Genomic DNA, 100,667 nt, shown 5'->3' on the forward strand with positions numbered 1-100,667 from the left:
ATAGTATTATAGTAAGAATAGTAAATGTCTATTCCTTTAAATTGTAAAATTTATGCAAAAAAAATCAGGATCAAGAGTAGGAAGTTTATTTAAATCGATTTTTAATGTTCGAGCTTGGACTGATTTTGATCGTCTTAATGCCTTTACGCTATACTTAACTAATGTCTTAAGGTTTTTGTTTGTTCCGCAGAAAAACAAGACTTCTTCAAACGAAGCTTCGGCTAATTTTGAAGCCGCTATGGCTGCGATGAATTTAACTGAAGCTAATTTAGAAGCCCGTAAACGAGGTTTGTATCGCTTAAGTATACTTATGTGTGTAATAGCATTTGGTTTTTTATGCTATGCAATTTACCATATGTTTTTAGGTGGCATTATTGCAGCACTAATTAGCTTAGTGCTTATGTTAGTTACTCTTGCTCTAGCATTTCGTTATCACTTTTGGTATTACCAAATTAAGGAAAGGAAATTAGGGTGTACATTTAAGGAATGGTATAGAAGAGGTTTTTTAGGTGAGAAGTCATGAAAAGGCTTATTTTAAGTTTTTTATTTATACTATTTCCGACTTTGGTGCTGGCTTCATCCTTCCATAACCCATCTAATATAACATTTGCTCCGACACCGGGTGATTTTTCTGTTGTGTTCTTAGGTGATCTATTTGGCGTGGTAGATGGTGTACTCCATGGTACTGGTAGTCAAATTTTGGGCAGTATATTTTCCGTATTTAATTCAGCTGTTCTGGCATTAGGTGGCGTTGTTACAATGTACACCATGTGTGTGTCTACTATTAATACGGCTAACGAAGGTAAAATGCTAGGTCAAAAATGGTCTTCTGTTTGGGTGCCGGTTCGGACAACTTTAGGTCTAGCTTTATTAATACCAAAAGCGTCAGGTTACTGCTTAATGCAGATTTTTGTCATGTGGGTGGTGGTTCAAGGCATTGGTGCAGCAGATAAAGTTTGGACAGCAGCTTTAAGCTATATTGCTCAGGGCGGTGTAATTGTTCAACCACAAAGTAATCCTATTCCTCCTCCTTCTATTCTTCCAAACGCCGCTATGATGGACGTACCTTCAGGTGCATCGAAGATTTTAACCGGACAAGTATGCATGTATGGCCTACAAGTCACGTTAGAGAATTTGCGGATGGCCTATCTTAATGAAAAACGAAATGATTCTGGCCCATGTTTTTTACTGCAAAACTCCAATGATTCACCTATGAATCAATTTTGTAATACGCCAGTTCCTGATTTTCTCAGTACTATAAATCCCGTAGCAGTGCAAAATAGCCTTCCTAACAAGGGAGCATGGAACTTGCCGATGCCCTATTTCCCCATGGGCTCAATTTACAGTAGTTTAAATGGTGTTTGTGGCTCTATCATGTGGAATGCTTTTGATACAGCCTCTCTTTATACAGTAAATCCCAAGACTGGCAAGACAATGGCACAACAGCTTAATGCTAGTGAGATCCAAACTATAACGATGTCCCGTGCTGTCGCGCTTCAACAACTATATAATGATTTAGCACTGATCGCCCAAGTAATGGTTAATAATGATCCATTAATCAATAAACCACCGACAACTAGCACTAGCACCTCGCCAAACTATACACCACCTTGGGCTATGCAACAATTTGGTATACCGCTTTCAGCTTCTTCAAACTCTTTATGTTCAGACTCTACTGCAGCTAGCAACTGTACAAGCTGGGGCCCTATACCAGGTAATTCAACAACTCCTCTTTTTAGTGGAGCTGAATTCCAAAATGCTATTGGTGATTATATGGGTATTATGGCGCCAAGCCTTAATATCATGAATCAAGCTATTCAAACAAATCTTGAAGGAAAATTAGGGCAATTTATCAATCAAGCAAATTCCCAAGGTTGGATGCAGGCGGGTAGTTATTTTATTAATTTAGCTCAATTAAATTCAGCTAATCTTAATAGTTCGGTTAATACGATTTATGATACGGGCGCTGGTTTAAATGACTCTACGAATGTTGATGTAGGTAGTTTTCAAAAAATTGCTCCTTGGGCTTTTACTGGTACTAATAATTACGATTGTCAGAAGAGCACTTATCCAAATTTATGTATTTGGTTGAATGCTAATGGAGGGCCGCTAGCAAATATTGTTAGTTTAATTAATGGCCAATATGGAAGTGATAACAGTGGTATAGCTTTACCAACTTTAGCCCAACCTATAAGTCCTATTACTGGCAATAATGCTAGTACAGTTTATGGTTATATCAATAATTCAGCCATGTTAAATTTAGGTCAGCCAGGTATGACCCCACCTCAATTTACAATGAATATTATGCCTAAATTTAATCCAACCAATATTAGCTTACCTCACATCGATTTTCCTTGTGGGCATATAAAGGTGGTAGGTTGTGTAGGAGCAGCGCTAGGCGATGTTTTTTATAATGGATTAATAAGAAACCTATTTAATTTCTTTTTCTCGCTGCTGGTTAATCTTTTTAATGAAGTTATTATGGCATTTTTGTATTTGCCTCTCAAAGGCATGACGGTTATTTTCCAAAATAGTATTGTTTGGTTACAGCAACCTAGCATGAATCCGGTGATTGCTTTATCTAATATGGGTATTAGTTTTATCAACTTTGCCAATGAATTGTGGATTTATCTACTTATATTTGCTATTTCTCCATTTGGCATCTTTATTATGCCATTTATTGCCTTAGTAATGCCCTTATTAGTTGCTTGGTTAGGAACCATGTTAGTTATTGGTTTTATAACAGCTTATTATATTCCATTTTTACCGTATATGATTTTTACGTTTGGTTCTATAGGTTGGTTAATGGCGGTTGTTGAAGCGATGGTGGCAGCGCCTATTGTTGCCTTAGGCGTCACACATCCCGAAGGGGAAGGACCTTTTGGTAAAGGTGAGCAAGCTATTATGATTTTGATGAATGTCTTTTTAAGGCCATCAATGATGATTATTGGTTATATTGCTGCTATTGCTCTTTCATATGTAAGCGTTTGGGTCATTAATGCAGGTTTTAATAATGTGTTGTCATACTTACAAAATAATCAAACAACATTTAGTTTTTCTAATGATATTGACCCAAATAATATTATTAAACCTGATTCCAATTTAGGCTACTCCGGTTGGGCGGGCGTTTATGCCTACTTTTTCTCAATAATAATTTATACAACAATGTACCTTACTGTGGTGCAAAAAGCTTTTACCTTAATTGTGGTATTGCCTGATAAAGTTTTACGATGGATTGGTGGACAAGCGGAATCTGCCGGCCAAGAAACAGTACAATGGACTGAGGATACTAAAGGTAAAGTTGGTGAGGCAACTAAGGCAACAACAGGTGCTGCACAACAAATAGATAAACAACTTTCTGGTTATGCTATGAAAGGTATTAGTAAGTTGCAAAAACCGAGTGGCGGCGGAGGCAGCGGAGGTGCTTCGCCTGGTATTGGCCCCGATAGTACACCAAATACTCCAGATTCATAGTATATAGCTAGAATAGCTTTCCAGATAAATCTTTGCTAAAGCATTTGAATGGGAAATAGTTTAATCTAGCTTTGTAAATTTGCGCTTAGAAATGGTAAATTTTTTAAGTATGCAGTATTTTTCTGTAAGCTATAGCAAAAATTTTTAGAGGCGCTGTCTAAACGTCTTATCCTAACGTTGATACTCTTTCGTACCGGCAATAATTATTTTATAAACACGTTCAGAGATTATTCCTTCCTCAAATTTTTGTCTAGCATCTTCAGTCATTAATTGCCCTCGTTGCCGAACAAGTTTTCTTGTTGAAGAGGTAACATCATTAGGATCACCAGTTAACAAAATATCGCGTACTTCCTCATCAAAAATTAGATATTCTCGCAGCGCAACTCGTTTACCATCAACCGTTGGAACTAATTTTTGCCAAATACAAAGTCTTATGGTTTCTAAAATATCGATTGTTCGACCTACACGTTCTTCACCTGCAAAAGAAGTCACTAGGCGGCGCATCGTTTCTGCTACCCCTGAGGTATGCAGGGTTGTATAGACAGGATGCCCTGTTAAGGCAGCTTCTAAGGCGGCGCTAATTGTTTCTGCATCTCGACACTCGCCAACCATGATTAATCTTGGTTTACGTCTTAATGCATTACGCACACCTTCAGCAAAGCTAGGTAAATGACGTGGTATTTCTGATTGGCTGACAATGGCAGAAATTGTCTCAATCTCATCATAGACAAATTCTATTGGTGCCTCATAAGTAAGGACTTTTCGGTTAGAATTTTCACTCTCAATTAAATTTCGGATAATGGAAGCTAGTAGAGTTGATTTTCCTGATCCAGTAGCACCTGTTATAAAAACAATACCTTCTTGGGGAGCAATCGCTTCCACTATATTATCTGGTAGACCCATTGTCTCTAATCTAGGTGGCGTTGTTGGAATGGTTCTTAATGTAATTTGGATAGCATCATGGCCTTCAACTAGACAAGAAGTTCCGTTAACGCGATAGCGATAGCGTACGCCACGATTAGGACGGAATTCATAATGAGTATCAATGTCTTTCCCTGATAAAAGCTGCGTTGTAGCATTTGGGCCATAAATTGCATTTATTAAATCACCTAGTTCAGTATTCGATAAACTCCGATTGGTTATCCTTAATAATCTACCATATACTTCAGCATAAATAGGGGAACCTGTTTGAATAGTAATGTCTGATGCGCTTAAAGTTTCAGCGTGCTGTAGCATTTTATCCATAAATATAGGCGTGAAACGCGAGGGCTCATCAGGCATTAAATTAGTATTATTCATAATAGTTCCAAAGCACTAAGCCGATTTAATTTATTTATCTTACTAAGTATGTTTAATTTTATTGCAAAGTCTATTAATAAAATTGTATGTCATTATTTTAATTTTATTAATTTTTAATTGGAAAAATCCAAAGATAATATTATCTGGTTATTACAGAAGCTAGATTAAAATAAACTAATTCAACATAAAGATTAACATTTTTTACTGGGTCGGATTTAATTTAATTAACTAAATCATAAAGCAAAACTTCACAATATACTCATACAGTATAGGAAACTTTAAGCATAAATGTTGTTAGAATAATTCCTTCACTAATATTTTTTTTCATTGATTGGCGCAATAACTGGCTGCCAAGCTTTGCTTGTAATGTTAATTTGGGCATTTTGAGCTAGTTTTTCCATATTCTTAAATTGTTCTAGTGCGTTTTCATCTTTAGCAACTGCTGCACGCCACTCATTACTATTTATATTTAATCCGGGAAGCGCTGTAATACGTAATACCCTATCATCGATATGGATTTCAGAAGCATCACCTGTAACGCCTAACTCAGTACTGGCAACAAAAGGGGCTGAAACCATATTTAGTGCTAATAGTTTTCGATATAAAATCATGCCGGTATAGTCTTCTTTTATTCGAGCAATACTTTCTTCCAATATAGTATTAGCTTGCTCTATACCATTTTTCCAACCACGCGCGACACACGTTCGCCAGGCTTTTCTCTCCGCCTTTGTCTTCGGTAACATAAATAGATTTGGTGGTTCGGGTTGTTTATAATCCATCCATAAATATTCCCGCCAATTAGGTGGCGTTGTAATAAAGCGTGCCTGTTTTGCTATTTTATAAGTTCTATCTGATACACGAATGGTTTGTGCATCAGCTAAATTTAATGTATTGCGTCCTTCAAGTAGTACAGGCGGTAAAATGTTGTGATCAAGTACTAAAGAGTTAAAATCAAAAACCGAATCTAATATTCTGGCCTGTTTTGTTAAATGCTTATTAATAGTATTGGCTCGACAAGCGAGGCCCGCTTGGGCACCTAAGCTAAGCGCAATTTCACTGAGAGCGGCAGCTCGCATTGCGCCGCCGCGGCGGGCATTTTTATTACTCTTACTTTTGACATTAGCAAGTGCTTGCAAACCTGATAACGACCCCATATCGGCTACATGAACGGATGATCTAGTACAACCTACTAGCAGCGCTAAACCAATGATTAATAAACTACGAATAAATTTTAGCATAACGCAATTCAACTACCTGACTATTAGGATAAACATGTAAATAGGCTTTTTTTCCAGCTTGATAATCAATATTTCTTAGGATTTCAGCAAGGCTCTGATCTTTAGCGTTTACGCTTACTAAAATAGGTACTGAAGGTTCTCTACCTATAACTCTTAAACGATAATGAGCAGCCAAAGCAACCCGGGCAATTAATTCTTCAATAGGCCCTGACCAGTCTACAGAGGCTTTTGCTTGTAAATTGTAGGTGCTAGGAATTGTTAAAGAATTATCTTTAGTTGTTGGCAAAATGACTTTTTCAACCTTTGCCATCTCAAGCATAGAATCACTAATTGATGATGCAGCTTCAGCTAATTTAATTGTTGCATCATCACTTGGTTCATTAATAGGCGGTTTCATAAGTGCAACCCCAGTTCGACATCCACTGAGTAGAAGGCTTGCTAGCAGGAGCACTGTAAGCGTCTTATTCATCTTATGCTTTAAAATCAATAGAGAGTAGATGATTGAAACAGGAGCAGAGCCCTCTTGTCAAGCTTACATGAATAAGTTATGTACGTTTTTCATAAAGAGCATAATATACCTGTCCAGCCTTGCTGGATTTTCGCTCAAACCACAGTAAGGGGTCAAGTATAATTTCTTTAGCAGATTCAATATAAACTAAACCCTTGGACGACAAGCAATGACCCTGTGCAATGATTTGTAAACATTCTGCAAGGTAACTACTGGCAAAGGGTGGATCTAAGAAAATGATATCTACCGGTTCTTGTATATTTTGGAGAAAAGCTCGTGCATCGACATGAATAACTTTTAAATTAGGTGCATTAAAATTTAAGGCTGTTTGATGTAAGTTTTTAAAGGCAGCTGGTTGTGCTTCAACTAAGGTCACGTGAGCGGCGCCACGTGAAAAAGCTTCAAAACCTAAAGCACCACTTCCTGCAAAAGCATCAATACAACGCGCATTGTGTATATCGTACATCAGCCAATTAAATAGCGTTTCTCTGACTCGATCCGGTGTCGGTCTTAAACCATCAAGCGAGGGAAAATATAGCTTTTTACTGCGATATTTTCCACCGATGATCCTGATGCTTTGTTTCATATTTTTCCTACAGAAACCAGTAACATCTTATTCGGCTGTAGCGTTTCATCGAAAGCTTTTTTGATATCTTCTGTGCTTACTGAGTTAATGCGAGTGACGTAAGTATCTAAATAGTCATCTGGTAATTTATAAAATGCCATACGTAATAGCATGCCTGCAATATTACTATTGCTTGCTAATGATAGAGGGAAACTACCTGTCATATATTGTTTTGCTGCAGCTAATTCTTCTTCAGTAGGCCCTTTCGTTAAAAAATTAGTTAGCGTCTCTTTAGTAATCTTTAATGCAGTATCGGCTTGCTGGTTAACAGTTGATAGGTTAATTAAGAAAGGACCTATACCGGGCATAGGTATAAATTGACTAACCACGCCATATGTTAAGCCACGCTTCTCTCGGACTTCATTTGATAAGCGGGAAACTAAAACGCCACCACCTAAAATATAGTTACCAACCATTAAAGGAAAATAATTGGGATTAGCATGATTAATGCCAGTCTGGCCTAATCTCAGGATTGTTTGCGAAGAAGGATAGTTAATGGTGACTTTTTCTTCAGTAGACAAAGGCGTTGCTTTAGGAATTAAAGGAGCAGAGGAGCCTTGCTTAAGCCCAGAGGTTAAGTGTTCAGCTAACTTGTGCGCTTGGGTGGTGTCAATAGCACCAACTAAAATAATAGTGGCATTTTGGCTAGTAAAATAACGTTTATAAAAGTCACGCACTTGATTTAAATTAATTGCTTTAACAGTTTGCTCTGTACCTAAAATTGGATGAGCATACGGATGATTACCGTAAAGCTTATTAAAGAAAGCAATATTAGCTACTTCATCAGGGGATTCCTGACGTTGAGCAATGGCCATTAATTGTTGATTTTTTTCGCGATTAAAAGCATCTTGCTTAAAAAGAGGCTTATTAATGATAGCTGTTAAAGCATCAATAGCTGGCGTTAGTGCATCCTCTTTCGTTAAGGTTTTAAATTGTAAAACAACCATATCTCTCGTTGTTTCTGCATTATATTGGGCACCTGTATCAGCAATTTTTTCGGCAAGCTGTGTGGCATCATAACTACCTGCGCCTTGGTCTAAGAGTTCAGTCGTTAGAGCACTAAGACCAAAATTGGCGCCGTCATAAGCCGAGCCCGCAGCAAAAGCAATACTTATATTGAGTATAGGTACTTCCATTGCCTGATAAAAAACAACTTGGGCGCCATTTGCTGTTTTCCAGCGGTCAATTTTAAATGATTGAGCGTTTAATAAATTAATTTGAAAAAAAATTAATAGAAAACTTAGAATAAATTTTGCTTTCATTTTTATCCTTTAGACTGCGGTATAGGAAATAATTGAGCTTCTGTTAAGGAGTTGTCATTAAAATATCGTTTGGCAACTTCTTGTATTTGCTCAGGTGTAATAGCATTGATATTATCTGTATAAGCTTCTGCTGCTTGCCAACCTAAACCAACTGTTTCTAACAAGCCAAGCTCCATTGCTTGTCCAAAAATAGAATCTTTTTCAAACGTTTTCTGAGCAATAATTTGTGTTTTAATTCTTTGTAACTCTGGCGTACTAACTAGGTCAGTTTGTAATTTCTTTATTTCTTTTAGGAGGGCTGCTTTAAGCTCAGGCAGTGTATGTGATTGTGAAGGCATGCCAAAAAAAATAAATTGCGTTGGATAGCGGGCGTAAAGATTATAATAAACGTTAGCACTGCTTGCTATATGGCTACCACGAACCAAGCTCTTGGCAAAGCGAGAGCTTTCACCAGCATCTAGAATACCTGTAATTAATTCAAGAGCATAGGCTTCCCATGGAGCAGCAGCGGTCTTTAAGCTAGGTACATTATAACCAAACATTAACATAGGTAATTGTGCTGGTGTATGTATTTCAACTAATTTTGGTCCGAAGGGAGGGGGCTCGGTTTGTGCCTTACGCGTGAAAGTAGGTTTTTTAGGTATTTGGCCAAAATAGACTTTTGCTAAATCGTAGACTTTTTTAGCGTCTACATCACCTACAACGACTAAAGTAGCATTATTAGGTGCATAAAAACTTTGATACCAAGCTTTTACATCGCCAACTTTAAGATTTTTTAAGTCATCCATCCAGCCAATAATTGGGTGGTGATACGGATCGGATAAATGGGCGCTCGCTAAGAAACGTTCGAAAACTAGAGCTTGAGGATTATCATCAGTACGTTGTCTTCTTTCTTCTTGAATAACTAACATCTCTTTAGAAAATTCTTCTTTGTTTAATAAAAGATGTTGCATACGATCTGCTTCAAGTTCAAAACTAATAGGTAATTGTGAAGCAGCTAATTTTTCATAATAGGCTGTGTAATCATAGTTGGTAAAGGCATTTTCCTGTCCTCCAACTGCAGCGATTGTTTTAGAAAACACACCTAGGGGATATTTAGTAGTACCTTTAAACATAATATGTTCAAGGGCATGTGATACCCCTGTAATACCACCTGGTTCATCCGCTGAACCAACGTTATACCATATCATGGAAACTGCTACCGGTGCTCGATGATCTTCTTTTACTATAATTTTTAATCCATTGTCTAAGGTGAATTTTTGAACATCAGCTGTCGCTGCCCAAGAAAATAATAAAAAAGTGATCGCTAATACTACACGCATAGATTAACTCTTCGGTAAAAAAGGTGATAGAATTCCATATTTCCTTTAATTTGTATACCTATGATTAAATGGTTTAAAAGAAATCAAGATGCATCTACTAAGAAAACAGAGACTTATAAGGAGCCTGTTGAATCAAAAATTGAGCCAAATTTACCTGAGCAAGAGGTAATAGAAGCTGAGCTAGAAGAAACTCTGTCACCAATAGAGGAGGAAAATCCTGCTAAGCTTGGCTTTTATGCTCGTTTTAAGCAAGGCCTAACTAAAACGCGACAGCAGTTGGGTGAGGGTATTGGACGTCTCTTACTTGGTAAAAAGGTAATAGATGAAACTATTTTTGAAGACTTAGAGGCATTATTATTACATGCTGATATAGGTATTAATACTACCCAAGATATCTTAGATAAGTTAAGTGCTGGCATGGCCAGAAAACAATTGGTTGATGGTGATGCTATTTTTAAATCACTTAGAGAACAATTACAAACCATACTTACTAACAATACAGCGCCTTTATCTTTAAAGACTGCAGACGGCTCCCCTTTTGTTATTTTAATGGTAGGTGTTAATGGTGCGGGTAAAACGACTACCATTGGTAAATTAGCTAAACAATATCAGCAACAGGGCAAAAAAGTAATGTTAGCAGCGGGAGACACGTTTCGTGCAGCAGCTGTACAACAGCTACAAGTTTGGGGTGAGAGAAATCAAATACCCGTTATTGCTCAGCATTCTGGTGCTGATAGTGCTTCAGTTATTTATGATGCGGTTCAAGCTGCTAAGGCACGTGGCATAGATATTTTAATTGCAGATACTGCGGGCCGGTTACATACTCAGAATAATTTAATGGAAGAATTGAAGAAAGTGAAAAGGGTAATGCAGAAAATTAATCCAAATGCTCCTCATGAAACAATGTTAATTCTAGATGCAAGTATAGGGCAAAATGCGCTTAATCAAGCACGTGAATTTCATCAAGCAATTGGTTTAACAGGAATTACTATGACTAAACTGGATGGTACTGCAAAAGGTGGAATTTTGTTTGCAATTGCGAATGAATTAGCTATTCCCTTTCGTTATATTGGTATAGGAGAAGGAATAGACGACTTACGTCCTTTTGAGGCAACTCAATTTGTTAAGGCAATTTTTAATGATGATTAAATTTGATCAGGTTACTAAGCGTTATCCAGGCGGCTTTGAAGCCTTAAGTCAAATTAATTTTTCTTTAGAAAGAGGGGAGATGGTCTTCATTACTGGCCACTCCGGTGCTGGCAAAAGTACGTTATTAAAATTAATTGCTAAACTTGAATCCCCTTCATCAGGCCAGCTAATTGTAAATGGTATTAATGTAAATCAGCTTAAAAAGCGTGATATAGCCAATTACCGCAGCAGCTTAGGTATTACTTTCCAGTCTCCTCATCTACTTCATGATCGTTCTGTATTTGATAATGTAGCTTTACCTCTCCAAATTCAAGGTATGCCTCCTGCGATGCTCACTAAGCGAGTGCATGCTGCTTTAGACATGGTTGGATTATTAAATAAAGAAAAAAGGTTAACCATTCATCTATCGGTAGGTGAGCAGCAGCGTGTAGGTATTGCACGGGCAGTTGTCCATAAGCCGGCTTTATTAATTGCCGATGAACCTACTGGCAACCTTGACCCTAGTTTATCTAGTGAGATTATGAAAATTTTTGCCCAATTTAATGAGGTTGGGGTTAGTATTTTAGTGGCAACTCACGATTTAGCCTTAATTGCAGGCTTAAAACATAGAATTATCATGTTAAAACAAGGGCAAATATGTTAAAAAAGCTACAGTCATGGATTTCTTATCATATGCAGGCAGCTACCTTAAGCTTTAATTCTTTATGCCGTACGCCACTAGCAACCATGTTAACTGCCATTGTTATTGCTATTACTTTAACACTCCCTGCCTTATTTTGGGTGATAAATGATAATTTAAAGCAGTTAACAGCCCAGTGGCAAGGAAGTGGTCATATTTCGCTTTATCTTAAATCTAATTTATCAAATGAAGATGAAAATAATTTCTTATTACAAGTCCGTGCTGTAGAAGGTGTTGGTTATGCTACTTTAAGGACCAAAGCACAAGGTTTTGCGGAGTTAGAGCAGCAGGAAGGCATGCGAGAAATTTTACATTCACTACCTGAAAACCCACTTCCAGCGGTGATTGAAATTGTTCCTAATAAAACAGTCAATGAGCCCTTAAAAATTAATCAACTTTTTGAACGTTTGAAAGCTTTCTCACAAGTAGAACAAGCCAAATTGGATATGCGATGGTTAATCAAGTTGCATGCAATTTTAGGATTTGTTAGTAGGATAGCGCATGCTATAATTATATTATTGGCGCTAGCGGTAATACTAATTATTGGTAATACTCTTCGGTTGGCGTTACACAAACGTCAGGAAGAAATTCAAATTTTAAAACTGATTGGTGCGACAGACACATTCATACTTAGACCCTTTCTCTATGCGGGTATTTGGTATGGTATGCTAGGTGCAGTTTTTGCTATATTCTTTGTTAATATTTTCATGTTAAGTGTAGCAGTAGCGGTACAAGAGCTATCTTCTGCTTACCATATGCAATATCCTTTATTAGGTTTATCTGTAAAACAAGCCTACTTTATTGTGTTTGTAGCAGTTATTTTAGGATGGTTAGGAGCAAGAATAGCCGTTAAAAAACAGCTATCTTCCATTGAGCCCTATCCTTAGTTTATAATTAGACCGCTTTATAAATACAAGTCATGGCTTAGGATGTTATACTTTAATTAGAAGTTAGTGTAGCATGAGCAAGCTTACAAAAAATTTAGAAGCCGAAGTTAAAGGCGTTGTATCTATCATTAATGTGGCCTGTTATGAAGTAGATAACTGGAGGAAGTTATGAATAAGCAGCTGCAGTTGGCATCATTAACTTTACCTATAGGCAGTTTAGATGCTTATATTCATCGAGTTAATCAAATTCCAATGCTTTCTGCTGAAGAAGAATATCGCTATGCAGAGCACTTTCAAAATGAGGGTGATCTGGAAAGCGCTCGTAATTTAGTATTAGCTCATCTACGTTATGTCGTACGAGTAGCTCGTGGTTATTTAGGTTATGGTTTACCACTTAGCGATTTAATTCAAGAAGGCAATGTAGGCCTGATGAAGGCAGTTAAGCGCTTTGACCCAAAATTAGGTGTCCGGTTAGTTTCTTTTGCAGTTCATTGGATTAAGGCTGAAATTCATGAATATGTATTACGTAACTGGCGAATTGTTAAAGTAGCAACCACAAAAGCACAGCGAAAATTATTTTTTAACCTAAGGCAGATGAAAACCCGTCTAGGCTGGTTTAATAGTGAAGAAGTTGATGCAGTAGCTAATGATTTAGGTGTAAGCCGAGATGAAGTCATGCTAATGGAGCAGCGACTAAATGCTATGGATACTTCCTATGACACGCCTGCTTCTGACGATGATGATGAAGCTTATAAAGTGCCGTCTCACTTCTTACATGATAGTGCTAGTGATCCGGCTTATTTAATAGAGCTTGAACGAAGTGGCGAACAAGGAAAAGATAGTTTATTTGCTGCGCTAGAACAACTTGATGAGCGCAGTCAGGATATTTTACAACAGCGTTGGTTAGCCGAAGATAAATCTACTTTACATGATTTAGCTGCTAAATATGGCGTATCAGCAGAAAGAGTAAGGCAGCTTGAAAAAAACGCTATGAAAAAGCTTAAACGATTCTTAGAAGAACCAGCTTAACTGTATCTATTGACAATTTATTTCTTAAAAAGTTTAAAATTTCTACCTTCCGCGGCTTAACCGCGGAATCTTTAATTTTCTGAATAGCGCGGATAAGCCGGTTTATTTCTTTCATAAAGTATTTGTAGCTTCAAGCAGCTGTTTTTTCTTTTCATCAGGTACAAAAGCAGCTTCGATTGCCATATGGGTGAAGTTAAGCATTTTTTCTTGTGAGAATTGATGTAACTGTTGTACCTTCTCATATTCTGTAGCTAGATCCGTGCCAAAGAATGGCGGGTCATCTGAATTTAAGCTCACCTTAATTCCTGCTTCCATTAAGGGAACTAATGGATGACTTTCTAAACTTGGGAAAAGTCCTAAGGCAATATTGCTAGTTGGGCAAATTTCTAAGGCGATGTTTTTATCTTTGAGCCTTGCAATAGTTTCTGGTGAATGGATAGACATAACACCATGTCCAATACGTTGAATGGGTAGATAATCCATTGCCTCAATCATGCCACTTGCTGGCGCAAATTCACCGGCATGGACTGTACAAGCTAACCCACCGTCTGCTGCGATATTATAAGCTTTTTGAAATAATTTAGGCGGAAAATTAAATTCATCACCACCTAAACCAAAGCCAACGATACAAGGAACAGTTTCTTTTAAAGCTTGCCTTGCTACTTTTTCTGCTGATTCAGCACCAAAATGCCGAACAGCGGTAATGATAATGCGACCTGTAATATTAAACTTGTTATAAGCATCATCAATGGCTTGCTGAATAGCTTGCAAATGTTCATGTGAAGGGATACCGCTGGCTTGCTCAGCATGATCAGGTGAATACATCATTTCAACGTAAATTCCGCCTGATTCGGCCGTTGATTTTAAATAGTCAAAAGTAATGTCGTAATAGTCTTGTGGGCATTTGATCAGAGCGGCAATATCATCATAAGCACTTAAAAAATCTAGAAAATCTTTGTATATATAACGCTTACCATCTTCGGCAATACGTGCCTTAGGTAACGTCATGTTATTACGTGTTGCAAGCTTCTTGGCTAAATAAGGAGGAATAGTTCCTTCTAAATGGACATGGAGCTCTGCTTTTTTAATAGTCATGAAAACCTCATAAGAATTTTAACGGTAAAATGGTAAGTTACTGCAAAAGACGATAAAATTATAGATATACTTTTTATTTAGGATCCTGTATGAGTTCAAGTGATATTGATAAAGCCTATATTAGTCCTTATGATGAATTCTTTTATGAATTTGATGAAGAACATAAAAAATCACACTCCCAGATGGTAGAAATCAAAAAGAATGAGCGCGTCGCAAGATTACGCGATAATGCAGAACCTGATCCATCTCAAAATGAAATTTGGGAAGAATTCTAGTCTTTCAGTTCTTTTGTCTTTGACGTAAATTCGCTATTGTCTTACCTATGTTCTATTGTTTGGTTGCTACGCTTGCTCTATGCTTACGTTCCGCGACTTGTACGCCGAATCTAGGAATTAGCCATCACTGGATCCTGCGGACAAGCCGCAGGACGTAGGCTGGGTAAAGGGGCTGCATACATAGAAGTGCCGTAGGTTGGGCTAAGCAAAGCGCAGCCTAACGTGAGTTATAAACGGGTAATCTATTCATCATTTGTTGGGCTGCACTTCGCGTAGCCCAACTTACTCCTGTTTTTCTTTTACAAGAATTAACTTCGAGCAATAATTCATAATATTCGTGTAGCGTCCGAATAGAGCCTCGGTTTCTTCTATATCAAACTCACGTTTAAATTAGCCAATTAAAGCATGTAATAACTTATAAGAAAGAATAGTTAATAGTGATGCCATAGGTAGGGTTAATATCCAAGACATAAAAATATTACGGATTACAATTAAGTTAAGTGCACCAATACCTCGTGCTAACCCTACACCTAAAACAGCACCTACTAACGTTTGAGTAGCCGAGACAGGAATTCCTAAACTAGTTGCAACTACAACTGTAGTAGCTGCTGCTAAAGTAGCAGCAAAAGCGCGACTTGGGGTTAAAGCCGTAATAGAACTTCCTACCGTTTCAATCACTTTACGGCCATACATTAAGAGTCCAGAAACAACACCTAAACAACCTAAAAAAATAATCCAAGCAGGGTAGTTATCTAAGCCTATGGATTGATGAGGAGTAGTTACCAACGAATAAATGATTGTTAAAGGGCCTACAGCTAAGGCTACATCATTAGAACCATGCGCAAAAACCATTGCACAAGCAGTTAAAGCCATCAATACTGCAAAATATCTTTCAACCTGAATAAAGCGATCACGCCGTCTAATTTTTCCTATTTCTGGAATACGCTTGATGATAATCATGCCTACAATGGTAAGCGTTATACTAGTTGCTAAAGTAACTGCTAAATCTTGTTTAAAATTAAGGTGAATATCAAAGTGATTTAAACCTTTAAACACGGTGATAAAAGATAAAATGGAACCTACTAAAAAAAGATAAATAGGCACATACATTTTTGCTTTTTCTAGTGGATCACTTTTAATAAAAATAACTTGTTGAATGCTGGTAAATAAAGCATAAGCTGTAACCCCTGCTATAAAGGGGGAGGTTACCCAACTAATAGCAATACGATAAACCTGATCCCAATGAATAGCTTGACTACCTAAAACGGTAGCACCAAAGCCTACCATAGAACCAACTAAGGCATTAGTAATGGATACAGGTACGCCTAAATAACTGGCTAGATTCATCCAGATAGTACAAGCTAATAAAACACCAAGCATGCCTTCAATAAGTACTAAAGGTTGATCAAGGAGTTGACTACTATTAATAATGCCATCCCGCATTGTTTCGGTAACACCGCTTCCACCAAGAAAGGCACCGGCGAATTCAAACAGGATGGCAATAACCATTGCTTGACGAACGGTGATGGCTTTCGAGCCCATTGTGGTACTCATGACATTAGCTAAATCATTAGCACCGACTCCCCAGGTCATAAGAAAACAAAGTGCAAGGGCAACTAAAAGTAAAATAAAAGAATGATCCATGGATTTAACTACCGGGCAATAAGAATTTGAAGACGCGCTCCTACTGTTTGCGCATGATCTGCTAGATCACCAATCCATTGGACTAATTTATAAAGGAAAATAACTTCAATAACTGGCATTTCATTTTCCAGCTCAAAAATTGAATGTCTAATATCCCAAAGTTTTTTATCACTATCATGTTCTATTTCATCGAGCATCATAATCATTTCTTCAACAATATTGACTTCACTACCACGAAAACCGCTTTCTAGTAGCTCATCAAGTTCATTGATTGCCTTGCAAGCTTGTTTAGAAGCATCTAAGCAGCGACTAAGAAATGTCATGAATGCCTCTGAAATTTCATGAGGAATTTTCATCTGGCGACTTATAATTAAACCTGCAATATCTTCTGCCTTATTTGCGATGCGATCTTGGGCGCTTAACAATTCTAAAAGATCAGTGCGAGATACAGGAAGAAAAAGGCCAGTAGGTAGATGTAGTCTTAGGTCTCGTTTAATACCGTCAGCCTCTTTTTCCAGCTCAATGATTTTTTGTTTGATGGTATCTGCAATTTGCCAATCTTGATTAAGAACAGCAGTAAAAAAAGGATGAAGCTGTTTGGCACATTGATGCACTTTACGCATATGTTGTTCAATAGGCCTAATCGGTGAAGGCCCAAACATATTAAAGATGCTTCCCATATTGGTTTTTAACCTAAGTCGCGTTTGGGTGATTATAGCTAGTCGAAGTTTATAATTCTACTATTTTAACAATAAGGTTATGCTGGTGAGGTTTAAGCTTAAAGTCTCATCTTTATAAATTAGGGATAGCGCTTGACAATCTTACCTAGGCACCAAACAATATCGCCTGTTATAAATAATTAAATCTCTCTCTAAGCGTTAGATATAAATAACTATTAAGTTTCATAATGTAAGGTCAGAATATGCTAATTGTAAACGTTAAAGCACGTGAAATTTTGGATTCACGTGGTAATCCTACTGTGGAAGCAGATGTATCATTGGCAAATGGATTTACAGGGAGAGCAAGTGTACCTTCAGGTGCATCAACAGGAACACGAGAAGCATGTGAGCTTCGTGATGGCTTGCCGGAACGTTATAATGGTAAAGGCGTAACTAAAGCTGTTAATTACATTAATACTGAAATTAATAGTGCTTTAAAAGGTTATTCTGTTGATCAACAAGAAGAAATAGATAAGAAACTACAAGAATTGGATGGTACAGAAAATAAATCTCATTTTGGTGCTAACGCCATTTTAGCTGTATCTTTAGCTGCTGCTCGCGCTTATGCTAATGCAAGTCAGCAGCCACTTTATCAAGCATTGCATCGCGGTGAAGATATGCGTATGCCTGTGCCAATGATGAATGTGTTAAATGGTGGCGCTCATGCCGATAATAATGTAGATATTCAAGAATTTATGATAATTCCGGTTAGTGCTCATAATTTTTCTATTGCATTACAGATGGGGGCTGAAATATTTCATTGTTTGAAATCTGTCTTAAAGCAATATGGTTTAAATACGGCTGTAGGCGATGAGGGTGGTTTTGCGCCTAACTTAAAGTCAAATCGACATGCATTAGATATGTTAGCACATGCGGTAGATCAAGCTGGCTTTAAATTGGGTGAGGATATTGTTTTTGCTCTTGATGTTGCGGCGTCTGAGTTATATCGTGATAATTACTATTATTTTTCTTCTGAGAATAAAAGATTAGATAGTGCCGCACTGATTGCTTATTATCATGATTTAATTTCTGCTTATCCAATAGTAAGTATTGAAGATGGATTAGATGAAAGTGATTGGGACGGTTGGCAAGCGTTAACAGCGGAAATAGGCAATCGTGTACAATTAGTCGGTGATGACTTGTTTGTAACCAATGCAAAGATTCTAGAGGAAGGTATTAACCAGCAGGTTGCCAATGCTATTTTAATTAAGCCCAACCAGATTGGAACATTAACTGAAACAAGGCAAACTATTCAATTAGCTCAAGAAAATAATTACCGCTGTGTGATGTCACATCGTTCAGGTGAGACAGAAGATACATTCATCGCTGATTTAGCAGTAGCAACCGGTTGTGGTCAGATTAAAACAGGCTCATTATGTAGAACTGATCGCGTTGCTAAGTATAACCAGCTTTTAAGAATTCAGGAATTAGTTCCTACACTTCAATATCCAGCTAGAGAAATATTTTCTTGATTTATAACAATCAATTAACCCTATTTTAAGGTAATCAGACTATGCGCCCAGTCATAATTATTCTAATTTTAGCTCTTATAGGCTTACAGTATAAATTATGGCTAGGTGATGGAAGTATTCTGCATTGGCGCCAACTAGAGGGTAAAATAAACCAACAAAAGCAAGAAAATGAAAATCTAATGACCCGAAATCGAGCCCTAGAAGCAGATATCGTAGAGTTAAAGCAGGGTGATCAAGCTCTCGAAGAACAAGCTCGCTATGAATTAGGCATGGTAAAAAACGATGAAATTTATTATCAATTTATTGAATAAGCTCTAAAAAAAAGCGAATTTAGTTAAAAACAAAGTAATTCTTTTATTCTGCTAAACATCACTTCTAGCCATCATTAATAAACTAAAATCTAATATTATTTGAATAAAAAATAATCAAATTGAACTTAATTTATCATTTATTGGTCTATACTGAGATTATATTTTATCTAAGAAATATTGCTACATGATTAAAACTAAACTCATTAAAAATAATTCATTGCTGACCATTTTTAGAGATAAATATGCCACCTTAGCCCATAATCAGGTTGATTTAGAATATTTTAAAAATTCTAAGGTACGGATCTTTTTCTCGGATTCTGAAGAAAATATAGTTGCTGGATACTGTATTTGTTCTGGCCCTAATTATCGAACGTTACTTCCCTTATCTCTTGCTAAATTAGAAGAAATTAGTCAAAAAAACGGCTTTAAAGACCAGCCGCCTCATGAAATTACTTGCTTATGGATTGAAGAAAAACAACGCAAAAGCGCTTGGGTAATTTATTTTTTTTTAATTTTATCCTTAGATATCCTCCGTTTACCAAAGGGAGCGCTTATTTTTGGAACCCATGGAAAAAATATTAATAATTATTTCTGTCTTGCTTTTCCTAAATTAATTTTTTATGACCGTTTATTTGTCGCTACTAAGGGAGAGGTATGTGACTTTTGGCTTAGAAAAGGTTCTAAGTTTCATTTTTTTAAAGCATTTATTGTGCTTTCAGCAGTTAGATCGTTTTTTGGTAATAAATCACTAGCTCGTTTTCGATTATGGCTTGATAAAAGAGACAAAGCTAAGTGGGGTAAACAAGAAGTGTAGCTTGAAGTGGAGTTAAGTTGTATGAAAGCAAATAATTTTTTTCTAGAGGAATTGGCGCTTTATGGTGGTGAGCCTGTGAATAAGAAACCTTGGCCAACCTATGATAAAGGCAATGTGATTATTGATGAACATGATCTTAGTGCTGTAGAAGAAGTTATTAGAAGTAGAAGATTATTCCGTTACGATAATCGCCAATTACATGAAACCATGGTTGGACGATTTGAGAATGAATTGAAAGATTTTTTTCAGTCGAAATATGCGCTTGCTGTAAGCTCAGGTACTGCAGCACTATCCTTACCCCTTATGGCTTTAGGATTATCACCTAATTCTATTGTTGGATGTCCAGCCTATTCATTTACTGCTACACCAAGCGCGATTATTCAGGCTGGTTTAAAACCACTCCTTATTGAGGTCGATAAAAATCTTAATTTAGATATTGCCGATCTAGAGAAAAAAATTTCAATGCTTGATGCGTTAGTCATTGTTCATATGAGAGGATTTCCAGCGCCTTTACCGAAGATTATGGACATTGCTAAGCAGCATAATATACCTATTATTGAAGATGCAGTACCGTGCCTGGGCTATAAATTAGAAGATAAATTTCTAGGGACTTACGGTTTAGCAGGCGCTTTTAGCACCCAGTCAGATAAGTCTCTAAACACAGGAGAAGGCGGTTTTATTTTAACAAATGACAAAAATATTTATCTTAAATGTGTCATTTTATCGGGCGCTTATGAGCGATTATTTGAAAAGCATTTTCCTGAAGAAGAATGCGGGATTAATTTCTTATCTATGCCAGTATTTAATTTTCGCCTTGACGAAGTTCGGGGCGCTATTGGCTTATCACAGTTAAAAAAATTAAATAATCGACTCGCTTTACTGGCAAAAAATTATTCTTATATTATCCAGGGTATTGGTAATTTATCTTATCTGCGGCCTAGAAGCACATGGAGCCGTAATATATCACCTATGGGAGATAACTTACTCCTAGAATTAGACGGTTCAGTAGAAGATTGTTGTTGGTTTGCAGAAGCGTTAGCTGCTGAAGGGATTGATACTAAAGCACTTGGCGATCCTAATAAAATTAATGTGCGGCGATTTTGGGATTGGGAGTATTTGTTTGAAAATAAAACTAAGCATGAAATAATTAACTTGTATCAACAAAGTCACAAACATATAAGTGCTTATCTTGATATTCCTCTATCACCAACATTAGAACGAGACGATTTGGAAAACTGTTTGGTGGCGATTAAAAAGGTACATAATTATTATGAACTTAAACAACTCCTTAAATAATAGTATCGCTTTAATTACAGGCGGCAATGGTGGCCTTGGGCTGGCGATGGCTTTAGCAATACAACAAGCGGGCGCTACTGTAATTGTATGTGGGCGCAATAAAGAAAAATTAAATCAATCCGAGCCATATGGTTTGTTACCTTTACTGATGGATGTAAACTCTGAAGATAGTATTAGGGAAGGGTTTGAATACGTAGCCGAGCGCTTCGGTAGATTGGATATATTAATTAATAACGCAGGTATTTATGAAGATCAGCATCTTATTGATCTTACTCGTGAGCAGTGGGATAAACATCTTAGTAACAATCTTACCTCTGTATTTCTTTGCTCACAAAACGCATTACCTCTGATGAGGATTCAAAATCGCGGTAAAATTATTAATGTAGGATCAATGTATTCCTTATTTGGACATCCAAATTCTATAGGCTATGCCACAACTAAAACAGCTATTTTAGGTTTAACTCGTTCTTTAGCAGCCCAACTTGGAGTTTGGAATATTCAAGTTAATGCAATTTTGCCAGGTTGGTTTGAAACCGCAATTAATGGCGATATTCCGCACACAAGTCGGGGTGAGGATATAAGAAGAAAAACACCTCTTGGTAAATGGGGGCGGCCAGAGGATATAGGACCGCTAGCTGTATTCTTAGCATCAAGCGGATCTGATTTTATTACTGGCTCTACTATTACGATTGATGGTGGTTATTCTATTTCAGATCGCTTTTGTCATTAAGTATATAATTAAAGCATCAAAGGTAAAAAAATATAAATATTATCAATTTAAAATTGAATCATTTCTGTTATATATGGACTCTGTTTAATATTATCAATTAAAAACATTTCTTAACAAAGAGATTGGATTTTTAGTAAGTCCAGTAGAAATTTAATTTTGTCAGTTTATTAGTCTAATTAAATAGTAAGTAGGCAATTAGATCTAGCTATTATTTCATAACAAGCACTAACACTATCATTTGCTCAATTTAGAATATAAAATTCATTTCATTATAAGTAAGGTAGATTAATTTTAATTACTTCTTTTAAAGTTATTAGCTATAAATAATTCCATATTTGAGAGTGTAGGTTATGTGGAATGATTAGTTTTTAAACCAAGGATTTCTATGAATTCACTGCTTTCTCGGAAAAGTTCTTTATCCAATTTAGATTTTAATTTAAAAACGTATTATAGTGAGCATCTTAGCAAGGCTAAGCAGGAAGAATTAGTATATATCATTAATCAAGCATATGATCTCTCCATTCTATCAACAGAGTTGCTTCATAAGTCCTTAAACCCTCTCTTATCCTGTTATTTTGATAACGTACAAGCTAATATTGTACGTCCCTTTCAGCATTTATTTGCTAATGCTTCGATATTAGAAATAGGCGCTCGCTTTGGTATCGTAACTCGATATTTAGGAGAAAGTGGCGCAGATAAAGTAGTAGCTTTAGAAGAATCGCCTAAAAACGCAGAAATCATTAAGTTACGTACTCGCGATTTAACTAATATTGAAGTGAAAACAGAGCGATTTGAGCAGTTCAATTCAGATATTAAATTTGATGTAATTATTTTAATTGGAACCTTGGAACAAGCTGATAAGTTTATCTCTGATGATGATCCTGCCTCTGCTTTAATAGAGAAAGCAAAAAGCATGCTAAAACCTCAAGGTAAGTTGATCATTGCTACTGAAAATAAACTTGCTTTTGACCCTTTTACGAAAAGTAGTATAAAAAAGCAAAGGAAATTACAAACTCACACTCTATCACAATTAAATAAAATTTTACGGGAGAAGGGTTTTCTAAATAGGGAATTTTATATTCCTTTTCCTAATTATAGAGAGCCAGTATTCATTTTTAATGAAAATGCTTTTTATAATATTAAGTTTGATCCCGTAGTGTTGATTTCTTCTAAAACATTTCAAAATCGATATCTTTCTGCTAATTGGAATAATTTATATGAAGGAATTTGGGCTTCCTTAGTAGAAAATGGTTTGGCAGTAAGTTTAGCTAATTCATTTTTGATTTTAGCTCATATTGAAGATAATCCATCTCAGCCAAGTACACTTGGTTATTATTATAATACACAACGTGCGAAACCCTTTTGTAGAGAAACAGTATTTTTAAACAGTCATGATATTGAAATTAAATCTCAATTAATTAATTCAGACTTGCATCCAACTTTATCAGGGAAGAAATTGTTACATTTTAATTTTATCAAAGCAGAAAAATATATAAAAGGAAAGCTACTCTCTTTAGAATTTACTAATTTGATAAGCAAAGATAATTGGACTTTTAAGGATGTTGGCTCTTTTTTAAAGTCTTACTTAAATTTTGTATGTTCACTATCTAGTTGTAATAAACAACAGGTAGTTACTAATATAAATAGTTTGTTAAATGGTGAATGTTTTAATTTAATTCCGCAAAATATTGTCATCGATGACGAAGGGAAAGCGCATGCAATTAACAAAGAGTGGATTTGGAAAGATAAAATCCCAGTTGGTTATGTACTTTTTCGTTGTTTACTCTCTTTAATAAATAGTATTTCTAAATTTGGGCAAGTTAAACATTTTAACAATGGTACTAAGCTTGAGTTTTTTATAAAAGCTTACCAAGCAGCTGGTTTTAATGTAAAAGAAAGGGATCTTAACCAATATAGTGAGTGGGAGGTTAAGGCTTTAAATGAAATAGAAGAGGCTAATTATACAACACATGATATTTGGATGCCTGATACTGTTCTAGATTTTACCCCAGAAGAAAATAAGATTAATGACTTAGATAACGTAATACTTACCTATGAGAATGAAATTCAAAAATTAAAATCTACTCTTATTAATTATATGGGTCAGATTGACAGTGTTTTTAACTCATTAAGTTGGCGTATAACACAGCCTTTGCGTTCCTTAAAACAACGAGTATGTAAGATTAAAGTAAGAAAGAAGCAGGGCCCGGAAAGCCTAGAAACTGCTAAAGTAGAATATAGTGATTTAAATGAGCATGCCTTGTTGCCAGTAGTAACAGAAGAAAATGTACAAAGAGTAGAGCAAGAAGATTTTAATCAGATTCAGGACCAACAATTAAATATTGAAAAATTTCATAAGCAATTTTACTTAAAAGCTAATGTTGATGTAGCCAATGCGGGAATTAACCCTTATCTACATTATCAATTATCCGGAAAGAGAGAGGGTCGGCTTGGCACGCCCTTTCTTTTTGTTAATGGAAAACATACTTTAGAAGCAAACAAAGAGACAGTTCTTATTGTTAGCCATGATGCTTCCCGAACAGGAGCTCCTATATTAGCTCTAAATTTATGTCAGGAGCTTAATAAAGAATTTAATATTATTACTTTGTTTTTTAATAGTGGAAGCATTGCTAAAGATTTTGTCAATCATAGTAATAAAGTTATAGAAGTAAAACATTTAGATAAGTCAGCTGCCTTTTTAGGTGAATTAATTAAATATCTTAAAAAGGATTATGATATTAAATTTTGTATTGCGAATTCAATTGAGTCTCATTGGATTATAAAACCTTTAGCTGAGCAGTTTATTCCTTCAATTCTATTAGTACATGAATTTTATACTTATACTTTACCACGCACGAAATTTATTAATGCACTTTTTTGGGCCAATATTACAATATTTCCTACTAAGATTGTTCAGGAGAATGTTAAACATCCGAATCTTATAAATATAATAAAAAAAACTCATATATTGCCTCAAGGTAAATGTCAAATTCCAGCAGAAGATAATCTTAGCGATCAAACATCGGAAGCAATAAAAATTGCACAGTTAAAAGAGTTAAAAAAATCTAGTGCGTTTGTAGTATTAGGCGCCGGGAGTGTGCATTATCGTAAGGGTGTTGATTTATTTATTGCTACAGCTGCAGAGATAAAGAGATTATACCCTACTTATAATATTAATATGATATGGGCTGGTGGTGGTTATAATGCTGAAGCTGACATGTCGTATTCCTGTTATCTTGCAGAGCAAATTAAGCGTTCTGATTTAGGCAATACTTTTCAAATTGTAGGAGAAGTGCAAGACTTAGAAGAACTCTATTCAGTCGCTGATGTCTTCTTTCTCTCATCTCGACTGGATCCACTACCAAATGTAGCAATTGATACCATGGTAAAAGGTATTCCCCTAATTTGTTTTGATAAAGGCAGTGGTATTGTGGAGTTTCTTGCAGAAGATGAAGAGACTCGGGAACTTATTATTCCATATGTTAGTGTTAATGAGGCAGCAAATAAGATTGTTCAACTTTTTAAGTCACCAGAATACTATCAATTAATATCAGAAAAGATAAAATTGTTAGCACAAACCAAATTTAATTTTAAACAGTATACTTCTCAAATAATTAATCTAGTTGAGACCCAAATTAAAGTTACTGAGCAAGAAATCCTTGACTGCGCAACGTTAGAAAATTCAGAAGACTTTGTTCATGATTTTTATACCGATGATGATAAAAAACGTACAGAAGCAATACGTAGCTATGTAAGATCCTGGCATCAAGGTGTACATCAGCGTAAGCCTGCTCCTGGCTTTAACCCAATAAAATATGCAAGAGATAACAACCTTTATAATACTCTTTTTGAGCCTTTCGCTCATTATATTAATGCAGGAAAACCAGAAGGCCCATGGCAAGAGACCCTCATTACGCCTATGAGTATACAAACTAAGCAAAATTCTTTGCGATGCGCGATTCATATTCATGCCTTCTATCCAGAATTATTACTAAATATACTAGAGCGTTTGCAAAAAAATAGGATAAGGTCTGACTTATTTATTAGTATACCTGAAACAAAAATTGCAGATATAAGTGCAGTTTTATCAGCTTATGAGGGCGCTTATCAAATTGAGATCGTACCAAATCGAGGTAGAAACTTTGGACCACTACTAACGGAGTTCGCAACGGAATTGCAAACTTATGATATTATTGGCCATTTTCACACCAAGAAAAGCCTAGATCTGCAAGATCCCCATTTTACAGAGAGATGGAATAACTTTATATTCGAAAATTTAATTGGTGGTAGCCATTGTATGGGGGAAATTATTCTAGAGCAATTTGCACAGAATCCAGAGCTAGGGCTTGTATTTGCTGATGATCCTCATTTATTAGGATGGGATAAAAATAAAAAATTTGCGGATCATTTAGCCCAACAATTAAAAATATCTACCTTACCTAGTGGAACATTTAATTTTCCCGTTGGTTCTATGTTCTGGGCAAGGCCTAAAGCTTTAAAACCTTTATTTGATTTAAAACTTACTTGGAATGATTATCCTGATGAGCCTCTGCCTTATGATGGCTCTATCTTACATGCTATTGAACGTTTAATACCTAGCGTTGCCTTAAGCCAAGGTTTTTGTCAGGCAGTTACGTTTGTTCCTGGATTAACTCGGTAAAAAGGAAGATGATGTGAATAAAAAGGTTAAACTAGATGTTTTAACTTCTTTAAGATTTTTTGCAGCAGCAATGATAGTTATTGACCATGCTGCTGCAGAATTTAATACTTTTTACACTTATAAGTTAGCCTTTGTTCAAGGTGTTTCGTTTTTCTTTGTATTATCAGGATTTATTCTAGCCTATAACTATAGTAGTTTTAACAATTTTAAAGATATAAAGCTTTTTTGGAAAGCTCGCCTTGCTCGTATTTGGCCAGTCCATATCACAGCTATTCTTTTAATGATTAGTGTAACGGGCACTGAAAGTTTTGCATGGTTAAATAGTGAAGAAAAAATTTTTATAGGTATTGCTAATATTTTTTTAGTTCAAGCTTGGTTGCCTTATATGAAGTATTGCCTAGCATATAATGCCGTCGCTTGGAGCATTTCTACTGAATTCTTCTTTTACTTTTTGTTTCCTTTTCTTAGAAATAACTGTAGTCGAGCCTGGAAAAAAATATTATTAGTGTTAATTTCGATAGTGTTTTTTAATTTCCTATTAGGGATTTATTTTAATATACCTTTAGATGGGTCTGCTCACTCAATAACATTATCATGGCTTTTATATATTAACCCTTCTATACGCGTATTAGAATTTTTTATAGGTATTATGGCTTATATGGTTTATGAGTCTATTAAACCCGTGAAAGGTACAAAGGTATTCTCATTACTTGAAATCGGAGTTTTTGCTCTGTGTATATGTAGCTTGTGGGCGACACCTAAGGCTGCATATTTAGGTTTTACGGGCCCATGGGCAAATTTAATTTATATGTATTTAGCAAGAAATGGTAGTGCACTAGTATTTGGGGGATTAATTATTATTTTTGCTCTACAGAGAGGGGTAATCTCAGGACTTCTGAAAAAAAATATTTTTGTTTTCTTAGGAGAAATTAGTTTTGCTCTTTATCTAACGCACCGAATTGTATTACGGTTGTTTAGTGATAATGAGCTACTCTTTGCTAATTTTTCCACTGGCCAAACATATTTATTGTATTGGATAAGCAGTATACTTGTAGCATATTTTATATACATCCTTATTGAGAAGCCTTCCCGCACTTTAATTTTGAACTACTCATCACTATCTTTTAACAACAAGCTAAGTTTGTTTTTTAATAAAAAATTAATCAGTCAAGTGTTTATAGGCTTAATAGCACTTAGTATACTACCTTTTTTAAAAGCAGATGGTAGATGTTTAAAAGAAGAATGTACTCATTTAAAGGAAACTGCAATTTATCAAGATATAGCAACTTATCAAGATTTCGCTGTTTTACAAGCGATTGCGGTTGATTCATTGCAAGATAATTTAATATTGAAAATGCTATGGATGGCTATAAATGTTGATGCAAAAATGAAAATTATCTTACACGGTATTGACAAAGATAATAATATTTTCTGGCAGAAAGCCTATAGTTTATCTAAAGCAAAGGGTTTAAAAAAAGGTGAAGAGTGGATAAATCAAGTTCAAATACCACGCGGATTATTTACAAATAATCAAACAGTAGCGCTAGGGATCCTTATGGTTAAAGACAACACTTATTTAATACCTGTCGCCAGTGCTAAGAAATTAGATTTTGATGGTAGAAGAGCACTATTAACATTAACGGAATTTAAGAAGTAAGAGTAAGTTCAATGGATTATTTTTGTGACCTAGAAAAATATAAGCTCATTAAGTGTCTCATTATAGGCGGTGGCGGATTTATAGGCTCCCATTTAGTAGAAGCACTAATTAACCAAAAGTATAAAGTTCGAATTTTTAATCGATCTTGCAATGTAAGCTTTACTGATGAAGTGTTAAACAAAATTGAGTTTATTCAAGGCAATTTTACTAATGAAGCAGCTCTCATTAGCGCCTTAAATGATTGTGATATCTGCTTTCATTTAGTTTCAACAGTTTTACCAAAATCATCTAATATTGATCCTATTTATGATATACAAACAAATTTAATAGGGACAGTTAAACTATTAGATTATGCTGTACAAGCAAGAGTGAAGAAAATTGTCTTTTTGTCTTCTGGTGGAACAGTTTATGGTTCTCCTAAACAATTGCCAATCGATGAAGATCATCCAACTAACCCATTATGTTCTTATGGTATTACCAAACTAGCAATTGAGAAGTATTTAGAGCTTTATTATCAGCTTTATGGATTAAATTACATTATACTGAGATTGGCTAACCCCTATGGTGAAAAGCAGCGAACTAATGCTAGCCAAGGCATTATCCCCATTTTCTTAAAAAAGATATTACGTAACGAAAAAGTCGAAATTTGGGGGAATGGCTCTATTATTCGCGACTATATTTATATCTCTGATGTGGTTAATGCTTTAATTAAAACGATACCTTATCAAGGAGCTGAGCGTATTTTTAATATTGGCTCCGGCGAAGGTAGAAGTATTAACGATATTTTAGAAACAATTGAGTCGTCTTTAGGTCAGCCTATTAAAAAACATTTTACTACAGGAAGAGCATTTGATGTGCCTGCTAGTGTGTTATCAATAGATCGTGCCAAGCAGTTTTTAAATTGGCATCCTAAAATTTCTTTCAGTGAAGGACTTAAGCATACAATGAATTGGTTAAAACGTGAGATAGAAAAAGATAAAGTTTATTAAAGCGTTTATAGCTCTAAATGAGTAAATCATTAAATTAAGTTTAATTATAAAAAGATTTCCTTTTAATTATTGAAAGTTAACTACATAAAAATATATTATTCAAATTAGTAAACTGGCTATCTTTGCTACTTAGTCTATAAAATTTTAAAATGATATTTTCTGATGTATTGTGATAAAACTTTGTTTAATGATATTGCGATCAAAATCAGCAACATATCTAAGACTTATAAGTTATCTAATTCTTCTAGAATTCAAATGAAGAAGGCATTGGATCCTTTCAATAAATATACCATAAAGATTTTTATGCGCTAAATGATGCAAGTTTTATAGTTAACTTATGTCAGGATAAAGAGGAACAAACTTATGAGTAAGTATGATACCGATTTAGAATTTCATCATAATAGTTCGCATGCAAAAATTTTAGACAAAATTTTACCTGATAGTTATGTATTAGAGTTCGGCCCAGCACATGGCGTTATGACAAAATACATGCAAGAAAAATTACAATGCAAAATTTATGCTGTGGAGTTAGACCCAATAGCAGCAAACGACGCTAAGCAATATTGTGAAAAAATGTTAGTTGGTAATATTGAAGAATATACGTGGAAGAATGAGTATGCAGAAATAAAGTTTGACTACATTATTTTTGCTGATGTATTAGAACATTTGTATGATCCTTGGCGGGTGCTCACTGAAGCTAAGCCTCTTCTTAACGATAAGGGAAAAATATTACTTTCTCTTCCTAATATTGCCAATAATGCAGTTATTATGGATTTAATAAGTGACAAATTTGAATATCGTTCAACGGGCTTATTAGATTGTACTCACCTTAGGTTTTTTACAAAACCTAGTATTGAAAAGATGGTTAAGGAATGTGGATATAAGCCCATAAGTATTGATGCAACATTCTTTAAACCACAATTTACAGAATTTAAACGATCCTATTTAGAATTTAATCTTGGCGTTATTAAGTGTTTAAGTGAAAAGCCAAACGGACATGTTTACCAATATATCTATGAACTTGTTGATATTAATAATTTAAGCGTACGTGAATGCCAAATAGAATATCTTAAAGAACCCCTAAATATAGAAATTTTCTACGATACAGGTAAGGATTTTAATCAGGAAGAAAGTATAACTATTTTAGGTCAGGGTAAACACAGCATAGACTTACCTAACTTTGAAATTAAAAGATTACGCCTCGATCCTAATAATAGCCCTGGGATTTTAAAGAAAGCAGTTATACGGGTAGCGGATTGTGAGGGAAATATTTATGATTGTAAAACCCAATTAGTAGGTTTCGATTACTTTTTTGAACAGTATGCGATATGTTACGGCAGTGATCCACAAATAATTATTGATGCTCCAATAGCAAACCCAATAAAAATAATTTTTGAGCTGGATTATCAAGAGATTTATTTTGTGAAAGATGCGATTAATGATCTAGCGTTTATAGAGAAAATGACTGAATTAGAGCCGTCAAAATGAGCCATCAACCTATATTTAGGCAAGTCTTAATCAGACGGCAATTAATTCAAAAGATGTATGAGGCTCCTTATCCCATAAACTAAGAACATAGCCACCACCACCAGAGCCAGTGGGCTTAACTGCTAGGGCACCCTGAGCTAGCAAAAGGTGTATATGATGAAATAAATTTTCACTTATTAATCCCCATGCCTCAAAGCATTCACTACTCTCATTTATTGCTTCAGTAAGTAATAATAGAGATTCACTTAAAGAGTTTTCTAAAGCCTGTTTAGCTTTATTGACAGCGTTGTGCATGGCTTTATCGATATTTTTCGCCAAATTTTTTTGTGTTTCCCATAAATTATTGACTTGGTTAATACAATGAGACGTAATACCAATTTGACCACAAGATGATAGATACCACTGAGGTTGCCAAGCTTGCTTGATAGGCGTAGCTTGCCCTTGTTGAAAATACATTCCTGAAGTAGCTGCAACACCAATAATATCTAATCCACTGCTTTGGCCATGAAATAAGTCTTCTAAACTTTGGGCAAAATCTGCAATATAATCAGCTGTAAGGAGTTTCTGAGCAGCAAACCATCTTGCCATAGCAACACAAAGTGCAGCTGAAGCGCCCATACCAACACCAATTGGAATATTTGAGTCAATATGAAAATGCCCAGTAAGGCGATTAAGGGAATTACCCAATAAATGCTGGCCGCGTTCTAAAACACTCCAAAATAATAAGTGCATATCATTGCCGTTAGCTCCAGAAAAATCAGCACTTAATTCGCTGTTTGAAGGAGTATAACTTAATGTTAATTGTCTGCTTTTAATTGGAAATACTAAAGCGCCATGACCTCGTAAAACAGCATGTTCACCAGCAAGGATCCATTTGCCATGGGTTGTGGTTACAAAATTACAAAACATCATAATTCCCAACTAAATAGTCACGTTTAAACTGCAACGCCATTTCTGTTTGCTCAGGCCTATATAATAAATGAATATTAGGGCCGGCATCCATAGTTACTATCGGACCGTCCCCATACTGCTCCCAGAAGTTTTTTAAGTTGTTTAACACTAATTGCGTGTTATCTGTTATGTACGAGAATGGTTTATCACAGGTTATAAATAATTGATGCATATCTTGAAATTCTTGCCAACAAACCTCAAAAGCTTTTGCCCAGGCTTTAGCTTTCAATGCTTCTAGCAAAACATTTAAATTTTCTTTAGCTCGCTCTGGGCGCTCTGCATAAAGAGGACTCGTTTTAATTAATTCATGTGCCTGGCTTGAAGGGACATTTTTCTCCTCATGACTAATAATAATTACTTGGTGATAGAGTTTAGTATAAGGGAGTTCAATATTATCTACCTTTTCCTCTTCCCAAATTGCCCATGGGGAGAAAAATGAACGACAAGAAGATCCTGAGCCTAAGCGGCTTAGTTGTGCTTGTTCAAGAACAGAAGGTAAAGGTATTTTTAAACAATCGCAAAGGGCCCGAACTGTGCAAATAGTTAAAGCAGCAAAACTAGAAGCAGAGCTAGCTAGCCCACTTCCATGCGGAAAATTATTAGAAGAGCGTACAGTAAAAGAACCGCTATAACCAAAGTGCTGTTTTAAAAAGCCTAAATGTTTTAAAAAACGTATTTGTGCAGACTCTGACAGAGTAAAAGGTAAAGCGCCTGGGATATATAAGGGTTCCCAGAAATCCTTTTTTCCAGGTTGCGTTTCTAAAGTCACGCTCGTTAATAAGTTATTTAATGTATAGGATAAAGATGGGTTCGCAGGTATGTTAAGGGCATCATCTTTTTTACCCATATATTTAATTAGTGCGATATTCGCAGGCGCTTGAGCAAACCACTGCATACATTTCCTCATTATCATTATTATAAGCTTAGATTTAAAAAACGTAACCGTTCAGCTTTATTTCACCAAAATTCAGGTTTTTCCCTGAGTACTTATTTATAAAGTATAGAAAGACATAAAAATTAATGTCCAGGCGCATCGTTCCAAAGAATTTTATGTAACTGGATCTGAAAACGAACGGGTAGGCGGTCTCTAATGATCCAATTAGCGAGCATAGTAGCATCTAGTTCTCGCCAACTGGGAGAAAAAAGAATTTGGGCTTTTTCAGGAAGCTGATATTCTTTTAAAAGGTTACAAGCCCATTCATAATCTTTTTGACTGCATAAAACAAATTTAATTTGGTCAGTTTTTTTTAAAAAATTTAGATTAGCCAATAAATTTTTATCGCACTCACCTGAATCAGGCGTTTTCAAATCCATAACAATATTAACTCGGTAATCAACATTGGTTATAGGTCGTGCGCCGCTTGTTTCTAGAGAAACAGATAAACCAGCATCACATAACATTTTAAAGAGGCTAAAGCAATTAGGCTGGGCTAGAGGCTCGCCACCTGTGACACAGACATACGGACACTCAAAACTAAGAACTCTTGCTAAAACAGCATCGATTTCCATCAACTCGCCACCATTAAATGCATAGGCAGTATCACAATACTGACAGCGTAATGGACAGCCGGTTAGTCGAACAAACACTGTCGGTAATCCAACAGTGTTTGATTCTCCCTGCAATGAGTGGAATATTTCCGTAATACGTAATTTATTACTTGTGAACGTCATAATGTGCTGATGGATTTTAATTTTGCAGCGGCCAGCTCTGCTGTGGGTGTATCTGGATAATTTTTTACTACTTCTTGTAAGCGCTGGCGTGCTTCTATTTCTTGTCCTGATGAAGCTAATGCATAGCCAATTTTCAATAAACAAGCCGCAGTTTTACTTGAGGTCGGAAACCGAGTTAAAACTGTCTCAAAATTTTCAATAGCACTTGCATAATTTCTTTTCACCATATAAAGTTCACCAAGCCAATAATGAGCATTAGCGGTATAACCGCCTTGGGGATATCTGGTTACAAAGTTTTGCATTGCAGCGAGTGCATCATCAAATTGTTTATTTTTTACTAAATCATAGGCAGCAAGATAACTTATTTGCTCATCAGCAGGATTTTTATTTGCTGCAGTTAATGAGCCCTTAAATTCCAGTTTCGCTTTAGATTGCTTTTCATTATAAGGTTTAACTACTGGTGTTTCTGCTTTCTTAGTGCCGACTTCATCAATAGATAACTCTGTTCCAGGCTTCATGCTATTGATTATTTTAGTAGCTGCTGAGGTAGCAGCAGGGTTGCCTGACTTTAATCTTGTATTAATATCTTTATAAAAAGTTGATTGTTGTTCCTGTAGGGCTTTTAAATTATGTGCTTGCACTTCTAGCTGGCCTCGTAACTCTTGCAGCTCTTGTTGCAAACCTTTTAATTTATCCAGCAACTCTACGTTAGTGCTATCATTATTAAGTTCATTATCTTGGGCAAGTGCAATCTCTGCCTCATTATCTTCTAGTTGAGCTTTGGCAACAGGCTGCTCAATAGCAGCCTGTCTATCATCAAAAATCGCAAAATTTTCACTATCGTCTACAACAGGTGCTTCTGCTAAAGCACAAAGCGGAAGAAGACAAGTAAAACAGATAATTAAAAAGCCCTTGGGCGATCTTATCATCTTGTTGCCTCATAAATAAATTCTACACGTCGATTTTGTGCATGAGATGCATCATCATGTCCAAAATTTGCAGGTCGTTCTTTACCGTAGCTTACTATACGAAGTTGCTGTCGATTAACCCCTGCCATACGCATAAGTTCTGCCACTGTATGCGCTCGACGCTCACCTAATGCTACGTTGTACTCTCGACTACCACGTTCATCTGTGTGCCCAGCTAATAATACACGAGCACCAGGATGTGATTTTAAATAAGCCGATTGAGCATTTAAAGAAGCCATGTATTTAGGATTAAAGTTACTATCATCGTAAGAGAAAAGATAGAGTTGGTTATGTGGCGCCTGAGTTGTATAGGATTCACCAGGTGCTTGTCCTGGAAAACGAGTGAATTGGCCTAAACCATGCGCGGCCATATCGCCATCATCATACGCCATCCCAGCACCATTGGGGTTTTTTGAGCAGGATGCCAGCAGGACGATGCTTGCGGCCACGAGCCCCAATTTTGAAAACGATTTAGCTTTCATCCTTTTTCTCCTTTAGCAAATTTATTTTAAATAATGTTAAATAGAAACTTGGAATATTAATCCTATGAGATAGCCATACGTAAGTATGTTACTAAGGCTGTTATGCCTAACTAAGATTGTTATTCCGAAACTATACTTGTATGCCAAAATGGCGGCTCATTGTACAATTGTTTTAACAATTTCGCTATGTTTAACTTCTATCTATTTTTTGTCATTTCTTGTATGGATTACGACAAAATCAGTCAGTCGGGCTGTAAAAAGCTTTGTCGCCTGGTTTGCTGCAACAACACCTCCGTAAGGTGTATCTGATGGGCAGGTTACATGCTCACTAATTATTTCTGATGCAACAACCCGATTATCGGGTACATGAGTTAATACTACTTTAACTGTTAAGTCAATACGGCTAGGCTTGGTTAAAAAATTCTGCTCTAATTCGATTAACTGTGTATCAAGACGGTAATCAGTATTCTCAGTAATCGGCGTTGATGTAACCACAGCGAAATAACCAGAACGTTGTAGACTTTGTAAAATTAGAGGTAATAGCATATCTGCTGGCGTATCTACCCAAGCATTATGAGCATAGGTGCTTAACTCAAAAGGTTTACTAACATAGCGCATATCTTGGCTATCATAGCCGGCTAACGCTTCGGGCTGCGCAACTAAGATAGAAATATTCGAATGATTGGTAAATTTTTTTTCGCTAAATATATCTAATTTATATTCATTCGTAATCGTAGGCTTAACAGAACATGATGTTAATAGATAACCTACACTTAAAATTAGAAGCGTAATTTTTTTCACATTTATTCTCCAGGACCCGGTTTGGGACCAGTTGTGCCTCGAATAATAACGGATGGGTTTTGGCGAAGTTGATTACTAACTTTTTCGAGATTGTTAGCAATCGCATTTAGACGACGCACGAGTGTCAGTATTGGTGGTAGAGTTTGTTGGGAAATTTTATCAATTGTCGTTTTACCAGATTCCATTGTAGTGGTAATACTTTGGCTTGCCTGACTAACTTCAGTTGTTAATTTATTCATACCCTGTTTTAAATCTCTAATCGCAGTTGGGAATTGTTTACTTGTATCAGCCATATTCTTTAGAAAGACATTAGCGTGTTTTATACTGTCAGTAATTTGCTGATTTTGTTTCGACAAAGTATTTGTAAATGATTCAATATTAGCTAATGATTTTTTTAAGTTTGTTGCATTTTCCTTATCTAAAATTTCTTGTAAGCGAACACTGACACTATTAATATTTTCAGAAACATCTTTAAGTACACTATCTAATTGTTTAAATAAAGATGGTTTAGTAGGGATAATAGGATAGGGTTCATGGGGTAATTTTTGTAAAGGTGTTAGGTCAGAGGAACCTGCTGATAAGCCAACATAAGTGTTCCCTGTAATTCCTTGGGTAATTAAGGTCGCAGTGGTGCTAGTAGTAATAGGCGTCCCTTCTGCAATGTTTAAAAGTAGTTTAACTTCTTGAGGATTTAGTTTACTTAACTCAATTTTAGCGACATTTCCTACCTGAACACCGTTGTATTTAACCGGTGAATCTGGACTTAAACCAGATACAGCTTCATGAATATACACAGCATAAATATTGTATTTTTTCTTATCGAGGCCAACTGAAAGCCAAATAGCTGCAATAGCGAGTGCACTCGCTAAGATAATCACCGCTACGCCTACCATCGTGTAGTTGGTTTTTGCTTCCAAAAGTTACTCCAATACTAAGATATTACCTATTTAATGTAATTTATATCTGACACTATACATTGCGATCTAAATAGCTTAAAGCTTCTCAAAATAATCAGCAATCAATGGATGTTGATTTTCCATCAATTCGTTAAGAGGCGCAACTGATAGTACTTGGCCATCGCCAACAAAGGCAACCCTATCTGTTATACGCTTTAATGATTCCATATCATGACTCACCATGACAACGGTTAAATTTAAGGTATCGCGTAAAAATAAAATTAAATCATCAAATAAACGAGCGCTATGCGGATCTAAACCGGTGGTTGGCTCATCAAGAAATAATAACTCTGGATCCATCGCAATAGCTCTTGCAGCTGCAGCACGCCTTTGCATTCCACCACTTAATTCAGCCGGAAATTTTCCGGCTGCCTCTTTAGGTAAGCCTACTAGAGCAATTTTCAGCATTGCTAATTCCTGCATAAATTGCGTATCTAGGGAAGTAAATTCTTTCATAGGAAACATGACATTTTCTAAAACCGTAATCGCTGAAAAAAGCGCACTATGCTGAAATAACATACCCCAGCGTTGCCGAATTTTAAAAGCTTCATGGGACGATAGGGTTGTTAGATCGTGGCCAAATATTTTTAAAGACCCAGCCGTAGGCTTAAGCAACATAAGTAGACTTCTTAAAATTGTTGTCTTGCCACTACCACTACCGCCAATAATTGCTAAAATCTCACCTTGCTTGACTGTCAAATTAACGTCTGAATGCACCCATTGCCCGCCTAAATAATTTTTAAGGCCTTTAATTTCAATAATAGGTTCGGCCATTACAAATCCATCCAGCTATAAATAACAGAAAATATGGCATCAGCAATAATAATTAAAAACAAAGCTTGTACAACACTTTTGGTCGTTTGTGTACCAATACTATCTGCATTGGCTTGTACTAAAAAACCTTGATAACACCCTACCAAAGAAGTAATAAGTGCAAACGCCGGTGCCTTATATAATCCAAGTAATAGTTGCCTTAGACCAACAGAATCTTTAAGGCGTATTAAAAAATCGTAGTAACTAATATCAAGCATCCACTTAGACATAAACATGGAACCTAAGATACTGAAGAAATCAGACCAAAAAATTAATAAAGGGAACATAATAAGTAAAGCTACTACCTTAGGTACCACAAGAAGTTCGGTAGGTGATAATCCCATAGTCAATACAGCATCTAATTCTTCATTAATTTTCATACTACCAATTTGTGCGGTAAATGCCGAGCTTGTTCGTCCTGCAACAATAATGGCTGTAATTAGTGGAGAGAATTCACGAAAAATAGCCATACCTGATAAATAAGCAATAAAGCTATTAGCACCATAAGTTTGTAACTGTAAGCCCATCTGATAAGCTAGAACCACACCAATCAAAAAAGATAATAAGGCCACAATAGGTAAAGCCTGTATACCAGAGGAATCAATATTAGAAGCGATACTTGGCAATCTAAAGTGCCGCCACTGTCCAAACGCTGCAAAAATTTTCGCTGTTAAATCACCAACAAGTGCGATAAATCCTGTAGCTTGATTTAATTTCTGTACACTCTCATAGCCAATGCGATAAAGAAAATTCTTATGGTGATGAGGGGGCGACTTATAGGAAAGTACTTCTTTTTTATCTTCTACTAAATTAAGTAATGCTTCCTGCTGCTTAGAAAAGTCAACCAAAGTGACTGTTTTATTTTGTTCTTTTAAAGAATTGATGAAATCATGTAATGCTAATGCGCCAGCACTATCAAAGGTATCAAGTTTAGCGCCACTAATAACAATAGTATTGGTATTAGCTTCGTGACTTAAAGTTAGTGTATTTTTTAGTTCATCTAAGTAATTTATTGACCATGCCCCTTGACATTGATAGCACTTGTTTTCATTATCAAAGGTAAGCCTAGCAGCTGGTTTTGCCTTATTCATAATTACCATTATTATGGAAAATAGCCTAGGATAATACGAAATCCCTTTTTGCAGCAAAAATATTTAGGATTTACGAAAAATATCAAGGTCAAGGCAAAAAATATTTTTAATGAGGAAGTTTAGATAGACTAAATGACCCAATTCAAAATATTTTTTAGCGAAGAGACTGGAGTTTTCGTAAGTCCTAATATTAATAGATTGTCTGTAAGGAACTAAGGGTGCTTTACAAGAGGTAGTTTTACCATGCAGGAATTTTCTCGCTTTAAACAGATACCAATTTTATTATGGAATATTGATCCTGGCTATTTTTATCTCAAGCATGCAGTAAAAACAATCTTTGCAATTCTAGTTACTTTAGTTCTGCTTAATCAAGAAGTCTTTCTTACCAAAGTAATAGGTGGTTTAGTTTGTGGTTTCTCAATGCAAGGAATTGTTGCTAAATCTTATACAGGACGTTTAGTCCAGGTAACCCTCTTTAATATTATTTATTTTGGTTTGTTTCTTTTGGGACTATATGTGCGTGACTTTTCTAATTTGAAAAGTATGGTATTAATTATTTTAGGCTTTGGCGTAAATTATATCCGCAGGTTTGATTTGCAAACTAGCCTTGCGCCCATGATGATGTGGATACTTTGTTTTTTAGCAACAATTCTTCCTGTAAATACCAGTCATGCTATCGCTCTACATTTATATGGTGTTGTTATAGGTCTCTTAGTTTCTGCTCTAACATTATTATTAGTGTTTCCCGAAAATTATACTCGGTTATTTGTTTATAATTCTAACCGCTTATTTCATTTACTTGCATTAGGGATGTTAGATATTGAGCGGTATCTTTTATCTAGAAGTTCTATTCGTCCTTTGGAAGAAAAAAAATTTAATCAACTTAAACATCATTTAAGTCAGCTTCTAGATACAAATCATGCGCTTGAACAAACGGTATCAGGTAATAAACAACAAAATAAAATTAATAATATTTTAACGCATCAGCATGCTCTGATTCATGCTTATGTCTTAATGATTGAGGCCTATCGAATCTTAAAAATACACGGTTATTATCTGTCTAATACAGTCCGCTCAGATTTAGGATCAATAAATAAACAATTTAGTGAATTACTTGTTTCTTTGAAAATGCATAAAAATTACTCTATTTCTGGTGCTACAAAGCGTATTTTGCTTGATGATTTAACTGAAGAATTAAGCCAACAACAGCTTTCCGAGCCAACTATTATCATGGCTTTATTAAATCTTAAATTAAGTTTTAATTTATTTAATCAACATATTGTTCAACTAGTGCGGCTTGAAAATGGAACTTAAAAATACGACTAAACGTGGTTGCCAGGCAGCTATCGCAATTACAATCGCTGAGTTATTAACCTATGTCTTTCAATTAGAAAGAGGCTATTGGGTAACAATAACTGCGATGGCTTTAACGATGCAAACTTGGGGAGATAGTTTAAGGCGTTCTCTTGAGCGCGTTAGCATGACTATTCTAGGTGGCTGTGTTGGTACAGTCTTATATTGGATTCTCCCATCAAATCATACTTTTATTTTACTAATCATGTTGGTTTTCGTTTTCTTCACAGTCTATTTATTCTCTATTTACCATTTAATAGGTATTTTTGCTTTAACAGGGGTTGTTGTCTTTTTATTTGCGATGCTAGGTGAGTGGGATTTAATTTTACTTCGCGATAGAATTTTAGATACAGCTTTAGGCGCTGGTATTGCTATTTTAGTGAGTCGATTATTTTTGCCGGTCAAAACCAGCATAACTGATGTCTTCGTGAATCATATCGAGCAAATTCAAATGGCGCTAAATTTAGCATTTCAAGATGAGGGCGAAAATGATCCCATTATAGTTACTCAACGTTTATACACTGATTTTCAAACACTGCGTAATAATGCCTTAACTATTAGTTATGAATTTTTATTTCATCGAATTACCAGGCGGGATTTTAGTGTATTGATGACAGAGTCCTCCTTTTGTATTCAGTATGTCATAGGATTGATAGAAGCATATCGCTGGATTGCACCGTATTTAACTCCAGAAGAACGAGAGCGTATTATTTTTCCTATTGAAGCAACACAGGCTAATTTAACAACCTTGAAGAAGCGATTAAAAAGAGAAGATTATGGTTCAATGTTACCACCAACCAATTTAATGGATTTATTTAATAAAGCAATTAACGATGATCCGAAACATTTTTCTTCATTAGATAACAAGGCATTGGGCTTTTTTAATTTAATGTACTTCTTTACTAGGTTAAATACTCGACTAAATGATATTTACTACTTATTAAGTAAGATAAGATAAAATTTTTAATCTATAAGAATTAATAGGCAACTAATTTTAGTTTGTAAACGAAATTCATATCAAATTTTATATATCTTATTGTTTTTAATGACTTCTTTTCTTTTCTACTCTAAAATTCATATTTTTTTATTGTCATAATTTTAACTTCATGTCTAAATCAGAAACACCAGCCGCAGCCCAAAATTTTCCTACTAAACACGTTATAAACTTTGCTTTGGTAACCTCTTATACGACTATAGCTCATGGATTTACCTATCCTTTTGGGACTGCTTTTAATCGCTATCAGATTTCAAAAACGAAAATTTTGTCTAAGGAAGATTTTTTAAACGTTGTTTTTTTGCAGCAGAAACCTAGTTCTTTTTGGGCAAGAATTAATTCTTTATATCCTGGCTTTTTTAGTGCAGGTTCCTATAAATTATTATCAAGGGTATTTAAGTATTGTGGCCAACCTTTGATGTTTGAATTTCTCAATAATCAAATTGGAGAAAAGGTTCAAGCAAATTTTGGCGATAATAGTAAGCCTATTTTGCAAGCTGCCGCAGGTGCCTCTATCGGTATATTAGAATTACCTATCTTACACCCCATAGATACGTTTAAATTACAAAAGCAAATGGGTGATACTAACTCTTTTTTAGATTCAATAAAGACTAAACGATGGACATTATATAATGGATGGGCTTTAGCAGGATTTAAAAATGTTTTAAGTTTATCAACCTTTTTTGGCGTAACTTCAGTTACTAGACTGTTCATAGATGGCCAAGGTTTAAACAAATCACCTTTGCAAACGTTGTTATGCGCTTCTTTTGTAGGCGCAGCAGCTGATACGTTGGTCACGAACCCAGTTAGTTTTATTAAAAAAAGAAGACAAGTGCAAAAAAGTAATGTGTCGTCTTTCTCTATTTTTAAGGACGCAGTAAAGGAAGAAGGCGTGAGTGTTTTATATCGAGGCTCTTTTTTCAAAATAGCGCAGACAGTGGCTAGAAGGGCAATACCTCTTGCTCTTACTCAATATTTAGTTGAAGAATATGCAAAGAAGCCAACTCAATGTAGCCCTAAATAAAAATTAACTTTACTGTCTACTAATAGAATGAGAAAACCATGAAAAAATTATTATGTGTACTAATTATTTTATTCTCAAGTTTAACTTCTCTAGCTTTTGCAGCTTTTTGTCCTACTCGGATTGACTGCTTAGTTAACACTCAATGCACTTGTTCCTTAGGTGCCTCATCAGCTTACTCAAGATATTTTTATTTTGAAGTGAAATTACAAAAAGGTTTTCACTATAAATGTGCTTTAAAAAATCCTATATTTAATTCAAATATTCTAGATAGTATTACTGCGCCAAAGGGTGCTCAGTATCAACAGCCTAGCTCTCCTCGTTTCCCACTCCAATTTAATGTTGATACTACCAATATGGAAAATGATGATGAAAAAATTAGTATTAGGTTTTTAGTACCACCTTCTGATATGGCAGATGATTTCCAAGGTATTTGTAAGACAATCATTGGTAATGATTAGCCGAGAACTACTATATTTAAATGACTTTTAGGCTTTAGGTTAGCTTAAAGCCTATGCTAAACAAAATTAATTAAGGCTATTTTTATACTGCTTTTCTTTATTCAAAATCTCTTTAACTACGGAAATACATTTTAACTGGCTAGCTGGGATAGTCGCTTTAAAAAATTGATTGGTTTGGCAAGTTTCAAATTCCTTCACCCACAAATTTATCTGCTTTAATAGTTCCTCTTTATTGGGTTCTTGTATTTTCTCTACTTTATTAATAAGTCTATTAAATGCTTTAATATCTTCTCCTAAAGCGATAGACGTTCTTAAAGTATCTTTGAGAATAAAAATAACTCGTTCACTCGGAAGTAAAGAATTATAAACCTGCTTGACATCGGTATCAGACGGTAAAAGATGCTTAAGTAATAGCTTTGTCATTTCTTCTGGAAGCAAAAAGGGCGAGCTTACTAATTGAGTAAAGGGAATAAAACTCATTTTTGCGTTTTTAATATCTCGATTACGGTTTAAAAAGAATTCAAATAATTCCTTTTTCTCGACAGGGATTAATTCTAAATTATCTATTTTTGTAATTGAATAATTTTTTTTTAATACACTTAAAAGTATTGTAATAGTATCGTCTAGCATTGCTTCTTCATTATTTTTAATAAAGGTAAATTGATTAGGATGTTGAGAAAAAGACATGGCTATTTCTAATTGCTGAGTAGAGGCGGAGTAAGCAGCATAATGCGTGATATCTTTTCCATCTTTATCATTTTTTAATAACAGTTTAGAATAATTATTTTTAAACCAGTATAACGCTTCAGCACAACCAGACCAAGCAGCATAATGGCAGGGTATTGCTCCAACATCATCTCCTTTTAATAATTGCTCAGGATAGTTATCGTTAAACCAATTTAATGCTTCAGCATTACCAGACCAAGCAGCATAGTCGATTGGACGCTTATTATTTAAATCTGCTGCAAAAAGCTGTTCAGGATAATGCTTTTTATACCAATTTAATGCTTCAACACAACCAGACCAAGCCGCATAATGGCCTGGGTTGCTACCATCTTCATCTATTTCTATTAATTGCTCAGGATAATGCTCTTTAAACCAAGTTAATGCTTCAGCATTACCAAACCAAGCAGCATAGTGGATTGGACGCCTATTATTTAAATCTGTTACAAAAAGCTGTTCAGGATAATACTCTTTATACCAATTTAATGCTTCAACACAACCAGACCAAGCCGCATAATGGCCTGGGTGGCTACCATCTTCATCTATTTCTACTAATTGCGTAGGATAATTATCATTAAACCAAGTTAATGCTTTAATATCGCCAGACCAAGCTGTATAGTGACCTAAACCTCTTATTCCCTCCTTTTTTTCTAATAATTGCTGAGGATAATGCTTCTTAAACCAATTTAAAGCATTTATATTGCCAGACCAGCTAGCATAGTGTATTAGCGGGTTCCCTAAATTGTCTTTTGCATTTTTATATATTTCAAATAAAGGTTCTAATAGTTTTAGGCTATCAGGAGAACAAAAAAGCATTAATTGCCAAGTATCTTTAATGATTAATTTATTAGATAACAAATATCTAGCTGGCCGTAATGTTTTATAGGCTTTGGCGTAATCAATATTATTAGGAATAATATTTAAGGGTATCCCTAGGTTGAGTAAGCGCGCTTTATTGTTTTCGTCTTTATTTTGTTTATCTATCATCTTCTCTTCAATTACCCTAATTAAATTAGGGGGCAAACATAGCATGAAATATTCATAAAAAAACATAGATAAATTTATAGCGTTTATTCTAATTATCATGAAAAGGAATAAACTTAGTAAAAATTAATTATTTATTGGAATCATATAAGGAATGCATTTAGTTAACTGTCAACTTTGCTCTAAGTTTATTAAAAGAAAAATATAAGGCAGCTGCTATCGCGCCTGCAATAATACCAATTAAGAAATCCACGCTAATGGATAAAAGAAAAGGTAAGTTTTCTGTGTGATGATGAAGGGCAGGTATACCATGCTTAATAATGCTACCTCCTACTAAAAACATAGCAATTGTTCCAGCGATTGCTAAAATTTTCATTAAGATAGGGGCTGCATTAATTAAAGCTATTCCAATTGGTTTAAGAGGATATCGTTTTTCGCGTAAAATAAAACCTAAGTCATCTAATTTCACAATAAGGGCTACTAAACCATAAACCCCAATAGTCATAATGAGTGAAATTAAAATTAAGACAATAATCTGATTAGTTAATGATGTAGCAGCCATTGTGCCTAAAGTAATTACAATAATTTCAGCGGATAATATAAAATCTGTGCGTATTGCTCCCCTAATTTTGTCTTTCTCGAATTGATGCATATCTATAACTTGTAATTCTATCTTTTCTATTGAGTTTTCTTTCTTATGCGATTTTTTAATAATTTTTTCAAACCCTTCAAAACATAAATATAATCCGCCCAACATTAGTAAAAGTTTAACAAATAGGGGGATAAAAAAACCTATTAAAAGTGCTAAAGGGATTAATATTATTTTATTAACTATAGAGCCTTTGGCTACTGCCCATACAACAGGTAGTTCCCTGTTTGCATGGATCCCTATGACTTGTTGGGCATTAAGTGCCAAATCATCGCCCAATACACCAGCTGTTTTTTTGGTTGCAACTTTAGTCAGAAGCGCAATATCGTCAAGTGCAGCTGCAATATCGTCTATTAGTGCAAATAAACTTGTTCCGGGCATATTACCTAACCTTGATTCCTTAATTTTATACTATAACGAAAATAAATTTGTATCAGAATAAATTTTTAGTATTTTCTTACCCAAGATAAACAAATTCGACAAAAGGCAAGGCGTAAGTTGGGCTAAACGAATTGCAGCGCAACAAAATTATAGACAGGCTACATGTCTTATTCTTTATCTGATCCTTATGGAGCAAACAGAAAAATACGCTTATCAATTCCCCATTGATTTGCCGCCATACCTACGGAGTCGCTCCAAGCTGCGGTTCTTCTTTTTAACTGAGCGGGTAAAATTGAATATTTCATAACATTAATGATTGTTTTATCATACTTAGTTAAAGGAAACGTTACAGGCTTAATAATTCTATGTAAGATAGTGGAGTGGCTGGATGCAAAATTTAAAATCTCGGGCGACTTCATTTGGCAGGAATTTAAAAATATGAAAGGTAAGTAACTTAAAATTTTAATTTTCTTTCTTATAGTCAATATCATTCTAGATAATATAAAGGTCAGCCTCTAGTTAATTATCACATTAATCAAATTAAAAAGGGATTTCTCTTACTCATTACCCAGTCTCTTAAAATCAATTTTTAAGCTAAAATAAATGACAATGATATTTATAAAAGGATTTTTTATGTTAAATAATTCTTGGAAGAAATTTTTTATTTTCTTAGTTGGTATGTTTTTTAGTATTCAGTTTCCTTCTGTTGTCTACGCTGAAGACTCTTATCGCTCTCAATTTATTAATCAAAGCAATGAAGGGGCTGTCAAGTATGTATTAGTTAAAACTCGGGTATGGCCTGAATCAGGTTGTGTTGTGGATAGTGGGCAAGAAATTCTCCTGCCTGGTGATAAAACACAACTGATTATCTTAAAAAAGCAAGGATGTGAAGAAGCAGGAATAGGGTATTCTTTCTATAAAAGCGAAGATACAAAAAGAGAGAGTCTTTTAGGCTATGTTTCTCACCGGTTTCGAGATGGGAAATTTAGCTTACAAATATCCATGTTTTGTGAGAGTGGTCAATGCGTCTTTAGAGATTTAAATCCTGATCAAACCATAAAAAAATAAATTATCGAGACAGAACTGTCATACGGTAATATGGCTAATAATATTTCTACCTAAATTAATACGGATTTTACAGAATGACTAATCAACGAATAGTGTATGGCTCTATAGTATCACCTTTTGTACGTAAAGTTTGGATATCACTTCGTTTAAAACATTTAGATTTTGAAATTAAGGAAATGGCTCCTTTCTTTGAAGCTCATAAAGAAGCACTGTTAAAGTTAAATCCGCTTGGCAAAATTCCTGTTTACCAAGAAGATAATTTTACCCTTGCCGATTCATCGGTCATTTGTGCTTATCTTGAAAAGCAATATCCTACGCCTGCACTTTATCCTTCTGAACCTAAAGATTATGCTCAATGCCTATGGTTTGAGGAATACGCTGATACAGTATTAATACCTACGGTGAATACTATTTTCTTTAATAAAATACTTGCAAGAAAGTTTAATCGTATTCCTGATGAAGCCGCTATAAAAATTGCTTCAGAAGAGAAAATTCCTGAAATTTTTAACTATCTTGAACAACAAATTAATAATAAACAATATTTAATAGGTAGTACTCTTTCGTTGGCTGATATTAGTACAGTGGTCGCTTTTCTAAATTTGGAATTGGCTGGATTACCCATTGATAATACCCGCTGGGACGCTTTAAGTACCTATGTTAATCAAATAGTACAAGAACCGGTTATTCAAGAGTCATTTACTAAAGCGCAAGAAAGGCTTACAAAAAAATAGCGTAATAATTTCTAGCAAATAACCTAACTTTTTTAAAAGAACAATAAGTATGTTAAAATCTAGGTCATTTTTAGATCTGTTGGCAAGCTATGCAAGATAATTTTAATCAGTTTGAAAAACGTAAACAAGATCACCTTAAACTAGCTTTATTACCTGCTAATCAAGCTTCAGAGTTAAATATTTTCGATCAAGTTATCTTACAACATGAGGCGCTACCGGATCTCAACTTTAATGACCTATCAATAACGAGTGCTAGATTTGGCAAGTCCGTTAATACACCTTTTATGGTAAGTTCCATGACGGCAGGGCATGAGAAAGCCAAAGCAATTAATTATACATTGCTCGCCGCTTGCGCAAAAAGCGGTTGGGCTATGGGTGTTGGCTCGCAGCGACGTGAATTATTCGATAACGAAGCTGCACAAGAATGGCACTCGCTTCGCCATGAATTTCCTAATGTAAGTCTATTTAGTAATTTAGGGATAGCTCAACTATTAGAAGTTTCATTAGCACAGATAGAACAATTAACAGATGTATTGAATGCTGATGGATTAATTATTCACTGCAACCCTTTGCAAGAGGTTATTCAACCTGAGGGAACGCCGTTTTTTAAGGGATGTTGGCAAAAATTGGAGACATTAATAAAGCGTTTTCAATTGCCGGTTATTATAAAAGAAACAGGTTGTGGTTTCTCAGCAAGTACTTTACAACGCTTAAATGATATTGGTGTGGCTGCGGTTGATGTAAGTGGACTTGGTGGCACTCATTGGGGGCGTATTGAAGGTTGCCGCTCTCAAGGTAAAATACAAGAAAGAGTAGCGGAAACATTTAAAAATTGGGGTATTACAACAATTAAAAGCATATTGAATGCAGTCTCAATTAAGCCTCAATTTGAAATTTGGGGTTCTGGTGGCGTTCGGCACGGATTAGACGCGGCTAAATTATTTGCTCTTGGCGCTACAACAGCTGGTTTTGCCAAGCCTATGTTAGAGGCTGCATTAATTGATGTAGAAGAAGTTTATAAACTGATGACTACAATAGAATATGAACTGCGGGTTGCCATGTTTTGTACTGGTAGTCGCGTGCTTGCAGATTTAAAGGGGAAAGCATGCCTATAAGCAAAGACGCAGGAAAATTATTTCAAGGATTTTCTCGGTTAACGCGAGAAGAAAGGTTTGAACGCTTAGTGCAGTTGGGTGCACTAACTGTTGAAGATCTGAATTACTTAAATCGTGGTGGGGTGCAAGATACGGTACTTGCAGATAAACTGATTGAAAATGTGATTGGTTATTTTCAATTGCCACTAGGGGTTGCTACCAATTTTTGTATTGATAATGAAGATTACGTCATTCCTTTAGCTGTTGAAGAAACTTCAATTATTGCGGCTTTATCTAAAACGGCAAAGTGGATAAGGCAACGGGGTGAAATCACTACTTGGGTTGAGGGTGAGAACATCTTAGGCCAGATCCAACTCGCTAACGTCAAAGATTTTGCTCGTTTTTCTGATATTTTTAATAAAAATAAACTATTTTTAATCGAGAAAGCGAATGAAGACGTTGCATATACTATGGTTAGACGTGGGGGTGGCGTAAGTGATCTTAAGCTTCGCCATTTATTGCGTGGTGATGGTGGAAATATGGCAATTATCCATTTAATGATGAATAGCTGCGATGCCATGGGCGCTAATATTATTAATCAAGTTTTAGAATATTTAAAAGAACCGATTGAAAAACTTACCGGTGAGCAAATCACCATGTGTATTTTATCGAACTTAAATGATCAAAAACTCACAACTGCGCAAGTTATTATTAATGATGTTGAGCCTGAATTAGGTAAGCGTTTAGAAGAAGCGTCTTATTTTGCTGAGCAAGATCCTTATCGAGCTGCGACGCATAATAAAGGGGTAATGAATGGCATTGATCCAGTTTTAATTGCCACAGGAAATGATTGGCGCGCTGTAGAAGCAGGTGTACATGCTTATGCCGCACGTGAAGGTCGTTATCAAGCCATAACGCGCTGGCGTTATAATCAAGGGCAACTGGTTGGCCAGTTAACAGCACCTATTATTGTTGGTACGGTGGGAGGTGTAACGGCATTGCATCCAACAGCAAAATTATGTTTAAGAATGATGGATATTAAATCAGCTAATCATTTATCACGCATTATTGCAGCAGTCGGTTTGGTGCAAAATTTAGGCGCATTAAGGGCGTTATGCACAGAAGGGATTATTAAAGGGCATATGAAGTTGCATATTGATAATTTACTACTTGTGGCAGGTGCGACTGACCAAGAAATACCTGTTTTGAAAGAGCGCTTACAGCATTTACTATTAATTAATAAACGAATTAGTCTAGCTAATGCAAATGAACTGCTATCTTCTTTACGTCAAGCAAACGTTGCACCATGAAATGGCAAATTCCGGCAAAGACATTTTTGGTGGGTGAATACGCAGCGCTTATAGATGCGCCTGCAATTATTCTTACTACTGAACCCAATTTTGAATTAACGATTAAGGAAAATGTTTCTTCTTTAATTCATTCAAATTCACCTGCTGGTCGATTTTGGTGTGAGCAGGGTCAATCTTTAAATCAATTAGAGTGGGTGGATCCTTATCATGGTAAGGGTGGTCTAGGTGCCTCAAGTGCACAATTTATTGGTGCTTATTTAGCTGATTGTCATTTAAAGGGCGACTTACCTAGGGATGAGAAACTACTTAATAATTATTATCAGTATGCTTGGCATGGTCAAGGCGTTAAGCCAAGCGGATACGATGTCATAGCACAAAGTCAACATGGGTGTGTTTATATTAATAATTCTAATAAAACAATCTGCTGTTTTGATTGGGTATTTAAAGACATTTCTTTTATTTTATTACATACAGGTAATAAATTAGCTACTCATTCTCACTTAGAATCGGCGCAGCTTTTACCAGGCTTTGTAAATCTTAAATCTATTGTAAAACAAGCTGAAAATGCTTTTAAAGTAAGTGATAGTGAAAAATTAATTGACGCCATTGATGCTTATCAACGAGCGCTTACAGAGTTATATTTAGTTGCGCCAACTACCTTAGAATTTCTTAAGCAATTTAAAACCAATAAAGATATTCTTGCTGCAAAAGGTTGTGGTGCTTTAGGTATGGATATTTTATTATTGATTGTATCTAGCCATAAGTTAAACACCTTAGTTGATAATTTAAGAAAAGAGCAGTGGTTAGTGCTGGCAACAAGTCAAGACCTTTTCCAAGGTAAAAAGCTATTAGAAATGTACCAAATTAAAACAAGCAATCATTATAACGCCGCTGACACAGCCTAATTTAATTTTAATGAAATAAAAATTTCCCATAAGAAATAGGAAATAATTCAGCAAACTACTTGAATTTTTAGCTTAATCCGGTATCATCACATCCTTCTTTGGGCCGTTAGCTCAGGTGGTAGAGCAGAAGGCTTTTAACCTTTGTGTCATAGGTTCGAATCCTATACGGCCCACCATTTTTGGTTATGGAGTGTTGTCCACTAAGCGCTAGATCAGGCGTAAGTGCTTAAGGTGAAGCAAGGTATAACACATACCTAATACCTTTGCAGCTTACAAGGCGTATAAACTTAGCAGATAGCAATTAAACTCAAAGAAATTAAGAATTACCCAGTTTGGGCCGTTAGCTCAGGTGGTAGAGCAGAAGGCTTTTAACCTTTGTGTCATAGGTTCGAATCCTATACGGCCCACCATTTTTGATACACCAATTATACACCGCCTCATTGCGCTCGTAGCTCAGCTGGATAGAGTACTTGGCTTCGAACCAAGGTGTCGGGGGTTCGAGTCCCTCCGAGCGCGCCATTTTTCGTTTATTATCAGTAAGTTATTTGACAGCTTTTTTTATCTCTAAACCCAATGTAGCAATTTGTAACACTTTTTGTTGATTATTACCGTTTTTATTAGATGTAGTAGAAAAACCAAGTCGTCGTCTAGTGAGATATTTAACGCCTATTAATAGGGAATGAGTATAAAATTTTATTGAGTATTTTATACATGTAGCTTTGATGGAGCATAGCTTAATCAAGGAATTTTTTAATTCTAAACTGAACATAAATAGAAAAGGTAAGAATCGAAAAACAAATATTAACTAATCAGCTTCCCTGACTTTTCTTAATTCAAGTTGGTACATTAATTAAATGTGCCATAAAAATGCTGCTCCAATACAGAGTAAACCGATAATGAAGCCATAAGCTATGTCTATTTTTTTTCTTAAGCTTGTTTTTTTACCACTTCCTATATACTTAAAGCCAATAGTATTATTATCAGTATTAGTGAGTTCAACAGAATCTACAGACGTGTATTTACTATAAATAGATATTAATTCTGTCATCCCCTGATGGGTATAAGTGATATTTTTACAGAGAACATTTTTTTCTAAATTTTCTCCAAATTTTACAGCGCCTCTAAGGAGAGGAAGAATTGTACATCTTTCCATCCACCATAAGAATATTAGTAGAGAGATAATTAATAAGGTTAGCCAAAATGGCAAATGACTATGAGTTATGGTGTTGTTAACATTCTCCCTTGTCAAATATAGAACTGTAGCTACTAAGGCAGCAATAATTGAAAAACACAGTTGGCGAATTTTTACTATCAAATCATTAAAATGCATTTGAGTCTCAACAGCAGTCTTCCATATTTTAAACTGAAGTTTTATTTTTTCAACTTCTAGGCAATTTTGTTCCATTTTAATCTCAGCAATTAAAACATAAGCTTTTATCGGTATAAAATAGAAATTATTGAGCTTAAGGGTGAAACCTAGCCGTATATTTAAATTTAAATAATAAGATATGCTATTATATAAATAATTTTGCTGAGATTATGGTTAATATTGATACATTATTGGGAAAAAGAAATTTATGGCGAACGTTTTCGATGTAGCTAAGTATATATTAGAGAAACAAGGCGAAATGACTGCTATGAAGTTACAGAAGCTTGTATATTATTCTCAAGCTTGGCATGCTGTTTGGGAAGAAAAGCCATTGTTTGAGGAGAAAATCCAAGCTTGGGTTAATGGTCCAGTTATACCTGAGCTTTATGACTTACATCGAGGTAAATTTCTTATTACTAGTAGCGATATTTTTACTACTTCGAATTCTTTGAATAAATCTGAAAAAGATAGTATTGACTCTGTACTTTCTTTCTATGGTTCTAAATCTTCTCAGTGGCTAAGTGATTTAACTCATTCGGAAGAACCTTGGATTGCTGCTCGTAAAGGATTAGCAGCAAATGAGCGTGGAAATAAAGAGATAACTCTGCAATCTATGGCAGAGTATTACGAATCGTTATGAGAACATGGCAAAGAAGAAATCTAAAAAACCAAAATTTAGTAAAGAACCTAAGCCTAGGAGAGAGCCGCGCGTAGGAAAACAATTTTCTTCTGATGATGCCGGTCAAGTTGTTTGGAGCTTCTCCCTGATTGATTGCGAAGGGCCCTGGGGATTTAAGTTGATTTGTAGAGACGCGTTGCTTAGCTTAATTACAGAAGGGTTCAAAGGAAAAGAAGGACTTAATTGGGCTATTCTTAAAACAAACGGATGTCATAATGTTTTTAAAAGTCAGCTCGTCAAGAATGCTCAGAAGAGATTAGAAGAAATAAAGTTGGATGATCTAGATGAGTTATTTTCAATGAGATTTACAGGAAGGGCGCGAGTCTGGGGTATTAGAGACGGAAATATATTTAAAATTCTCTGGTGGGATCCTGAGCATCAAGTTTGTCCCTCTAGTAAAAAGCATACATGAATAATTTACTACAAGGAAATTAGCAGAGTTAAATGTAGCAGATTTGTAATAAAGTGCAGTAGCACCATCATTGTTCATACTTAGAGGGAGAGCCTATCATAATAAATATAAATTGGCTGCTCTAAAATAAATTAACTTATTAGCTCACAACATGTACTTACTGGTTATGCTCAGATAAGTACTTTCAATTTTTCTAATAAATCTAAACTTTGACTATCTAGCTTAGAAAAGGCAAACCACTTTTTGCCCAGATCCTTAATAGAAGCACCTATATGATATATAGCTTTATCAATTATTAAAAATCGATCATGCGCTGATTCCAGAGATTTTAAAGTAATATTTCTATACTGTTGATTATACTTATCAACGTCAAGTTTTAATCTATTACTTATGTTCTTTGTAAGGATAGTAATTTTTACGTCTAAGTTAGCTTTTGATAAATGTGTTAATACTGATTCATCAATATAATTATCAATTAAAATAATTTCTTTTTTAGCTTTCTTAATTAATTGAGAGATAAAAACATAAGCATCAAATATTTGACCATCATAAAAAATTCCTTGCTTATGCTCAGGCTGATTATCTTCTAGAGCGCTAAATATTTTTTCAAAGCGCTCATCTGTTTTCACTTCATAGCTAATTTGTTTTTTTTCTAAATTATTAATCTTTTGGTATAAAATATCATTAGATAACACTAATTTTCTCATCTCAACAAAGGCATTAATAATTTGGATACTTATTTGTATAGCTGTAGGACTCCTTAAAACTGCTGAAAGCATGGCAACCCCTTGCTCAGTGAAAGCATAGGGCAAATAACGTCTTCCACCTCTTGTGTTTGAGGTCACAATTTGTGACCTCAAACTATTGAGCTCTTCCAAAGTTAATTGAAATCTAAAGGCTTCAGGAAAGCGCTCTTCATTTCTTTTAACAGCTTGGTTAAATACTTTAGTTTCAACATCGTAGAGCTGAGCAAGATCGCTATCAAGCATAACTGCAACGCCTCGAATATGGTAAATTTTATGCTGAATACTTTCTGCTCTTATTATGTTGTGCATATTTATCTTTAATTAAGTAAATGGTCTGGCTATAAACGGAAAGCTGTGATTGTAATATCAATTCCATATTAACTGGTATAGTTATTAACTCGTTAAACAGCATAAAGGAATTGCATTTAAAATGATGTAGCAGATTTGTAACAAACTGTAGTATATCTATAGTTGTTTCATGCAATTCTAGGCAGTAATTGGCAGAATTGTTACACCGCAAGCTACTGATTTTATTAATATTTATTATTGTTAACATTGGCTTCGAACCAAGGTGTCGGGGGTTCGAGTCCCTCCGAGCGCGCCATTTTTTCATTTAAAATCAGCGGGTCATGGGTCTTCCCCATTTTAGGGGGCACATTAATCAACCGCATAACACTTTAACTCTTATACGATAATTTTCAAAATTTTTAAAGCCATAGGCACGTCGTTGAATAAGTTTCATTTTACGATGGAAGCCCTCGATGATACCGTTAGACTTCCTAAAACGCCACATCCGTCCAATCTCTTCTCGCCACTGATACAATGTTTTACCTAGGGTCGCTAGCGCTTTGAAAGGACTGCTTTTCAACGCCTGAACCATTTCTAAAAAGTGGGATACTGCTCGACGGCACCACTTCTTAGTCATTGCTCGATGCATGAGTAATTGGTGGAGCTGCTGTTGGAATTGATAAATAACGTCTAGCGCAGAATTTTGGGCAAGAAACTGCTCTCTTTTAGCTTGTTGTTTTGCGGTAAGTCGTTCAGGCTTTGTTCTTAAGACAGCCAGTATTCCTCGATTACTTTTTACCTGCTCTGAAAGTTCACGATAAGTCATCATGCATTGATGTTGTAATAAACGAATAACATGAAAGCGATCAGCAACAATCAGCGCATTAGGAAAATACTTCTTTATCAATGAACGGTAAGTACTACTTAAATCCATACAAACAACTTGAACTCGTTCTTTGCCTTTTAACGTGTTTAAATAATCACGTAAATCTGACTCGCTACGGCCTTTGACAATATCGAATACTTTATGCTTGCCTAAATCACAAAGTGTTGTTGCATAGCCTTGTTTACAACTAAAGAAATACTCATCAATCCCTAACATGCGCGGACATAGTTGATTTTGTAATTCTAGATTTTCGGTTTCATAGATAGCCTTATACCAGCGCTCAATAGTCGCTTTCCCATGCTTAACACGCCTTGCTAAATCCTTTTGCGATATTCCTTCGGTATGATGATAAAACACTTCTCGCTTTAAGCGTTCAGTCACACGCTGATGTTTGTTTATTCCAGGAAAGCGTTGATTACCATAGCGTTTACAATCATCACAATAAAGCTTATAGGCTTTAAATCTTAATAACGTCCTTCTATGGCCTATTGACTCATGATGAACTTCTCGCATATAACTCGATTTTTTGCGCACATGCTTGCTGTTACAATGAGCACAACGTAACGTCCATATGTACTTCAGCTCGAATAATACCCGATCAACGCCACTCACTTTTACTATAGAAAATCCAGGTAAATTTAGGATAACATTACTCTTAGGCACTTTAATTTCGATTTTGATCGCGAAATCAATGAGTTAGTTGAGTCTAACTTGATTAAAGTGCCCCCTTATATGAGAAAGAGCCTAAATTTATTAGGTTAAATTTAAAACAGAATTCCTATGTTTTTTAGATAGAGTACTTGATTATACCTAATATAAACTCGTAGGTTGGGCCACCCGGCCCTACAAATCCTTACCAATTCAACACAAATTCTATAAATTTAAGTCCCAAAGGAATGGAAAGAGTCCAACAATGCGATACAGACGAGCCTACGTAGGTGGTGCCACTTATTTTTTACAGTGAATTTAGAGATAGACAAGGATTAAAGGTTGCTTTGTCAGTTAGTAAGTCACGGTCTAAAGTCCAGCATTGTAAAATAATCAAAAAAAATATAATATGCATACAAATTAATCACTTGTAAAAATTTTATTATGTTTAAATGGCTAGCTACTAATTTAATTGATTCAGGCTGGATAAAAACCGGACTATTTTTTCGCAGAATTATTGGAACAGATAATTTAATGTATGCTTTATCTAATGAGAAAAATTTGACCACAATTAAAAGGCGTTATCAGCTTATGGAACAAAGTGGCTTTTTTAGTGGTCAAAAGGGAGTGAGCCATCAACAAGCTTTTATTAAATCTTTATTTGCCTATGATGCCTATAAAACAGATGCTTATTCTAAAGCCTTAGAACATTTTTATTCATGGAATGGAGGTGATTTAAATCCCTTGAAAGACCTGTTAAGTTTTATTAGAACTACCTTTTTTCAAGGTTCTCATGCGTCTAAACTAAAGCAGACCTTTATAAAAGCAATCTTTGCCCAAAATCATGGTGAGTCGAATACCCTAGCGCATACAGCTTGGGTTGAAGCAAAATCAACCAAAGTTGAAGAAAATCCCTTAGCTCTTCTATTAGCTACTTTAGATGAAGCAGGATGTTTTAGAGGACCTAAGGCTGAAAAGAATCAGAACCGCTTTTTAAGCGCTATAGCAAAACCGAATAAAAATGGCGAAAACGCTTTATGTCAGTCTGCACAATATATCAATTTCGACCGTAAATTTATATCCCTTGCCGAGAAAGTACCCAATTTTTACTTATTGTTAGAAAAAATACAGTCTACTTTTTGTTTGGAACAAGGAGTTTATGCACAAAAGAATAAAGAACTCTTGAGTAAAGGCTTACTATATCGAGGAGAGCTCCGCTCTGTTTTAAGTAAAGTAATGCAAGTGCCTGAAGCGGTGGACTATATTTTCAAAACTATAGAGTCTACTGGCTATTTTTCAACGCCGAAAAATAGACAAGATTTCTTTGATGCACTAGTAAGCGTTGACAGATTAAATAGTAATATTTTACAGGATGCATCATATAATGCTGAATCGTTACAAATGGTATGTAAACAACTCAAAGCTTTAGGATGCTTTGAGGGCCATAAGGCGGTATCAAACAAGGAAAAATTGATAAAAGCTCTTATTAGACCAGATTCTGAAGGTGAAAATGCTTTATTTAAAGCTAGAGATACAAAGGTTAGAGATCTGCAGTTACAACTTTTAAAAGAAGCAGGTTGTTTTAAAAATGGCAGATATCAGCAAGAATTTATTGATGCAATCTTTGCTAAAAATAAATATGGCATTAATTGTTTATATAATGAACCTAAATTAATTGAAACACTTAAAACACTTCAATTCTTAAAAGGGCCTAATGCAGAGAAGAATAAAGCTTATTTTATAACTGCGATAATAACCAAAAATACCCTAAATGGTGAGTCCGTACTCTATCATAATCGTAATGACCTTAGTTTCCTGATAGAACACCTAACTATAGCAGGTTGCTTTTCAGGTCCGAATAGTGATCTTTACAAGCAACTATTCATTGATGCAGTTTTGTCTGAAGATAATTACGGCCATAATATGCTCTCAAGCATTTATTCACCAAAAGATATTATATTGTTGTTGCAAAAACTCACTGAAGCTGGATGCTTAAACTCTGACATTAATAAAAGAGCCTTTATTAATGCAGTAAAAAATAATGGGAATGCTCTGGTCTTTCGTTGCATTGAAAACCCCAAAACTTATATTGCTTTGCGTAAAGTTCTTAGCGCTGCCGGTCTCAATGCACAAGATCTAAAAGAGATACTAAATCTAGAAGTGAACGATAAATATAGAATAAGAGGAGAAGTATCGCCTTTTATGGCAGCGATTAGACATAGAGATGCCGTTGTCATTGAATTATTAAAAAAAGATGGTGGTGAACTCACTCAGGAGCAAGCTCAGATAATTGAGCAGTATCAAAAAAAATTAGCTGCAGATTTAAGACAAAAGCCCAAAATTGATAAGGAAGCAACAACCAAGTCCTTGCAATCTTTTCAAAAACAACTAGAACAACCTAAAAAATTATGTAATAAAGATAGAAACTTTAAACCAAGGCTAGAGAGACGTATGTCTTTTTCTGAACTTACTTCGGGTAGAACACTTTTTGATAAAACCAGTAAAGAAGCTAGGCGAATAAAAGACGACTGTGTCTTAATTGAAAAATCATCTCAGTCTTTTAACTAAATTAACTTGTCTTCGGCTAATATAAATAGGCTAGGGCTATACGACTTTCCTTATCTCTACTGTTGTCAGTCAAAAAAGGGAGGTACAAGCGGGCTGGTAGCCTTATAGCTAATTGTTTTGCTGCAGGCAAAATAAAGGGAATACGACAAAGCGTCATTTATTTGAGACTGTGTTTTTTGAGCTTTGCAGAGGACTAGGATGTCCAGGCATCTTACTCAAAAAATGAAATTAGATAGATTATTTATAGATAAGGCCTCTGGAAGAGATATTAATCGCTCCCAACTTGAAGCACTTATTGCTTATGCTTATGATGGCGATACTATTTTCGTCCTTAGCGAGGAAAAACTTATTAGAAATGCAGTTGACTTGAAAAGTGTGGTGAATTAACTAATTCATTTTCAATTTCTAAGGCTTTAACTTCTAGCATAACAGTTTATAACATATTTAATATTTAAAATTACTGTGTCATATATTGTGGCATAACTGTGACAGTGTTGCGCTGTTTTAGGCAGTTCTAGGCTGTTTTCAAGAATTTGATGCATTGCAGGTTATTGATAAATAAAGCATTTTAAATACAAGCATCAGGCTTCGAACCAAGGTGTCGGGGGTTCGAGTCTCTCCGAGCGCGCCAATTTTATATTTTAAATCAAAAAGTTACGCATAATTTAAAATATCTATTGCAATTCGATGTAGCAGAATTGTAGTGGTCTTCCCCAAATTAGGGTGCACAATAATCAACCGCATAACACTTTCACCCTTATACGATAATTTTCAAAATTTTTAAAGCCATAGGCACGTCGTTGGATGAGTTTCATCTTACGATGAAAGCCTTCAGTGATGCCGTTATTTTTAGTAAATCGCCACATACGCACGACTTCTTCTCGCCAGAGATACAGGGTTTTAGCCAGGGTGGTTTGTAAAGGAGCAAGAGGGCTCTCTTTAAGCTGCTGTAAGCGCTTAAGGAAGAGTGGAATGAGTCGAACACACTGTTTAGCGGTACGATGCTTTTTCATGAGTAAGCGAATGACATGAAAGCGGTCAGCCACGATTTTAGCGTTAGGAAAATGGCGTTTAATGAGGGCTCGATAGCTTGAGCTTAAAGTCAATACAAACGACTCGCACTTTATCTTTACCTTCTAAGGTGTTTAGAAACGTATTTAAATCTCTTTCACTGCGCCCTTTGACGATATCAAAGACTTTGTGTTTGGCTAAATCACAAAAGGTGGTGGCATAACCTTCTTTTTTATTAAAGAAATGCTCATCAATCCCTAATACGCGTGGGCAGGAGCGATGCGCTAGCTTTTTATGACGCAATGTATAACCTTCATGATACCAGCGTTCAATCGTTGACTTACCACAATGTAAGTCGCGAGCTAAATCCTTCTGACTTACCCCTTGACTATGTTGATGAAACACTTGTCTATGTAGGGGCTCACTGGCACGTTGATACGGTCTTATCTCAGGAAATCGTTGGTTAAAATAGCGCTGGCACAACGAGCAATGATACTTGTAACCCTTGATTAATAAATAGCTACGGCGTAATCCTATACTTTCATGACGTACTCGTCTTATAAAACTTGCTTTCTTACGCAGTTTTTTATTGTTGCAATGAATACACCTCACTATTCCCCTATAACTTGCCTCAATATAAACGGGATTTTCTCCTGTCACTTTCTTAATGGTCAAGCAAGGTAAATTTAGGATATAATTTTTCTTGGGCATTTTAATCTCCTTTTTATTCGCAAATTCAAAGGCTTAGCTTTCGCTATATCGATTAAAGTGCCCCTCTATTTAGGGTAGAGCCGCCAATATATCAAAATATCAATAATTCGTATAAAACAAGTCTAGATACTATAATTTCTGCAGTAATGATTGCATTTAGTTTCCTAGAAAATATTGTTCTTTAGCATCACATGCAGCAAATTTTATTATAGGAGGCAATCTAGACTTAAATAGGACTATCTCAAGGAGGGCAAGGAATGCACCGATTTCAAAATATCTTATTTGTCAGCCATGGAATTAAGGAAGAAGTAGAAGCTTTGCAGCTTTCAATAAGATTAGCCGTTAAGAACAAGGCGGAGCTTTGTATCTTAATTACCTGCCCTCCCTTTCCTGACACCCTTAGTGAGTATAAGATTTCATACGAGGAATTTTTGGTTGACAAAATGAATAAAGCTATTCAATTGGCTAAATCAGGTCTTTGTTTCTCTAAAAAGAAAATTCCTATTCATATTGAAGTAGAATATGGCAGTGCGCCTGATATTCGAATCATTCAACATGTCCTTAAAAATTCTCATGATCTTCTTATTAAATCTACAGAAACAGCTGAAGCTATGAAAGGATTTATGGCGCTAGATATGGAGTTGTTGCGCAAATGTCCTTGTGCCTTGTTTCTTTATCGCCCTCTTAAGAATACCCTAAAAAATATTGAAGTTGCAGTGGCAGTTGATCCTAAAGATGAAGAACCTGCAACACGAGATTTATCGCTTTGCTTGCTAGAAATTTCCTATTCCTTAAAGATTATGTATCAAGGCAAGTTAAGCATTCTTTCCTGTTGGAATTTTGCGCTAGAAAATTACTTACGTGATAACGTTTGGTTCAAAACATCTAAAGCTGAGGTCGATAGGATGGTTGCAGAAGAAAAGCACTCTCATGAACTGTCATTGAAAGAGTTGATTAAACGGTCTCAAATGTCTGAAGAATATCAAATCGAACATTTAAAAGGACAACCGGAAGATATCATCCCTGCTTTCATAACCCATAAAAAAATCGATATTCTGGTAATGGGGACAGTTGCTCGAACTGGTATAGCAGGCTTTATTATGGGCAATACTGCAGAAAATATCTTGCAAAAAATTGATTGCTCACTATTGGCATTGAAACCTCCTGGCTTTGTTTCGCCGGTAAAAGCTTATTAGACGCAGGAAAAATATTCATGGCGGAACAACAAAATAACGTTTCCGAACCAGGTTGGCACAGTCTATCAAAAGAGGCAATCCTTGTATCATTAAATACTAACGAATTAGGCCTTAGTGAGGATGAGTCTCAGGCTAGGCTAAGACGTTATGGCCTCAATCAATTACCGCAGCCTGAAAGGAAAAGTGTTTACATACGCTTTTTTCTTCAATTTCACAATATACTTATCTATGTTTTGCTGGGCGCTGCTCTAGTTACCTCTTTATTACAACACTGGGTGGATACGGCTGTAATAATAGCCGTTGTTATCATTAATGCTCTTATTGGCTTTATTCAAGAAGAAAAGCAGAAAGAGCGTTAGATGCTATTCGAGACATACTATCCCCTGCTGCTACTGTGTTACGGGATGGAAAACGAAAACGGATCCCGGGTGAAGGGCTTGTTCCAGGGGATATTGTTTTGCTAGAAGCAGGGGGTAAGGTACCTGCTGATTTACGTCTAATAAGATCGCATGGGTTAACCATTCAGGAGGCTATTTTAACTGGTGAATCTATTTCTGTTGAAAAGGACATACATCCCCTGCCAAGTGATCCTGTATTAGGTGATCAAAGTTGTATGGCTTTTAGCGGGACTTTTGTAACCAATGGTCAAGGCAAAGGTATTGTAGTTGCCACAGGTTCAGCTACCCAAATTGGACAGGTTAGTGGACTACTATCAAAAGTAGAGTCATTAACTACACCATTGATCATCCAAATGGGACTTTTTGCAAAATGGCTAACTTTATTCATTTTAATGATTGCCGCACTACTTCTCGTTTATGGCTATTTTGTCCAGCATCATCCATTTGGTGAACTATTTATGGTTGTGGTTAGCTTATCAGTCGCGGCTATCCCCGAAGGCCTTCCTGCGGTCCTTTCAATAACTCTGGCTATTGGCGTACAGGCGATGGCGAAAAGAAACACTATTGTCCGACGTCTTCCTGCAATCGAAACATTGGGATCTGTCTCAGTTATTTGTACGGATAAAACGGGTACTTTAACGCTAAATGAGATGATTGTCTCTTCTATTCTAAGCAGTAGTCACTTGTTTAATCTAGACGGTGTTGGCTATGAGCCCCAGGGAACGATTAGTTTAGATGAACAAGTTATTGACATTAATGAATATCCTCTGCTTCTGCAAATTGCGCGCGCGGCAGTGCTTTGTAATGATGCCACACTTTATGAGCAAGAAGGTAACTGGATTACAGAAGGTGATCCCATGGAAGGAGCCTTACTTGCATTTGCCGGTAAAGTAGGACTTATTCAACAGGAAGAAAACACATCCTGGGTGCGTACTGATATGATTCCTTTTGATGCCAAACATCGCTTTATGGCCACCCTACATCATGACCACTTAAAACATGCAGTAATCTTTGTTAAGGGTGCGCCTGAGCAAATTTTAAAGATGTGCCAACATCAACAAACCGTGTGGGGTAAAGAAGAACCTATAAAGGAGGTTTACTGGAAAGAACAGATGGACGAAATAGCAGCAAGAGGGCAGCGCATATTGGCTTTTGCATTCAAAAAAACCCAGCCAGAACATACCGTTTTAGAATTTACTAATGTTGAAGGGGGCCTCACTTTACTCGGTATGGTCGGATTAATTGATCCACCCAGGCCAGAAGCAATTGCAGCAGTAGCACAATGCCACAAAGCGGGTATTAAAGTTAAAATGATTACAGGGGACCATGCCAGTACAGCACTTGCCATTGGCCGCCAAATTGGCCTTAAAAATTTGGCAAGGGTATTAACAGGTATGGATTTAGATAACATGGATGATGCAGCACTTAAAAGTGCTGTATTACAAGTCGATATTTTTGCCCGTACCAGTCCTGAACATAAGTTAAGGCTGGTAATGGCATTGCAATCGAATGGTATGACTGTCGCTATGACTGGTGATGGGGTTAATGATGCGCCTGCATTAAAACGAGCGGATGCAGGAATTGCTATGGGAAGAACAGGTAGCGAAGTCGCCAAAGAGACTGCAGAATTTGTACTGCTAGATGATAATTTTGCTTCTATTGTTGCAGCTGTTCGTGAGGGTCGTACTGTGTATGACAACCTTAAAAAGGTCATCAGCTGGACTCTACCTACTAGCGCGGGCGAAGCCATCACTATTATTTTTGCTTTACTTATGGAACTTAGCTTACCAGTCACACCAATTCAAATTTTATGGGTTAACTTGATTACAGCAGTCACTTTGGGAATTGCGTTGGCCTTTGAGCCCACAGAAGAAGGCTCTATGCATCGCCCACCACGCCCTAGAAGTGAATCTCTGCTAACTGGCAGTCTAGTATGGCACATCATACTGGTTTCTATTCTATTTATCTGTGGCGTTTTTGGTATTTACTTTTATGAACTCAAGCATGGTGATTCGCTTGAGTTAGCACGCACAATGGCATTAAACACCCTAGTTGTACTTGAAATATTTCATCTTTTTTATATTCGTAATATTTACACTACCTCACTTACATGGTCGGCAGTTAGAGGAATTAAAGTCGTTTGGATAGCAGTTATAGTTGTTACTGTTGCACAATTTGCCATTACCTATTTTCCTCCTTTGCAGACAATCTTTGTGACAGAGAGTATTCCCTTTTGGGATGGTGTACTTATTGTGGTAATTGGTGCAATATTTTTTACTATTCTTGAAATTGAAAAGCAACTTCGTTTGAGAATAAGTGCTATAAGCCAAATCAGCGTAGGCGAAAGAGAATGATCGATTTGTCATTAGCAGATGCTACTCTTTCTATGAGGTGACATCACTTCTTATAGTAGTCATTTCACCTAACGCATCGACCGTAGCCGGTCAATGAAGTAGAGTTGCTCTAGCTGTTTTCTTCATTAGCTGGTTAAATGAGATAAGGTTGCGAATATAGAATATTAATAGAAAAAATGCTTAGGTGTTTAGTACTCATTTATTAAATCGTAATTATGATATTTAATAATAGTAATGATCTCTTAGCTCATCGGTAATTGTGATTTTCGCTAGTTCAATCCCACGGAAATAAGCAGCTCTTGCTAATAGGTGTGATGCAATGGGTGCAGTAATAAAAATAAATAAAATAGTAAGTAATGCTTCAATGGAGACATTCCATTTCTGGAAATGAAAAATAACGCCAATTAATATTAAACTTGTGCCTAGTGTCCCTGCTTTAGTTGCTGCATGCATACGCATTAAAAGATCTGGCATCCGAAATATTCCAATCGCAGCAATTAATATGAATAATGAGCCAATTAATATGCAAATTGTGCTAATCAATATATCCATTATAAAGTGTCCTTATGTACTTTCCGTTTTTTCTTAAATGATTGCCCTGCAATTAAATTTGCAAATGCAACCGTTGTAAGGAAAACAATAAGTGCTAATGCGATAACAACATCAATATAAACGGATTGATTCGTAATGACACTGAAGATAGCAATAAATGAAATTAATAAATTGGCTGTTAAATCTAATGCAACTACGCGATCGGGTAAAATTGGTCCAATAATTATGCGAATAAAGCAGAAAATAACAGACAACATAATAAGTGCCAATGAAAAATACCAGGCTATAAGTCCTAACTGTATGCTCATATTAATATTCTCATGATAGGTTTCTCAAAACGATTCTTGATTTCAGCGATTAGTCTGTCTTTATCCATAATAAACATGGCATGGATATACAATTTTTTCTTGTCAGTTGACACGTCGAGTGCGAGTGTCCCTGGTGTAAGTGAAATAACAATCGCTAATAATGTAATTTCAATGTCAGTTCTACAGTCCAGAGGAATCGCAATGACACCGGGTTTTGCTCGATAACGAGGTGTAATGACATCATAGGCTACACGAAGATTTGCGACTAGAATTTCCCAAATGAAAACCAACATAAAATGTATAATCAATATTATTTTTATAAATAGAGTTTTCATCCGTTTTCAACTCCTAATACAGCATGAATATACCCTTCTGGATGAGATATTTGTTCAGTTGCTTGCAGTATTACTTTAAAAATAGGTTGTGGGAAGAGGCCGATGGTAAGTGTTAGCGCTGCAAGAATGATAATAGGGAATAAAATAAATAATTTTACATTGCCAAATGAATCTAGAGGCAAGGCTGTTGGTTGTTCCTGCCAAAATACATACGTCCATATTTTGGTCATTGAGTATAAGGTTAATAGGCTTACCAGAAGTGCAATGGCTGTAATGATATAATGAGAAGAATTTAAAGCTGCTTTCAATAAAATTAATTTTCCCCAGAAGCCAGATAAAGGCGGCACGCCCGCGAGAGAAAAGGCTGGAATAAAAAATAGTATGGCTAAATACGGGTATTGTTTATAAAAACCTCCTAGCTTACGTATATCCGATGTTTTCCCTATTCGGGAACAAATACCGCTTATTAAAAATAGATTAGTTTTAACAATAATATGGTGAATAATATAAAATATGGCCCCTGCTAATGCTAATGGGGTGTAAATTGCCAGCCCCATAATCATATAGCCAATTTGGCTAATGATATGAAAAGATAGCAGCCGTCGGAAATTAAATTCTGATGCGGCACCTAATACTCCTGTTGCCATGGTAAAGCCTGCGATAAATAATAGTAATGATAAAATATAGTGGTTAGCTGGAAGGATGAGTGTCATTAATCTTATTAGCGCATAAACTCCTACCTTAGTCAGCATGCCTGCAAAAATAGCAGCGGTCGCAGTATTCGTTGTATGATAGGAGGCTGGCAGCCAAAAAAACAATGGAAATATTGCAGATTTAATAGCAAAGGCAATAGCTAACAATAGCACAACGGTAGTGACAGTACCTGTTAAGGGATAAGTTTTAAGTTTCAGTGCCAAATCCGCCATATTAAGGGTGCCTACCATGGCATACAACATAGCAATTGCTAACAACATGAAGATGGTTGCAACAAGATTCAAACTGACGTATTTCATAGTCCCGTCTAGTTGTGCTTTACGATTACCTAATACCAATAAGACGAAAGAAGCAATCAAGATAACTTCAAACCAAACATACAGATTAAATAAATCGCCAGTTGAAAAAGCCCCACATATTCCCATTAATAGGAGCCAGTAACCAATATAAAATCCTAATTTTTGCAGCCAACTGCTAACACTGTAAATGGCATAAATGGATACACAAAATCCAATGATTCCGCTGATTAACAACATAATAGCGCTTAGCCTATCAACTACGAAAACAATACCAAATGGTGCTTTATATCCACCAAGCTGAACAACTAAGATCTCTTGAGATAAAACAACATAAAAAAGCCAGACAGTAACAAATAATAAACAAGCTGCTCCCAAAAGATGAGCGGATTGTTGTAAAATTAAATGGCGCCAAGCTAAACAATTCAATATCACTACGAAAAAACATGTTAATAATGGTAACAGAGGTAACCAGCTCATGTTTCATCCTCTGCTTTGAAAGGCTTCCTTTCTGAATAGCGCATCAAATCTAAATTAGTCGTATTAAATGTGCGCCATACTTTGCGCACAAGCACTAAAGCAAATGCTAGTAATCCAAAGCCAATGACAATTGCTGTGAGAATAAGTGCCTGCGGTAATGGATTCGCTAAGAGGGTATTAGGCGCTTGTACTCCCGGAGTAATAAATGCGGGAATTTGAGAATATAAGCGCCCAGCAACAAAAATAACTAAATTAATTGTAGAGCTTAATATGACTATACCAAATAACCAACGCATAAGTTGTGTGCTTAATATTAGATAAATACTAATACTGATTAAGCTGCCAATTAACCAGCAAATCATGTCAGACATACTGATTCCTCTAACGCTACCATTGTAATCAATACACTACTTAATACAACCAAGTAAACACCTATATCGAATAAAATCGGCGAGCCAAATTGCACAGGAATAAATTTTATGTCAATCCAGATTCCTGTTAGGAAAGTTTTGTTTTTAACTAAAGCCATTAATCCGCTAACTAGAAAAAAAGTAAATCCTAAACTTAGGAATAAGAATAACCTTATTTTAATTAGCCCACGTAATGCTTTAACCCCATGTGCAACTAGATACAATGCAAATCCACTTGCTGCAATTAGCCCGGCTATAAAGCCACCGCCAGGCGCATTATGCCCCCGAAACAAAACCCAAATAGAAAAGAGCAATGTAACTGGTAGTAAAAATTTTGATGCTGTACGAAGAATAAGTGATGTCATGGTTTTTTATCTTTTTTACGTGTTTTTAATAGTCCATAAATCCCAAGTGCCGCTGTTGCAACTACAATCGTTTCTCCTAAGGTGTCTAAAGCACGAAAATCGACTAGAATAACATTCACGACATTACGCCCATGTGCAAGCGTAACACTGTTTTTTAAAAAATAATTTCCAATACTTGAATCAAAGGGTTGATGCGTGATAGTAAGTAACAGTAATGTGATGAGCATTCCTATTGTAATTGCAATGATCATATTTAGCAGACGCACTCCTTTTTTTTCACCCACTAGATTTGGCAATTCTGGCTGACGGTATAAATTAAGTACCACAATAATGACAATTAATGTTTCGACTAATACTTGTGTCATTGCAACATCAGGGGCAGCATTGACTAAAAATAACAATGCAACCCCTAAACCAAACATACCTAAAAAGATTAGCCCTTTTAAATAAGTATCAACCCAAATGGAAAAGAGAGCAGATATGAAAATCCAGGAAAATAAAAATAGGGGTAACCAAGAAATAGAAGGGAACAATTGTTGTATTTGAATTGCATGTTGAAAAATAGTAGTTACAACGAGGCACAGAGCGATAGTGAAGAATACAATTGTTAAATACACCCGTTGTTTACCTACTTGTAGAATTTTTGTTTGCCAGTCAGCGATAATTAATACAAGCCAGGTGAGCTGTTGCCATACATAGGTAGGGCCGTATTTATAAAATATATTAAATAGATTAAGTCCCTTTTTAACCTGCGCTCGCCTTAAATACAATATGATTGCCCCTAAAAGGGTAATGAGGCTTAGTACGAGTGATGGTGTAAACCCATGCCACATAGTCAGCTCCATTGTGACCGGGTAGCCAAGGATAGCACTCGCTGCTGGTGATAATATTGCTCTATTAATAGTAAAGGGCACAAGACTGATGATTAAAGTAAATACTGACAGTAAGAATGCGTTCATTGACATTAGGCTGTCGGCTTCTCTAATATCTTTCGGCCTCTGTCTTCCAAAAAATGATTTGATGATCAAGATAAATGCGAGCGATGCAACCATCATATTGGCAAAAACGACCATCGCTGTCAGTATATAGGAAGCGACGGGGGCCGCTAAGTTTGCTTCATAGACTAATTCCTTTACATAAAACCCAAGTAAAGGCGGTAATCCAGCCATAGAGGCGCCAGCAACTAATGCAGCCATAAAGGTCACTGGCATAGCCTTACGTAGACCACTAATTTTAGTGATTGATCGTATACCAGCTTGATGTTGAATATCGCCTACTACCATAAATAAGGTTGCCTTATAAAGCGCATGAGAGATAAGAAATGCAACAGCCGCTTTTATAACAGCGTCTTGATCTGAACCTAACAAAAAAACCAGCGAACCTAGTGCAGTCACTGTAGTATAGGCGAGTATTAATTTCATATCGGTTTCTTTGAAAGCAAGCAATACACCTATTATCATTGTAATAGCCCCGATAATAGTTAGGGAAATAAACCACCAAGAGTTACCTGCCATTAGAGGGTGAAGCCGTGCTAAAAGATACACACCTGCTTGCACCATGGTTGCAGAATGAAGGTAAGCACTAACAGGGGTTGGTGCTTCCATTGCTTTAGGCAACCAAAAATGAAAGGGGAATTGAGCAGACTTGGTAAATGCTCCAACCAATATCAATAGTAAAATAATTGGATACCATTTATTTTCAATCAATCTTTGCCCTTGATTTAATAACTCTAAAATAGAATAAGTATTAGTCGCCATACCTATTATTAAGAAACCAATTAATAAAAATAATGCACCTGAGCTGGTAATCATTAAGGCGTTAAATGCAGCTTCTCTTGCGGTGGCATTTTCGTGATTAAATCCAATAAGTAAATAAGAGCTAATACTAGTTAATTCCCAACAGATAAAAAGCGTAATTAAATTATCAGCGAGAACCACACCTAGCATTGCGAACATGAATAAAAATAAGTAGCAGAAATATCGTGATAAATAATTATTCTTTTTAAGATAAGGGATGCTGTAAATAACAATGAGCGTTCCAATACCTGTAATTAGTAAAGCAAACAATAAACTGAGCCCATCAATGGTGAGTGAAATAGATACGCCCATTAATGAGAACCAATTTTCATTGTAATAAATAACTGTTCCATCCATTATTTGAGGAATAAAATGAAGAAAATAGGAGAATAAAAGAAGTGGAATCATTGCCAGCAACCATACAAGATGGGAGCGATAAAAATTAAAATACAAGAGTGCTAAAAATGCGGCTATGGACAGTATTAAACTAATTCCAGCTATCATCATTTTGTATTCTTTGAAGTACGATTGAATTAATAAAAAGATTAATTTATCGTAAAGTTAAAGGAAACAGCTTTAGTAATACATTTAATTTTTTAATAAACTATGCCTAAATAGGCTATGGGACGTAAAAAGCGAGTTAAAAAATTTGAAAAGTCGGCCCAATTATTCCCTATATACATCGAGGCATTAAAATAATTTACCAGAACATTACACCAAATCATACTTCGATATTTAATTAAATAAACAGAGGGTTAACATGCTGGCATTTCTTGCTTTGGTTGTTGGCTTAATTATCTTAGGCATAAGTGCTGATAGATTCATAGAGGGCGCTGCTGCCATAGCCTATCATTCGAAAGTATCACCACTAGTCATTGGTATGATAATTGTAGGTTTTGGAACATCAGCCCCTGAGATGGTTGTGTCAACCTTGGCTGCCTTGCAGGGTCATCCCAGTTTAGCTATAGGTAACGCTTTAGGTTCAAATATTGCTAACATTGGCTTGATATTGGGGTTAACGGCTATCATTGTACCTATGGAAGTAAATTCCAATATTATTCGCAAGCAATTACCTTTGCTAATTATCATTAGCTTGCTTATGGGATTTATTTTTTGGGATAAAACACTAACACGGCCTGAATCTATCGGTCTTTTACTTAGTTTTATTTTAGTTGTCATATGGACTATTTACGCGAGCCTTAAGAATAAAGCTGATGTATTAGCCAAGGAAGTTAATACAGAGTTATCTTTACATGTTATGTCTTTAAAAAAAGCAATCTTATTACTTTTATTTGGATTAATTTTATTAATTTTAAGCTCTAAACTGGTAGTTTGGGGCGCGGTTCATATTGCTAAAATGTTTGGCGTTAGTGATTTAATTATTGGCCTAACTGTCCTTGCTTCTGGCACCTCGTTACCAGAGCTGGCTGCATCAATTATCGCAGCTAGAAAGAACGAGCCAGACATGGCCATTGGAAATATCATTGGATCAAATATGTTTAACCTTTTAAGCGTAATAGGGATTGCTGGATTAATTACACCTATTACAGCGATGCCAAAGGAAATCCTATTTAGAGATTGGCCTGTCATGATGGCAATGACTACAGGATTGTTTTTAATGGCTTATGGTCTTATAGGAAAGGGTCGTATTACCCGGTGGGAGGGAGGAATACTGTTAACTATATTTATTTTTTACTATGTTTTTCTGATAAGAGATGTCGTTTTAGCTTAAGCTCGTTAATTTATTAGCATAGTTGAAGAAATAATGTAAAACTAAATCTAATTGGCTAATTTATCATCAAATCCTATGTTCTGCTCTTGCTGTTTATACATTTAATTGTGAATGGGCTATGCTAACAACAATAGCTATATTATGAAGTTATCTGACAGGGTATAAGGTAAAATTAAATTATAAACAGGATGTTTATGCTAATTTCTCACCCAAAACGGCAAGTGTTATTGTGGATATATTTACTATTGGCTATTTTATTAACATATATCCCTGTTTCTATGGCGGCTAAAATTATTGAATTATCAGTTCGGGGCAGTATAGGACCTGCTACTGCTGATTACCTCGTTAGGGGCATATCACAAGCACAAAATGCTGATTTAATTTTAATTCTAATTGATACGCCTGGCGGTTTAGATAAGTCCATGCGCCAGATTGTTCAATCTATCCTTGTTTCTCGTACACCGATAGTTGCTTATGTGGCTCCAGCAGGTGCACGTGCTGCAAGCGCAGGAACCTTTTTACTTTATGCCAGTACCTTAGCTGTTATGGCGCCAGGGACTCATTTAGGCGCTGCAAGTCCTGTTAGTTTGACAGGTGGTTTAGGAGGAGAAAATAAAGAGAATCAACAGAAAACGGCTATGGATAAAAAAGTTACCAATGATGCTGTTGCCTATATTCGTACTCTAGCACAGTTACGAGGGCGTGATATTAACTTTGCAGAAAAAGCTATAAATGATGCGGCCACCTTAACTGCACCTGAAGCGCTAAAAGCTGGAGTCATTAATTTTATTGCACAAAATAGGGAGGATTTATTAACAAAGCTAAATGGCTTATCTGTAACGCAAAATGGGCAACAAATTAAATTAAATTTAACTAATGCGCAAATAGAAAGGGTTGAACCTGACTGGCGCATGCGTTTTTTAGCAGTTATCACCGATCCCACTATTGCTTATTTATTATTAATGTTAGGTATTTATGGCATTTTTTTTGAATTAATCAATCCTGGTGTTATTGCACCCGGAGTTATTGGCGCCATAGCCATATTAGTTGCATTATATGCTTTACAACTGTTACCCATTAACTATGCAGGTTTAGCCTTAATCGTATTAGGGGTCGCTTTTATTATTGCAGAAGCGTTTGCGCCTAGTTTCGGCGTCTTAGGCTTAGGGGGTACTGTTTCCTTTATTACAGGCTCAATCTTACTCATTGATGCTGAGCATATTAATTTTCAAATTGCCTGGTCAGCGATTGGAGCGATGGCTGCTGTAAATATCATTATAGCCATTATTATGTTCACTATGATCATAAAATCACGAAGACAACCAATACAACATGGAACTGCAGCATTACTTGGTGTAGAGGGCAGAACATTAAGTGTGGTCGATCTAAGAGGGCAAGCTGTTATTGGCGGCGAGATTTGGAGTGTCTATGCTAAGCATCCTATTAATGCAAATCAGCCGATAAGGGTAATCGGAGCAAAAGGTTTGCAGCTAGAGGTAGAAGAAATTCAAGGAGAGATGAAATGACCTATTTGATAAGCTTTTTAGTAATTATTATCTTACTGTTGACCTCAATGTTTCGCGTACTTCGGGAATATGAGCGGGGGGTTGTATTTATGTTGGGCCGCTTTTGGCGAATTAAAGGGCCAGGATTAATTTTAATTATTCCTGGCGTTCAACAAATGGTACGGGTGGACTTACGCACGGTAGTCATGGATGTACCTAGTCAAGATGTTATTTCTCGAGATAACATCTCAGTACGGGTCAATGCTGTTGTCTATTTTCGTGTAGTTGATCCACAAAAGGCCATTATTCAAGTAGAGGATTATTTTGAAGCGACCAGCCAATTGGCGCAAACAACATTGCGTTCTGTACTTGGCCAACATGAATTAGATGAAATGTTATCAGAACGTGAGCGATTAAATAGCGACGTGCAAACTATTTTAGATGCTCAGACTGATGGCTGGGGTATTAAAGTGGCTAATGTCGAAATTAAACATGTTGATCTTGATGAAAGTATGATTCGTGCTATTGCAAAGCAAGCAGAAGCTGAACGAGATAGGCGTGCCAAAATTATTCATGCAGAAGGAGAATTACAAGCTTCTGAAAAACTATTACAAGCAGCCGAAGTGCTAGCAAGAGCACCCCAAGCCATGCAGTTGCGTTACTTACAAACATTAACTGGGCTTGCTGGAACGGGGAACTCCTCAACAATTATCTTTCCTATGCCAATAGATTTGGTGGAATTATTAAATAAAGTGGCTAAAAAATAATTTTAAAATTGTAGGACTTAAAATCTTCTTGTAAAGGAATTCAATAACCTGAAGGTCATAGTAATTTAGATACTGAAAATAATGAATAGCTTCATTATTAATTATTAAACCTCGTTTAGCTAAAAATTGCATTTGCCGCTCTAAGGTTTATTACTCGTTTAGAAGCTTTATAAAAGTATCTACTTGGTTTGGGGATGCTTAATTGAGCATAACCTTATGGGGATAAAATAGTTATTGTTCATTTTTAGCAACTTTCTATAACTGTTTTTTATAAAAACTGTGTCATGAATTGTGGCATAACTGTGACAGTGCTACGCTGTTTTTCGGGAATTTGATGCATCGCAGTCTATTGATAAATAAAGAGTTTCAAATTAAAGCATCAGGCTTCGAACCAAGGCGTCGGAGGTTCGAGTCCCTCCGTGCCATTTTTATCATTTAAAATCAATAGGTTACAATTAAATCGGTACTCTAGAGTACTTGGTTTTTATGTAAATTGTGGCATAAACAGCTCTATAAATAACTTGTTAGGTTAAATTTAAAACAGAATTCCTATGGTTTTTAGATAGAGCACTTGGTTATATTTAATATAAAATCGTAGGTTGGGCCTCTGACCTAATGGCGCTGCTTAAGGCAGCGCCATTAGGCCGGGTGGCCCAACCTATGCTTGCTGCGATATTATAATGTCCCGGCTACTTCTTCTATTTTCAAATGAATAAAGCTTCTGCTCCTTAAACCATTTTTAAATCTAACATCCATTACTGGGTATCGTAAGTTTATTATCAAGAACAAAAATCAAACCCATTTTTTCTGTACCAAGTTTACATCAGCAAATTGGAAAACTATATATATACTTATAAATACATATATTAGATTAAAATTAAGCCTAAAAGTATAAAATATAATTATTCCAGGTACTTAATTTATTATTCGTATAGTTGATATGAGGTTTATATGTTCACTCGATACGATAGAAAACCCGCGTATTACTCAAAGCTGTTAGATTCCTTAAGAAATTCACTTAATAAAGTTATAAGTAAGGAGAAATCAGAAATTCTTATTAGTCTAATGTTTGAAACTGATATATCAAAAGAAAGTAAGAGTGATAGCCTGCATCCTAAGCTAGTCGATTTTGATATCATAGATTTAAAGAATGCTATCAGCACAATAGAAGATTGGATAACAAGAGGCGGTTTTCAAGGTAGATTAGTTAAGGATGTTTTAACAGACCTAGATGAACAATTTTCTTCTCAATTTAATTTATCAATATCTAAAAAACCAGAATTTATAATTCAAAGTATAAAAAACTTATTAAGTAAAAAAATTACAGTACTCGAGCAGGAAAACAGAATAATTTCCAACTGGCTAAAGCGCATAGAATCAACTCCAGAGTTTAATTTAAACAAAAGTCCCTCACCTGACCAGCTTATAATGGAGCAGGCAAAAGAAATATTAATTAGCGAGATTAAGTCAATCAGAGAAAGCCTTGAGTCTTCAAAAAAACGTGTGTCAGAAGTAGAAGCAAAAGATCGATTATACAATGCCCTTACTTTACTTTTTAAACAATCACAAATTGCTCAGGGGAGCTCGCTTTTTAATAGTAATACTGCAAAAGCGGTAAATGGTTTAATTAGAGATTTGAGGTTAGGAAAAGAGCTAGATTTTACCTTAACGAATACAGACAGGGCTAATGTGCCTGAGATGATTATATACAAACTTGCTGAAATTCGTGCAGAAGAAAAAGGAGTAAAAGATGTTGAGATACCGGGGGTAGGTATTATAATACCTAGGAGAAGTGAGATAAAAGAAAGTACTTCATCTGCCCATGCTAAGCCAGTCAAGCAAATTAAACAAAGCACCGCGATAGAGGCCAAAAACACACAATCTAGTACGAAAAATGACTATAAGGAAATCGAAAAAGAAATCGCGACGGTTAGAAATTTGCTAAACGATTTGGAAGTAGGTGGCCCCTATGTTTTTCATTTAAAAGGCCAATATGGTTACTGGGCCGATGGTTACTGGGATGTGGTTATTGGGAATACAAGTGAGAGTAATAGATATGCTGCTTTACTAAACCATGTAAGCCGAAATCTAAATAAATTAGACAGGGTACTTTTATCAAGAAAAATAAAGTTATCTGATTTAGACTTTAATGAGTTAAAAGAAATTAAAGAAGAAATTACGTCGTATAAAAGTGAAATAGAAAAGATTAAAAAAAAGGTGGATGAGGCTAAACAGTTAGAAGAAATTACCTCGCATACAAGTGAAATAGAAAAGATTAAAGGACAGGCAGATAGAGATAAAAAGTTAAAAGACGAAATTCAGATAAAGAAAAATAGTTTTATGGAAAGTTGTAATTCACTCGAGAGAGCCTTAGAAAAAAATATCTCTAATAAAAAATTACCCATAGACTGTATATCAAATTTATCAGTATTAAAAGCAAAACTTCAATTAATGAGAGGTGAGTATTCTCCCGATAACCATAAAAGGTTATGTGAGAATTTAATTTCTATTAATAAATTGATGAAAACAGTTATAAAAAACGCTGATGTTAAAAAAGAGCCAGTAAATCATTCAGAGAACCATTTTTTTTCTAAAGCCAAATCAGACAGCCCTAAAGCGCCAGATAAACCAAAAACGATTGAACCAGGATAATAAAATACTGATTTTTTTAATAAGGCTACTTCGTCTTACTCTAGTGCAATTAAAAGCAGATCATATGGTTTTTAACTTATTACTTCGGTTTTATTACCTTGGCCTTATAATAATGAATAAAAAGTTTATTATGTTTTATCCTTGGGGTTCTAATACATACTTAAACGATGAGCAAAAGGAAATTATCAATAAAAGAATTGGCTGTTTTAAGAAAGCCAGCAATCTATATAGTTGTAAAATTGGGTGCAAGCAAATCGAAAGTAGCAACGCTTTTGGGCTTTAGCAGAACATCGATTACAAAATATATTCATGTGTATGAAGTTGATAATAGAGCAAGCTTTTAGTATAAAGAGCGAGGGATTTCCCCGAGAAGTAGACAATATGTATCAACAGACAAAGTCAATGAATTAATTAATTTATTGCTGAGCCAAACATCGATGAATTATCACTTCCTTATAGCTTATGGAACGGTAAAGCGATAACTTAACTGATTGATAATGATTCGGTGTAAGGTAATCAGGTAAATAATATAAAGTTTATTGTGCCATAACTGTGACAGTGCTACGTTGTTTTAGACAGTTCTAGGCTGTTTTTCAGAAATTTGATGCATCACATTTTATTGATAAATAATGATTTTTAAATTAAAGCATCAGAATTCGAACCAAGGTGTCGGGGTCGAGTCCCTCCGAGCGCGCCATTTTTATGTGGTTTATTCCGAAGACATGGGTTACAAATTATACTGGAGACATAGGTGACACTTTAGGCCCAAAAGGATTGGATAAAGGTTGCAAATTACATGTCTGTTCATCAAAATACCCTAAATCATACTGCATAAAGCTAACTAACCACACATAATCTTCTACCTCCTTAATACCAACCTTTTGCCTGCGAGTACACTTGTAAGGTTTACTTTCTGACCTTTTAGACAAAGCCTTCCGCATTTAGTAACTATTATCGTTTTATCATGAAAAGGATATTCTACTTCAAGTAACCCTTGATATGGCCTGGTTGAGGATACATAAACTTCAGCTAGATATTTCATTTTAAGGGCCTGATGAGGGCGTTCATTATTATATTCATCTATAAATCGGTCAAATTTCTCTTGCTGTTGAAGGAAGTTTTCGCCAGCAGGTTTAGTTGTTTCTTTTTTTAAGGTTAAGTGCATACGCTCATGGCGGCCGTTTTCCTGAGGATTTCCTGGCTTTATTCGTTCAATATTAATACCTAATCGAAGCCACCAAATAGATAGCTTACTCAGGCCAAAGCATTAGGTGAAGAGAAAGGAATACCATTGTCTATACGGATAGCATCAGGTAAGCCAAATTCTTTAAAAACACGCCCAAAGACTGTAATAGCATATCGTTCTTTAGTCGTTGCTAAACCCTCACAAACGAGTAAATAGCGACTACTAAAATCGGTGATAGTTAATGGATAACAATACTCTTTATTCTCTAATTGAAATTCACCTTTATAATCTGCACACCATAATTGATTAGGTTGCTTAGCATTAGACAGATTTGTACCTTGTGCTTTATAGCGACGCTTTTTTTGCTTTGCCACAAGACCATATTTATCTAGAATAGTATGTATATTGTACTGATTGCTGGTGGTTTAACATCAGGATATTGCCTTAGAAACTTCTCCCTTATCTTTGGTGCTCCCCAACTAGGTTCTTCTTTTTTAACTTTCAATATCTCTTTCAAGTTGGAAGGGCAACTGATTAGCAAAGCGATGCGGTTTTCTGCTGCGATCATTTAATCCTTCTAATCCACTATGTTTATAGCGCTCGTATATCTTGTAGCCTGTTTTTCGAGAAATATCGAACTCTTGGCATAAAGAAGACATTTGTTCGCCATCTAATAATCTTGCTACAAATCTTATCTTTTCGTCCACTTTATTACACTCATAGGTATTTCTTTCTCCTGAAATGCCTATGAGTGTAACCTATGTCTCCGGAATAGTTTGTTACCTATGTTTCGATAAGGACATGCCTTTAATATCAATAAATTATAATTAAATTGCTACTCTAGAGCACTTGGTTATATTTAATGTAGGCTTGTAGGTTGCTAATAGTACTTGGGCGAGTGCCGATATCAATAATCCTAATAAAGGAAAAACGATAGGGTAGTAGTAAGCTATTTTAGAAAGCTAGCTTTTTAAGTTATAGTGACTACCTAAATAGTATATACTTCAATTGGGCATCAGAAAAACAAAGCAAATAACTGTTTTCAAATATCTATTCTTTGAGATTGTTCTACCAAAAACGTCCTGGCTATATCTTGATCCATCTTTGAACTCAGCGATTATGACTGACTATTGAATTTATTTAGCATTTTATATCGTGGCTGTAGTGTTTTTCTCAAAGGGCTCTAGTTATGTGACTATTTCGTCAGGACATAACCAATCTTTATTTGAAGACACTATATTTTTTGTCATTTTTTAAAATGTAATCTATTTTTGAAACTTCAACTTTATTCAACTCTGACTACAGATAAATTAATTGTGCTTACTAATGTATTTTTAGAAATTGGAGTGTTTTTTTCTAAAAGGTCATTTTCAGGGTGGAAAGCTTAGGTATTATGCTATTCTTTGAATATACCTTACTAACTGTGTCTCTTAATACCAAGGAATCGGTAATGAGTGAGCAAAGCAAAACTGGCTGTCCAAAGGAAATCATATTAACTCAACAGCAAAATGTATCAGAAGATTTAGATTCCTATAGCGGTGTTTCTTCTGATACAAGCAATTTAGATCATTTTTTTCTTTTGCTTAATCAATTATTTCAAGCAAACCTTGCTAAATGGACTGCGGGACTTAGTCCTGCAGCGCTGGCTTCTGCTTATTCAACTTGGCTTTGGCAATTGGCACAAAGTCCAGGCTTGTTAGGCGAGTTAGCTTCTTATCCTCTCTTTCATGCTAATGATTGTATCAATAATATTCTTTGTGTTGAGCGTGCTGCTGGCGGTAAAGATGTTCGTTTTAAAGAAGAAAATTGGGAGCATTTCCCTTGGCGTTTATTTGCAGAGGGGTTTTTACAAGTAGAAGATTGGTGGCAACGTGCTACTCATGTACCGGGGTTATCAAAGCAGGAAGAGCGCACGGTTTCGTTTTGGGCGCGTCAATGTCTTGATGCTTTATCTCCCTCTAATTTCGTCTGGTCTAACCCTGATTTATTTTATCAGACTGTTAACACCCGCGGATTAAATATTTTTCGGGGTAGTCAAATCGCGTTTGAAGACTGGCTTGAGAGATTAAGTGGTGCACCACCTGAAGGCTCTGAACACTTTATTCCAGGTAAACAAGTAGCTATTACGCCAGGACGAATAGTCTTTCAAAATCATTTAATCGAGCTTATCCAATACGAGGCTCAAACAAAGACCGTCTATAAAGAACCAATACTTATTTTACCTGCTTGGATCATGAAATATTATATTTTAGATTTATCCCCACATAATTCGTTAGTGAGGTGGCTGGTAGAACAAGGTCACACTGTATTTATTATTTCCTGGCGTAATCCAGATCATGAAGACAGAGATTTAGGAATAGATGATTATTATCGCCAAGGCGCGATGGCGGCAATTGATAAAGTATCAAGCATTTTTCCAAAAATTAAAATTAATCTGATGGGGTATTGTTTAGGGGGTACCTTGGCGATGATTACCGCATCAGTCATGGCGAAAAACAACGATAAACGTTTAAATAGCCTTACGCTTCTTGCAGCTCAAGGAGACTTTACTGAGGCTGGAGAATTAATGTTATTTGTTACTGGAAGCCAAGTCGCTTTCCTTAAAAATGTAATGTGGGAACAAGGATATCTCGATACGAAGCAAATGGCTGGTTCTTTTCAAATGTTACGGGCCTATGATTTAATTTGGTCTAAAATGATTCAGGATTACATGCATGGACAGAAACGTGGAATGATTGATTTAACAGCCTGGAATGCAGATGCAACGAGAATGCCTTATAAAATGCATAGTGAATACCTTGAAAAATTATTTTTAAAGAATGATTTTGCCGAAGGACGCTTTGCAGTTGAAGGAGAGCCCATAGCTGCTGCAAATATTCAATCGCCTATTTTTGCAGTGAGTACAGAAAAAGACCATGTGGCACCTTGGCAATCGGTCTATAAAATTCACTTGATGACAGAAAGTGATGTGACCTTTGTTCTTGCTAGCGGTGGGCACAATGCCGGTATTATTAGCGAGCCAGGGCATCCCAAAAGTTCTTATTATGTTTATGAACATAAAAAAGGGGATTATCATTTCAATCCCACACAATGGCTTAAAGTTGCAAAGAAGCGAGATATTTCCTGGTGGCAAGAATGGCATCAATGGTTAGTAAAACATGATACAAAAAAACGTACATCGCCCCCGATTATAGATTGTTCACTGCCAGCAGCACCTGGTACTTACGTACTGCAGAAATAAAAGGAAAAGGAACGAATAAGGAGTATCTTGAGAATATTACCTTTGATGAGCTTGCAAGAGGTCGCTAAGCGAGCTTAAGTAAAACCCTTACCCAAGATGATATTAATTTATTTGCTGCTATGTCTGGCGATGTGAATCCTGCTCATGTGGATGTCGCGTTTGCTAAAAGCGATATCTTTCATGGCATTGTCGGTCATGGTATGTGGTCTGGCTCACTGATTTAGCACTTCTTGGCACCGTTTTACCAGGACCAGGTACGATTTATCTTAAACAGGATATCCAATTTAAAAAACCAGTGCGTTTAGGTGACACACTTACTATTACATTAATCGTTAAAGATAAACAAAGTAATAAATCCATCGTAATTTTTGATTGTAAAGGGGTAAATCAGCATGGAGAAAAGGTCATAGAAGGACTTGCGACGGTTCTTGCGCCAAAGAAAAAAATACGTGTTGCAAGGCCTCACCCATTTGGTATAGTTTAGTTAGATTACGTATTTTAAAAGCAGGAACTCATCTCATCAAAAAGTCCATTTTGCACGTGAGTTATGCTTATATTGAGATCTCAATATAAGTGTAACAATAAAATATTGCTAGAGTAAGCGGTCTTGCATTGCCAAAAATTGACAAAGTAGTATTGTATGAAATAGTGCTTAAGTCATTCTGCACTTCTTTACTTTAATTCTAGGGTATTAGAAAAGATAAATAATGACTAGCTAATTTTAAATTATGGAGAATAGGTATGAAAATAAATGGACTAAAAAGAACTTTTATAGCTACTGTAGTGGTATCAACTTTAATTGCAACACCATCATTTGCAAGTTCTGAAAAAAGCACCGCTGATAGTAAAATAAATGCGATTATTACTCCCCAAATTTTTGAAATAGCTAAAAGGAATGAGAACTGGAAGTTAGCACTTATGACAGGTAAAGATGCACAAGTCGTATTTATGAATATTACCCCTAAGACTAATCCCAACAATGAAATTGGAATGGAAACCCATAAATTTGATCAGGTCATATTTGTTGTTGAAGGTCAGGCTAAATCTGTTCTCAATGGCAAAAATTCAACTGTTTCAGCGGGTGATATGATTTTTATTCCTCAAGGATTTCCACATAATTTTATTAATTTAAATGCAAAGAAACCATTCAAAATAATTAGCATCTATTCAGCTACGGATATTCCTGAAAATGCGGTATATAAACAGAAATCTGATATGCCACGAGAGTAACTTCAGTGATAAATCGACTAGGATCTATTTCACAGGCACTTAAAATATCGGGTCTTTCCATTTACGGGGGCGGCATTAATCATCCGCAAAGGACCTTAACACGTGTTCTGTAATCTTCAAAACATATCACAACTATAGAGGCCATAAATCAAAGCCACAAAAATAAAAAAACGGAGAATATGGTAGATATTTTGAGAGCATATGATTATAAATGAGCAATCTTATAATAAACTACGCTCACAAATCTATATTGGCTAAAATTTAATCCTATAATTTATGTAAAGCTGATAAGTATATAGGAACAATATGCCTCTCACCAACTGCTCAGATTGTAAAAAAGAAATTTCTACGAATGCTGAAAATTGTCCAAATTGTGGCGCGCCTTTAAAACAAAAATCAATAATAACTAAGGATTTGAGTTTTGGTAGCCTTATATCTGCAATGATAATTTTATTGGGTCTAATCTTAATTTTCACAGGAAAAATTTTAGGCCTTATCTTAATAGTTATAGGCGTCATTCTTTTATTAATTAGGATGAAAATTTGGATTGGAATAGGAAAAAATAAACAATAGGTTTAGGTTCGGGATACACTCTGTAAATTTTAGTAAATTAAGATCTGTCTTATATTCTTAACAGGTTAATTCCCCCTTTTTTGAATAATCAAACTCTAAACAATAAGTGTTTTTAATACAGAAGCAACTATATTAATTAACCTCAAAATAAATAATCTTACGTAGTGCTGTCTCAAGTCTATATTAAAGTAGATTGTCTAAACTCCAATCTATTATAGTTTGTTGATAAATATTAGTTTTAAATTATCAATTTTCTTATTAGGGGAGCCAGGATGAGCTTAGAGTACGCCACTACCTATTTCCCACCGCAGTTAACAATATGACATGTTTTGCTGTTTGACTAATATTAAGTATATGTCGCACTTCAACATCATAAAATGCACCTACTGCGCAAGCTCCTAATCCACGTGCTTGAGCAGCGAGGTAAGTTGTTTCTCCACCTAAACCGCATTCTAAGTTGGCGTATCTATAATCTCTTTCCCCATGTAGTTGCCCTATCTGATTTAAATCAATAGTCCAGGCGATAACAAAGGCAGCTCTTTCAAGTAACTCCTGAGAAAAGCCGGCTTTATAAATCTCTTTTGAGAAATCGCCTTTTCTAACTTTCTCTAAAGCCTCTTTTTCAGGAATATATCGATACACCCCTTTTGATAAACCTTGTATATTGCTGACAATAATGAATAATTCAACTCTTTTGCCAGCTTCAACGATATATGGATTTCTAAGCGGGGCAGATGATTGTTGAATTATGCCAGCAAAATCTTTAAGGCTGACCTGTTTATTGGAAAACTGTCGAAATGAACGGCGATTTTTGATAATAGTAAACGTATCATCTTCCGCTTTCGAACCGGTGGGTAATCGAATAAGGGCATTCGCAGCGAAAATTTCATTGCGGTATTTTTGCATATCAACTTTTGGAATCTTCATCATTTCCTTTTTCCACTGCACAGAAGTGAGTTTATAGGAAAGTCGAGTTTGTTCAATATTTTGAACTTCTTTGGGCAGAGCTTCTGAGGTGAATTGTGGAGTTTCTGTAAGTTCAGTTAGCTTATTCTTCCCGAGTACAACCATTGATAAAATGCCTTCATCTTGTTGTGATAGTCCCAAAACTCTTTTCATTTGATTATCGTCAAAAAAAGCTGTATGAACGAAAGGTAACTGCACTGATGATGCTGCAACAGCAATATTGCCCAGAATGTGTCCTGCATCAGGAAGTATATATCGGAAAGAACGTTCTCGATATTTCCAAATAGTACGGTCAAAATTTGCTGTGATAATAATAATGGCAGAGGCATTTTTTTGTAAGTCATGATAAGGACTTGCCCTAGAAAGAGATTGAAGAGATTCTTGGCTACTAATTTTAGTTAGACTGTGATTGGCTGGATGGTAATAATAAATACCGGGTTGAAGATTTTCCACTTTTATTATAGCAACATATAAATCATTGGGATATAAAGCACCTGCAGATGCAGCGGCACGTAAAAATAATTGCCCTCCAGGATAGTATAATTTTTCTGTCACACCACTTGAATAGTAAAGTATATTAGATAAATTCTGTAAATTCAGAGGGGCAATAGGATTTATTATTTCTTGAGATAATGCCTGCGAAAGCGATCTGCCTGAGCTTGTGTCAGGTGTCGGCAAAGTAACAACTAGATAATTAGGATAATCTTTAAATTCATTAGGCTTATTGATATTAAATCTAGGACGAAAGACAGTGTCACGGTTGATATCTCCTAAATGATGGACATAACTAGTAGAGTCTATTTTCTTTCCTTTAGATACAAGCCAGATACGCTGACCACTTGATATTTTAGGGTTGCTCTCAATCAGTGTTTGGGTTGTTGGAGTAATGAATTCATAGATTATAATAGCTATTGCAGACCCAAGAATTAGCAGTATGATAATTAAAAAAAGGGTTCTGACTGGCGGCTTCCATTGAGTATGTGTATTGTCAAGCAAAAAAGAAGGGCTATTTTTTTTAAGCCACATCGAAACCATAGGTAGCTGAAACCAAAGATGAACAGCAACTAAAAACAACAGACAATAACCAAACAAATAATGTAAATCAAAGGGAGGCAGATCCATCCTTGCTACCCAGAATAAACCAAGTCCCGCTGTTATGAGTAAATAAAAAATCAAATAAATTGCCGAGAGCATATTGACGTCTCTTCTTTTTACTGGACGACCGATAGCGGTACGGATAAGTAAATAGATAATCATCAAAGTAATAGGAAGAGAAAACCAAAAAAATTTTTCCATGCTATATGTCGATTCCAGTCAAGTTACTACAAAAGTATCGCTTTTCTTATTAGGATATCCAAATTTATATCTTCTCTCTGCAAAATCTTTATAAATAATTTATTAGATTAAATTTAAAAAAAATTATCATGGTTTTTAGATAGAGCACTTAGTTAATCTAATATAAACTCGTAGCAACTGTCTTGTGCTAAAAACTCAGAACAGTTGCTACGCTTACTGTTTGATTCTAGTTTGTTATGGGTTTTCTTTTAAATGAGACTTATCCTTATCATGCGAACCATGCTTTAAGTGTGATGCATGTTTATCATGTGATCCTGATTTCCAATGAGATTCCGATTTATTATGGGAGCCTGTCTTGTAATGAGATTTATCCTTATCATGTGAACCATATTTTAAGTGTGATGCGTGCTTATCATGTGACCCAAATTTCCAATGTGATTTCGATTTATTATGGGAACCTTTCTTGTAATGAGACTCATCCTTATCATGTGAACCATATTTTAAGTGTGATGCATGTTTATCATGTGAGCCAAATTTCCAATGGGATTTCGATTTATTATGGGAACCTGTTTTGTGATGAGACTCATCCTTATCATGTGAACCATGCTTTAGGTGTGATGCATGTTTATCATGTGATCCTGTCTTGTAATGAGATTCATCTTTATCATGCGAGCCAGATTTCCAATGATAATCTGAGTTGTCCGCGATATTAATAGGAGTAAATTGGTTCTTCGTCGCTTGTCCTTTGCTCGGGCTTTCCTGTTGATGGACACTCAAGAAACGAGTCCCATAAGCTTTATGCGAGTGAATAATCTCAGCGCTCAGACAAACGGGTGAAAGGAAAAGACTGGCAACAAAATATTTTAATGGTTTTAAAGTTCTCATTTAATTATCCTCACTTTTCGAATTTTCATCCTCAAGATTGTCAAAACATGCATAGTATGCATTAGGGTCTTTTGCTTTTTTTGTACAATCGCTATAAGCATAAAGCTGAGATTCATACAAGTAATGAGTATAAGGTGTGATTACTACACGGCTTGAGCCATTATCAGTGTTTCCATAACGATCAATTTTACCTTTTAACTCGGGATTTTGATCAATAAAGGCCCCCCTTAATTGATTCCCTTGAATAAAATTGTCAGGCAATTGATCAAATGGTCCATCGAAATAGTTATTCACCATTGAATTGCCCGCGTAAACGCCAATTAAAATTAAACGATCTTGATGATTATCTCGATAAAAAGAGAATCCTGTACGGGTGCCAATTAAGATATTATTGTTTTTTTTTGAAGGTGTGAAAGTATCAGGAACGGTTTCACTGTCATTAAGTACATAGTGAAAGCGTTTAATTTTGGAGTTATAAACTAAATAAAATTGAATTCCTGATTCATCATACACAGGTCCAATATATTCTTCATCAGTCCTAATTTTATTGGCAGGAGGCCTAACTTTGGCAAGATTATTTAATTCAAAAATAACTGATTTTTTTCCATATGATATCTTATATTCAAGGGGGCCTAACTTAACGATTTCCACCCCATCTCGAGCAGTAAAAGGCTTATACTGATTAACGAGTTCGTCAGTCCAACGATTAAAGGTGGAAAAATAAGCAAAGTGCACTATCCCTTTATCCCGGTCCAATGCATCAAGACGAATATTGCCTGAAAATTCGACCCCATTATGATAAAAAGAAAAATAGTAATAATTTTCCGTGGGGTAGACGATTACCCGATCAGGTAAGCTATTAAATACAAAGGAAAAAACATTTGAAACCGATTTTAAGTCTAATTGATCTTGCTGTTTTATATTTTCGATATAATTTTGGTTAGTTAATAATTTAGGATTTTGCAGCATGAGTGCATTTATAGAAGAACATGTACAAAATAAACTAACCAAGCTCCCGCACACAATTCCTTTTTTCATGATTTTTTTCCTTAATCATTCTGCTTTTAGTATAGTCTCTTTTAAAAGGGCCTTGAAAATTTACCAAATTGAATGACATTATTTCAGTTGGATAAATTTTCTAGCATTAAGCAGCCTGGCTAACGCGCCAGCCAGGCTAGCATGCTAATAAAATTAGGCTCAGCCACCTAGCGCCCGAGGTAATAATGAGAGATTCAAGGTGGTAGGAGGTATAAATTGGGTGTAAATGTTAGGCCAAGTGGCCCAACGCTTTTTTCATGTTAAAAATTACTCATGCTTACTAATTCGAAAATTTATTATAATTAATAAAAACAAAGGCTTATATTTCATGATAGCTGTAATAGTACTTGCTGCGCGTAAATCATATTATAAATAGATGGGAGTCAAGTACTATTTAGCGCGCAGATAAAATTTTGTAATATATTTATTTTTCGCTTAATGGCAGTACAAAGTTTAGTACTCTACTGAATTACGGTATCCCATATCATCTTTATTATGAGGCTCATCAGTTAATTGCTGAGCTGGATTAGAAGCCTTAACTCGGAACAATCCATTTTGGCTAGGCTTAATTTGCAGACGTGCTTTTTGGTATTGAATACAAACTTCTTCTTGCACTTCTGTCGGCATCATTCCTACGGCACCATAAACCTTAACATTACCACTAGGCTTTTTATCAGCAGGATAGGATTTAACCGCAGCGATGGCTTTCTTTAGGTCAGAAATAAACTGTATTTCAAAATTATCTATTAGAGTATGAACATGCGTTAAACATAAGTGAAAGCCAGCTGGATTTTGTAATAAATTCAGTTTCCATCCAGCTTTTTCTAACTCGTCAGCAATTAAATGAGGGTTTAAATTTTTGGAACGAAATCCTAATACCGACCATTTTGGATTACCGTAAATTGAAATATCATCTTGATTTAATTCATTTTTTCTATAAGTTTCTGTTAATTGATCTTGGATACTTTGTCTTAATTCAATAATACGCTCAGCAATTTGTTTGAAGCGTTTTTTACCATAATAAGATAAAACTGCATAAATTTCTGCTACACGAGCACCGCTTACTGAACCATCTAAAATACCAGGCGTTGCATATAGACCACCAGACCAATTTAAAGCAGCATAGACTGATAAAGCAGGTGAGTTTTTGCTAAACAAACAAACTGACGTTCCTTTAGGGCAATACCCATATTTATGTAGATCAGCAGAAATAGAGGTTACGCCAGGTACCCTAAAGTCCATTGGTTCAGCAGAGGTATCTAAGAAAGCAGTTAAGAAACCACCTAGACAAGCATCCACATGAAAGGGTACTTTTTTTTGCTGTGCTAATTTACCTAACTCTTTAATAGGATCGTTGATACCATTCATAAAGGAAGGGGCTGAACCCACAATAACCGCTGTGTTAGCGGAAATATAAGAACTCATGGTTTTAGCATTTACAGCGCCTGCTTTTTTATCCACGGGCACAATTACTAAAGTAGCGCCGGTCAAATTGGCTGCTTTTTTAAATGCCGCATGAGCTGTTTCCGGAACAACAATCTCTGGATGAGTAATGCCATTGGCTCTAGCTTTAATTACATAGGCAGCCATCGCTTCAATTATACTGGTTGTACCACCATGGGTGATTAAACCATAGCCTTCATCTGAGCCATGAAATAAATTCTGACACGAACTAATTACCTCCGCTTGCATTGCATTAATACGAGGCCACTTATCATGCATCGGATTAGTTAATGCGGTTTTTGCATAAACCTCTTTTAACAACTCAGTAAGTTCTTGTGGATGAACAGCATATAAAGCGCCAGAGTCCTTACCATCCGCTCGCTCTACAATAAATCGTTTTTCTTTATCTCCGCTCTTGAGAGTTTTAAATTTAAAAGCACATTTATCTACATCTATATTAAATTCCTTTAAAATAGTTTCTACAGGAACGCTATCAGAAGGAATATGCTCTTGCAAATTCATTTCAGCACGTTGTTCTGCTAATTTTTTACGTGTAGATTCTAAATTCTTATTAAGCTCTTTATCTTTAAGTGTTCGTACTGGAGGCAAGTGTTTAAGTACATCGTAAGCGGCATCAATAATTTTTTGTGTAGATGTTGTACTGTTACGAGTACGAAAGGCACGCATTAACCAAGGATTATGGTATTGGTTATAAATAAAATATAAAGCTGCTATACCTAAAGCTATTTGGTGTGGTGGGATTCCTTCTAATGCTCCATCAAAAGATTCAGCTGCCGTTGCTAAAAGTTTTTCAATAAATCTAATCATATTAAAAACATTCCATATACATTTGGCGCGTATGTTAAACAATTTTAAAAAGAAATAAAGTTAATTTTTTTTAGATTGTTTATCTTTGTCTAAGCAAGACTGCATTTACTTAATCTTATTACTTTTTCGTAATAGGCAAGCTCACTAGATTTGCTCCCGCTCATGGCATATTGCCTTTAGTATGATATTTGGTGCCAACATGAGTAATTTTCTGAAAATATTAATAATAGGTTTTCTGAGTAATTTTAATATTTATTCACAATAAATAAATATTAATGCAATTATATGGCTATAAATTGTATAATTATGTTGATTAATAGATTTTATATGTTAAAATTTAGACCATATGATTAGCGTGAAATGCTTATGGTTAGATAGTTTTAGTTTTAGTTTTAGTTTTAGTTTTAGCTTTAGGTGAATGACTTAAGCAAAGATAAAATTATTATATTCCTTGCCAGATTTCAAAAGCGTTTCGGTTAGAAGCAATTGTTTCTATCTTTCTAAGAGGTAATTCATGTTACGCTTTCTAAGTGGCACTTTTCTTATTATTGGTGCGATTATTGGCGGTGGCATTCTTGCTATTCCAATTGTCTCTGCTAATTATGGATTTTTAACGACGCTGGTTTTTATCCTCGTTTCATGGTTGGTGATGACTAAAACAGGGCTATATGTTTTGGATTTAACATTAAGCTGCCCTGAAAAATATAATTCTTATTACAGTATTGTTGGAAAATACTTAGGTAATAAGATGCAACTGATCACCGTTACTCTTTTTTTATGGCTACTTTATTTTTCCTTGTCTTCTTATATTTCTGGTTGTACTTCGTTGATTATGAGTCATTTAACTTGGCCTCATCCTTTATTATCGCATTTTAATATTAGCCTCAGTTGCGTCATTATATTGGGTAGCATAGTTATTATTAGCGCCAAAATTATTGTACGCCTTAATGTTGTGTTAGTTAGTTTTAAATTATGTTTATTAGGCATTGCTATTATTTTTGGCTCTACGTATGCAACAGGTTCAGTGTCTACACAAATAGTCGGAAACCCAACAGGCGCCTTTGCATTACTTATGGTTATTGTTAATTCATTTGGCTATCAATTTATCATCCCTAGTCTAGTTTCATACTATGGACGTGGTAATCGAAATTTATTTCAATGGATATTGATTACTAGTACAACTATTGTTCTACTTATTTATATTTCATGGCTCTACACGATTTATGCTTTGATTCCGAGTGACGGTAAGTATGGCTTATTAAGTATTTATCAGAGCAATAATCAATTGCTAGCATTTAACCAAAGTTTAAAATTTTATTTGAACTCAACAGTGATGACGCAATTATTGTCGACATTTCAGGTTGTGGCTTTATTTGGTTCATTTGTTTGTGTCTCATTAGGCGTCTTTGATTTTCTAGTTGATGTAATGAAAGCCAAAAAACGTTTCTGGGTAGGCGTTGCTACCTTTACGCCACCATTAATTTTATCTTTATTTTCCCAAAATATGTATATTTATGCTTTGTCTGTTTCAGGATATATCGCTGTAATATTAGAAATAGTCATCCCTTATTTTGCAAAAAGGAAATACAACTATTTAAATTGTAATGGTTTATTAACGTAATCAACCAGCGTTGCATCAAGACTGCTCTCGCTACTTTCTTTAAATATTTAATGTTATTGAAAATAAGCTATAAACTTTTTGCTGCATTTAAATTAATGTTTGGCTTCTTTTAGAAAGAAAATTTTTGTAACAGTGCCCTTAAGCCTATTATTTTAATGTCCACCTAAAGATTAGAAATGATTAATATTTAACTTCTTTTCAAGAAAAAATAATCTTTATTTTTTTTTCCACTTTATTTCAATTCCAAGTTCGTGTTCGTCACTTTCTTCTTCGTACTCAAATTCAACATACACATCAACGGGTACATAGATACGTTTTTTGTTTATTTGTATTTGAAAACCTTTGTTTTGATCAATAGCATCTGCAATTCGTCGTAATTTATTTGCAACTGCTGATGAGCCATATATTTTTTCCAGTTCTATTTCATTGTTTTCTTTCATAAAATCTCCTTTTTCTCTAAATCTCGATAACTAATATCGTATTTACAATACTAGCGTACTATTGCATGATTAGTTCACCATGAAAATGATACCATTTGAATACCAAAGGTTTAGTTGAATGTAATTAGTTGCTCTATAATTCAATCTAGCTAAATTGAATTATAGACGATTGGGTAGAATTAGAAAGAAATGGCCAGTTGTATCTCTTCTGTCGAGCTTGCTCAATAATGAGTTATTATATCATTCTTACGTGCTAAGGCTGCTCTTGCGAAGTTTTTACCTGAAATGGATTAAGGATATACAAGATAAATTGTATAAAGCCAGTTATTAAATTTATCTAGCTTAATCTTGATAATATGAATTAAACTCATACTAAGAAGGGACTAGGTAATTCATTAGTATTATTAGAATTGCACTCAGCCATGTTTTCATTTTTATTACAACGCTTAACTTCTTTTAATAAACTTATAAGTTCCTCTTTTATAAATTTTCTCTGCTTAGCATTGTAATTACCACGGAATGTAGGCAAAGAATAATCTGTTACTTTTATATTTACGTACTCAAAATCACCATAATTATGTTCTTTAGAATTAAAAAAGTTATCAAACCATTCTGAGGCTGCACCATGAAAATGATCAAATTCATCACAAATAACCCGGGTATCTTCATTTTGTGAGGGAGTTAAATTAAGAATTTCTTTTAACCGCTGATTAGTAATTTTTTGGCTTTTTAATGGCTCGCTATTATATAAAACAAAAGCATGATTGACCTTCTTATCTGCTGTTTCAATAACAATATGTTGAACTGATTGCCTATACCCTTCTTGAATTTGAGCTAATAGACTATTGACAATACTTGCAGCAGTTGCCTCGCCACAAAAACCAGAGGACTCATGACGTCGTATTTTGGCTGCTTCTGCCGTACGTGCTATCTTTCTAAAATATCCACTTATTTCGTTAAATTGTTTATAATCCGGGAACAATCCTTTTCTTACGCTTTCTAATTTAGCTTCTAAAGCTGCTAATTTTGGCTGCATATTCGACCAGTATTTTCCTCTTAGTTGGTCTACTTCTTTAATTTCTTGATTAGAGGCTAAGTTAGTGTGAAACCAACTATTAGCAAAATGGCCCTGTGTGTTACAAACTGATCTAAACAAGTTTCCGTTTGCGAGAGCATTTGGATTTATACCTGAAATAGCATTATTAGGATTTAATTCTGTATCTTCACAAGTCTGAGATTGCGCAAAGCGGCCGGAAAATAATAGACCTAACATTAACCATTTTTTCATAAGCCCTTCCTATAAGTAATAAATTATTTAGAGCATAATCTCTATTTGATTAAATATTTATCGATAATATCAATTTATATCTATTTTGACAATATTTATAACACTTAAGTTATTAAATAACTTCGAGGGTTGTCTAAATCTGGGTAACTTTATACTTACAACCTGAGGGACGAAATGAAACAGAATCAGAATAAATTCTCTACTAACAAAATAGGTGGATTGTCAGAATCCCTATAATATAAGCCCTATAAAGCTACCTAAGATTAAACTTTATGGATAGATGCTTTTTGAGTATATTAATATTTGGCTGAAAATGGATGCTTCTTTACCATAATTAGTTTGATGATTATTTTATTTATGAGCCCTACTTATAAATAAAAATAAGGTTATTTTATCATACAAGATAATTAACTCTATTTTAGGTAAGTATATTTATTAAGAGCTAAATGAGGTGCTTATTTCTGCTTTTTAAAATAAGTGCCATTAGCATAAACATTATGGCCAAAGCCGCAATCAAAATCGGCTCCTTCTTGGTTAACAGTTAATTGACCTGGTTTAATAAAAGTAATAGTAATTGTACAATGTCCATATTCCGAAGAGGAATAGACAGCGGTGTCCCCTTTAATGTTAGCGACTCCAGATAGCTCACCTGTATTAGCCTGTAGTTCACCATTGGCTTCATATGGATAGATTAGGTTAAAGGAAATTTTAAGTTTTCCACCACCTAAAGTCTGAACAGTCAATGTATTAGCGACATCTTGATGAGGAGCGGGCAAAGACATAATGAATGTTCCATTGACTTCTTCTTTAGAGACACTAGCTCGGTGTGGTTCAGTAAAGCCTAGGGCTGAATGTGTCGCTAGTACGGTTAATAAAATATTTTTTATAATCCAGTTATTCATAAAAGTAAGAGTAATTTTTTTCTATTAAGGTAGCATACAGGGGTACATAAAATCTAATCTAATGAATACGAAGTGATTAAATATTTAGTCTCTTTTAGAGAAAAGAGCCTAGAGTCGCTGAATTAAACTATAAGCTAATAAGCTAACTATAATCAATGTTGGCCCAAAGTCATAGACCGTAAAATCCCACCAATTTATAAACATGAGGAAGCTCTAAAGATGAAATGTATCATGAATATTTTTTCCGCAGAATCTATAAATTTTGCTCCTTGGAGAATGAGTGAAAATTACTCAGGTTGCAGTGTTGAGATGTCTAGTGTATGGCAGGCAGAAAAACTAGGGTTTCATTTAGAACGATTAGATCCGGGTAAATTTAGTTGTCCTTACCATAAACATGACTAGGAAGAAGAGTTATTTTTAGCAATTAAAGGGGAAGCAACCGTAAGACAAGAGGATGAGTTTTTTCAAGTGAGAGCAGGGACGTTTTTTTCTTTAAAACGCACGTAAGTCATCAAATGTATAATCATAGTGATGAACCTTTTTATTTTTTTGCACTATCAAATAAAGATTCTAAAGATATTTGTGAGTATCCTGACTCAAACAAAAAAATGGACAGGGAAACACGGACAATAACCCAAAATGGTATTGTAGTAAGCAATTATTTGAAAGATGAAGAAAATCCCAAAGAATTTTGGCCTAAAGAATTGATTCATTCAAAAAAGTAGCTGTCACCTTTTTGTATTGTTGCTCGGTTCTAAAGGTATATTTATGCTGGCTCATAATTTTAGAACTCAATTAGAGCCTTATCCTCTGGAATATTCTTCGTACTGCGTTTTTTCCAATTCATTGAATGCTTCAAGAAGGTTTTGGGTATCGGTTTCTCGTGCTAATTTTGGTAGATCCAGTCTCAGACCGGAACTTATTAGATATTGACTTGCCAATGTACCCATATCTGTAGTTTTAACAGCACCGTTTGTTAGAACTTCCATGACATAGTTGCCAAAGAGAAAAGCTTCATATTCTTGATTTAAAGTTAGAAAATCACAGAATGAGACTTTGAGCCCTTGATCAAAGATCTGCTTTTGGGCAAGGAACCCTGCTTGATATGCTGTTGCATCGACTGAGGCTATACCGCTAAAGCCCATCTGGAATTGATAAGAGTGCCGCGTTTCATGAATCAAAAAGAGAAGTGCCGCATGAGGATTACTACTTGCAAAAAGTTTTACCGGATTTAGTATGACTTTGCCAGTGCCTGGCTTAGCCGGATCAAACTGAAAGAACGTCGACTTCCGTGCAGAGTTATCTAAGATTAGCTCTGGAGCGGGTAATCCTGAGCCCTTTACTTGTAATGCAAAAATGCGATTCATCACTTCAATACGCTCTAATTCATTAAGTTGTGGAAAATTCACCACCAAGTCTGCCAATCCTGGTTCACTTCGAATAGCAGAAATTAAAATATCACCTTGAGCATAGGTGGTTAGTAAAGACTCTTCAAGAAAATTTCGAGAATCAACATGTAATACCGATGCGCCAGGAAAAAGGTTTTGAAAAGATGAATTAGCAAAAAACATCGGATCTAGTAGTTTTGGTGGTACGGCTGCTGGATAGTGTGTGTAGAAATCACCAATAGTCATTTCATTGCTAAACAGACTCGCTTGAGCGCTAGCAGTAATAAAGACTCCCAACGTAAATAATAAGATTGATAATCCCAGTTGCTTCATCACTTATTCTCCTGACATGTAGTAATCCAGACTTGATCTGACAATTTCCAATTTTACAGTAGTGTTTGCCAGGTCAATTTTAGCTAACGTAGCCTTAATGCAGTGCAGCGCAATTAAGGTTTATTTATATCAGTATTTTCATTGTATTTAGCATATATTAGAACCCAAAAAATTAATTGTATTTTGCTGGAAATAAGTTTTTAATGCGTTGTTTTTAAAAAGGAACTTCATAACGAAACCACAAAAAGATTTTACGGCTTTAAAACAAGAAATTCAAAAAGCTTTAACGGACTTATCAGCAAAATTGTCCACTCAAGAACAGCAACTCATTAAAAGTGACATGGCAAAGTCGCAAGCGCGACATCTTACGAAGGATGTAATCCGTCTTGCAAAACTCTATGTTCTGCAACATGACTACAGTAAAGCTTTTCACCTTTTGCAAGTTGCTAAGGTATCCCCTTTGAAGGACGAAAAATATCACCGCCTATTTGGTCATTCAACATGTGCTATGAAGATACAGGCGTATGAAGAGAAAATTGCAAGTAAAAAACCGCAAACCAGGACGAATGTAATAAGCGCGACTTCATTGCCAAAGCCAACGCCGTATCGTGCGTCTGCGTCATCATCCGGCAATACATCTGACATGCTCAGGTTAGTGACAGAGGCAGCCTATATGCAGACGTTGTTAACTAATCAGGATAATTGTCCTTCCAACCAAACTGATTCAAGTCATAATACCTTATGTCATCCAGTAGGCCATCATCATGGGCATCATAATCACCATGACCATCATGCAAATAATGACCTTAATATCTTGTTACCATTTAATGTTTACGAAACAAGTATACCTACTCATAGCCACCACACTCAGAGTTCAATAGTGCCTGAGCCTTCTCATCATCACAACGATACGAACTCTTACACGCACCATACTTCGCATGACACAGGCTCATCTTATGGACATTCTTCATTTTTTAATGACCCGAGCGCTCATCATGATGCGAGTTCGTACAACCATGATACGTCAAACTCATTTTTTTAACTAAGCGAGCGTAACGCTACACATGAACTTATAACGTATAAGCTGTCTTTAAAGTTTAGCTAAGCTGAAAGCAATGTCATTCCCATAGAAGATGGGGATGACATTTTTGGCAAACTTGAGAGACTGATTTAGCTAGTGTAAATATAGATCATTTACAAATATTGACATGTCGTATTGAAATAGCTTTAATTTAAAGTAAGAAAGTTTTAGGGTTTGGTACTCTTTGAGTCATCCTGACTAAACCTATGATTAGACTTTTGGTGATGGCTTTTATTGTATATACAATAGGAGCTATTACTATGCCTAAACAAGAAAATTCCCCTTTTATCTTAAGTCTAAAAGAAGGTGATAATTTATTTCAAAGCATAATGAATTATGCTTCCTATGTTGGTTTAAAATCTGCAATTATTAGCGGGCTTGGTGCTTTATCCAATGTCACAATTGGTTATTATCATCGTGATACCCAACAGCAGGTTAAAAAATTATTTCTAGATACCTATGAGATTGCATCTTTGACTGGCAATGTAACATTGGTTGATATGGGTTGGTTTATACACATTCATGCAGCTTTAGGTGATGCTAATTTTCATCTTTTTGGTGGCCATCTTATTAGTGCGGAAGCTAGTGCATCTACAGAAATTATAATTACTCCTTTAAATTACACCATCATGCGAAAAAAACACCCTGAGTTAGATATAAAAGTTATCTGTCCATTTTTAACTATTTAGCAAGGGCTGCAAATGAAAATTACTCCCCCAAGTAAATTAAAAAAATATAGCTTTTATGATCTGCAATTTAATAGGAGTCAAGTGATCAACAATTATAAGAAAAATGGCATTATTATTCTCAAAAACTATGTTAATCAGATTGCCTTAACTCGATTATTGAATGAAATTGAAATCATCCAACATGATGCAGAATTAGATATTGCGCAAAATTGGAATAATGAAATTATTTGCTTTTATTCAAAAAATCCATTGCAGCCAAATTTAGAGCCGAAAGAATATGTCACTGAACCTTATTTTCAATCGTCCAGCTGTAAAGGACATATATTTTACGAAATACTTAATAATAAAAGAGTAGTTAATCGGATTGGGCATGGTATGCATCTTATAGAAAAATATGTAATGATGCAGCAAATAGTTTATCGTCACCCGATGCTAGTAACAATGTTGCAGGGAATAGGATTTAAAAAACCAATTTGTCATTTAAGCGTTTACATCCCTAAGTATCCTCATGGTGCAGGTAGTGAAGTTAGACCACACCAAGAATCAACCTTTGCTTATACTGAGCCTACTTCAGTGGTTGTTTTATGGCTAGCATTAGAGGATGCCTGTATAGAAAATGCTTGTATGTATGGCATTATGGGTAGTAACAATTGGCCTTTAAAATGGGTTTCGCGCGTTAATCTCCGATCTAAAACAAGACAATTCGAGCAACTTAATGATGTGTATATACCTGATTTTGAATCAGAAAATTATTATTATACCCCTCTAGAAGTTAAAGCTGGGGACGCATTATTATTTCATGGTAATTTTATTCATTGCAGTCCAGTAAATAATTCAAGTTATTCCCGCAAAGCCTTATCTTTTCAATTTATTGAAACCTTAGAAACGCATTACCCTGATAGCAATTGGTTACAGTTCCCCAATCATTTTTATTTATATTAAATTTAAGTCGTAGGAAAATAAAATGGAAATGTACGATAGCAATGAATTTTTTAAAACTTTGAGAACTATTTTACTCAACATCCTAACGGAAAATATTTTGATTGAGTAATTGCTTCGCAAAGTCTTTATTGGTCTTCGGATTTACTTTATATAGAGTCAGCGTTACTTAGTTTAGTGATTCCTTTTGAGAAACAAGTTGAAACCACCTCTATCCAATTACCACCTAAGGGTAGTATAGAAATGAAATAGTTAATTGCTTTTTTCTACAACAATATGAAAAGGATATGAACAATGGTATTTGTCAGGAAGTTGAGGCTTGGATTTTAGCTAAAAATACAGAAAAAATAATTCATGATGTATATTTTTTTTGGTTAGGAAAGGCAAGAGATAAGAGGAATAATAAATAAGGATATAAAACCAGAATGCACATTAAGATAGATTGCTTTATTGATAATGTAAGTGTAAATAAAAAGCATAGTATTGCATGAGGCGATTAACACTGAGCCAAATCTACTGGCTCAATATCAGACTATGATAGCTTGTTTATAGTTCTATTGAAAAATTCATCTCTATAAAAAGTAAAGTAATAAAATAAGCTGCTAAAAAATTTTTTTCCTGCCCTTAACTAGTTTTAATATCTAGATTAATTCTACGTAGCATTTTCTTTTGTATTTATTGGATTCACAAGGTAAATAATGAAAATACAGAAAATCAATTTATTTTTTATATTGCTCTCCCCATTGATGGCAATAATTTTCGGTGTTTTCGTTGCTTACCATAACGAGCTTTCAATATTGCCTTTCACTTCCAATCTAATTGGTGTTTTTTTAGGAATTCCAATATCTATATTGATTGCTTGTGAGCTTAAAAATAAATTTGTTCAGAATATTATTTTTGTAGCTTCGCTTGGTCTTATCTTAATAGGGAGTAGTTTTTTATTTCCCGGAGTAAATGATATACATCGATGGGTTTTTGTTGGCAGCATACCCTTAAATATGTCAATGATAATTATCCCATTAATGCTCTATATAATCAGCAAGCTAATCAGTCAAAGAAAATATTTTGCTTTATTATTATTTACTAGCATAGAATTTATTCTAGTCATTCAGCCGGACGCTGGACAAACGACGTCTTTTGGATTTGGATCTATTATTCTTTTTTTGCTCGCTAGAAATCTCTCTTACTTAGATGGCCTTTTCGTTTTTATTATATTTGCCATGAGTATAATATTCGCTTGGTATCAGCCAGATGCATTATCAGCGGTAAAGCAAGTGGAGCTAATTTTGAGGTTAGCCATAACAATGGGGCTTTTAGGCATTTTGGGAATAATATTAACTATTTTCATTCTAATATTTCCCATATTTTTAGCTATTAAACAGAAACTGAAAATAAATTATGATGATGGGATTCTTGCTATAACATATATCATTTATTTTCTTACTCAGCTTGTAGTTACGAGTTTTGGTAACTTTCCAGTCCCTATTATTGGGGCTGGCGCAGCTCCCGTACTTGGTTGGTATTTAATTTTAGGTTTTTTAATAAATAAATCATATTTAAGCTTATTTGGCCACTCAGAGTAATCAATTAAATTCTTGCAGTTAAAATTTGGTTTCACCTACGTTGGATATAGTTTTTTATCTAAGCCCTAGATCATAATTTTAGGAGCTCTTTATTTGCTATCCTTTGATATTAATGCCAGTAAAATTGATGTAGAAGATAAAATCGAATATGAGATTTTAACTTTCAAGTAAAAAAGATTTTTATAATCTAAATAAAATCAATCAAAAAACTTATAGTAAAGCCTATGAAAAGTATCTAAGTGGCGAAGGAAAAACCAGAGCTAGTAATTATTGAAAGTATTTATATATCTTTGCCTCAGCTCACAATTGATTAAGTAAAAATGAAAGGTGAGCCTATATGTCTGGTTTCTCATCCACGGACTTAAGCAATGCAGGCAAAGTAAGTTAAATCAAGGCCCATTGATGAGGCATCTTCCCGCTGAAATCAGAAATTATCTTCATCGTGGGGGGATGGCCGCTCGTTATTGCTAGGCTGAATGTCACTGCCTAAGTTCTGTAGTCTTAAAGCTTTTTGTTCAACATAAGTTCTTTCGCATTGCCCGCGCGAACCTGCCCACCAACCGGCTGCCACAAAATGAGTGAATGAGCCAAACATAGTAACTGCGAAATCACTGCCTAACCACTCAATCGAATCATTAGAATCAGTAACTGGGAACTCAGCCCCTGTTAAATCACTTCCAAATTTATAAGTTCGTGCAATAGCTGCACCCCATTCTACCACATTATAAAGTCCTTGAGCCATGACACATCTATCAATACCAGGTAAGCGCCTCATTTCAAAGCCTATCAACTGGCGCCATACCAAATTAATCTTGTCATCATTATTTCCACTTGCTTCATATAATGTCTTCCATTCATCAAGCAGTAACTTGATAGCATGGTTAAGACTGGAATAGTTATAATGCATACCGGGTTTACGTATGACGCGTGGTGACCAATCCTTGCGAAATTTAAGCATAGCGCGACCTAATTCAGTCTCATCAGTTGGCTCTTTATAGAGCAAAGCCGTTATTTCTTCAGGCGATGCTTTTTTAATTAATTCAATCAAAGGCGCTAAATTATAGGGCTGTTGCTTTAGCATCCTATCAATATGGGGTTTATAGCGTTCATATTGTCGTAGTCTTTCCTGCTCACCATTTTTTATTTTTGTAAAATAAGGTTGTACTTTCTTAGCCAGCTCAAAATCTCCGGCACCTAATAAAAATTCATAAATCGTAATGCGTCTTACCTCATCACCGTCAGGGGTTTTTACATTCCCTGCTTGAAGAAGAGATGGATTAGTCTCTAGCATTGCCAATAGGGCATCTACATCCTCTTTCCGTGCATAAGCTGCATAGTGTAGTGCCTTACAAATCTCATTATTGGGATCTTGACCATAATCACTAATTTTTTGGATTATGTCTAAGGGCAATTCGTTAAAAAGAGTATCTTTACGTTTGCTGTAAAAAAGAAATCGAATTACTCGTACCAAAAGAAGAGGCTAATAATTTGCTAACTGATTTTAATTAATTAGATTCGGCCATATAAATAAAAAAGAAAAATTACTTAGATACAAGTCATATTTATATGAGCTTCAAGGCATTTTAATTTCTACATCGACTCGCCAATATTAAATTTATTTTTTCACGAAGTTGATTAATTTTATTATGACTATATGCCTAATATTATAATTTCTAGTAGGCGTAAAAGATTGGACTATGCACTTTATTTTAATTTTTAAATAGTGCATAGAAAAAAACTAATGAATTCTTTTTTAAATTATATTAATACAGTGTTTCTGTCCTACTTATACTTCTTTAAGATTTGTGGATGATTATAAGCGTGACAATCATTAATAAATAATAAGATACTTTGATCAGTTGTACATTTGTCAGGGGATTTGTCATTTGCATCTTTAATATCTATAGAAGCACCTGATTTTATAAGCATTTCAATCATTGGGCGATCGCCATTAATTACAGCTTTATGTAAAGGAGTTTGTCCCTCCTTATCTCGAATATCTAATAATGCCCCAACTTCTACCAAAGCGCGAGCACAATCTAAATTTTTATGCGAAACAGCCCAATGTAATGCTGTCCTTTCATAGGTGGCATCTATTTTATTGAGATCGGATTTTGGCATTGATTTAATTAATACTTTAAGTTCAAATAAACGCCCCCATGTAGCAGCCCTTCTTAATGCTTGATCATGAATCGGTGCACTTATTTCACCTGGTTTACGTAGTGAAGAACAAACTACTGCAAGTTGTACTTGATCTTTTGTTTTTCTTGTTTCACCTAAAAAAGAAAGAAGCCTTGTTGCAATTTTTCCACTTGCTTGATCAATAAGGGTTTGTTGGGTACTAATTAACCTAGATGTTACAGAAGACATTCCTAACAAATCATGGGCTCTTTCCATTTCAATTCGGCTAAGTGGTTTATTAACAAAAAGTAAGCTAGATAAAACGCCTGTCATTCAAAAGACAGGAAGCCGTTTTAAAGTCAATATGCTTGCTGCTATTAGCCCACAAG

At 35.3% G+C, this 100,667-nt stretch carries 89 protein-coding genes, 3 tRNA genes and 3 pseudogenes; 49 read left to right on the plus strand and 46 right to left on the minus strand.

Features of this window, described 5'->3' with window-relative positions:
• The first annotated feature begins 52 nt into the window (after positions 1–52).
• Complete coding sequence (gene icmV / locus E1P04_RS12015; protein ID WP_131783151.1) at positions 53–523, plus strand: type IVB secretion system protein IcmV; 471 nt, start codon at positions 53–55, stop codon at positions 521–523.
• The gene (gene dotA, locus E1P04_RS12020; RefSeq protein ID WP_131783152.1) at positions 520–3,474 is read left to right on the plus strand and encodes a type IVB secretion system protein DotA; all 2,955 of its coding nucleotides are present in this window, start codon (positions 520–522) and stop codon (positions 3,472–3,474) included. The genes icmV and dotA overlap by 4 nt, the downstream gene beginning before the upstream one ends.
• Before the next feature lie 171 nt (positions 3,475–3,645).
• Here the strand turns inward: dotA and dotB are convergent, their stop codons facing one another.
• The 6 genes from dotB to E1P04_RS12050 all read right to left on the minus strand — a co-directional run bounded on the left by dotB (position 3,646) and on the right by E1P04_RS12050 (position 9,728).
• The gene (dotB, locus tag E1P04_RS12025; RefSeq protein WP_165482773.1) at positions 3,646–4,755 is read right to left on the minus strand and encodes a Dot/Icm type IV secretion system ATPase DotB; all 1,110 of its coding nucleotides are present in this window, start codon (positions 4,753–4,755) and stop codon (positions 3,646–3,648) included.
• Between the two features lie 329 nt (positions 4,756–5,084).
• Positions 5,085–6,011, minus strand: coding sequence for a type IV secretion system DotC family protein (locus tag E1P04_RS12030; protein ID WP_131783154.1), 927 nt, complete (start codon positions 6,009–6,011; stop codon positions 5,085–5,087).
• On the minus strand, positions 5,992–6,480 hold the full coding sequence (dotD, locus tag E1P04_RS12035) for a type IVB secretion system lipoprotein DotD (RefSeq protein WP_131783155.1): 489 nt from the start codon (positions 6,478–6,480) through the stop codon (positions 5,992–5,994). The genes E1P04_RS12030 and dotD overlap by 20 nt, the downstream gene beginning before the upstream one ends.
• A gap of 76 nt (positions 6,481–6,556) precedes the next feature.
• The gene (gene rsmD, locus E1P04_RS12040) at positions 6,557–7,105 is read right to left on the minus strand and encodes a 16S rRNA (guanine(966)-N(2))-methyltransferase RsmD (RefSeq protein ID WP_131783156.1); all 549 of its coding nucleotides are present in this window, start codon (positions 7,103–7,105) and stop codon (positions 6,557–6,559) included.
• Positions 7,102–8,406, minus strand: a complete 1,305-nt coding sequence (locus tag E1P04_RS12045) for a M16 family metallopeptidase (protein WP_131783157.1) — start codon at positions 8,404–8,406, stop codon at positions 7,102–7,104. The genes rsmD and E1P04_RS12045 overlap by 4 nt, the downstream gene beginning before the upstream one ends.
• Positions 8,407–8,408: 2 nt before the next feature.
• Positions 8,409–9,728 carry a M16 family metallopeptidase gene (locus E1P04_RS12050; protein ID WP_131783158.1) on the minus strand — a complete coding sequence of 440 codons (1,320 nt, stop codon included), beginning with the start codon at positions 9,726–9,728 and terminating at the stop codon, positions 8,409–8,411.
• A gap of 60 nt (positions 9,729–9,788) precedes the next feature.
• Between E1P04_RS12050 and ftsY the strand changes: the two genes are divergently transcribed.
• The 4 genes from ftsY to rpoH all read left to right on the plus strand — a co-directional run bounded on the left by ftsY (position 9,789) and on the right by rpoH (position 13,472).
• The gene (ftsY, locus tag E1P04_RS12055; protein ID WP_131783159.1) at positions 9,789–10,877 is read left to right on the plus strand and encodes a signal recognition particle-docking protein FtsY; all 1,089 of its coding nucleotides are present in this window, start codon (positions 9,789–9,791) and stop codon (positions 10,875–10,877) included.
• Positions 10,870–11,520, plus strand: a complete 651-nt coding sequence (gene ftsE / locus E1P04_RS12060) for a cell division ATP-binding protein FtsE (RefSeq protein ID WP_131783233.1) — start codon at positions 10,870–10,872, stop codon at positions 11,518–11,520. Before ftsY ends, ftsE begins: the two co-directional genes overlap by 8 nt.
• Complete coding sequence (gene ftsX / locus E1P04_RS12065; protein ID WP_131783160.1) at positions 11,514–12,443, plus strand: permease-like cell division protein FtsX; 930 nt, start codon at positions 11,514–11,516, stop codon at positions 12,441–12,443. The genes ftsE and ftsX overlap by 7 nt, the downstream gene beginning before the upstream one ends.
• Before the next feature lie 168 nt (positions 12,444–12,611).
• The gene (rpoH, locus tag E1P04_RS12070) at positions 12,612–13,472 is read left to right on the plus strand and encodes an RNA polymerase sigma factor RpoH (RefSeq protein WP_131783161.1); all 861 of its coding nucleotides are present in this window, start codon (positions 12,612–12,614) and stop codon (positions 13,470–13,472) included.
• Positions 13,473–13,583: 111 nt separating this feature from the next.
• Here rpoH and E1P04_RS12075 read toward each other — a convergent pair whose 3' ends face one another.
• Positions 13,584–14,567, minus strand: a complete 984-nt coding sequence (locus E1P04_RS12075) for an adenosine deaminase (protein ID WP_131783162.1) — start codon at positions 14,565–14,567, stop codon at positions 13,584–13,586.
• 89 nt (positions 14,568–14,656) lie between these two features.
• On the opposite strand from E1P04_RS12075, the gene E1P04_RS12080 reads away from it, so the two are divergent.
• The gene (locus tag E1P04_RS12080; RefSeq protein WP_131783163.1) at positions 14,657–14,842 is read left to right on the plus strand and encodes a CBU_0585 family protein; all 186 of its coding nucleotides are present in this window, start codon (positions 14,657–14,659) and stop codon (positions 14,840–14,842) included.
• Positions 14,843–15,232: 390 nt separating this feature from the next.
• Here E1P04_RS12080 and E1P04_RS12085 read toward each other — a convergent pair whose 3' ends face one another.
• Positions 15,233–16,486 carry an inorganic phosphate transporter gene (locus E1P04_RS12085; RefSeq protein ID WP_131783164.1) on the minus strand — a complete coding sequence of 418 codons (1,254 nt, stop codon included), beginning with the start codon at positions 16,484–16,486 and terminating at the stop codon, positions 15,233–15,235.
• 8 nt (positions 16,487–16,494) lie between these two features.
• Positions 16,495–17,166, minus strand: coding sequence for a TIGR00153 family protein (locus E1P04_RS12090; protein WP_131783165.1), 672 nt, complete (start codon positions 17,164–17,166; stop codon positions 16,495–16,497).
• Positions 17,167–17,408: 242 nt separating this feature from the next.
• Between E1P04_RS12090 and eno the strand changes: the two genes are divergently transcribed.
• From eno to E1P04_RS12135, 9 genes are all read left to right on the plus strand, one after another.
• Positions 17,409–18,677 (plus strand): phosphopyruvate hydratase, encoded by a 1,269-nt coding sequence (gene eno / locus E1P04_RS12095; protein ID WP_131783166.1) that lies wholly within the window; start codon positions 17,409–17,411, stop codon positions 18,675–18,677.
• 41 nt (positions 18,678–18,718) lie between these two features.
• The gene (ftsB, locus tag E1P04_RS12100) at positions 18,719–18,988 is read left to right on the plus strand and encodes a cell division protein FtsB (protein ID WP_131783167.1); all 270 of its coding nucleotides are present in this window, start codon (positions 18,719–18,721) and stop codon (positions 18,986–18,988) included.
• Between the two features lie 184 nt (positions 18,989–19,172).
• Positions 19,173–19,802, plus strand: a complete 630-nt coding sequence (locus E1P04_RS12105; RefSeq protein WP_131783168.1) for a hypothetical protein — start codon at positions 19,173–19,175, stop codon at positions 19,800–19,802.
• 21 nt (positions 19,803–19,823) lie between these two features.
• Positions 19,824–21,098, plus strand: coding sequence for a DegT/DnrJ/EryC1/StrS family aminotransferase (locus E1P04_RS12110; protein WP_131783169.1), 1,275 nt, complete (start codon positions 19,824–19,826; stop codon positions 21,096–21,098).
• The gene (locus E1P04_RS12115; protein WP_131783170.1) at positions 21,073–21,828 is read left to right on the plus strand and encodes an SDR family NAD(P)-dependent oxidoreductase; all 756 of its coding nucleotides are present in this window, start codon (positions 21,073–21,075) and stop codon (positions 21,826–21,828) included. The genes E1P04_RS12110 and E1P04_RS12115 overlap by 26 nt, the downstream gene beginning before the upstream one ends.
• Before the next feature lie 385 nt (positions 21,829–22,213).
• Entirely contained in the window at positions 22,214–26,488 is a 4,275-nt protein-coding gene (locus E1P04_RS12120; RefSeq protein WP_131783171.1) for a rhamnan synthesis F family protein, read from the plus strand.
• 13 nt (positions 26,489–26,501) lie between these two features.
• A complete protein-coding gene (locus E1P04_RS12125) occupies positions 26,502–28,145 on the plus strand; it encodes an acyltransferase family protein (RefSeq protein ID WP_131783172.1) in 1,644 nt (547 codons plus the stop codon).
• Between the two features lie 11 nt (positions 28,146–28,156).
• Positions 28,157–29,134 (plus strand): NAD-dependent epimerase/dehydratase family protein, encoded by a 978-nt coding sequence (locus E1P04_RS12130; protein ID WP_131783173.1) that lies wholly within the window; start codon positions 28,157–28,159, stop codon positions 29,132–29,134.
• A gap of 363 nt (positions 29,135–29,497) precedes the next feature.
• Positions 29,498–30,622: a class I SAM-dependent methyltransferase gene (locus tag E1P04_RS12135; RefSeq protein WP_131783174.1), complete on the plus strand. Its 1,125-nt coding sequence runs from the start codon at positions 29,498–29,500 to the stop codon at positions 30,620–30,622.
• Between the two features lie 30 nt (positions 30,623–30,652).
• Here E1P04_RS12135 and E1P04_RS12140 read toward each other — a convergent pair whose 3' ends face one another.
• From E1P04_RS12140 to E1P04_RS12180, 9 genes are all read right to left on the minus strand, one after another.
• On the minus strand, positions 30,653–31,531 hold the full coding sequence (locus tag E1P04_RS12140; protein ID WP_131783234.1) for a mevalonate kinase family protein: 879 nt from the start codon (positions 31,529–31,531) through the stop codon (positions 30,653–30,655).
• A complete protein-coding gene (locus E1P04_RS12145; RefSeq protein ID WP_131783175.1) occupies positions 31,521–32,468 on the minus strand; it encodes a diphosphomevalonate decarboxylase in 948 nt (315 codons plus the stop codon). The genes E1P04_RS12140 and E1P04_RS12145 overlap by 11 nt, the downstream gene beginning before the upstream one ends.
• A gap of 122 nt (positions 32,469–32,590) precedes the next feature.
• Entirely contained in the window at positions 32,591–33,244 is a 654-nt protein-coding gene (queE, locus tag E1P04_RS12150; protein ID WP_131783176.1) for a 7-carboxy-7-deazaguanine synthase QueE, read from the minus strand.
• A complete protein-coding gene (ybgF, locus tag E1P04_RS12155; protein ID WP_131783177.1) occupies positions 33,241–34,173 on the minus strand; it encodes a tol-pal system protein YbgF in 933 nt (310 codons plus the stop codon). Before ybgF ends, queE begins: the two co-directional genes overlap by 4 nt.
• A complete protein-coding gene (gene pal, locus E1P04_RS12160) occupies positions 34,170–34,694 on the minus strand; it encodes a peptidoglycan-associated lipoprotein Pal (protein WP_115332062.1) in 525 nt (174 codons plus the stop codon). Before pal ends, ybgF begins: the two co-directional genes overlap by 4 nt.
• Positions 34,695–34,895: 201 nt before the next feature.
• Positions 34,896–35,495 carry an ABC-type transport auxiliary lipoprotein family protein gene (locus E1P04_RS12165; RefSeq protein WP_131783178.1) on the minus strand — a complete coding sequence of 200 codons (600 nt, stop codon included), beginning with the start codon at positions 35,493–35,495 and terminating at the stop codon, positions 34,896–34,898.
• Between the two features lie 2 nt (positions 35,496–35,497).
• Positions 35,498–36,412 carry an MlaD family protein gene (locus tag E1P04_RS12170; RefSeq protein ID WP_131783179.1) on the minus strand — a complete coding sequence of 305 codons (915 nt, stop codon included), beginning with the start codon at positions 36,410–36,412 and terminating at the stop codon, positions 35,498–35,500.
• Between the two features lie 75 nt (positions 36,413–36,487).
• A complete protein-coding gene (locus E1P04_RS12175) occupies positions 36,488–37,225 on the minus strand; it encodes an ABC transporter ATP-binding protein (protein ID WP_131783180.1) in 738 nt (245 codons plus the stop codon).
• Positions 37,225–38,355, minus strand: a complete 1,131-nt coding sequence (locus E1P04_RS12180) for an MlaE family ABC transporter permease (RefSeq protein ID WP_131783181.1) — start codon at positions 38,353–38,355, stop codon at positions 37,225–37,227. Before E1P04_RS12180 ends, E1P04_RS12175 begins: the two co-directional genes overlap by 1 nt.
• Positions 38,356–38,598: 243 nt before the next feature.
• On the opposite strand from E1P04_RS12180, the gene E1P04_RS12185 reads away from it, so the two are divergent.
• The 4 genes from E1P04_RS12185 (at position 38,599) to E1P04_RS12200 (ending at position 42,184) form a co-directional block, all read left to right on the plus strand.
• A complete protein-coding gene (locus E1P04_RS12185) occupies positions 38,599–39,669 on the plus strand; it encodes a hypothetical protein (protein ID WP_131783182.1) in 1,071 nt (356 codons plus the stop codon).
• Entirely contained in the window at positions 39,659–40,666 is a 1,008-nt protein-coding gene (locus E1P04_RS12190) for an FUSC family protein (RefSeq protein WP_131783183.1), read from the plus strand. The genes E1P04_RS12185 and E1P04_RS12190 overlap by 11 nt, the downstream gene beginning before the upstream one ends.
• Before the next feature lie 148 nt (positions 40,667–40,814).
• Positions 40,815–41,726 (plus strand): MC/SLC25 family protein, encoded by a 912-nt coding sequence (locus E1P04_RS12195; protein ID WP_131783184.1) that lies wholly within the window; start codon positions 40,815–40,817, stop codon positions 41,724–41,726.
• A gap of 38 nt (positions 41,727–41,764) precedes the next feature.
• Complete coding sequence (locus E1P04_RS12200; RefSeq protein ID WP_131783185.1) at positions 41,765–42,184, plus strand: hypothetical protein; 420 nt, start codon at positions 41,765–41,767, stop codon at positions 42,182–42,184.
• 66 nt (positions 42,185–42,250) lie between these two features.
• On the opposite strand, the gene E1P04_RS12205 is transcribed toward E1P04_RS12200, so the two are convergent.
• From E1P04_RS12205 to E1P04_RS12215, 3 genes are all read right to left on the minus strand, one after another.
• Positions 42,251–43,894 carry an ankyrin repeat domain-containing protein gene (locus tag E1P04_RS12205; protein WP_131783186.1) on the minus strand — a complete coding sequence of 548 codons (1,644 nt, stop codon included), beginning with the start codon at positions 43,892–43,894 and terminating at the stop codon, positions 42,251–42,253.
• A 157-nt stretch (positions 43,895–44,051) separates the two neighbouring features.
• Positions 44,052–44,921 (minus strand): DUF808 domain-containing protein, encoded by an 870-nt coding sequence (locus E1P04_RS12210; protein ID WP_131783187.1) that lies wholly within the window; start codon positions 44,919–44,921, stop codon positions 44,052–44,054.
• A gap of 185 nt (positions 44,922–45,106) precedes the next feature.
• Entirely contained in the window at positions 45,107–45,340 is a 234-nt protein-coding gene (locus E1P04_RS12215; protein WP_131783188.1) for a peptide deformylase, read from the minus strand.
• 214 nt (positions 45,341–45,554) lie between these two features.
• Between E1P04_RS12215 and E1P04_RS12220 the strand changes: the two genes are divergently transcribed.
• The 8 genes from E1P04_RS12220 (at position 45,555) to E1P04_RS12255 (ending at position 50,548) form a co-directional block, all read left to right on the plus strand.
• Positions 45,555–45,989, plus strand: coding sequence for a hypothetical protein (locus E1P04_RS12220; RefSeq protein ID WP_131783189.1), 435 nt, complete (start codon positions 45,555–45,557; stop codon positions 45,987–45,989).
• Between the two features lie 74 nt (positions 45,990–46,063).
• On the plus strand, positions 46,064–46,720 hold the full coding sequence (locus E1P04_RS12225) for a glutathione S-transferase family protein (protein ID WP_131783190.1): 657 nt from the start codon (positions 46,064–46,066) through the stop codon (positions 46,718–46,720).
• An 89-nt stretch (positions 46,721–46,809) separates the two neighbouring features.
• The gene (fni, locus tag E1P04_RS12230; RefSeq protein WP_131783191.1) at positions 46,810–47,835 is read left to right on the plus strand and encodes a type 2 isopentenyl-diphosphate Delta-isomerase; all 1,026 of its coding nucleotides are present in this window, start codon (positions 46,810–46,812) and stop codon (positions 47,833–47,835) included.
• Positions 47,826–49,124 (plus strand): hydroxymethylglutaryl-CoA reductase, degradative, encoded by a 1,299-nt coding sequence (locus tag E1P04_RS12235; protein WP_131783192.1) that lies wholly within the window; start codon positions 47,826–47,828, stop codon positions 49,122–49,124. Before fni ends, E1P04_RS12235 begins: the two co-directional genes overlap by 10 nt.
• Complete coding sequence (locus tag E1P04_RS12240; protein ID WP_131783193.1) at positions 49,121–50,029, plus strand: mevalonate kinase family protein; 909 nt, start codon at positions 49,121–49,123, stop codon at positions 50,027–50,029. The genes E1P04_RS12235 and E1P04_RS12240 overlap by 4 nt, the downstream gene beginning before the upstream one ends.
• A 100-nt stretch (positions 50,030–50,129) precedes the next feature.
• Positions 50,130–50,205 (plus strand) — tRNA-Lys (locus E1P04_RS12245).
• 158 nt (positions 50,206–50,363) lie between these two features.
• Positions 50,364–50,439, plus strand: a tRNA-Lys gene (locus tag E1P04_RS12250).
• Between the two features lie 32 nt (positions 50,440–50,471).
• Positions 50,472–50,548 (plus strand) — tRNA-Arg (locus E1P04_RS12255).
• Positions 50,549–50,879: 331 nt separating this feature from the next.
• On the opposite strand, the gene E1P04_RS12260 is transcribed toward E1P04_RS12255, so the two are convergent.
• On the minus strand, positions 50,880–51,434 hold the full coding sequence (locus E1P04_RS12260) for a hypothetical protein (protein ID WP_131783194.1): 555 nt from the start codon (positions 51,432–51,434) through the stop codon (positions 50,880–50,882).
• A gap of 172 nt (positions 51,435–51,606) precedes the next feature.
• On the opposite strand from E1P04_RS12260, the gene E1P04_RS12265 reads away from it, so the two are divergent.
• Both E1P04_RS12265 and E1P04_RS12270 read left to right on the plus strand, forming a co-directional pair.
• Positions 51,607–52,038 (plus strand): Panacea domain-containing protein, encoded by a 432-nt coding sequence (locus E1P04_RS12265; protein WP_131783195.1) that lies wholly within the window; start codon positions 51,607–51,609, stop codon positions 52,036–52,038.
• A gap of 4 nt (positions 52,039–52,042) precedes the next feature.
• Positions 52,043–52,489, plus strand: a complete 447-nt coding sequence (locus tag E1P04_RS12270; protein ID WP_131783196.1) for a hypothetical protein — start codon at positions 52,043–52,045, stop codon at positions 52,487–52,489.
• A 170-nt stretch (positions 52,490–52,659) separates the two neighbouring features.
• Here E1P04_RS12270 and E1P04_RS12275 read toward each other — a convergent pair whose 3' ends face one another.
• Both E1P04_RS12275 and E1P04_RS12280 read right to left on the minus strand, forming a co-directional pair.
• Entirely contained in the window at positions 52,660–53,544 is an 885-nt protein-coding gene (locus E1P04_RS12275; protein ID WP_207386021.1) for an ORF6N domain-containing protein, read from the minus strand.
• A 352-nt stretch (positions 53,545–53,896) separates the two neighbouring features.
• Entirely contained in the window at positions 53,897–55,072 is a 1,176-nt protein-coding gene (locus tag E1P04_RS12280) for an ISL3 family transposase (RefSeq protein WP_131783198.1), read from the minus strand.
• A gap of 429 nt (positions 55,073–55,501) precedes the next feature.
• Here E1P04_RS12280 and E1P04_RS12285 point away from each other — a divergent pair, with 429 nt between their 5' ends.
• Positions 55,502–57,625, plus strand: a complete 2,124-nt coding sequence (locus E1P04_RS12285) for a hypothetical protein (protein WP_131783199.1) — start codon at positions 55,502–55,504, stop codon at positions 57,623–57,625.
• Positions 57,626–57,823: 198 nt separating this feature from the next.
• Positions 57,824–58,012 carry a recombinase family protein gene (locus tag E1P04_RS12290; RefSeq protein WP_131783200.1) on the plus strand — a complete coding sequence of 63 codons (189 nt, stop codon included), beginning with the start codon at positions 57,824–57,826 and terminating at the stop codon, positions 58,010–58,012.
• A gap of 347 nt (positions 58,013–58,359) precedes the next feature.
• On the opposite strand, the pseudogene E1P04_RS12295 reads toward E1P04_RS12290, so the two are convergent.
• Positions 58,360–59,347 (minus strand): annotated as a pseudogene (locus tag E1P04_RS12295) (ISL3 family transposase).
• 257 nt (positions 59,348–59,604) lie between these two features.
• Between E1P04_RS12295 and E1P04_RS12300 the strand changes: the two are divergent.
• On the plus strand, positions 59,605–60,543 hold the full coding sequence (locus tag E1P04_RS12300) for a universal stress protein (RefSeq protein ID WP_131783201.1): 939 nt from the start codon (positions 59,605–59,607) through the stop codon (positions 60,541–60,543).
• Positions 60,544–60,560: 17 nt separating this feature from the next.
• Positions 60,561–63,295 (plus strand): annotated as a pseudogene (locus E1P04_RS12305) (cation-transporting P-type ATPase).
• A gap of 222 nt (positions 63,296–63,517) precedes the next feature.
• On the opposite strand, the gene mnhG reads toward E1P04_RS12305, so the two are convergent.
• The 7 genes from mnhG to E1P04_RS12340 are packed head-to-tail and all read right to left on the minus strand — an operon-like array spanning position 63,518 to position 69,058.
• Complete coding sequence (mnhG, locus tag E1P04_RS12310) at positions 63,518–63,847, minus strand: monovalent cation/H(+) antiporter subunit G (RefSeq protein ID WP_131783202.1); 330 nt, start codon at positions 63,845–63,847, stop codon at positions 63,518–63,520.
• Positions 63,847–64,155: a monovalent cation/H+ antiporter complex subunit F gene (locus E1P04_RS12315; protein WP_131783203.1), complete on the minus strand. Its 309-nt coding sequence runs from the start codon at positions 64,153–64,155 to the stop codon at positions 63,847–63,849. The genes mnhG and E1P04_RS12315 overlap by 1 nt, the downstream gene beginning before the upstream one ends.
• On the minus strand, positions 64,152–64,490 hold the full coding sequence (locus E1P04_RS12320) for a Na+/H+ antiporter subunit E (RefSeq protein ID WP_131783204.1): 339 nt from the start codon (positions 64,488–64,490) through the stop codon (positions 64,152–64,154). Before E1P04_RS12320 ends, E1P04_RS12315 begins: the two co-directional genes overlap by 4 nt.
• Complete coding sequence (locus E1P04_RS12325; protein WP_131783205.1) at positions 64,487–65,980, minus strand: proton-conducting transporter transmembrane domain-containing protein; 1,494 nt, start codon at positions 65,978–65,980, stop codon at positions 64,487–64,489. The genes E1P04_RS12320 and E1P04_RS12325 overlap by 4 nt, the downstream gene beginning before the upstream one ends.
• Positions 65,977–66,351: an NADH-quinone oxidoreductase subunit K gene (locus E1P04_RS12330; RefSeq protein ID WP_131783206.1), complete on the minus strand. Its 375-nt coding sequence runs from the start codon at positions 66,349–66,351 to the stop codon at positions 65,977–65,979. Before E1P04_RS12330 ends, E1P04_RS12325 begins: the two co-directional genes overlap by 4 nt.
• A complete protein-coding gene (locus E1P04_RS12335; RefSeq protein WP_131783207.1) occupies positions 66,339–66,755 on the minus strand; it encodes a Na+/H+ antiporter subunit B in 417 nt (138 codons plus the stop codon). Before E1P04_RS12335 ends, E1P04_RS12330 begins: the two co-directional genes overlap by 13 nt.
• Positions 66,752–69,058 carry a putative monovalent cation/H+ antiporter subunit A gene (locus E1P04_RS12340; protein WP_242604452.1) on the minus strand — a complete coding sequence of 769 codons (2,307 nt, stop codon included), beginning with the start codon at positions 69,056–69,058 and terminating at the stop codon, positions 66,752–66,754. The genes E1P04_RS12335 and E1P04_RS12340 overlap by 4 nt, the downstream gene beginning before the upstream one ends.
• Positions 69,059–69,311: 253 nt before the next feature.
• On the opposite strand from E1P04_RS12340, the gene E1P04_RS12345 reads away from it, so the two are divergent.
• The 4 genes from E1P04_RS12345 (at position 69,312) to E1P04_RS12360 (ending at position 75,207) form a co-directional block, all read left to right on the plus strand.
• On the plus strand, positions 69,312–70,283 hold the full coding sequence (locus E1P04_RS12345) for a calcium/sodium antiporter (protein WP_131783208.1): 972 nt from the start codon (positions 69,312–69,314) through the stop codon (positions 70,281–70,283).
• 194 nt (positions 70,284–70,477) lie between these two features.
• Positions 70,478–71,809 (plus strand): NfeD family protein, encoded by a 1,332-nt coding sequence (locus E1P04_RS12350; RefSeq protein ID WP_165482769.1) that lies wholly within the window; start codon positions 70,478–70,480, stop codon positions 71,807–71,809.
• A complete protein-coding gene (locus E1P04_RS12355) occupies positions 71,806–72,555 on the plus strand; it encodes a slipin family protein (protein ID WP_131783210.1) in 750 nt (249 codons plus the stop codon). Before E1P04_RS12350 ends, E1P04_RS12355 begins: the two co-directional genes overlap by 4 nt.
• A gap of 951 nt (positions 72,556–73,506) precedes the next feature.
• Positions 73,507–75,207: a hypothetical protein gene (locus tag E1P04_RS12360; RefSeq protein WP_131783211.1), complete on the plus strand. Its 1,701-nt coding sequence runs from the start codon at positions 73,507–73,509 to the stop codon at positions 75,205–75,207.
• Between the two features lie 734 nt (positions 75,208–75,941).
• On the opposite strand, the gene E1P04_RS17895 is transcribed toward E1P04_RS12360, so the two are convergent.
• The 4 genes from E1P04_RS17895 to E1P04_RS18100 form a co-directional block, all read right to left on the minus strand.
• Positions 75,942–76,136, minus strand: coding sequence for a hypothetical protein (locus E1P04_RS17895; protein ID WP_207386025.1), 195 nt, complete (start codon positions 76,134–76,136; stop codon positions 75,942–75,944).
• On the minus strand, positions 76,067–76,465 hold the full coding sequence (locus tag E1P04_RS18090; protein ID WP_427853347.1) for an integrase core domain-containing protein: 399 nt from the start codon (positions 76,463–76,465) through the stop codon (positions 76,067–76,069). Before E1P04_RS18090 ends, E1P04_RS17895 begins: the two co-directional genes overlap by 70 nt.
• On the minus strand, positions 76,462–76,767 hold the full coding sequence (locus E1P04_RS18095) for a DDE-type integrase/transposase/recombinase (protein WP_242604454.1): 306 nt from the start codon (positions 76,765–76,767) through the stop codon (positions 76,462–76,464). The genes E1P04_RS18090 and E1P04_RS18095 overlap by 4 nt, the downstream gene beginning before the upstream one ends.
• Before the next feature lie 120 nt (positions 76,768–76,887).
• Complete coding sequence (locus E1P04_RS18100) at positions 76,888–77,100, minus strand: helix-turn-helix domain-containing protein (RefSeq protein WP_242604455.1); 213 nt, start codon at positions 77,098–77,100, stop codon at positions 76,888–76,890.
• 743 nt (positions 77,101–77,843) lie between these two features.
• Here E1P04_RS18100 and E1P04_RS12370 point away from each other — a divergent pair.
• The 3 genes and pseudogenes from E1P04_RS12370 to E1P04_RS12380 all read left to right on the plus strand — a co-directional run bounded on the left by E1P04_RS12370 (position 77,844) and on the right by E1P04_RS12380 (position 80,864).
• A complete protein-coding gene (locus E1P04_RS12370) occupies positions 77,844–79,634 on the plus strand; it encodes a PHA/PHB synthase family protein (protein WP_131783212.1) in 1,791 nt (596 codons plus the stop codon).
• Positions 79,631–80,094, plus strand: a pseudogene (locus E1P04_RS18305) (MaoC/PaaZ C-terminal domain-containing protein); the annotation flags it as partial. The gene E1P04_RS12370 and the pseudogene E1P04_RS18305, both read left to right, overlap by 4 nt.
• A 281-nt stretch (positions 80,095–80,375) precedes the next feature.
• Positions 80,376–80,864 (plus strand): cupin domain-containing protein, encoded by a 489-nt coding sequence (locus E1P04_RS12380; RefSeq protein WP_131783213.1) that lies wholly within the window; start codon positions 80,376–80,378, stop codon positions 80,862–80,864.
• A gap of 864 nt (positions 80,865–81,728) precedes the next feature.
• On the opposite strand, the gene E1P04_RS12390 is transcribed toward E1P04_RS12380, so the two are convergent.
• The 4 genes from E1P04_RS12390 to E1P04_RS12405 form a co-directional block, all read right to left on the minus strand.
• Positions 81,729–83,597 carry a SagB/ThcOx family dehydrogenase gene (locus E1P04_RS12390; RefSeq protein ID WP_165482770.1) on the minus strand — a complete coding sequence of 623 codons (1,869 nt, stop codon included), beginning with the start codon at positions 83,595–83,597 and terminating at the stop codon, positions 81,729–81,731.
• A 336-nt stretch (positions 83,598–83,933) separates the two neighbouring features.
• Positions 83,934–84,584 carry a hypothetical protein gene (locus E1P04_RS12395; protein WP_131783216.1) on the minus strand — a complete coding sequence of 217 codons (651 nt, stop codon included), beginning with the start codon at positions 84,582–84,584 and terminating at the stop codon, positions 83,934–83,936.
• Positions 84,585–85,622, minus strand: a complete 1,038-nt coding sequence (locus tag E1P04_RS12400; protein ID WP_131783217.1) for a hypothetical protein — start codon at positions 85,620–85,622, stop codon at positions 84,585–84,587. It abuts the gene before it with no gap.
• A gap of 453 nt (positions 85,623–86,075) precedes the next feature.
• Positions 86,076–87,893 (minus strand): aminotransferase class V-fold PLP-dependent enzyme, encoded by a 1,818-nt coding sequence (locus tag E1P04_RS12405; RefSeq protein WP_131783218.1) that lies wholly within the window; start codon positions 87,891–87,893, stop codon positions 86,076–86,078.
• A 514-nt stretch (positions 87,894–88,407) separates the two neighbouring features.
• Between E1P04_RS12405 and E1P04_RS12410 the strand changes: the two genes are divergently transcribed.
• On the plus strand, positions 88,408–89,514 hold the full coding sequence (locus E1P04_RS12410) for an aromatic amino acid transport family protein (RefSeq protein WP_131783219.1): 1,107 nt from the start codon (positions 88,408–88,410) through the stop codon (positions 89,512–89,514).
• Between the two features lie 215 nt (positions 89,515–89,729).
• On the opposite strand, the gene E1P04_RS12415 is transcribed toward E1P04_RS12410, so the two are convergent.
• The 3 genes from E1P04_RS12415 to E1P04_RS12425 all read right to left on the minus strand — a co-directional run bounded on the left by E1P04_RS12415 (position 89,730) and on the right by E1P04_RS12425 (position 92,144).
• On the minus strand, positions 89,730–89,954 hold the full coding sequence (locus tag E1P04_RS12415; protein ID WP_131783220.1) for an amphi-Trp domain-containing protein: 225 nt from the start codon (positions 89,952–89,954) through the stop codon (positions 89,730–89,732).
• Positions 89,955–90,321: 367 nt separating this feature from the next.
• Entirely contained in the window at positions 90,322–91,242 is a 921-nt protein-coding gene (locus E1P04_RS12420; RefSeq protein WP_131783221.1) for a hypothetical protein, read from the minus strand.
• A gap of 455 nt (positions 91,243–91,697) precedes the next feature.
• Entirely contained in the window at positions 91,698–92,144 is a 447-nt protein-coding gene (locus tag E1P04_RS12425; RefSeq protein ID WP_242604458.1) for a hypothetical protein, read from the minus strand.
• Between the two features lie 231 nt (positions 92,145–92,375).
• Here E1P04_RS12425 and E1P04_RS12430 point away from each other — a divergent pair, with 231 nt between their 5' ends.
• Positions 92,376–92,546 (plus strand): cupin domain-containing protein, encoded by a 171-nt coding sequence (locus E1P04_RS12430; protein WP_165482771.1) that lies wholly within the window; start codon positions 92,376–92,378, stop codon positions 92,544–92,546.
• Between the two features lie 113 nt (positions 92,547–92,659).
• Positions 92,660–92,869: a cupin domain-containing protein gene (locus E1P04_RS12435; protein WP_131783223.1), complete on the plus strand. Its 210-nt coding sequence runs from the start codon at positions 92,660–92,662 to the stop codon at positions 92,867–92,869.
• Positions 92,870–92,947: 78 nt separating this feature from the next.
• Here E1P04_RS12435 and E1P04_RS12440 read toward each other — a convergent pair whose 3' ends face one another.
• Positions 92,948–93,865, minus strand: coding sequence for a hypothetical protein (locus E1P04_RS12440; RefSeq protein ID WP_131783224.1), 918 nt, complete (start codon positions 93,863–93,865; stop codon positions 92,948–92,950).
• 586 nt (positions 93,866–94,451) lie between these two features.
• Here E1P04_RS12440 and E1P04_RS12445 point away from each other — a divergent pair.
• The 5 genes from E1P04_RS12445 to E1P04_RS12460 all read left to right on the plus strand — a co-directional run bounded on the left by E1P04_RS12445 (position 94,452) and on the right by E1P04_RS12460 (position 98,157).
• Positions 94,452–94,907 carry a hypothetical protein gene (locus E1P04_RS12445; RefSeq protein WP_207386022.1) on the plus strand — a complete coding sequence of 152 codons (456 nt, stop codon included), beginning with the start codon at positions 94,452–94,454 and terminating at the stop codon, positions 94,905–94,907.
• 299 nt (positions 94,908–95,206) lie between these two features.
• Positions 95,207–95,635: a PPC domain-containing DNA-binding protein gene (locus tag E1P04_RS12450; protein WP_131783226.1), complete on the plus strand. Its 429-nt coding sequence runs from the start codon at positions 95,207–95,209 to the stop codon at positions 95,633–95,635.
• Positions 95,636–95,716: 81 nt separating this feature from the next.
• On the plus strand, positions 95,717–96,577 hold the full coding sequence (locus tag E1P04_RS12455; protein WP_282433121.1) for a phytanoyl-CoA dioxygenase family protein: 861 nt from the start codon (positions 95,717–95,719) through the stop codon (positions 96,575–96,577).
• 284 nt (positions 96,578–96,861) lie between these two features.
• On the plus strand, positions 96,862–96,984 hold the full coding sequence (locus tag E1P04_RS18255; RefSeq protein ID WP_282433122.1) for a hypothetical protein: 123 nt from the start codon (positions 96,862–96,864) through the stop codon (positions 96,982–96,984).
• A gap of 288 nt (positions 96,985–97,272) precedes the next feature.
• Positions 97,273–98,157, plus strand: coding sequence for a hypothetical protein (locus E1P04_RS12460; RefSeq protein WP_131783228.1), 885 nt, complete (start codon positions 97,273–97,275; stop codon positions 98,155–98,157).
• A gap of 424 nt (positions 98,158–98,581) precedes the next feature.
• On the opposite strand, the gene E1P04_RS12465 is transcribed toward E1P04_RS12460, so the two are convergent.
• Together E1P04_RS12465 and E1P04_RS12470 are read right to left on the minus strand one after the other, a co-directional pair.
• Complete coding sequence (locus E1P04_RS12465; RefSeq protein WP_131783229.1) at positions 98,582–99,628, minus strand: hypothetical protein; 1,047 nt, start codon at positions 99,626–99,628, stop codon at positions 98,582–98,584.
• Positions 99,629–99,939: 311 nt separating this feature from the next.
• On the minus strand, positions 99,940–100,611 hold the full coding sequence (locus tag E1P04_RS12470) for an ankyrin repeat domain-containing protein (RefSeq protein ID WP_131783230.1): 672 nt from the start codon (positions 100,609–100,611) through the stop codon (positions 99,940–99,942).
• Positions 100,612–100,667: the final 56 nt, after the last annotated feature.

It is taken from the genome of Legionella gresilensis, from assembly GCF_900639865.1.
Lineage (GTDB): Bacteria > Pseudomonadota > Gammaproteobacteria > Legionellales > Legionellaceae > Legionella_C > Legionella_C gresilensis.

Bases quoted from the DNA above. Each gene is read 5' to 3' on its own strand.
- icmV (WP_131783151.1), top strand. From the start codon at position 53: ATGCAAAAAAAATCAGGATCAAGAGTAGGAAGTTTATTTAAATCGATT.
- dotA (WP_131783152.1), top strand. From the start codon at position 520: ATGAAAAGGCTTATTTTAAGTTTTTTATTTATACTATTTCCGACTTTG.
- dotB (WP_165482773.1), bottom strand. From the start codon at position 4,755: ATGCCTGATGAGCCCTCGCGTTTCACGCCTATATTTATGGATAAAATG.
- E1P04_RS12030 (WP_131783154.1), bottom strand. From the start codon at position 6,011: ATGCTAAAATTTATTCGTAGTTTATTAATCATTGGTTTAGCGCTGCTA.
- dotD (WP_131783155.1), bottom strand. From the start codon at position 6,480: ATGAATAAGACGCTTACAGTGCTCCTGCTAGCAAGCCTTCTACTCAGT.
- rsmD (WP_131783156.1), bottom strand. From the start codon at position 7,105: ATGAAACAAAGCATCAGGATCATCGGTGGAAAATATCGCAGTAAAAAG.
- E1P04_RS12045 (WP_131783157.1), bottom strand. From the start codon at position 8,406: ATGAAAGCAAAATTTATTCTAAGTTTTCTATTAATTTTTTTTCAAATT.
- E1P04_RS12050 (WP_131783158.1), bottom strand. From the start codon at position 9,728: ATGCGTGTAGTATTAGCGATCACTTTTTTATTATTTTCTTGGGCAGCG.
- ftsY (WP_131783159.1), top strand. From the start codon at position 9,789: ATGATTAAATGGTTTAAAAGAAATCAAGATGCATCTACTAAGAAAACA.
- ftsE (WP_131783233.1), top strand. From the start codon at position 10,870: ATGATTAAATTTGATCAGGTTACTAAGCGTTATCCAGGCGGCTTTGAA.
- ftsX (WP_131783160.1), top strand. From the start codon at position 11,514: ATGTTAAAAAAGCTACAGTCATGGATTTCTTATCATATGCAGGCAGCT.
- rpoH (WP_131783161.1), top strand. From the start codon at position 12,612: ATGAATAAGCAGCTGCAGTTGGCATCATTAACTTTACCTATAGGCAGT.
- E1P04_RS12075 (WP_131783162.1), bottom strand. From the start codon at position 14,567: ATGACTATTAAAAAAGCAGAGCTCCATGTCCATTTAGAAGGAACTATT.
- E1P04_RS12080 (WP_131783163.1), top strand. From the start codon at position 14,657: ATGAGTTCAAGTGATATTGATAAAGCCTATATTAGTCCTTATGATGAA.
- E1P04_RS12085 (WP_131783164.1), bottom strand. From the start codon at position 16,486: ATGGATCATTCTTTTATTTTACTTTTAGTTGCCCTTGCACTTTGTTTT.
- E1P04_RS12090 (WP_131783165.1), bottom strand. From the start codon at position 17,166: ATGGGAAGCATCTTTAATATGTTTGGGCCTTCACCGATTAGGCCTATT.
- eno (WP_131783166.1), top strand. From the start codon at position 17,409: ATGCTAATTGTAAACGTTAAAGCACGTGAAATTTTGGATTCACGTGGT.
- ftsB (WP_131783167.1), top strand. From the start codon at position 18,719: ATGCGCCCAGTCATAATTATTCTAATTTTAGCTCTTATAGGCTTACAG.
- E1P04_RS12105 (WP_131783168.1), top strand. From the start codon at position 19,173: ATGATTAAAACTAAACTCATTAAAAATAATTCATTGCTGACCATTTTT.
- E1P04_RS12110 (WP_131783169.1), top strand. From the start codon at position 19,824: ATGAAAGCAAATAATTTTTTTCTAGAGGAATTGGCGCTTTATGGTGGT.
- E1P04_RS12115 (WP_131783170.1), top strand. From the start codon at position 21,073: ATGAACTTAAACAACTCCTTAAATAATAGTATCGCTTTAATTACAGGC.
- E1P04_RS12120 (WP_131783171.1), top strand. From the start codon at position 22,214: ATGAATTCACTGCTTTCTCGGAAAAGTTCTTTATCCAATTTAGATTTT.
- E1P04_RS12130 (WP_131783173.1), top strand. From the start codon at position 28,157: ATGGATTATTTTTGTGACCTAGAAAAATATAAGCTCATTAAGTGTCTC.
- E1P04_RS12135 (WP_131783174.1), top strand. From the start codon at position 29,498: ATGAGTAAGTATGATACCGATTTAGAATTTCATCATAATAGTTCGCAT.
- E1P04_RS12140 (WP_131783234.1), bottom strand. From the start codon at position 31,531: ATGTTTTGTAATTTTGTAACCACAACCCATGGCAAATGGATCCTTGCT.
- E1P04_RS12145 (WP_131783175.1), bottom strand. From the start codon at position 32,468: ATGCAGTGGTTTGCTCAAGCGCCTGCGAATATCGCACTAATTAAATAT.
- queE (WP_131783176.1), bottom strand. From the start codon at position 33,244: ATGACGTTCACAAGTAATAAATTACGTATTACGGAAATATTCCACTCA.
- ybgF (WP_131783177.1), bottom strand. From the start codon at position 34,173: ATGATAAGATCGCCCAAGGGCTTTTTAATTATCTGTTTTACTTGTCTT.
- pal (WP_115332062.1), bottom strand. From the start codon at position 34,694: ATGAAAGCTAAATCGTTTTCAAAATTGGGGCTCGTGGCCGCAAGCATC.
- E1P04_RS12175 (WP_131783180.1), bottom strand. From the start codon at position 37,225: ATGGCCGAACCTATTATTGAAATTAAAGGCCTTAAAAATTATTTAGGC.
- E1P04_RS12180 (WP_131783181.1), bottom strand. From the start codon at position 38,355: ATGAATAAGGCAAAACCAGCTGCTAGGCTTACCTTTGATAATGAAAAC.
- E1P04_RS12185 (WP_131783182.1), top strand. From the start codon at position 38,599: ATGCAGGAATTTTCTCGCTTTAAACAGATACCAATTTTATTATGGAAT.
- E1P04_RS12190 (WP_131783183.1), top strand. From the start codon at position 39,659: ATGGAACTTAAAAATACGACTAAACGTGGTTGCCAGGCAGCTATCGCA.
- E1P04_RS12195 (WP_131783184.1), top strand. From the start codon at position 40,815: ATGTCTAAATCAGAAACACCAGCCGCAGCCCAAAATTTTCCTACTAAA.
- E1P04_RS12200 (WP_131783185.1), top strand. From the start codon at position 41,765: ATGAAAAAATTATTATGTGTACTAATTATTTTATTCTCAAGTTTAACT.
- E1P04_RS12205 (WP_131783186.1), bottom strand. From the start codon at position 43,894: ATGATAGATAAACAAAATAAAGACGAAAACAATAAAGCGCGCTTACTC.
- E1P04_RS12210 (WP_131783187.1), bottom strand. From the start codon at position 44,921: ATGCCCGGAACAAGTTTATTTGCACTAATAGACGATATTGCAGCTGCA.
- E1P04_RS12215 (WP_131783188.1), bottom strand. From the start codon at position 45,340: ATGAAGTCGCCCGAGATTTTAAATTTTGCATCCAGCCACTCCACTATC.
- E1P04_RS12220 (WP_131783189.1), top strand. From the start codon at position 45,555: ATGTTAAATAATTCTTGGAAGAAATTTTTTATTTTCTTAGTTGGTATG.
- E1P04_RS12225 (WP_131783190.1), top strand. From the start codon at position 46,064: ATGACTAATCAACGAATAGTGTATGGCTCTATAGTATCACCTTTTGTA.
- fni (WP_131783191.1), top strand. From the start codon at position 46,810: ATGCAAGATAATTTTAATCAGTTTGAAAAACGTAAACAAGATCACCTT.
- E1P04_RS12235 (WP_131783192.1), top strand. From the start codon at position 47,826: ATGCCTATAAGCAAAGACGCAGGAAAATTATTTCAAGGATTTTCTCGG.
- E1P04_RS12240 (WP_131783193.1), top strand. From the start codon at position 49,121: ATGAAATGGCAAATTCCGGCAAAGACATTTTTGGTGGGTGAATACGCA.
- E1P04_RS12260 (WP_131783194.1), bottom strand. From the start codon at position 51,434: ATGGAACAAAATTGCCTAGAAGTTGAAAAAATAAAACTTCAGTTTAAA.
- E1P04_RS12265 (WP_131783195.1), top strand. From the start codon at position 51,607: ATGGCGAACGTTTTCGATGTAGCTAAGTATATATTAGAGAAACAAGGC.
- E1P04_RS12270 (WP_131783196.1), top strand. From the start codon at position 52,043: ATGGCAAAGAAGAAATCTAAAAAACCAAAATTTAGTAAAGAACCTAAG.
- E1P04_RS12275 (WP_207386021.1), bottom strand. From the start codon at position 53,544: ATGCACAACATAATAAGAGCAGAAAGTATTCAGCATAAAATTTACCAT.
- E1P04_RS12285 (WP_131783199.1), top strand. From the start codon at position 55,502: ATGTTTAAATGGCTAGCTACTAATTTAATTGATTCAGGCTGGATAAAA.
- E1P04_RS12290 (WP_131783200.1), top strand. From the start codon at position 57,824: ATGTCCAGGCATCTTACTCAAAAAATGAAATTAGATAGATTATTTATA.
- E1P04_RS12300 (WP_131783201.1), top strand. From the start codon at position 59,605: ATGCACCGATTTCAAAATATCTTATTTGTCAGCCATGGAATTAAGGAA.
- mnhG (WP_131783202.1), bottom strand. From the start codon at position 63,847: ATGGATATATTGATTAGCACAATTTGCATATTAATTGGCTCATTATTC.
- E1P04_RS12315 (WP_131783203.1), bottom strand. From the start codon at position 64,155: ATGAGCATACAGTTAGGACTTATAGCCTGGTATTTTTCATTGGCACTT.
- E1P04_RS12320 (WP_131783204.1), bottom strand. From the start codon at position 64,490: ATGAAAACTCTATTTATAAAAATAATATTGATTATACATTTTATGTTG.
- E1P04_RS12325 (WP_131783205.1), bottom strand. From the start codon at position 65,980: ATGAGCTGGTTACCTCTGTTACCATTATTAACATGTTTTTTCGTAGTG.
- E1P04_RS12330 (WP_131783206.1), bottom strand. From the start codon at position 66,351: ATGTCTGACATGATTTGCTGGTTAATTGGCAGCTTAATCAGTATTAGT.
- E1P04_RS12335 (WP_131783207.1), bottom strand. From the start codon at position 66,755: ATGACATCACTTATTCTTCGTACAGCATCAAAATTTTTACTACCAGTT.
- E1P04_RS12340 (WP_242604452.1), bottom strand. From the start codon at position 69,058: ATGATGATAGCTGGAATTAGTTTAATACTGTCCATAGCCGCATTTTTA.
- E1P04_RS12345 (WP_131783208.1), top strand. From the start codon at position 69,312: ATGCTGGCATTTCTTGCTTTGGTTGTTGGCTTAATTATCTTAGGCATA.
- E1P04_RS12350 (WP_165482769.1), top strand. From the start codon at position 70,478: ATGCTAATTTCTCACCCAAAACGGCAAGTGTTATTGTGGATATATTTA.
- E1P04_RS12355 (WP_131783210.1), top strand. From the start codon at position 71,806: ATGACCTATTTGATAAGCTTTTTAGTAATTATTATCTTACTGTTGACC.
- E1P04_RS12360 (WP_131783211.1), top strand. From the start codon at position 73,507: ATGTTCACTCGATACGATAGAAAACCCGCGTATTACTCAAAGCTGTTA.
- E1P04_RS12370 (WP_131783212.1), top strand. From the start codon at position 77,844: ATGAGTGAGCAAAGCAAAACTGGCTGTCCAAAGGAAATCATATTAACT.
- E1P04_RS12380 (WP_131783213.1), top strand. From the start codon at position 80,376: ATGAAAATAAATGGACTAAAAAGAACTTTTATAGCTACTGTAGTGGTA.
- E1P04_RS12390 (WP_165482770.1), bottom strand. From the start codon at position 83,597: ATGCTCTCGGCAATTTATTTGATTTTTTATTTACTCATAACAGCGGGA.
- E1P04_RS12395 (WP_131783216.1), bottom strand. From the start codon at position 84,584: ATGAGAACTTTAAAACCATTAAAATATTTTGTTGCCAGTCTTTTCCTT.
- E1P04_RS12400 (WP_131783217.1), bottom strand. From the start codon at position 85,622: ATGAAAAAAGGAATTGTGTGCGGGAGCTTGGTTAGTTTATTTTGTACA.
- E1P04_RS12405 (WP_131783218.1), bottom strand. From the start codon at position 87,893: ATGATTAGATTTATTGAAAAACTTTTAGCAACGGCAGCTGAATCTTTT.
- E1P04_RS12410 (WP_131783219.1), top strand. From the start codon at position 88,408: ATGTTACGCTTTCTAAGTGGCACTTTTCTTATTATTGGTGCGATTATT.
- E1P04_RS12415 (WP_131783220.1), bottom strand. From the start codon at position 89,954: ATGAAAGAAAACAATGAAATAGAACTGGAAAAAATATATGGCTCATCA.
- E1P04_RS12420 (WP_131783221.1), bottom strand. From the start codon at position 91,242: ATGAAAAAATGGTTAATGTTAGGTCTATTATTTTCCGGCCGCTTTGCG.
- E1P04_RS12425 (WP_242604458.1), bottom strand. From the start codon at position 92,144: ATGAATAACTGGATTATAAAAAATATTTTATTAACCGTACTAGCGACA.
- E1P04_RS12430 (WP_165482771.1), top strand. From the start codon at position 92,376: ATGAATATTTTTTCCGCAGAATCTATAAATTTTGCTCCTTGGAGAATG.
- E1P04_RS12435 (WP_131783223.1), top strand. From the start codon at position 92,660: ATGTATAATCATAGTGATGAACCTTTTTATTTTTTTGCACTATCAAAT.
- E1P04_RS12440 (WP_131783224.1), bottom strand. From the start codon at position 93,865: ATGAAGCAACTGGGATTATCAATCTTATTATTTACGTTGGGAGTCTTT.
- E1P04_RS12450 (WP_131783226.1), top strand. From the start codon at position 95,207: ATGCCTAAACAAGAAAATTCCCCTTTTATCTTAAGTCTAAAAGAAGGT.
- E1P04_RS18255 (WP_282433122.1), top strand. From the start codon at position 96,862: ATGAACAATGGTATTTGTCAGGAAGTTGAGGCTTGGATTTTAGCTAAA.
- E1P04_RS12460 (WP_131783228.1), top strand. From the start codon at position 97,273: ATGAAAATACAGAAAATCAATTTATTTTTTATATTGCTCTCCCCATTG.
- E1P04_RS12470 (WP_131783230.1), bottom strand. From the start codon at position 100,611: ATGACAGGCGTTTTATCTAGCTTACTTTTTGTTAATAAACCACTTAGC.